103 protein-coding genes, 1 tRNA gene and 1 pseudogene (2 of these 105 running past the window's edge) are annotated in these 115343 nt (G+C 48.6%); 23 read left to right on the plus strand and 82 right to left on the minus strand.

What is annotated here, in order from left to right:
- On the plus strand, nucleotides 1-417 hold the 3' end of the coding sequence (nhaB, locus tag NNL38_RS11160) for a Na(+)/H(+) antiporter NhaB (RefSeq protein ID WP_255388111.1). It extends 1176 nt beyond the left edge of the window; only the last 417 of its 1593 coding nucleotides appear in the window; its start codon lies off the left edge, out of view; the stop codon is at nucleotides 415-417.
- 147 nt (nucleotides 418-564) lie between these two features.
- Nucleotides 565-1080: a disulfide bond formation protein DsbB gene (gene dsbB / locus NNL38_RS11165; protein WP_255388112.1), complete on the plus strand. Its 516-nt coding sequence runs from the start codon at nucleotides 565-567 to the stop codon at nucleotides 1078-1080.
- A 120-nt stretch (nucleotides 1081-1200) separates the two neighbouring features.
- Here dsbB and NNL38_RS11170 read toward each other — a convergent pair whose 3' ends face one another.
- Both NNL38_RS11170 and NNL38_RS11175 read right to left on the minus strand, forming a co-directional pair.
- On the minus strand, nucleotides 1201-1623 hold the full coding sequence (locus tag NNL38_RS11170) for a (deoxy)nucleoside triphosphate pyrophosphohydrolase (RefSeq protein ID WP_255388113.1): 423 nt from the start codon (nucleotides 1621-1623) through the stop codon (nucleotides 1201-1203).
- Entirely contained in the window at nucleotides 1608-2255 is a 648-nt protein-coding gene (locus NNL38_RS11175; protein WP_255390624.1) for an SEC-C metal-binding domain-containing protein, read from the minus strand. Before NNL38_RS11175 ends, NNL38_RS11170 begins: the two co-directional genes overlap by 16 nt.
- A 196-nt stretch (nucleotides 2256-2451) precedes the next feature.
- Here NNL38_RS11175 and NNL38_RS11180 point away from each other — a divergent pair, with 196 nt between their 5' ends.
- A complete protein-coding gene (locus tag NNL38_RS11180) occupies nucleotides 2452-3150 on the plus strand; it encodes an NAD-dependent epimerase/dehydratase family protein (RefSeq protein ID WP_255388114.1) in 699 nt (232 codons plus the stop codon).
- A gap of 65 nt (nucleotides 3151-3215) precedes the next feature.
- On the plus strand, nucleotides 3216-4166 hold the full coding sequence (gene dusC, locus NNL38_RS11185) for a tRNA dihydrouridine(16) synthase DusC (protein WP_255388115.1): 951 nt from the start codon (nucleotides 3216-3218) through the stop codon (nucleotides 4164-4166).
- 90 nt (nucleotides 4167-4256) lie between these two features.
- Here the strand turns inward: dusC and NNL38_RS11190 are convergent, their stop codons facing one another.
- Nucleotides 4257-4691, minus strand: coding sequence for a YcgN family cysteine cluster protein (locus NNL38_RS11190; protein WP_255388116.1), 435 nt, complete (start codon nucleotides 4689-4691; stop codon nucleotides 4257-4259).
- Nucleotides 4692-4916: 225 nt separating this feature from the next.
- On the opposite strand from NNL38_RS11190, the gene NNL38_RS11195 reads away from it, so the two are divergent.
- A complete protein-coding gene (locus NNL38_RS11195) occupies nucleotides 4917-5165 on the plus strand; it encodes a YkgJ family cysteine cluster protein (RefSeq protein ID WP_255388117.1) in 249 nt (82 codons plus the stop codon).
- Nucleotides 5166-5198: 33 nt separating this feature from the next.
- On the opposite strand, the gene NNL38_RS11200 is transcribed toward NNL38_RS11195, so the two are convergent.
- From NNL38_RS11200 to NNL38_RS11210, 3 genes are all read right to left on the minus strand, one after another.
- Nucleotides 5199-5447 (minus strand): TIGR02647 family protein, encoded by a 249-nt coding sequence (locus NNL38_RS11200; RefSeq protein WP_255388118.1) that lies wholly within the window; start codon nucleotides 5445-5447, stop codon nucleotides 5199-5201.
- Nucleotides 5448-5605: 158 nt separating this feature from the next.
- On the minus strand, nucleotides 5606-6898 hold the full coding sequence (gene ltrA / locus NNL38_RS11205; RefSeq protein WP_369414611.1) for a group II intron reverse transcriptase/maturase: 1293 nt from the start codon (nucleotides 6896-6898) through the stop codon (nucleotides 5606-5608).
- A 628-nt stretch (nucleotides 6899-7526) separates the two neighbouring features.
- Nucleotides 7527-8387, minus strand: a complete 861-nt coding sequence (locus NNL38_RS11210) for a Tim44 domain-containing protein (RefSeq protein WP_255388119.1) — start codon at nucleotides 8385-8387, stop codon at nucleotides 7527-7529.
- A gap of 260 nt (nucleotides 8388-8647) precedes the next feature.
- Here NNL38_RS11210 and NNL38_RS11215 point away from each other — a divergent pair, with 260 nt between their 5' ends.
- The 3 genes from NNL38_RS11215 to NNL38_RS11225 all read left to right on the plus strand — a co-directional run bounded on the left by NNL38_RS11215 (nucleotide 8648) and on the right by NNL38_RS11225 (nucleotide 11805).
- Entirely contained in the window at nucleotides 8648-9055 is a 408-nt protein-coding gene (locus NNL38_RS11215) for an NINE protein (protein WP_255388120.1), read from the plus strand.
- A gap of 260 nt (nucleotides 9056-9315) precedes the next feature.
- Nucleotides 9316-9918 carry a TetR/AcrR family transcriptional regulator gene (locus tag NNL38_RS11220; RefSeq protein ID WP_255388121.1) on the plus strand — a complete coding sequence of 201 codons (603 nt, stop codon included), beginning with the start codon at nucleotides 9316-9318 and terminating at the stop codon, nucleotides 9916-9918.
- Nucleotides 9919-9930: 12 nt separating this feature from the next.
- The gene (locus NNL38_RS11225; protein WP_255388122.1) at nucleotides 9931-11805 is read left to right on the plus strand and encodes an MFS transporter; all 1875 of its coding nucleotides are present in this window, start codon (nucleotides 9931-9933) and stop codon (nucleotides 11803-11805) included.
- Between the two features lie 16 nt (nucleotides 11806-11821).
- On the opposite strand, the gene menE is transcribed toward NNL38_RS11225, so the two are convergent.
- Genes menE through NNL38_RS11250 form a run of 5 tightly spaced genes read right to left on the minus strand, consistent with a single transcriptional unit; the run spans nucleotide 11822 to nucleotide 18144 of the window.
- Nucleotides 11822-13276: an o-succinylbenzoate--CoA ligase gene (gene menE / locus NNL38_RS11230; protein ID WP_255388123.1), complete on the minus strand. Its 1455-nt coding sequence runs from the start codon at nucleotides 13274-13276 to the stop codon at nucleotides 11822-11824.
- A complete protein-coding gene (menC, locus tag NNL38_RS11235) occupies nucleotides 13261-14241 on the minus strand; it encodes an o-succinylbenzoate synthase (RefSeq protein ID WP_255388124.1) in 981 nt (326 codons plus the stop codon). The genes menE and menC overlap by 16 nt, the downstream gene beginning before the upstream one ends.
- Before the next feature lie 9 nt (nucleotides 14242-14250).
- The gene (gene menH / locus NNL38_RS11240) at nucleotides 14251-15051 is read right to left on the minus strand and encodes a 2-succinyl-6-hydroxy-2,4-cyclohexadiene-1-carboxylate synthase (protein WP_255388125.1); all 801 of its coding nucleotides are present in this window, start codon (nucleotides 15049-15051) and stop codon (nucleotides 14251-14253) included.
- The gene (gene menD / locus NNL38_RS11245; RefSeq protein WP_255388126.1) at nucleotides 15035-16783 is read right to left on the minus strand and encodes a 2-succinyl-5-enolpyruvyl-6-hydroxy-3-cyclohexene-1-carboxylic-acid synthase; all 1749 of its coding nucleotides are present in this window, start codon (nucleotides 16781-16783) and stop codon (nucleotides 15035-15037) included. Before menD ends, menH begins: the two co-directional genes overlap by 17 nt.
- Entirely contained in the window at nucleotides 16780-18144 is a 1365-nt protein-coding gene (locus NNL38_RS11250) for an isochorismate synthase (RefSeq protein WP_255388127.1), read from the minus strand. The genes menD and NNL38_RS11250 overlap by 4 nt, the downstream gene beginning before the upstream one ends.
- 343 nt (nucleotides 18145-18487) lie before the next feature.
- Here NNL38_RS11250 and NNL38_RS11255 point away from each other — a divergent pair, with 343 nt between their 5' ends.
- From NNL38_RS11255 to NNL38_RS11265, 3 genes are all read left to right on the plus strand, one after another.
- Nucleotides 18488-19702, plus strand: coding sequence for a pyridoxal phosphate-dependent aminotransferase (locus NNL38_RS11255; protein ID WP_255388128.1), 1215 nt, complete (start codon nucleotides 18488-18490; stop codon nucleotides 19700-19702).
- A gap of 260 nt (nucleotides 19703-19962) precedes the next feature.
- Nucleotides 19963-20547 (plus strand): 5'-deoxynucleotidase, encoded by a 585-nt coding sequence (gene yfbR, locus NNL38_RS11260; protein WP_255388129.1) that lies wholly within the window; start codon nucleotides 19963-19965, stop codon nucleotides 20545-20547.
- A complete protein-coding gene (locus tag NNL38_RS11265; protein WP_255388130.1) occupies nucleotides 20547-21914 on the plus strand; it encodes an anti-phage deoxyguanosine triphosphatase in 1368 nt (455 codons plus the stop codon). The genes yfbR and NNL38_RS11265 overlap by 1 nt, the downstream gene beginning before the upstream one ends.
- A gap of 53 nt (nucleotides 21915-21967) precedes the next feature.
- On the opposite strand, the gene NNL38_RS11270 is transcribed toward NNL38_RS11265, so the two are convergent.
- Nucleotides 21968-22579, minus strand: a complete 612-nt coding sequence (locus NNL38_RS11270; RefSeq protein ID WP_255388131.1) for a tRNA-uridine aminocarboxypropyltransferase — start codon at nucleotides 22577-22579, stop codon at nucleotides 21968-21970.
- 10 nt (nucleotides 22580-22589) lie between these two features.
- Here NNL38_RS11270 and rrtA point away from each other — a divergent pair, with 10 nt between their 5' ends.
- Entirely contained in the window at nucleotides 22590-23159 is a 570-nt protein-coding gene (rrtA, locus tag NNL38_RS11275; protein WP_255388132.1) for a rhombosortase, read from the plus strand.
- An 87-nt stretch (nucleotides 23160-23246) separates the two neighbouring features.
- Here the strand turns inward: rrtA and NNL38_RS11280 are convergent, their stop codons facing one another.
- The 19 genes from NNL38_RS11280 to NNL38_RS11370 form a co-directional block, all read right to left on the minus strand.
- On the minus strand, nucleotides 23247-23534 hold the full coding sequence (locus NNL38_RS11280; protein WP_255388133.1) for a ComEA family DNA-binding protein: 288 nt from the start codon (nucleotides 23532-23534) through the stop codon (nucleotides 23247-23249).
- Between the two features lie 144 nt (nucleotides 23535-23678).
- A complete protein-coding gene (gene ppiD, locus NNL38_RS11285) occupies nucleotides 23679-25568 on the minus strand; it encodes a peptidylprolyl isomerase (protein WP_255388134.1) in 1890 nt (629 codons plus the stop codon).
- A gap of 214 nt (nucleotides 25569-25782) precedes the next feature.
- The gene (gene hupB / locus NNL38_RS11290; protein ID WP_255388135.1) at nucleotides 25783-26055 is read right to left on the minus strand and encodes a nucleoid-associated protein HU-beta; all 273 of its coding nucleotides are present in this window, start codon (nucleotides 26053-26055) and stop codon (nucleotides 25783-25785) included.
- Between the two features lie 220 nt (nucleotides 26056-26275).
- Complete coding sequence (gene lon / locus NNL38_RS11295; protein ID WP_255388136.1) at nucleotides 26276-28648, minus strand: endopeptidase La; 2373 nt, start codon at nucleotides 28646-28648, stop codon at nucleotides 26276-26278.
- Between the two features lie 138 nt (nucleotides 28649-28786).
- Nucleotides 28787-30067: an ATP-dependent protease ATP-binding subunit ClpX gene (gene clpX, locus NNL38_RS11300; RefSeq protein WP_255388137.1), complete on the minus strand. Its 1281-nt coding sequence runs from the start codon at nucleotides 30065-30067 to the stop codon at nucleotides 28787-28789.
- 115 nt (nucleotides 30068-30182) lie between these two features.
- A complete protein-coding gene (clpP, locus tag NNL38_RS11305) occupies nucleotides 30183-30806 on the minus strand; it encodes an ATP-dependent Clp endopeptidase proteolytic subunit ClpP (RefSeq protein WP_255388138.1) in 624 nt (207 codons plus the stop codon).
- A gap of 107 nt (nucleotides 30807-30913) precedes the next feature.
- Complete coding sequence (tig, locus tag NNL38_RS11310; RefSeq protein WP_255388139.1) at nucleotides 30914-32221, minus strand: trigger factor; 1308 nt, start codon at nucleotides 32219-32221, stop codon at nucleotides 30914-30916.
- Between the two features lie 379 nt (nucleotides 32222-32600).
- Nucleotides 32601-33695 carry a hypothetical protein gene (locus NNL38_RS11315; RefSeq protein WP_255388140.1) on the minus strand — a complete coding sequence of 365 codons (1095 nt, stop codon included), beginning with the start codon at nucleotides 33693-33695 and terminating at the stop codon, nucleotides 32601-32603.
- Between the two features lie 8 nt (nucleotides 33696-33703).
- On the minus strand, nucleotides 33704-34465 hold the full coding sequence (locus NNL38_RS11320; RefSeq protein ID WP_255388141.1) for an SDR family NAD(P)-dependent oxidoreductase: 762 nt from the start codon (nucleotides 34463-34465) through the stop codon (nucleotides 33704-33706).
- A gap of 12 nt (nucleotides 34466-34477) precedes the next feature.
- On the minus strand, nucleotides 34478-35035 hold the full coding sequence (locus NNL38_RS11325) for an ABC-2 family transporter protein (RefSeq protein ID WP_255388142.1): 558 nt from the start codon (nucleotides 35033-35035) through the stop codon (nucleotides 34478-34480).
- Entirely contained in the window at nucleotides 35007-35282 is a 276-nt protein-coding gene (locus NNL38_RS11330; protein ID WP_255388143.1) for a hypothetical protein, read from the minus strand. The genes NNL38_RS11325 and NNL38_RS11330 overlap by 29 nt, the downstream gene beginning before the upstream one ends.
- Nucleotides 35283-35284: 2 nt before the next feature.
- Nucleotides 35285-36085, minus strand: a complete 801-nt coding sequence (locus tag NNL38_RS11335; protein ID WP_255388144.1) for an ABC transporter permease — start codon at nucleotides 36083-36085, stop codon at nucleotides 35285-35287.
- Nucleotides 36082-37068, minus strand: a complete 987-nt coding sequence (locus NNL38_RS11340) for an ABC transporter ATP-binding protein (RefSeq protein WP_255388145.1) — start codon at nucleotides 37066-37068, stop codon at nucleotides 36082-36084. Before NNL38_RS11340 ends, NNL38_RS11335 begins: the two co-directional genes overlap by 4 nt.
- Before the next feature lie 5 nt (nucleotides 37069-37073).
- Complete coding sequence (locus NNL38_RS11345; RefSeq protein ID WP_255388146.1) at nucleotides 37074-38162, minus strand: radical SAM protein; 1089 nt, start codon at nucleotides 38160-38162, stop codon at nucleotides 37074-37076.
- A gap of 22 nt (nucleotides 38163-38184) precedes the next feature.
- Nucleotides 38185-39357 (minus strand): radical SAM protein, encoded by a 1173-nt coding sequence (locus tag NNL38_RS11350; protein ID WP_255388147.1) that lies wholly within the window; start codon nucleotides 39355-39357, stop codon nucleotides 38185-38187.
- Nucleotides 39326-40462, minus strand: a complete 1137-nt coding sequence (locus NNL38_RS11355; RefSeq protein ID WP_255388148.1) for a hypothetical protein — start codon at nucleotides 40460-40462, stop codon at nucleotides 39326-39328. Before NNL38_RS11355 ends, NNL38_RS11350 begins: the two co-directional genes overlap by 32 nt.
- The gene (locus tag NNL38_RS11360; protein ID WP_255388149.1) at nucleotides 40459-41724 is read right to left on the minus strand and encodes an ATP-grasp domain-containing protein; all 1266 of its coding nucleotides are present in this window, start codon (nucleotides 41722-41724) and stop codon (nucleotides 40459-40461) included. The genes NNL38_RS11355 and NNL38_RS11360 overlap by 4 nt, the downstream gene beginning before the upstream one ends.
- Complete coding sequence (locus NNL38_RS11365) at nucleotides 41714-41974, minus strand: phosphopantetheine-binding protein (RefSeq protein WP_255388150.1); 261 nt, start codon at nucleotides 41972-41974, stop codon at nucleotides 41714-41716. Before NNL38_RS11365 ends, NNL38_RS11360 begins: the two co-directional genes overlap by 11 nt.
- A 267-nt stretch (nucleotides 41975-42241) precedes the next feature.
- Nucleotides 42242-42318, minus strand: a tRNA-Arg gene (locus tag NNL38_RS11370).
- A gap of 322 nt (nucleotides 42319-42640) precedes the next feature.
- Between NNL38_RS11370 and folD the strand changes: the two genes are divergently transcribed.
- A complete protein-coding gene (gene folD / locus NNL38_RS11375; protein WP_255388151.1) occupies nucleotides 42641-43504 on the plus strand; it encodes a bifunctional methylenetetrahydrofolate dehydrogenase/methenyltetrahydrofolate cyclohydrolase FolD in 864 nt (287 codons plus the stop codon).
- A 162-nt stretch (nucleotides 43505-43666) separates the two neighbouring features.
- Here folD and galU (NNL38_RS11380) read toward each other — a convergent pair whose 3' ends face one another.
- On the minus strand, nucleotides 43667-44575 hold the full coding sequence (galU, locus tag NNL38_RS11380) for a UTP--glucose-1-phosphate uridylyltransferase GalU (protein WP_255388152.1): 909 nt from the start codon (nucleotides 44573-44575) through the stop codon (nucleotides 43667-43669).
- A gap of 87 nt (nucleotides 44576-44662) precedes the next feature.
- The gene (gene rfaH, locus NNL38_RS11385; protein ID WP_255388154.1) at nucleotides 44663-45160 is read right to left on the minus strand and encodes a transcription/translation regulatory transformer protein RfaH; all 498 of its coding nucleotides are present in this window, start codon (nucleotides 45158-45160) and stop codon (nucleotides 44663-44665) included.
- A gap of 337 nt (nucleotides 45161-45497) precedes the next feature.
- Here rfaH and NNL38_RS11390 point away from each other — a divergent pair, with 337 nt between their 5' ends.
- Entirely contained in the window at nucleotides 45498-46895 is a 1398-nt protein-coding gene (locus NNL38_RS11390) for a peptide MFS transporter (RefSeq protein ID WP_255388155.1), read from the plus strand.
- Between the two features lie 142 nt (nucleotides 46896-47037).
- Here NNL38_RS11390 and NNL38_RS11395 read toward each other — a convergent pair whose 3' ends face one another.
- Nucleotides 47038-48087 (minus strand): response regulator, encoded by a 1050-nt coding sequence (locus tag NNL38_RS11395; protein WP_255388156.1) that lies wholly within the window; start codon nucleotides 48085-48087, stop codon nucleotides 47038-47040.
- Nucleotides 48088-48431: 344 nt separating this feature from the next.
- Here NNL38_RS11395 and NNL38_RS11400 point away from each other — a divergent pair, with 344 nt between their 5' ends.
- The gene (locus tag NNL38_RS11400) at nucleotides 48432-49307 is read left to right on the plus strand and encodes a LysR family transcriptional regulator (RefSeq protein ID WP_255388157.1); all 876 of its coding nucleotides are present in this window, start codon (nucleotides 48432-48434) and stop codon (nucleotides 49305-49307) included.
- Between the two features lie 379 nt (nucleotides 49308-49686).
- Nucleotides 49687-50286, plus strand: coding sequence for a Yip1 family protein (locus NNL38_RS11405; RefSeq protein WP_255388158.1), 600 nt, complete (start codon nucleotides 49687-49689; stop codon nucleotides 50284-50286).
- 168 nt (nucleotides 50287-50454) lie between these two features.
- On the opposite strand, the gene purF is transcribed toward NNL38_RS11405, so the two are convergent.
- The 9 genes from purF to NNL38_RS11450 form a co-directional block, all read right to left on the minus strand.
- Complete coding sequence (gene purF, locus NNL38_RS11410) at nucleotides 50455-51972, minus strand: amidophosphoribosyltransferase (RefSeq protein WP_255388159.1); 1518 nt, start codon at nucleotides 51970-51972, stop codon at nucleotides 50455-50457.
- Nucleotides 51973-52103: 131 nt separating this feature from the next.
- The gene (gene cvpA / locus NNL38_RS11415) at nucleotides 52104-52595 is read right to left on the minus strand and encodes a colicin V production protein (RefSeq protein ID WP_255390625.1); all 492 of its coding nucleotides are present in this window, start codon (nucleotides 52593-52595) and stop codon (nucleotides 52104-52106) included.
- Nucleotides 52596-52659: 64 nt separating this feature from the next.
- Complete coding sequence (locus NNL38_RS11420) at nucleotides 52660-53211, minus strand: SPOR domain-containing protein (RefSeq protein WP_255388160.1); 552 nt, start codon at nucleotides 53209-53211, stop codon at nucleotides 52660-52662.
- A 2-nt stretch (nucleotides 53212-53213) separates the two neighbouring features.
- Complete coding sequence (gene folC / locus NNL38_RS11425) at nucleotides 53214-54488, minus strand: bifunctional tetrahydrofolate synthase/dihydrofolate synthase (protein WP_255388161.1); 1275 nt, start codon at nucleotides 54486-54488, stop codon at nucleotides 53214-53216.
- Nucleotides 54489-54639: 151 nt separating this feature from the next.
- Nucleotides 54640-55596 carry an acetyl-CoA carboxylase, carboxyltransferase subunit beta gene (accD, locus tag NNL38_RS11430; RefSeq protein WP_255388162.1) on the minus strand — a complete coding sequence of 319 codons (957 nt, stop codon included), beginning with the start codon at nucleotides 55594-55596 and terminating at the stop codon, nucleotides 54640-54642.
- Between the two features lie 185 nt (nucleotides 55597-55781).
- Nucleotides 55782-56567 (minus strand): tRNA pseudouridine(38-40) synthase TruA, encoded by a 786-nt coding sequence (gene truA / locus NNL38_RS11435; RefSeq protein WP_255388163.1) that lies wholly within the window; start codon nucleotides 56565-56567, stop codon nucleotides 55782-55784.
- Between the two features lie 151 nt (nucleotides 56568-56718).
- The gene (locus tag NNL38_RS11440; RefSeq protein WP_255388164.1) at nucleotides 56719-61143 is read right to left on the minus strand and encodes a FimV/HubP family polar landmark protein; all 4425 of its coding nucleotides are present in this window, start codon (nucleotides 61141-61143) and stop codon (nucleotides 56719-56721) included.
- Between the two features lie 242 nt (nucleotides 61144-61385).
- A complete protein-coding gene (locus NNL38_RS11445; protein ID WP_255388165.1) occupies nucleotides 61386-62399 on the minus strand; it encodes an aspartate-semialdehyde dehydrogenase in 1014 nt (337 codons plus the stop codon).
- The gene (locus tag NNL38_RS11450; RefSeq protein ID WP_255388166.1) at nucleotides 62396-63568 is read right to left on the minus strand and encodes a 4-phosphoerythronate dehydrogenase; all 1173 of its coding nucleotides are present in this window, start codon (nucleotides 63566-63568) and stop codon (nucleotides 62396-62398) included. Before NNL38_RS11450 ends, NNL38_RS11445 begins: the two co-directional genes overlap by 4 nt.
- 79 nt (nucleotides 63569-63647) lie before the next feature.
- On the opposite strand from NNL38_RS11450, the gene NNL38_RS11455 reads away from it, so the two are divergent.
- Nucleotides 63648-63815, plus strand: a complete 168-nt coding sequence (locus NNL38_RS11455; RefSeq protein WP_255388167.1) for a hypothetical protein — start codon at nucleotides 63648-63650, stop codon at nucleotides 63813-63815.
- Nucleotides 63816-64077: 262 nt separating this feature from the next.
- Here NNL38_RS11455 and fabB read toward each other — a convergent pair whose 3' ends face one another.
- Nucleotides 64078-65292 (minus strand): beta-ketoacyl-ACP synthase I, encoded by a 1215-nt coding sequence (fabB, locus tag NNL38_RS11460; protein ID WP_255388168.1) that lies wholly within the window; start codon nucleotides 65290-65292, stop codon nucleotides 64078-64080.
- A 194-nt stretch (nucleotides 65293-65486) separates the two neighbouring features.
- On the opposite strand from fabB, the gene mnmC reads away from it, so the two are divergent.
- A complete protein-coding gene (mnmC, locus tag NNL38_RS11465; protein WP_255388169.1) occupies nucleotides 65487-67541 on the plus strand; it encodes a bifunctional tRNA (5-methylaminomethyl-2-thiouridine)(34)-methyltransferase MnmC2/FAD-dependent 5-carboxymethylaminomethyl-2-thiouridine(34) oxidoreductase MnmC1 in 2055 nt (684 codons plus the stop codon).
- A gap of 78 nt (nucleotides 67542-67619) precedes the next feature.
- Here mnmC and NNL38_RS11470 read toward each other — a convergent pair whose 3' ends face one another.
- The 3 genes from NNL38_RS11470 to NNL38_RS11480 all read right to left on the minus strand — a co-directional run bounded on the left by NNL38_RS11470 (nucleotide 67620) and on the right by NNL38_RS11480 (nucleotide 70917).
- Nucleotides 67620-67973, minus strand: a complete 354-nt coding sequence (locus NNL38_RS11470; RefSeq protein WP_255388170.1) for a hypothetical protein — start codon at nucleotides 67971-67973, stop codon at nucleotides 67620-67622.
- 246 nt (nucleotides 67974-68219) lie between these two features.
- Nucleotides 68220-69386: a nucleotide sugar dehydrogenase gene (locus tag NNL38_RS11475; protein ID WP_255388171.1), complete on the minus strand. Its 1167-nt coding sequence runs from the start codon at nucleotides 69384-69386 to the stop codon at nucleotides 68220-68222.
- 154 nt (nucleotides 69387-69540) lie between these two features.
- Nucleotides 69541-70917: an MBL fold metallo-hydrolase RNA specificity domain-containing protein gene (locus tag NNL38_RS11480; protein ID WP_255390626.1), complete on the minus strand. Its 1377-nt coding sequence runs from the start codon at nucleotides 70915-70917 to the stop codon at nucleotides 69541-69543.
- A 401-nt stretch (nucleotides 70918-71318) separates the two neighbouring features.
- Here NNL38_RS11480 and wecA (NNL38_RS11485) point away from each other — a divergent pair, with 401 nt between their 5' ends.
- Entirely contained in the window at nucleotides 71319-72434 is a 1116-nt protein-coding gene (gene wecA, locus NNL38_RS11485; protein WP_439651391.1) for a UDP-N-acetylglucosamine--undecaprenyl-phosphate N-acetylglucosaminephosphotransferase, read from the plus strand.
- Between the two features lie 205 nt (nucleotides 72435-72639).
- Nucleotides 72640-72807 (plus strand): hypothetical protein, encoded by a 168-nt coding sequence (locus NNL38_RS11490; RefSeq protein WP_255388173.1) that lies wholly within the window; start codon nucleotides 72640-72642, stop codon nucleotides 72805-72807.
- Nucleotides 72808-73169: 362 nt separating this feature from the next.
- Here NNL38_RS11490 and NNL38_RS11495 read toward each other — a convergent pair whose 3' ends face one another.
- From NNL38_RS11495 to NNL38_RS11645, 32 genes and pseudogenes are all read right to left on the minus strand, one after another.
- Entirely contained in the window at nucleotides 73170-75098 is a 1929-nt protein-coding gene (locus NNL38_RS11495) for a polysaccharide biosynthesis protein (protein WP_255388174.1), read from the minus strand.
- A gap of 117 nt (nucleotides 75099-75215) precedes the next feature.
- Nucleotides 75216-75764 carry a sugar transferase gene (locus NNL38_RS11500; RefSeq protein WP_255388175.1) on the minus strand — a complete coding sequence of 183 codons (549 nt, stop codon included), beginning with the start codon at nucleotides 75762-75764 and terminating at the stop codon, nucleotides 75216-75218.
- Complete coding sequence (locus NNL38_RS11505; RefSeq protein WP_255388176.1) at nucleotides 75761-76708, minus strand: UDP-glucose 4-epimerase family protein; 948 nt, start codon at nucleotides 76706-76708, stop codon at nucleotides 75761-75763. The genes NNL38_RS11500 and NNL38_RS11505 overlap by 4 nt, the downstream gene beginning before the upstream one ends.
- Nucleotides 76709-76713: 5 nt before the next feature.
- A complete protein-coding gene (locus NNL38_RS11510; RefSeq protein WP_255388177.1) occupies nucleotides 76714-77919 on the minus strand; it encodes a glycosyltransferase family 4 protein in 1206 nt (401 codons plus the stop codon).
- A 3-nt stretch (nucleotides 77920-77922) separates the two neighbouring features.
- Entirely contained in the window at nucleotides 77923-79056 is a 1134-nt protein-coding gene (wecB, locus tag NNL38_RS11515) for a non-hydrolyzing UDP-N-acetylglucosamine 2-epimerase (RefSeq protein ID WP_255388178.1), read from the minus strand.
- Between the two features lie 17 nt (nucleotides 79057-79073).
- Nucleotides 79074-80177 (minus strand): UDP-2-acetamido-2,6-beta-L-arabino-hexul-4-ose reductase, encoded by a 1104-nt coding sequence (gene wbjC, locus NNL38_RS11520; RefSeq protein WP_255388179.1) that lies wholly within the window; start codon nucleotides 80175-80177, stop codon nucleotides 79074-79076.
- A 1-nt stretch (nucleotide 80178) separates the two neighbouring features.
- Nucleotides 80179-81213, minus strand: a complete 1035-nt coding sequence (fnlA, locus tag NNL38_RS11525; protein ID WP_255388180.1) for a UDP-N-acetylglucosamine 4,6-dehydratase/5-epimerase — start codon at nucleotides 81211-81213, stop codon at nucleotides 80179-80181.
- Between the two features lie 15 nt (nucleotides 81214-81228).
- Entirely contained in the window at nucleotides 81229-82350 is a 1122-nt protein-coding gene (locus NNL38_RS11530) for a glycosyltransferase (RefSeq protein WP_255388181.1), read from the minus strand.
- A 12-nt stretch (nucleotides 82351-82362) separates the two neighbouring features.
- On the minus strand, nucleotides 82363-83760 hold the full coding sequence (locus tag NNL38_RS11535; RefSeq protein ID WP_255388182.1) for a lipopolysaccharide biosynthesis protein: 1398 nt from the start codon (nucleotides 83758-83760) through the stop codon (nucleotides 82363-82365).
- Between the two features lie 2 nt (nucleotides 83761-83762).
- Complete coding sequence (locus tag NNL38_RS11540; protein ID WP_255388183.1) at nucleotides 83763-84791, minus strand: glycosyltransferase; 1029 nt, start codon at nucleotides 84789-84791, stop codon at nucleotides 83763-83765.
- A complete protein-coding gene (locus NNL38_RS11545; RefSeq protein WP_255388184.1) occupies nucleotides 84792-85901 on the minus strand; it encodes a glycosyltransferase family 4 protein in 1110 nt (369 codons plus the stop codon).
- Nucleotides 85902-86014: 113 nt separating this feature from the next.
- A complete protein-coding gene (locus NNL38_RS11550; RefSeq protein WP_255388185.1) occupies nucleotides 86015-87175 on the minus strand; it encodes an EpsG family protein in 1161 nt (386 codons plus the stop codon).
- Between the two features lie 237 nt (nucleotides 87176-87412).
- Nucleotides 87413-88588 carry a Wzz/FepE/Etk N-terminal domain-containing protein gene (locus NNL38_RS11555; RefSeq protein WP_255388186.1) on the minus strand — a complete coding sequence of 392 codons (1176 nt, stop codon included), beginning with the start codon at nucleotides 88586-88588 and terminating at the stop codon, nucleotides 87413-87415.
- An 832-nt stretch (nucleotides 88589-89420) separates the two neighbouring features.
- The gene (tnpB, locus tag NNL38_RS24785; RefSeq protein WP_369414617.1) at nucleotides 89421-89528 is read right to left on the minus strand and encodes an IS66 family insertion sequence element accessory protein TnpB; all 108 of its coding nucleotides are present in this window, start codon (nucleotides 89526-89528) and stop codon (nucleotides 89421-89423) included.
- Between the two features lie 57 nt (nucleotides 89529-89585).
- The gene (tnpA, locus tag NNL38_RS11560) at nucleotides 89586-89864 is read right to left on the minus strand and encodes an IS66 family insertion sequence element accessory protein TnpA (protein ID WP_255388187.1); all 279 of its coding nucleotides are present in this window, start codon (nucleotides 89862-89864) and stop codon (nucleotides 89586-89588) included.
- A gap of 199 nt (nucleotides 89865-90063) precedes the next feature.
- Nucleotides 90064-90492: an arsenate reductase/protein-tyrosine-phosphatase family protein gene (locus NNL38_RS11565; RefSeq protein ID WP_255388188.1), complete on the minus strand. Its 429-nt coding sequence runs from the start codon at nucleotides 90490-90492 to the stop codon at nucleotides 90064-90066.
- Between the two features lie 108 nt (nucleotides 90493-90600).
- The gene (gene wecA, locus NNL38_RS11570; RefSeq protein WP_255388189.1) at nucleotides 90601-91710 is read right to left on the minus strand and encodes a UDP-N-acetylglucosamine--undecaprenyl-phosphate N-acetylglucosaminephosphotransferase; all 1110 of its coding nucleotides are present in this window, start codon (nucleotides 91708-91710) and stop codon (nucleotides 90601-90603) included.
- 67 nt (nucleotides 91711-91777) lie between these two features.
- Entirely contained in the window at nucleotides 91778-92698 is a 921-nt protein-coding gene (gene galU, locus NNL38_RS11575; protein ID WP_255390627.1) for a UTP--glucose-1-phosphate uridylyltransferase GalU, read from the minus strand.
- A gap of 130 nt (nucleotides 92699-92828) precedes the next feature.
- Nucleotides 92829-94033 (minus strand): annotated as a pseudogene (locus tag NNL38_RS11580) (nucleotide sugar dehydrogenase).
- Nucleotides 94034-94061: 28 nt separating this feature from the next.
- Nucleotides 94062-94811, minus strand: coding sequence for a glycosyltransferase family 2 protein (locus NNL38_RS11585; protein ID WP_255388190.1), 750 nt, complete (start codon nucleotides 94809-94811; stop codon nucleotides 94062-94064).
- A 6-nt stretch (nucleotides 94812-94817) separates the two neighbouring features.
- Complete coding sequence (locus NNL38_RS11590; RefSeq protein ID WP_255388191.1) at nucleotides 94818-96053, minus strand: hypothetical protein; 1236 nt, start codon at nucleotides 96051-96053, stop codon at nucleotides 94818-94820.
- Nucleotides 96043-97770 carry a heparinase II/III domain-containing protein gene (locus NNL38_RS11595; protein WP_255388192.1) on the minus strand — a complete coding sequence of 576 codons (1728 nt, stop codon included), beginning with the start codon at nucleotides 97768-97770 and terminating at the stop codon, nucleotides 96043-96045. The genes NNL38_RS11590 and NNL38_RS11595 overlap by 11 nt, the downstream gene beginning before the upstream one ends.
- Complete coding sequence (locus NNL38_RS11600; protein WP_255388193.1) at nucleotides 97754-98890, minus strand: glycosyltransferase family protein; 1137 nt, start codon at nucleotides 98888-98890, stop codon at nucleotides 97754-97756. Before NNL38_RS11600 ends, NNL38_RS11595 begins: the two co-directional genes overlap by 17 nt.
- Nucleotides 98883-99659 carry a glycosyltransferase gene (locus NNL38_RS11605; RefSeq protein WP_255388194.1) on the minus strand — a complete coding sequence of 259 codons (777 nt, stop codon included), beginning with the start codon at nucleotides 99657-99659 and terminating at the stop codon, nucleotides 98883-98885. The genes NNL38_RS11600 and NNL38_RS11605 overlap by 8 nt, the downstream gene beginning before the upstream one ends.
- A 2-nt stretch (nucleotides 99660-99661) precedes the next feature.
- The gene (locus NNL38_RS11610; protein WP_255388195.1) at nucleotides 99662-100858 is read right to left on the minus strand and encodes a lipopolysaccharide biosynthesis protein; all 1197 of its coding nucleotides are present in this window, start codon (nucleotides 100856-100858) and stop codon (nucleotides 99662-99664) included.
- The gene (locus NNL38_RS11615; protein WP_255388196.1) at nucleotides 100851-101285 is read right to left on the minus strand and encodes a serine O-acetyltransferase; all 435 of its coding nucleotides are present in this window, start codon (nucleotides 101283-101285) and stop codon (nucleotides 100851-100853) included. Before NNL38_RS11615 ends, NNL38_RS11610 begins: the two co-directional genes overlap by 8 nt.
- A gap of 43 nt (nucleotides 101286-101328) precedes the next feature.
- Nucleotides 101329-102684, minus strand: coding sequence for a phenylacetate--CoA ligase family protein (locus NNL38_RS11620; RefSeq protein WP_255388197.1), 1356 nt, complete (start codon nucleotides 102682-102684; stop codon nucleotides 101329-101331).
- A gap of 33 nt (nucleotides 102685-102717) precedes the next feature.
- Nucleotides 102718-103977: a UDP-N-acetyl-D-mannosamine dehydrogenase gene (wecC, locus tag NNL38_RS11625; RefSeq protein ID WP_255390628.1), complete on the minus strand. Its 1260-nt coding sequence runs from the start codon at nucleotides 103975-103977 to the stop codon at nucleotides 102718-102720.
- Nucleotides 103978-104005: 28 nt separating this feature from the next.
- Nucleotides 104006-105130 (minus strand): non-hydrolyzing UDP-N-acetylglucosamine 2-epimerase, encoded by a 1125-nt coding sequence (wecB, locus tag NNL38_RS11630; RefSeq protein ID WP_255388198.1) that lies wholly within the window; start codon nucleotides 105128-105130, stop codon nucleotides 104006-104008.
- Nucleotides 105131-105390: 260 nt separating this feature from the next.
- Nucleotides 105391-107553, minus strand: a complete 2163-nt coding sequence (locus NNL38_RS11635; RefSeq protein ID WP_255388199.1) for a polysaccharide biosynthesis tyrosine autokinase — start codon at nucleotides 107551-107553, stop codon at nucleotides 105391-105393.
- 64 nt (nucleotides 107554-107617) lie between these two features.
- Entirely contained in the window at nucleotides 107618-108781 is a 1164-nt protein-coding gene (locus NNL38_RS11640) for a polysaccharide export protein (RefSeq protein ID WP_304414201.1), read from the minus strand.
- Between the two features lie 624 nt (nucleotides 108782-109405).
- On the minus strand, nucleotides 109406-109798 hold the full coding sequence (locus NNL38_RS11645) for a hypothetical protein (protein ID WP_255388201.1): 393 nt from the start codon (nucleotides 109796-109798) through the stop codon (nucleotides 109406-109408).
- Nucleotides 109799-110032: 234 nt separating this feature from the next.
- Here NNL38_RS11645 and NNL38_RS11650 point away from each other — a divergent pair, with 234 nt between their 5' ends.
- From NNL38_RS11650 to NNL38_RS11660, 3 genes are read left to right on the plus strand one after another with little or no spacing between them, the layout of a single operon-like run.
- Nucleotides 110033-110683: a YjbF family lipoprotein gene (locus tag NNL38_RS11650; RefSeq protein WP_255388202.1), complete on the plus strand. Its 651-nt coding sequence runs from the start codon at nucleotides 110033-110035 to the stop codon at nucleotides 110681-110683.
- Between the two features lie 17 nt (nucleotides 110684-110700).
- The gene (locus tag NNL38_RS11655) at nucleotides 110701-111573 is read left to right on the plus strand and encodes a capsule biosynthesis GfcC family protein (RefSeq protein ID WP_255388203.1); all 873 of its coding nucleotides are present in this window, start codon (nucleotides 110701-110703) and stop codon (nucleotides 111571-111573) included.
- A complete protein-coding gene (locus tag NNL38_RS11660; RefSeq protein ID WP_255388204.1) occupies nucleotides 111573-113759 on the plus strand; it encodes a YjbH domain-containing protein in 2187 nt (728 codons plus the stop codon). Before NNL38_RS11655 ends, NNL38_RS11660 begins: the two co-directional genes overlap by 1 nt.
- Nucleotides 113760-114273: 514 nt before the next feature.
- Here NNL38_RS11660 and NNL38_RS11665 read toward each other — a convergent pair.
- The 3 genes in view from NNL38_RS11665 to NNL38_RS11675 are tightly spaced (at most 60 nt apart) and all read right to left on the minus strand, a layout consistent with a single transcriptional unit that may run on beyond the window.
- Nucleotides 114274-114543, minus strand: a complete 270-nt coding sequence (locus NNL38_RS11665; protein ID WP_255390629.1) for a YfcL family protein — start codon at nucleotides 114541-114543, stop codon at nucleotides 114274-114276.
- Nucleotides 114544-114603: 60 nt separating this feature from the next.
- A complete protein-coding gene (locus tag NNL38_RS11670; protein WP_255388205.1) occupies nucleotides 114604-115146 on the minus strand; it encodes an elongation factor P hydroxylase in 543 nt (180 codons plus the stop codon).
- A gap of 3 nt (nucleotides 115147-115149) precedes the next feature.
- A protein-coding gene (locus NNL38_RS11675; protein WP_255388206.1) for an MlaA family lipoprotein crosses the window boundary here: on the minus strand, nucleotides 115150-115343 show its 3' end. 622 nt of this gene lie beyond the right edge of the window; only the last 194 of its 816 coding nucleotides appear in the window; its start codon lies beyond the right edge, outside the window; the stop codon is at nucleotides 115150-115152.

The raw sequence follows: 115343 nt of genomic DNA on the forward strand, positions 1-115343 counted from the left end.
ACGATGTTCTACATCGCCAACGGCCTGCTGTCGATGGTGTCCGACAACGTGTTTGTCGGTACGGTTTATATAAACGAAGTTAAATCTGCGCTGCTGGAAGGCGCGATTACGCGGGATCAGTTCGATATGCTGGCCGTAGCGATTAACACCGGAACCAACTTGCCATCAGTTGCAACCCCGAACGGTCAGGCAGCCTTCCTGTTCGCCTTGACCTCGGCGCTGGCGCCGTTGATCCGCCTCTCCTATGGCCGGATGGTATACATGGCGCTGCCCTATACGCTGGTGCTTTCCATGGTTGGCCTGGCCGGGATTGAATTTATGCTGGTACCGATGACCGACTGGTTCTATGACATGGGCTGGCTGACCCAGCATGCAGCGGAAGCTGTGTCACATATTGCGCCGTCAGCTGGACATTAACGGAATCTTTGGTAAAGATAAGTGTCGAACTAAACAACTCAAGGCCCTGATTCATCAGGGCCTTCTTTTGATACCTACGGTGGATATGCCGACCCTGACAACAGGCAGCCAGCAACACCCAGGTATAACCTTGAGCGAGAACACTCGATGCAATTTCTGAACTCTTTTTCCAAAAGTCGCCTCTCCTGGGGACTGTTGCTTTTATTTGTCATCTTTTTTGAAGCCTGCGCCTTGTTCTTCCAACATGTGATGAAGCTCGATCCCTGCGTCATGTGTATTTACGAACGGGTTGCCATGCTGGGCGTCGGCGTCGCCGCACTGGTCGGCCTGGTCGCACCACAAAACATCGTCTTTCGCTGGCTGGGACTGGCCGGCTGGGGCGCCAGCGCTTACTGGGGTCTGGCCCTGGCCAATGAGCATGTCGGCTATCAGTTCAACCCGTCACCATTTGCCACCTGCGATCTGTTCGTCCGCTTTCCGGAATGGGCCCCCCTCAACCAGTGGGTGCCGTGGATGTTCGAAGCCACCGGAGATTGCAGCAAAGTCGTCTGGACGTTTCTGGGGCAGTCGATGCCGCAGTGGTTGGTGATTATTTTTGCCGCCAACCTGGTAGCGCTGGTAGTGATCGTAACTGCCCAGTTTGTCGGCAAAAAAGCAGCCTGAGTGTTGCGAAGTTAGCATTCATTGATAAAGCATAAAAACGGCGTCCCTGGTTTCAGGGACGCCGTTTTTTGTCTGACCTGGAAAAAATCAAAAATAACCCAGCTTTTCGACTTTGAATGCTCAGCCACGTTCACGTTGCAGCAGCGCTTCGACAATCGGCAAATCTGCCGGACACAGGGTATAACGGGCCATCTCGTCTGCCGTGACCCAGACCGCATCCTGATGGCTGTGCAGCGCCAACTCTCCCGCCTGCCAGTGACTCAGATAACCTTTGAGGTGGATCACCTTATCACCGTAATCAAACACGCTGTCGGCCAGCCAGTCCCCGGTCCGGGTGGTGATCGCCAGCTCTTCATGCAATTCCCGCGCTAAAGCCTGCGCCGGCGTTTCACCGCGCTCGACTTTCCCACCCGGAAATTCCCAAAGATTGCCCTGACTGGCACCTGCCGGCCGCTGAGCCAGCAAATACCGCCCCGACTTTTCAATCACCCCGGCCACCACCTGGATCACCTGCGGCTGCGAGGCCATCACTGACCGCAGCACTGCTTGAATTTCTTGCCGCTTCCGCATGGACAATCATCATTACGACCAACGGTTTTATACGGATTCACCGCCTGCGCACCACCGCCCTGCTGCAACTCATCGGCCGCCATCACCACTTCATTGAGCATCAAGCCAAGCTGCGGGTACAAAGCTTCCGGTGCCGGCATCCTTTCAACACCAGCTTCCTGCATTTGTGCCAGGGTACCGGCTTCATCGACCAGCAGCATGCAGGTAGTCAGCAAGGCCGACAGCATCCGCATAGTCCCATCAGAGAGCGGCTGTTCCCCCCAATTGGGTTCAATATACGGCCAAACCGCGAGAAATCCTTCAGCGAAATAGCGCAGATCTTCTGTCACGCCGGTATCCGGTTGCCAGTCCAGGACGTGCGGCAGCTGGTACTCACCCGCCTTCATCCGGCAGTACTGCAACTCGAAATGGGCCAGCAGCACTTTCTTCTGCGCTTCAGGCAGCAATACCGGCTCCTCTTCAACGACGCCACCGGTCAACAACACCGGCAACCAGATCTCCGGCTCCATCGGCTTCGGATTGGCGTTCGCAGCCAACAGGGCCCCTTCAATAAAGGAAGCCGGCATACCTTCCCAGTCTGCAGGTAAAGTCACTAATTCTGTCATCATTATCCGGTTCATTCGGCCATTTTGAGTAAGCGCAAATTATACACGGAAGCGAACCCGACAACACCTTTGCCGGCGCGGGCTTGCTCCCCCTTCAGGCATCGACAAAAACGTGAATCAGAGCGGTATATTCCCTGTTGAATTTTAATGCAATTATCGGCAAAAATGAGCAAGTAACCTGCATCAGGATTGATTTATGCCTTACGGACAAGCCAACGCCATTATTGCCGGAGCCAGCGGACTCGTCGGCGATGAACTGCTGCATCAGCTGCTGGGCCATGACCAATTCGGGAAAATCTACGCCCTCTCCCGACGCCAGTTGCCTTTTCACAGCAAGAAGCTGAGCCAACTCATTCATCCTGAGCTGCGGGTCACCGAGTGGAGCGATGCCGATCCAATCCCGACCATCGGCTTTATCTGTCTCGGTACCACCAAAAAGCAAGCCGGCAGCAGTCAGGCCTTGGAGGCCGTTGATGTTCATCTGGTCAAAGCTGTTGCTGCAACCATGCAGATGCTCGGTGTCAAACACCTGGTGGTCGTCTCCAGCCTGTTTGCCAGCCCATGGTCGCCGTCACACTATTTACGCTGCAAAGGGAAAATGGAAAAAGCCCTGCTGAAAATGAATTTTGAGCACTGCGTTTTTGTCCGCCCCGGTCCGCTTCTGGGCGAACGTTCCTCCCCACGTAAGGATGAACAAATCGTGCAGTGGCTCTCGGCGCTCCTGCAACCGCTCACTTTCGGGCCGCTGGCCCACCTGCGTCCGATCCCGGCAGAAACCGTCGCCAGAGCCATGGTGAACCTGTCGTTACAAGCCATGGAAAACACCCTCGGCCCTCTGACCACCACCACCGGCAAGCACCTCGTCAGCGCTGCTTTATCCCCCCACGCTGATTAGGTGACAAGGCTGGGGGAACACACTACAATCACGCCCCTCATCCCAGACGAACGGTGCAAGAAGCAATGCGAGTAATTTTAGGCCCGATGGAAGGTGTGCTTGATCACCTGATGCGGGAAATGCTGACGGAAATCAACGACTACGACCTCTGTGTCACCGAGTTTGTCCGAGTGATAGATCAGCTACTGCCGGATCGGGTCTTTCACCGTTTGTGTCCCGAGCTCAAGCAAGGCGGCCAAACCGCCTCCGGCACTCCGGTACGGGTTCAGCTGCTCGGCCAGGACCCGCACTGGATGGCGGAGAACGCCCGCCGGGTCGTTGAACTGGGATCCCCCGGCGTCGATATCAACTTTGGCTGTCCGGCCAAGTCCGTCAACAAGAGCCGGGGCGGTGCCGTGTTGCTGCAAGATCCGGCACTGATGTATCAAATCGTCAAGTCTGTGCGTGAAGCGGTCGATCCCCGGCTGCCGGTCACCGCCAAAGTCCGCCTGGGATGGGATTGCCCGAGCCACTGCTTTGAAATTGCCGATGCCGTGGCACAGGCAAAGGCTGATGAACTGACCGTGCATGCGCGTACCAAAGCCGATGGCTACAAGGCCGAAGCCATCAAATGGGATTATATCCGCCTGCTCAAAGCCAAGTCACCACTGCCGATTGTCGCCAACGGCGAGGTGTGGAATTATCAAAATGGTCAGGATTGCATGGCCACCACGCAGGCTGATGCGCTGATGGTGTGTCGCGGTGCCCTGAACCTGCCGAATCTGGGGAACGTCGTAAAGCACGATGCCCCGCATATGCGCTGGGACGAAGTGCTGGCCCTGCTGCTGCGCTACTCGGAATACGAGATCAAGGGCGATAAAGGCCTGTACTACCCGAACCGGGTCAAACAGTGGTTTGCTTACCTGCGTCACGAATACCCTGAAGCCAAAGCGCTGTTCGCCGATATCCGCCGCCACAACAAAGCCGCGCCGATTGTCGACATTTTACTGGCGGCGCAGCGCCAGCTGGCGGCCTGACACCTCACCGCAAACAAGCGCCTTCCCTCCCAAAAAAATAATCCATTGGATACAAAAAGCCCCAGCTCAGCTGGGGCTACAATTGCAGAACTATCGACCAGGATGGTTCAGAATGTGGTCTTCCCAGTCAATCACATCAATTTCATATACCACTTTATTGCGCACTGATTCATCGGCTTTGTGCATGGCTTCTTTCGAGCCGGTGATAAGCGGGTGCCATTCCGGCAGGGGCTTGCCTTCGGCGAGCAGACGATAGGCGCAGGTCTCCGGCAGCCAGACAAACTCGTCAATGCGCTCGCGGGTCAGCTTCAGGCACTCTTCCCCGGAAGCAAAGCGGTTCGGGTAATCTTTACAGGAGCAAGTTTGATCATCCAGCAGGCTACAAGCGACATTGGTGTAGTAGATTTCATCGGTATCGTCATCGATTAACTTGTGCAGGCAGCACTTGCCGCAGCCATCACACAAAGATTCCCACTCCTGATCTGTCATTTCTTTCAGATCTTTCTCTTGCCAAAAACGTACCATAACACCGCCTCGTCTTGATTCTTCACCCTGGCCGGATTCGCCAAGGAGGCGGTTTTATAGCCGCCAGCCCGGCAAAGTGCAAGCCTTTCCTCGGGATCCCATCGGATAAACCAGTTGAATAAGAGTCATTATTATTTATCAACCCCAACGGGGAATATGCTTTGATCCCAAAGACGGAGAGTGATAACTTTCGCCCCCGCTTTTGATTTTAGATTGGTATTGATTATGGAGTGTCGTTTAGGCTGTGGCGCTTGTTGTATCGCGCCGAGTATCTCGACGCCCATCCCGGGGATGCCGGAAGGCAAACCCGCTGGCGTCCGGTGTATTCAGCTCAATGAAAGAAACCTGTGCAAACTATTCGGTAAACCGGAACGACCGGCTGTGTGTCATCAGTTCAAGCCGTGCCCGGATCTATGCGGCAGTACCAACCAGCAGGCGCTGAGCAATATTACGGAGTTGGAAAGCATGACCTGAGGGCCATGTTTTCCAACTCCGGTGAGTCACTTTTTAAGCAACTTCGACTTTACCAGTCAGGATCCGCAGCGCCGATTTGGCATGCTCGACCGCCTGATGGCCGGAATACGTCAGATAGCCACCATCTTCGTCCGTCACCAACCCTTTAGCATACAACCGCTTGGCAGCAGCAATCACTGGCGGGGCCGCATCATGATGGATCTTCAACCCTTCCATGTCGCTGTGCATGGGAAACTTCACAAGCAGGTTCATTTCATCAACCAATTCTGGGGTATACGACATAGTCACCTCATTGTTCATTGCGTATGACTTAATACTAGCGGCTCCGGGCAGGAAAAGTAGGAAGGCAGATCATCTCAGGTGTACTTGACGATACAAAAAAGCGATCTATTTCAAAGAATTGAAATCGAGTAGGAGGAGGCCTCACGGCCTCCGTCCTCTCACACCACCGTACAAGCGTGGGTCGCATACGGCGGTTCCGAATATATTTTCAGTGACTCGTACCCATCTCGCAACGAGTACAGACCCATCTCCTTGAACCATTTCATTGGCATGGCCTGATTGAGCTGGGGCGATAAAGCCAAGTGCCACCACCCTTTATCTGACATCGCCAGCTTCCACGCATTGCGTTCGCTTACACCCTCTTGGCGTAACCATGTCGCTATGCTGTATCTGCGCTTGCGCTGCTTGAGGCGATAGCACCGTAAGCGCCGCCTTATCCATTCATCCAAGCGCTGCATCGCGCTTTTCCGTATGGCAAGCTTGAAATAGTGTTGCCAACCTCTTAGGTATTGAGTGAGTTCGACTAGGACTGTCTTCAACTCTCGCCCTCGATTCCGCTTCGTTATTTGACGCACTCGCTTCTTCATCTGAGTTTGTGCTGTCTTCGAGATATGGATGCTTCCATCTCGTTGAAAGCGATGGCCTAGGTAAGTCCGCTCTGTCACTCTCGTTGCCGCACTTTTCTCACGGTTAACCCTGAGTTTCAGTTTCTGCTCCAAGAACTCCGTGATTGAGGCTTTTACTCGATTGGCGGCTTCCTCACTGTGCACGTAGATTTGGCAGTCGTCTGCATATCGGCAGAACTTATGCCCTCTTCGCTCAAGCTCTTTATCCAACTCATCTAATACGATATTTGATAGCAGCGGAGATAATGGTCCACCCTGTGGCGTCCCTCGTTGCCTCTGCTCAACTAACCCGTTTCGCATTATGCCTGCCTGTAGGTATGACCTGACCAGCTTCAGGACCCGTTTATCTGTGATGTCCTCCGATAGCCTGTGCATCAGTCTATCGTGGTTCACAGTATCGAAGTATTTCGCCAGGTCTATGTCGACTACATAACCCCGCCCCTCCCTGATGTAGTGGCTTGCTGCCACCAATGCATGGTGGGCACTGCGGTTAGGCCTGAACCCATAACTGTTGCTTGAAAACTGAGGTTCGTAGATATCTGTCAGTACTGAGGTAATGGCCTGTTGGACTACCCTATCAAGTACAGTTGGGATACCTAGCTGCCTCACTCCCCCGCTAGGTTTGGGAATTTCTACACCCAGAACGGGTTGCGGTTGGTAGCTCCCGTCCAGAAGGCTCTGGCGGAGCGCTTGCCCATTAGAAGACTGCCGAAGCATCGAGATAGTCGCTGTTATGTCGAGTTTATCAACCCCAGCACATCCCTTGTTCTTCTTCACTCTTCTCAGGGCTTGGTTCAGATTTGTTGAGGAGCAGATCCGCTCCATCAACTGAGTTGAGGTCACCAAGACTCGTCCTCCTGTCTACGCCGATCATGCTTGTCATTCTTCGTGGCCATGAGCGTCACTTGCGGTGTTGCCCAGTAGTACGTAGAGATGTTGTTCATCTTGCTATGACCCCACATGATTGAGTGTCTAGTGACTGCTTCTTGATATATTCAGTTCCGGCCTTCCCTTGGGTTGTACTTCCCCAAGGTACTATGCCTTCTGCTGACTTCTTATTACCCGTCACACAACATCACTGTTGTATTAGTCTCATCCGAGACAGGTCGTAAGATCTCCCGAGGTAAGACGTTGTTCTTTCCCTTGGCTGTGCCTGATTTACCCGTACACACTTCCCGTCGAGGCATTGGGCTGTTCTATATATTGCTAGGTTACCCAAGTTGTACTGGCCTACTATCAGGTTTCTGTTCGTCACACCCAAGTTTTGCCGTTTGCTTCCTTCAGATCCCACCTCACGGTGGGCACCCTTGCATAGGCTAACGGTTCTCGCTCGACTGAGCCCGTAGAGGACTTTCACCTCCTAGAACAACGCCATGCTCGGCGCACAATAAAAGAAAACCGCTCCCGGGAGCGGTTTTCTATGTATGGGCGATTCAATCCGTCAGGACAAACTTTATGCTTGGATTCCGACAATCAGCCAAGGTGCATTCGGGGCGCGCAGATCGCGCTCCAGGTGCCAGACATCGGTAATGTCTTCTTCCACACCTTCATGGCGGTCTTTATAACGACCAGAGAATTTCACGCTCAGCTGGGCCACGTTGGCGTCATAATCCGCACGAACCAGTTCAGCGTCAACGTACATCACTTCGGTATGTTGCTCACCCTCCAGCTTGGCACGCTCAGCGGTCAGATCTTCCATCAGCGCAGGGCTGACGTACTCACGAATGGTCTCCAGCTCATTGTGGTTCCACGCGCCCTGGACCGTCCGGTAGTGCTCGCGGGCGCCATTAAGGAAGCCGTTCATATCAAAGCCCGGAGGCAGGTTGAACGGCACATCACCGTCTGTGGACTCGTAAGCCGGCTGTGAAGAAAACCCGGTTTGCTGCGCTTCTGGCGCTGCCTGGCGGTACTGTTGGGTCGAATTACCGGCATACGCTTCCCGGTGGCCCATTGGCGTACGTTTTGCACCACGCATAGTTTTGAACAGCTTAAAGATCACAAAGGCAATGAGGCCGAAAATCAGGATATCCATGAACTGGATCCCTTCAAAGGCACCGCCAAAGAAGGCCGCCAGCAGGCCACCAGCCAGTAAGCCACCCAGCAGGCCACCCATCAGGCCTTTCTTACTGGACTTTCCGGCAGTTGGTTGTTGCTGCTTGAGTGTATCGGTCTGTTGCTGTTTTTGCTGAACCGGCGCCGTTTTATGGCTTTTGCCAAACGATTTACCACCGCCAAATTTCTTTGCGTATACATCCGTCGGCGTCATGAAAGAGACCGTCAGGATCAACGCAAACATCGTGAAGAAGCGTTTCATTGAAATGAATACCTTTGCCAATTAGATAATTTGGCATCCTAACGCCAACCTCCTGAATGTCAACTCACTCCCTCAGTGAAATTGTTACGAACATTTAACTACGATGTATCTTCAAAAATCTGCTTTACGACCAGCTAGCCAAGACCTTGCTGCAGAAATACCCGACGCGCATGCTAAATATTTACCCAATTGAAACATTTACGCCCATCCCTGCTTACGGCTATCCTTAGAAGACTTTGGGCAACAGGCAGAAGCACATAATGCAAGATACACACAGCAAACTGATTGGCTACTTACTCTGGATCTTCGGGTTTACCGGGGCCCACCGGTTTTACTACGGTAAACCCGTCACCGGGACGATCTGGTTTCTGACCTTGGGCCTGCTCGGCATCGGCTGGCTGATTGACCTGTTTTTAATTCCGAGCATGGATCGCGAAGCCGATCTGCGCTTTCAAAGTGGTGATACTGACTACACCGTCGCCTGGCTGTTGCTGACATTTCTGGGAGTGTTCGGGGTCCACAGAATGTACATGGGGAAATGGCTGACCGGGATCCTGTATCTCCTGACCCTGGGCTTTTTCCTGATTGGCGTCCTGGTTGACTTCTGGACACTCAATGATCAGATCTCCATCCGCAACCGCGAAAGCGGCAATCAGGAAACGGCCTGAACCCTAAGAATTGTACAATTCTCAGGCCGGGTCTCGGCACGGGTTATGACCAAAGTCACATCCCCTTCCCTGCTCCCGACGCGGCCCGGGTTTCAACTTGACCCCGCAAAGCGGGAGCCTCTAAAATATTGAACATCGTTCTATACTTTTTTGCTGCCGGTTTGCAGCACATCTCCCTTTGCTGACTCTGAGGCCCCCGTGGTCTGTACGCATATTACAATGATAAGAGTAAAGCACTTTAGCTAAAGAGAAATCATTCAATGGCAAGACGAAACGACCATACTCGCGAAGAGTTGGTAAGTATGACACTGGAGCAAGTCAAAAACTTTCTCGAGCAACATCCACACCACGAGCTGAGCTTACGCAAAGTCGCTGCCATGATTGGCTATGTCCCGAGCACCCTGGTCAATGTATTCGGCAATTATAACCTGCTACTACTCCAAGCCGTAGCCCAAACCCTGGATGAATTGTTTGCCGAAGCTGAAGCGGAAATGCAGCATGTCACTTCCCCTGAGGAGGCCCTGCGCAAACTGGCCTACTGTTACTTAGATTTTGCCCAACGCCACCCATATCGCTGGCAACTCATTTTCCAACACACCATGAACGGCGAGGAGCTACCGGACTGGCAGGCAGAGCGGATCGACAATATGACGGGCATGCTCGAAGGCCTGATCCGCCAAATCACCCCAAACAAGACGGATAACGCCATCCTCGAGGTGAGCCGGGTGTTATGGGCCGGCGTTCATGGCATCACGCTGCTGAGTGTCGACGACAAACTCTTCACTTCCACGCCGGTCGACGGCAAAGCGCTGATTGATAACCTGATCGACACCTATCTCAATGCCTGGCGGACAGAGGCCTAAACGGAGACGAATATGAGCAGCAAGCCCCAGGCGCGCCTGTTAACTCAGCAACGATTTCTTCCCTATTTCCTGACTCAAGCATTCGGGGCTTTCAATGACAATGTTTATAAGAATGTGCTGCTCATTCTGATCGCATTTGCCGCGCCCGGTGCGCTGCCCGTCGACTCCGATCTGGTGATCAACCTGGCAGCCGGGCTTTTCATACTGCCTTTTTTCCTGTTTTCTGCCTCAGCCGGCGTTCTGGCTGATAAATACGATAAAGCGCTGATCATGCGCAAGGTCAAGCTGGCCGAAATCGTGATTATGTCGCTTGCCGCCATCGCTTTTGTCACCGAAAGCTACACCGCCCTACTGGTGCTGCTGTTTCTGATGGGCACGCAATCGGCTTTCTTCGGTCCGGCGAAATACGCCCTGCTGCCTCAGCATCTGAGAAAAGAAGAGCTGGTCTCCGGCAACGCCCTGGTCGAAACCGGGACTTTTCTCGCCATCCTGATCGGCACCCTGCTGGCCGGAATTATCGCCAATCAGACCAACGCCCATACCATCGCCGCCGTCAGCGTGGTTGTGTTTGCGCTCATCGGTTATACCAGCTCGCGCTGGATCCCGGATGCCCCGCCCAGCAAGCCCGACAGCCATTTTCGCTGGCATCCGGTGCGCCAAACCCGCCACACGCTCTCTATCGCCCGGAGAAATAAAACCATTTTTCAGTGTGTGCTCGGGATCAGCTGGTTCTGGTTTTTAGGGGCGAGTTACCTCACCCAATTCCCGAATTTTGCCAAACTCCACCTCGGTGGCAATGCCGCCTCGGTCTCTTTCCTGCTGACCCTGTTCTCGATTGGCATTGCGATAGGCTCACTGCTGTGCGATCGCCTCTCGGGCCATCGCATCGAGCCGGGGATTGTCCCGTTAGGCAGCCTGGGGATCACCCTGTTCGGCGCCGATCTGATGCTTGCCACCCCGGCTATGATCCCGGCGACTGACTCAATCGTGACATTTATCAGCCAGCCGGAACTGTGGCGAGTCTTCTTCTCATTGACGATGCTTGGTGTCTCCGGCGGGATTTTTATCGTGCCACTCTATGCCATGATGCAAAGCCGCGCGAAAGAAGACGAGCGAGCCCAGATCATTGCCGCCAATAACATCTGGAACGCGATTTTTATGGTAGTCAGCGCCGTCACCGCCATTGTCTTTTTGTCTGCGCTGGGCTTGTCTATCCCGCAGTTTTTCCTGTTCCTGGCGTTGGTCAACCTCGCGGTGATGCTCTATATCTACACCCAGGCACCGGATTTTTTCTGGCGCTTTCTGGTCTGGCTGGTCAGCCACACCCTGTACCGGGTTCGCCATAAAGATCTGAGCCATATTCCAGCCAAGGGCGGTGCACTGATCGTCTGCAACCATGTCAGCTATATGGACGCGTTGTTACTGGCCGGTGCCTGCCCGCGCCCGATCCGCTTCTTGATGGATAAAGACATCTATAACATCCCGTTCATTAAGACGTTCTGCTCAGCCTGCAAGGTGATCCCGATTGATGCCACCGACCGCCGCTCCGTGATGAAAGCCTTTACCAGAGTGAACGGCTATCTGGACCAGGGCGACATCGTCTGTGTCTTCCCGGAGGGCCAGCTTACCTATGACGGCGAGATCGGCCCTTTTCTACGCGGCATTGATCTGATCATCAAACGGGCCCAGGTACCGGTGATCCCGGTGGCACTGCAGGGGTTGTGGGGCAGTTATTTCAGCCGGGAAGGCGGCCGGGCACTGCTGAAGCTACCGAAGCGTTTCTGGTCCCGGGTCCAGATTGTGGCCGGGCCGCCGGTGGCAGCCGGTGAGGCCAACAGCACCATGTTGCGCGAGCAAATCCTGGCGCTGCGGGGCGAAAACAGATAATACTCAGCCGGAATGATTATAGAGATTGACTCGCCAGCCAGTCAGCCAGTTGCCGGCGGGATATTTTGATACCGTTGCCGATAAGATGTTCCGGTAACATCAGGTAATCGACCGGACGGCGAAATGCCGTCACCTGCTCGGCCATAAACGCCTGCAAATCTTGCTTGAGTGACTCGGAAAGCGGCTTAGTCGCGTGCTCCACCTCAGTCATGATGAGAGCCACCGGACGCTGCCCGTATTCCGAATCCGCTACCGGCAGCACCACAGCCTGTCTCACCGCGGGATGAGCCAGCAACACCTGCTCAATCGATTCCGGCTGTACATTCTCGCCGCCGGAGATAAACATATTGTCCGCTCGCCCCTGAATAAACAGCTCACCGTCGAGCCAGACTCCCAAGTCTTTGGTCGCAAACCATGACTCTGCCGACAGCGGTTCAATCTGCCGGTTACGGTAATAGCCCAGCGCCAGAGTCTCGCCCCGTACCCAAATCTCACCGTCCCGGATCACCAGCTCACGCTGCGGCAACACCTGCCCCACGCCAGCACTGGCATTGGCCAGTTTGGCGGTTACGGTCGACGCCATTTCCGTCATCCCGTAGCCGCACCAGCAGCGGATCCCGGCTTGCTCAGCCTGCGATGTCAGGCCGACCGGGATCATCGCCCCGCCCAGCAACACCTCTTTCAGCTTGACAACCGCCTTCACAGCATCTGAGCTTTCATCACGACTATCATCGAGGCATTCAGCCAGGAACCGCTGCAACTGAGTCGGCACCAGAGACGCATGCGTCACCTGCAACAGGGCCTGATTCAAGTCGCTTGCGTCAGCCACGACAAGCTGAGCGCCACGGTAGAGCCAGCGCCAGAGGATCGCCATCCCGGAGATGTGAAACAGCGGCAGCGACAGCAACCAGCAGTCACCAGGCTGATAGTCCATTTGTGCCAGCAAGCCCTGCGCACTGGCCAGGTGCGTCCGGGCAGCATGCACCACCGCTTTGGGCTGGCCGGTCGAGCCAGAGGTCAGCGTCAGCGTAAGTGGCCGCTCCGGTTGCCACGCAACCGTGACCGGCGACGCAGCCTCCTCCCCCCGAAGTTCAATCACCGGATAACGGTCTGCAACTTCGGCGTTCGGCGAAGGCGTCCAGAGAAAGTCACATGCCAGGCGTCGCAATTGCTCAACCAGCTCCGGTGCACTGCTTTTCGGATTCAGCCCCACCGAGCGAGCACCGATGCGCATCACCGCCAGGAGCAGCCAGACCGTTTGAATTGAATTGGGCGCAATGATTGCCACCAGCTGATCCGGTTTGACTCCTTGCGCGGCCAGCCCGGCGGCATAATTATCCACCTGGCGCGCCACTTCGGCCCAGCTCCATTGACTGACGCCATCCGACAGTGCTATCTCATCCGCCCGCCCGGCGGCCCAGTGCTGCCAGGGCCAGGTGGAAAAATTGATGCCTGTTAGTCCTGCTGCCATACCACCTCAAGCGAAGACAGCGGGGTGATCGGCAGCGCACAATCCGGCCACGGCGTTTCCAGTTGAGCCTGAAACAGCTGCATGGTATCAAGCCCCGGCACCACCTCAGGGGTTTGCCAGGCCGCGAGCCGGGCCAGTTGACCCAAACCCAGGCTCGATTCCAAACTTGAGCTGATCACCGGGATCAGCCCCGCCTCCCGAGCATCCGCAACCAAATCCAGACAGCGTTGCACCGAGCCGACTAAAGTCGGTTTAATCACTATCGCGGCTACCCCAGGCTCCGCTTTCACGGTAAATCCCGGGTCGCGTACAGTTTCATCCCAGGCAATCGCGATCCCGGTCTCCTCGGCAAACGCCAGGCTCTCTGCCGGGGTCCGGCAGGGCTCTTCAAGAAACGCGATCCCCGCGCGGTGTTGCGGCGAGACATACTTGGCAAACTGGCGCGCTTTGAGTGGTGTCCACTGACGGTTGGCATCCAGCCGCAGTCGAATACCCGGCACCGCTTCGATAAACATATTAGCGATCATCCCGTCACGCACCGCCTCGTACATACCGACTTTCATTTTGGCCACCGGCTCACCCGGGAGCTGACTGAGGTGCTCAACCAATTCATCCGGATCGCCCGAACACAGCGGGGCAACCTGATAATTTCCTTGCGCCGGCAATTCCCCGGCCAACTCCAGCAGCGCCATACTGAGACCAAAGGCAACCGAAGGGTAAGTATCGGACAAATCCAATGACCCACCCGCCTGCCATTGCGTCAGCAATGTTTGCGCCTGCTCGCCGGCTTGCGACAGCGACTCGGTGCTGAACTCCGGCAACGGCGCAATTTCACCGTAGCCGACGCGGCCTCCGTCCCGGAGTTCAACCACCCAGCCTTCACGCATCGCCAGACGCTGGGCGCGCAAAATAACTCCCGAATCCATGGGTAACTGATATTGATAAAGTTTCGCGTGACGTGTCATATCTTCCATCTACTGAAATTGGATTAAAAACTGTGCTAAGGCCGCAGAGAAAAGGTCCGGTTGCTCTGCATGGACATTATGTCCTGCCGCCGGGATCACGCTGACCTCTAGCGCGCTCGATGCTGCCAGTGCCCGGAATTTGGCATCCTTTTCCCCGCAAATATAGTGAACTGGCAACGGCAGCTCGCCCAGTGCCGCTAGCAACACCGGCTGCTTGGCCAGAGAAGTTGCCCGTAGCATCTGCGCGATGCCCGGGCCGAACAAATCCCTGCGCTGGGTGATCAGGTATTGCCGCTGTGCGGCATCAAGCGAGGCAAAGACCGGCTGTTGGTACCAATCCGAGAGCACTTGCTCCGGCGGCCCAACCATAAAACGCTGCGCCCAGTGTTCATCATTCGCCAGCCGCGCTGCCCGCTGCGATTCAGGCAAACCGAAATGACCGCCTTCGAGCACCAGCCCGACAAGGGTCGGCCCGTTCGCCGGGCGCGGCATGCAGGCATGGTACATCCCCAATCGCGCACCCATGGAATAGCCAATCAGGACATAACGTCGGATCCCGTACTGACACAAGATGTCAGAGATCTGCTGATTAACGTCGTCAAATCCCAGAGCCGTGATATCTCGGCTCTGGCCGTGGCCGGGCAGATCAATGGTCAGGCAGGGATAAGCGCTCGAGCAATGCCGGATCACCGGGGCCCAGTCCAGGCCGCTGCCGAGCAGGCCATGAAGGAAAACCAATACAGGTTGCGATACATGGCTAACACCTGCGTGTTCACCTGTGTGGCAGCAACATTCAGAGTAAAGCGGCATGTTTGATCTCAGCGAACAAGGCCTGGAGCAACGCCCCGCTCTGTCCCGGTGGCGTTTTCACTTCAATCAGCGTCGCGCCGGGACGGCTCAGCCCCTGACGGCAGGCATCTTCAGCAGTTTTCAGGGTGCCCGGGCACGCGTAGGTCATGCCGAACATCGCCGCCGCGTGTTCAAATGACAAGCCGTGAGACATCCTGTACAACGGATCCCGCTGCTGGTCCGGGACCGGCAATAGATCAAAAATACCCCCACCATCATTGTTGGTCACAATCACCACCACCGGCAGCTCGCTCTGGCCCAGCAGCGCCAGGGAGTTGAGATCATAGAGCAGCGAGGTATCACCCAGTGCACACAGCAGCGGTGTTTGTCGCGCGCGTTGCACCCCTGCGGCGGTGGCAATCAAACCATCAATGCCCGAAGCACCGCGATTGGCGAATACAGCGGTATCCGGCAACTGGCCACACATATCGAGCAAGCGGACAATCAGGCTGTTACCCAGAAACAATTCAGTGTCCGGCGTCAGCCAACCCGGCAGATTTACCGCTAAGCTGACTTCATCCAGCGCCGTTCGATCCGCAGCCAGTTGGGTAAAGTAGGCTGTTGATGCCTGAGCCAGCGGTGCGGCCCAGCCATGATAAGGCGACTCGTAGACCTGCTGCGTCGCGGCCTCTGCCCAGGCTTTCACTGCTGCAACGATCCGCCGGCTACGACGATGGGAAGGATCTAGCCGTTCGGTCAGCGGATCAACTAACCAATACTGCTGCCACTGCCGGGCGGCAATCAACGCGAGCAGACGTTTTGACACCAGCCGGGCCCCAAACTGGAGGATCACCTCTGCCTGATTGAGATGCTGGCGGCATGCCTCATTTTGCAACCAGACATCATAGCCCGCCCAGTCGCTGGAGCCGCCGGACTGGGGATCAGCCAATAGCGGCCAGCCCAACCGTTCTGCCAGTACTTTCACAGCATCCAGCTCGCCCGGTGCTAAACGCCCGGCCAGGATCACCCCTTTCTGCGCCACGAACGTCGACCAGAGTGCCGGTTCGACCCACACCGCGCCACTGTCGGCCCGCTGGAACCGGGTATACGGCTGGGTATCGGCTTGCCAGCTGCCCAGCGCAGCCAGATACTGGGTAAACCGGCCAGCCTCGCCATACAGCGGCTCCGGGTAGTGGCAATTAAAATGAACCGCACCGCCACGCTGCGACTGCTGGAACATGGCCGCATCGACGGTCGTCAGCAGCCAGCTCGGGCAAATATCCAGGCTCGGCGAAGGAATATCATGGCAGGCCGTGACATGATCGGAAAAAATCCCCGGCTGTCGAATCGCCTGGTTGGCCCCGCACTGGATCAGCTCCGGCGGCCGATCTGAGGTCAGCAGCACCAGCTTTTCGCCAGTCAGGCCCGCTTCGGCCACCGCCGGTAACAGGTTCGCCACTGCTGTACCAGAAGTGACAATCACCGCGACCGGTGCCTGCACCGCTTTCGCCAGTCCCAGCGCCATAAATCCGAGCCCGCGTTCATCAAAGTGGGTATGGAGCGTCAAACGGGGGTGCTGGTCAGCCGCCAGAGTCAAGGGAGTCGAACGGGATCCCGGCGCAATACAAACATGCTCCACGCCGAGACGGGACAATTCTTCCAGCATCAATTGTGCCCAGAGCCGGTTCAGCCCGGCCCGGTGATCCGTCGTGATCTCGGGCTGGCAGGCGGGTGTCGCGCGATGGATGGTCATGCGGTATTACGCTCCCTGTTTCGTTCACGGGTCGGAGCCATGTCTAATGTCATCGGTATCTCCGGCGCTGTATTCTCTGCGCCGAGCAGATGGCTGAGGGTCTCGGTTTTACGCTCCAGCTCCTGCCATTCACTGACAGCGGTGGATCCGGGTACAATCCCGGCGCCGGCAAACAAGTGCAATTCACCGTCCTGCATCAGGGCGCTTCGGATCGCGACGCAAAACTCGCTCTGCGCCTGGCCGATATAACCGACGGCACCACTGTACCAACCGCGGGCGAACGGCTCATGAGTTTCAATAAACCCCAGCGCTGCGTCCCGGGGCAAACCGGCAATGGCTGCCGTCGGCTGCAGACACTCAAGCAGCGCCGCACTGGTGACGCCAATATTCAGCGCAGCAGAAATGCTTCTTTTGAGATGCTGGATCTGGCGTAACTTCACCAGCTCGGGTGTGCCGGCCACCGCCAGCTCGCTACAGCAAGGCGTCAGTCGCTGAACAATATCATCCACCACCAGCTGGTTTTCATAGCGGTTTTTACTATCTTCCAGCAACCATTGTGCCAGGCGGTAATCCTCGGCTTCGCCATGACCACGAGCAATCGTCCCGGCCAGCGCTTCCGTGCGGCAACTCTCAGCCTGGCGCAGAAACAGCCGCTCCGGCGTCGAGCCGACAAAACCGTGGCGGGCATCCTGGGCCAGCATAAAATGAAAACTGCTGTGGTTTTTACTGCGGCTGGCCTGCAGCAACTGTGCCGGCGTCAGCGTCCCGTCCAACGACAAGGTTGTGCGGCGCGCCAGCACCACCTTATCCAACGCTCCCTGTTCAATCGCATGGAGCGCTTGGTCCAGCGTTTCTGACCATTGGGCAAAATCCGGCGTATCGCTCCGGTGGCGGATCCCGCAGCGAATCGCCGGAATCCGTGCCACTGACGGAACTAACTGCTGCAAAACCTGCACCGTTCTTTCCTTGTGCTCAGGCGCAAGATTGGCAGACAGTTGCCAACCTTGCGGGGTTTGGCTCAGCTCCAGCGCCGGCAGAAAAAAGAATGCGGACAAACAACGGCGATTGTGCACCGTCCGGCTATCAAACGACTGGCCGCCCCAGACACGCTGCTGGCCACGAACAGCTTGCTCTGCAGCAACCGGCTCAGAAAATGTCTGTAGCTGACCCAAGGCCACAACGGTTTCCCGGCCGTCGCGCGCTTGCCAGAAAAATTGGGGGTAGATCGGCTGCGAGGCCATCCAGCCGATCACATCGGCGGTTTCCGGCCAGCAAACCGCCACACTGACACGATGTGTCGACGGGCCGGCAGCTTGAATTGATTCTACAAGAGATGAAATGGCAGTTTGTAACCCGGTCAAGAAAACCTCACTCAGCGCTCTGTCAGTCGCGGTATATCTACAGCGATTATAGAGAGACGACTCACTTTGAATATTGTTCCAGCTCAATATTGGCCAATAGTTTAACCACATAATATATGTGCTATTGCGCCGCGCCAAATGCAATCTGGCTAGTATGCTTAAGATGGCATTGATCATCTGCGCTTCCTCAGCCCGCCACCAGTAGAGAATCATGCCAGTAGAAAAAGAACTTAATTATAGATTCCCCTTTTTTTCATTATTTTTTCCTGCCGACTCTTTATTTATCACAATTCCTTAGTGTAATTTGTTGTCATTAGATAACAATTCGCGCAGGAAAACAGCAATGCACAACATCGGGATGTCATCCAAATTAAATAACGTCTGCTACGACATACGGGGACCGGTCCTCAAACAGGCCAAACGCATGGAAGAGGAAGGCCATAAGATTCTGAAACTGAACATCGGTAACCCGGCCCCGTTTGGTTTCGATGCCCCCGATGAAATCCTGGTGGACGTGATCCGCAACCTGCCGACTTCGCAAGGCTACAGTGACTCAAAAGGCATTTACTCAGCGCGCAAAGCTGTGGTGCAGCACTATCAGAAGCGCGGCATGCTGGATATGGATGTCGAAGATGTCTACATCGGCAATGGTGTCTCGGAACTGATCATGATGGCGATGCAGGCACTGCTCAATAACGGTGACGAAATCCTGGTGCCTGCACCGGACTATCCGCTGTGGACCGCGGCCGTCTCACTCTCCGGCGGGAATGCGGTGCACTATACCTGTGACGAAAACGCTGACTGGTATCCTGATCTGGATGATATTCGCAGCAAAATCACCCCAAGCACCCGCGGGATTGTGCTGATCAACCCGAATAACCCGACCGGCGCGGTTTACAGCCGCGATTTCCTGAAAGAAGTGGTGGAAATTGCCCGCCAGCACAAACTGATTATTTTTGCCGATGAGATCTACGACAAAATCCTGTATGAAGGGGCGCAGCACCACTCCATCGCGCCGCTGGCAGAAGATGTGTTCTGCGTCACCTTCAACGGCCTGTCCAAGTCTTACCGGGTCTGCGGTTTTCGTGCCGGCTGGATGATCCTGTCCGGGCCGCGTCATTTAGCCAAAGGCTATATCGAGGCGCTGGAGATGCTTTCCTCCATGCGCCTGTGTGCCAACGTCCCGATGCAGCATGCGATCCAGACCGCGCTTGGCGGCTATCAAAGTATCAATGAATTGATCCTGCCCGGCGGGCGATTACTCGAGCAGCGCGATAAAGCCTATGACATGCTGACCGCGATCCCCGGCGTTTCCTGCGTCAAACCGAAAGGCGCGCTGTACCTGTTTCCGAAACTTGATCAGAAGAAGTTCAATATTGTCGATGATGAGCGGATGGTACTGGACTTTCTGCAACAGGAGAAAGTCCTGGTGGTGCACGGCACCGGCTTTAACTGGAAACAACCGGACCACTTCCGTATCGTGACCCTGCCCCGGGTCGACGATCTGGAAATGGCGATCGGACGCCTGGAGCGTTTCCTCCATTGCTATCGCCAGTAAACGCTGTTACTCAGCCCCGTCTCATCGGGGCTTTTCTTTACCTTCCTGTTCCCTTTATCATGTTAATACCAATCACAGTAAGTCAGTGATCAGAGATAGCGCAGGAAAAATGTTTGAGAACAAAGCAGCATTTTTCGATAAGTCGTGACGCTACAATCAAAAATTCTAACGCAGTTATCGAGCATTTTAACAAGCGAGAATGAACCCTTATTTACTACGATTGGTATAAATATGCACCGTCGCTGCTGAGAAGTACTGAAATGAAAAAGAGCCATTTTTTTGCCCACCTGGCACGAATGAACCTGATCCAACGCTGGCCGCTGATGCGCTGTGTATCCAGTGAGAATATCTCCGAACACAGCCTGCAGGTCGCCTTTGTCGCCCATGCACTGGCACTGATCAAAAACCGTAAGTTCGGCGGCAATGTCAACCCGGAGCGTATCGCCCTGCTCGGTATGTTTCATGACACCAGCGAAGTGCTGACCGGCGACATGCCAACCCCGATCAAGTATTTCAATCCGGCCATTGCCGAGGAATACAAAAAAATTGAACTGGCCGCCGAGAAGAAGCTGCTGTCAATGCTGCCGGAAGAATTCCGCGATGACTATGCCCCGCTGCTCGACAGCGAGCAGATCAACCAGGCAGAGTATGCCATGGTGAAACAGGCCGATAGCTTATGTGCTTACCTCAAATGCCTGGAAGAGCTCAACGCCGGCAACCACGAGTTCACCCAGGCAAAAAAACGCCTGGAAGACACCTTGGCCGCGCGCACCAGCCCGGAAATGACGTACTTCCTAGAAACCTTTGCCGATAGTTTTAACCTGACGCTGGACGATATCAGTTAATGAAGGAATTTAACCACCATCCCGGCTGGGAAAGCCGGATCAGCAACGAGCAGAAAATGCGGCGCAATGATCACCGCTCACCATTCCAACGTGATCGTGCCCGGATTCTGCACTCCGCCGCGTTTCGCCGCCTGCAGGCGAAAACCCAGGTCCATGGCGCCGGCCATCACGACTTCTACCGCACCCGACTGACCCATTCTTTGGAAGCCTCACAGATCGGCACCGGGATTGTCGCCCAGTTGAAAATCAAACAGCCCGACTTCCGGGGCCTGCTACCGTCCACCAGTCTGATGGAAAGCCTGTGCCTGGCCCATGATATCGGTCATCCGCCGTTTGGTCATGGCGGCGAAGTCGCGCTGAACTATATGATGCGCGACCACGGCGGCTTTGAAGGCAATGCTCAGACTTTTCGTATTGTAACCCTGCTCGAACCCTACACCGAGCACTACGGGATGAACCTCTCCCGCCGCACCCTACTTGGTTTACTGAAATACCCGGCGCTAATCAGTACCACCCGGGCAATCGAGCACCCACCGGAAGTCAGCCACTTTCGCCACCTGCGCGCCAAAGACTGGCATCCGGCCAAAGGGATCTACAACGATGATCAGGCCACGCTCGACTGGGTGCTGGCCCTGCTCTCTGAGCACGACCGGCAGCTTTTCAGCCAGATGCGCCAGCCACGCAGCCACCCGACCGAGCATTTGAAAACCCGGTTTAAATCACTCGATTGCTCCATAATGGAACTGGCGGACGATATTGCCTACGGGGTTCATGATCTGGAAGATGCGATCGTCATGGGTATTGTTACCCGCGAGCAATGGCATGAAGCGGCCGCCAGCCAGCTGGCTGAAAGCGGGGAGCCCTGGCTGGAGAGCCATATCGGCCACCTGAGCGAGCAATTGTTCGGCAGCCACTATGAGCGCAAAGATGCCATCGGCGCGCTAGTCAATGCCCTGCTCACCGCCATCCATATCGCACCGTCGATTCAAAATGGCGTGGATAGCTTCGAAGAGCCGCTGTTGCAGTGGAACGCTTTTCTCTCCGAGCCGATGGAGCGGGTGCTCACCATCCTCAAGCACTTCGTCAGTGAATACGTGGTGAAAAAGCCGGAGATCCAGTTACTGGAGTATAAAGGGCAGCAACTGGTGATGGAGCTGTTCGATACCTTCGCCGCCGACCCCGAGCGCCTGCTGCCGGCCGATACCCGAACACGCTGGTTAACTGCGGCCAACCGGGGAGAGAATGCCCATCGCGTAATCGCAGATTATATCTCAAACATGACCGACGGTTACGCACAGCGCCTCTACAGCACTTTGTTCCAGCCCACGGCAGCCGCCGGGCTCAACCATGAAGGGCAAGGGTTCTAGCTGGCCGAACCCTATCAGAGAGCAGGCAAACAGGGGCTGGTGACGATCCCCTGTCAGCTCGTATAATTGCGTTCAAATACCCCAGGCGGCATATGCCGGATTTGCGTGTCAATCATCTGCTCAAACGTCTCAAGTAGCGGGGTAAACTTACCCTCGCCTTCCAGAGCAGTCAGCGCCAGATAGCCGGCCTCGACAGTCGACACCCCCTGGACCTTCGGCGATTTTCGGATCCGGTAGTTTCCCTGTTCGGCGTTATCCAGCGACACCGTCTGCAACCCCTGCAAGTTTTTCGACAGCTGCCAGATTTTGTAAGCTTTCTTCCAGGTTCCATCAAGCAGGATCAGTGTCCGGCGCCGGTGAGCAGGCAGAGGGGCATCAGCCAGTTGCGAAATCGGCATCGCCGCCTCCCCCGGATACACCAGGTACGCATCACGATCCGGTTGTGCCAACAGCGTATTCAGCTCAGGGTGCTCAGAAAAATCTTCCCCGACCCACAGCCGGGCACCGGGAAGCGATAACGTCAGGATCCGCGCTGTCCCAATCGCCCGTTTCACCTCAGAAGGGTGTTGTAATATCCACAGTTCAGTTTTAGCATCAAGAACTTGGATCCAGCGGCAGATACAGGCTTTTTTAGCTTTACCGCACTGCTCACAATATCGACTCATCGAGGTAACCTTGTCTCTTCGTATTTATCTGATACTCGCCGCCCTGCTGTTGGCCATCACTCAGTTACCAGCTATCCAGGCTTGGCTGGCCTGGGATCGTCAGGCCATCCAGGCCGGCGAGATGTGGCGGATCCTAACAGGAAACCTCACCCATACCAATTGGCCACACATGCTCATGAATACCCTGGCGCTGGCGATTATCAGTTTTATCTTCCGCGCCCATGTTCATCTCAAGTCCTATACCACGCTCATCCTGGGGCTGTCAGCGGTGGTTGGCATCGCCATTCTGGCCAGCGATATCCACTGGTATGCAGGCTTGTCCGGGGTGCTCCACGGTCTATTCGCCTGGGGGGTAGTCAAAGATATCCAGGCCCGCCAAAAAGGCGGTTGGCTGTTACTCCTAGGTTTGGGCGTAAAAGTCGGCTGGGAACAGGTCGTAGGCGGGTCCGCCAGTTCAGAAGCCCTGATTGGGGCCCGGGTGGCAATAGAAGCCCATTTGGCCGGTGCGCTAGCCGGCGGGCTGATTGCGCTCGGCTGCATTATCTGGAAGCACCAAATTCAGAGAAGCGACTCTATCTGAGATAGTGGATAAAACGGTGCCCGGGTTATCATCATCCGTTACGGGCACCGCCTTTCACCGTCAGTCCATCGTGCTCAGCACAGTAATTTACAGCAGGATTCTCGCCCGGTTTTTCTCGACCGTCGCAACGCCAATCCCTTTCACCTTGGCTAAATCTTCAGCTGAGCTAAACTTTCCGTGCGTCTCACGGTAAGCGATAATCTTCGCCGCTTTGTCCGGACCAATGCCAATCAGCAAATTATCCAGCTCTTCTGCATTAGCGGTATTGATATTGACAGTGATGGTGATCCCCTCATGGGGATCCTGATCGGCCAGTGCCAGTGGAGACAGACAGAGTGTCAGGGTCAGCATCAGGCTTTGTATCAACGTTTTCATTGCAAACCTCGTGTATTTGATTTCAACAAGACTGATACGCAGATTAATCCACGGAGCCGCCGAGTAAATCACAAATCGAAGGTAAGCGCCGAAAAAACGACGGGCCGCACAAGGGCGGCCCGTCTAGTAATCGCTCGATTACAATTAATTTTCAACTGGTTCCAAAGTCGGATAGCTGACATCTGCGGTGGTGCGCAGCACTTCCAGGGTCGCCATGATATCGCGCTGAGCATTCATCTGCTCCACCTGGCTCGCCATCTGGCTGTCGGTTGCCTCCGGTGCCACGCTGGCCTCAACGACTTTATCCAGGGCAATGATCATCACATTGCCCTGCGTATCGCGCGTCATCCCGTAGACAGGTTGCTCGCCTTCGGGCTTGGCCAGACCGAACGCAACACGAGACAGCATCGGATTCTCTCCGGCGCGTTCAATCGTCTGCGCTTCACTGAAGCTGAGATCTTCTTGCTCAAGGACTGCCGTATTGCCTTCACGCAGCGCGGCAATCACCTCATCAGCTTTGCTTTGTGCGGCCTGCTCACCTTTTTGCGCCGCCAGTTGCTGACGCGCCGTATCCGCAACGTCTTCAAATGGCAACAGCATCTCGTCACGGGCGTCTTCAACACGAACGACGATCACATGCTCAGGACCAATCTCGATCACTTCCGAATTCAGGCCATCTTCTCGCACTTCCGGGCTGTACAACGCCTGCAAAACAGCAGGGTTGGCCAGCACGCCTGGCGCCGCGTCGCGGGCGAAGAAGTCCGTGTACTGAACTTTGGCATCCACAGCTTTCGCCGCATCTTCCAGCGAGTCTGGCATTTCAAAAGCGGTTTCAGCCAGCTGCGTCTGCAGATCATAGAAAGCTTCCGCAGCGCCCTGCTCGCGCAGATCGGCAATGATCTCATCGCGTACATCGGCAAACGGCTTCACTTCAGAGGCTTTAATCTCATCAAGCTTAATGATGTGAAAACCAAACGACGATTGTACCAGCTCGGAAATCTCGCCCGGATTCAGGGCGAATGCGGCATCTTCAAACGCCGGATCCATCACCCCGCGCTCGAACCAGTCCAGCTGGCCGCCATCTTTACCGCTGAAGGTATCATCAGATTCAGTTTTCGCCAGCTCGGCAAAATCATCCCCCTTCTTGAGCTGTACCAGCAGTGCTTCCGCTTTGGCTTTAGCCTCATCGCTGTCACCCTGGATCAGGATATGACTCGCTTTACGCTGCTCAGCCGTCGCATACTTGCTGCGGTGCTCATCATAATAAGCCCTGGCTTCTGCTTCCGTCACATCCAGCGTTTCTTTCAGCCCCTGGCCAGACAGCTCAATGTAAGCCGCTTTCACTTGCTCCGGACGGGTAAACAGCGCCGGGTTTTGCTCGTAGTAAGCTTTCACTTCCTCGTCAGTGAGTTCAACACGCTGTTTAAAGTCAGCCAATTCCAGCGTCAGATGACGGACCACACGCTGCTGCTGCTCCAGTTTAGTCAAGGCAGTCAGCTCATAGTCCAGGGCAAAGTCACTGCTCTGCAGCGCGCCCAGCAGTTGCTGACGCAGCATATCCGTACGGATTGTTTCAGCGAACCGGTCCGGCGTGAAGCCGGCACGACGCAGCAGGCTGTTGTACAGCTCGTTGTCAAATGTACCTTCGCGCTGGAACTCCGGCATTTCGACAATCGCCTCACGAACCTGCTCATCACTGATGCGCATGCCCAGAGCATTTGCACGCTCCTCAATCAGGACATCATTGACCAGACGGTCGAGCACACTACGACGGAACTGCTGAACGTAAGCCGGATCGCCCATCAGCGTGTTGAAGTAATCTCCCAGCTGCGACTGCATCCGGTTCCGCTCATTCTGATAAGCCTGCTCAAACTCACGCTGACTGATTTTCCGGTCATCAATTTTCGCAGCAACCTGCTCACCGCCACCGGCAAGATAGCTGCCGACGCCGGCAAAAATAAAAGAAAAAATAATCAGGCCAAGAATGATCTTAACCCAAATGCTGCTAGCGCCTTCGCGCATACGCTCCATCATAGTCTGCCGTATCTCCTACTTAATTCGATCGGGCACGGGGTTGTGAAGAATGCTTTACGTCCCGGGCTCGGCCCAGAGACAAAAATATCACACAGTTTCAAAGTAAAAAAAGCGCATCAACCTGATGCGCCTTCATCTTCATGCCAGGTTAACCTAGGGTATGACACCCGGCATCAATCATTGTTCAATTCCAACAGCGCCGAAATAACGACGATTAGTTTACAGAATCTTTCAGCGCTTTACCGGCTTTGAAGCCCGGTACTTTCGCTGCAGAAATCTGGATCTCTTCGCCGGTTTGCGGGTTACGGCCAGTACGCGCCGCACGCTCACGAACGGAAAAAGTGCCGAAACCAACCAAGGCAACCTGATCACCAGCTTTCAGCGAATCAGCAACCGCATCAATGAAGGCGTCCAGCGCACGGCCAGCAGACGCTTTAGAAATATCTGCATTTTCAGCGATTTTATCAACTAACTGAGTTTTGTTCACGATTTCATCCCCTCTATGAACCTTGTCCGCATGCCACGGTGACCTTCACTTGTCAGGTGCGGACAGAAAAAGATATCAGGCCTAAGTATATCAGCACAGAACACCTGAGATACGGGTAAGTATTGATATTATTGGGCTCACAGCCAAATCAGACCTAACTTATAGCGATACAAAAAAACGCTGACAAGGCTTTTTGCACTTGAAAGCGTTTTTTCATAGATTAACTTTGCTGCATGTCACTGTTTTGGGCGTTGACCAGTTCGATACCCGTTGGATTATTCTGCAGCGCAACTGTCAGCACTTCATCAATCCAGCGGACCGGACGAACCTCCAGATCAGCAATTACGTTATCCGGGATCTCTTCTAGGTCACGTTCGTTCTCTTTCGGGATCAGCACCGTCTTAATGCCACCGCGATGCGCCGCCAGCAGTTTCTCTTTCAACCCACCAATCGGCAGCACTTCACCACGCAGGGTAATTTCGCCGGTCATGGCCACATCGCCCCGCACCGGGTTCCCGGTCAGGCTGGAGACCAGCGCAGTACACATTGCGATCCCGGCACTCGGGCCGTCTTTCGGCGTCGCACCTTCTGGCACATGGACATGGATATCACGTTTCTCATAGAAGTCTTTATCAACGCCCAGACGCTCAGCACGGCTGCGAACCACGGTCAGTGCGGCCTGAATCGACTCTTGCATCACATCACCCAGCGAGCCGGTATAAGTCAGCTTGCCTTTGCCCGGCATCGATTCGGTTTCAATGGTCAGCAGATCGCCGCCCACTTCCGTCCATGCCAACCCGGTGACCTGACCAATGCGGTTATTTTCTTCTGCTTTCCCGTAATCAAAACGCTGCACACCCAGGTAATCTTTCAGATTTTCCTGAGTAATCGTCACTTGCTTCAATTCCGGCTTAAGCAGGATCTCTTTCACGGCCTTGCGGCACAGTTTAGAAATTTCACGCTCGAGACTTCGCACACCCGCCTCACGGGTGTAGTAGCGGATAATCCCGATCAGCGCCGAGTCATCCACTTCAATTTCACCCACTTTGAGGCCGTTACGCTTGATTTGCTTCTCAAGCAGGTGACGCTTGGCGATGTTGAGCTTCTCATCTTCGGTATAACCCGACAGACGGATCACTTCCATCCGATCCAGCAGCGGACCCGGAATGTTCATTGAGTTCGAGGTCGCCACGAACATCACATCCGACAGATCGTAATCCACTTCCAGGTAATGATCGTTAAAAGCATTGTTCTGTTCCGGATCCAATACTTCCAGCAGTGCTGAAGACGGATCGCCACGCATGTCTGATGACATTTTGTCGATCTCATCGAGCAGGAACAGTGGGTTTTTCACCCCGACCTTGGCCATTTTCTGGATCAGCTTACCCGGCATTGACCCGATGTAAGTCCGACGGTGTCCGCGGATCTCAGCTTCATCACGCACGCCGCCGAGTGCCATCCGAACGTACTTCCGGCCGGTTGCTGCGGCAATCGACTGCCCCAGAGAAGTCTTACCGACCCCGGGTGGACCAACCAGACACAGAATCGGACCTTTAAGCTTGTTGATCCGGCTCTGTACCGCCAGATACTCCAGAATGCGCTCTTTCACCCGCTCCAGGCCATAATGGTCAGCGTTGAGCACTTCCTCGGCCTTGGCCAGGTTTTTCTTCACCTTCGAGCGCTTATGCCAGGGCACACTCAGCATCCAGTCGATATAACCGCGCACCACCGTCGCTTCCGCTGACATCGGTGACATCATCTTCAGCTTCTGCAGCTCCTGCTCGGTTTTCTCCCGCGCTTCAGCCGGCATTTTCGACTCTTCAATCTTTTTCTTCAGCGACTCGAACTCATCCGGCGCATCATCCAGCTCACCCAGCTCTTTCTGAATGGCCTTCATCTGCTCGTTGAGGTAATACTCACGCTGACTTTTTTCCATCTGCTTCTTCACGCGGCCGCGAATGCGCTTCTCGACCTGCAGCAGATCAATCTCGGACTCCATCATCGCCATCAGGAATTCCAGTCGTTCCGTGATATCGATGATCTCCAACACTTTTTGCTTGTCGGCCAGCTTCAGCGGCATATGCGCGGCGATGGTATCCGCCAGACGAGCCGCTTCATCAATCCCGTTCAGTGACGTCAGCACTTCCGGCGGGATCTTCTTGTTCAGCTTGATAAAGCCTTCAAACTGATTGATCGCGGTGCGGACCAGGACTTCCTGCTCACGCTCATCCATCTCCTGAGTCATCAGGAACTCAGCGTCGGCGACAAAGAATTCATCATCACGCAGGTTATTGACCTTAGCGCGTTGCTGACCTTCCACCAGTACTTTAACTGTACCGTCCGGCAGTTTCAGCAACTGGAGAATCGTCGCGACCGTACCGACACTGTACAAATCTTCAATCGCAGGCTCATCGGTTGCCGCTTCTTTCTGGGCAACCAGTAGGATCTGCTTATTGTCGTCCATTGCCGATTCCAGGCAACGAATGGATTTATCCCGGCCTACAAACAATGGAATGACCATATGAGGGTAGACCACCACATCACGCAGTGGCAGAACGGGGATCTCAAGGCGTTCCGAACGCTCCAGGTTCATATTCTTCTCTCTTCCGTTCAATCTCTTTAACTGAGTATATGGGGGTAAAGCGGCAAGATTCAACGGGGTAAGTAGCAGAAAATAAAAAAGGAGGACAAAGCCTCCTTTTTTTCAACATTATGAGCAGTTATTCACCAATCATTCAGCGCCAGCTGCTTGATTTTCAGTGTTTTCGTAGATCAGCAGTGGATCGGACTCCCCTTTGATCACGGACTCGTCAATCACCACTTTGCTCACCCCTTCCGCCGACGGCAGCTCGTACATGGTATCGAGCAGCACCGCTTCCACGATGGAGCGCAGACCCCGTGCCCCGGTCTTGCGTTCCATCGCCTTGCGGGCAATCGCAACCAGCGCATCATCACGGAACTCAAGCTCAACGTTTTCCAGCTCCAGCAATGCGCCATATTGCTTGGTCAGCGCATTCTTCGGCTCACGCAGGATTTGCACCAACGCCTGCTCATCCAGTTCATTCAGGATGGCTGTGACCGGCAGACGGCCGATAAATTCAGGGATCAGGCCATATTTCACCAGATCTTCCGGCTCAACCTGCTCGAACAGGTCACTCAGGGTACGTGACTCATTTTTAGAGCGAACTTCCGCCCCGAAGCCAATCCCGGCACCAGTCTCAACACGCTGCTCAACCACTTTATCCAGGCCGGCAAACGCACCGCCACAGATAAACAGGATCTTGGAGGTGTCGACTTGCAGGAATTCCTGCTGCGGATGCTTCCGGCCACCCTGTGGCGGAACCGAAGCCACCGTCCCTTCAATCAGTTTCAGCAAGGCCTGCTGAACCCCTTCACCCGAGACGTCACGGGTAATAGACGGGTTATCCGATTTCCTGGAAATCTTGTCGATTTCATCAATATAAACGATACCACGTTCAGCCTTGGCGACATCATAGTCACACTTCTGAAGCAGTTTCTGAATGATGTTTTCAACGTCTTCACCCACATAACCGGCTTCGGTCAATGTGGTGGCATCTGCCATGGTAAATGGCACATCCAGCATCCGGGCCAGTGTTTCAGCCAGCAGGGTTTTCCCGCTCCCGGTCGGGCCGATCAGCAGGATATTACTTTTACCCAGCTCAACCCCTTCACTGGTGGTATCACCGTTGCGCAGACGCTTGTAGTGGTTGTACACCGCAACCGCCAGAACCTTTTTCGCATGGTTCTGTCCGATCACGTAATCATCCAGGTTCGCACGAATTTCCTGTGGTGTCGGAAGTTCGTTGCCTTCACGCTTAGGCATCACTTCTTTAATTTCTTCACGAATAATGTCGTTACACAAATCGACACATTCATCGCAAATATATACCGAAGGGCCTGCAATCAGCTTGCGAACTTCATGTTGACTCTTACCGCAGAAAGAGCAGTACAGCAGTTTTCCACTACCACTCTCTTTTCGCTTATCTGTCATTCGCTAACCTCTTTTCGGGTTTCACCCCATCATTGCCTTGTTTTGAGTGTATAACAACTCTTGCCATTTTGCTCCGTCACCCGAAAATCCGCGTGACAGAACAAAAACAATGACATTAGTCACGCTTACCCAAAACAGCATCGACCAAACCATATTCAACGGCTTGCTCAGCCGACATAAAGTTATCGCGGTCTGTATCACGCTCAACCACTTCCAGCGGCTGGCCAGTGTGCTCGGCAAGCAGATTATTCAATCGTTGCTTGATCGTTAAAATTTCTTGCGCATGGATCTGAATATCAGACGCCTGGCCCTGGAATCCGCCCAGTGGCTGGTGAATCATCACCCGGGAGTTCGGCAGGCAGAAACGTTTGCCCGGCGCGCCGCCCGCGAGCAGGAAGGCACCCATCGAGCAGGCCTGACCCATACAGAAAGTGCTCACGTTTGGCTTAATGTGCTGCATGGTGTCATAGATTGACATGCCAGCAGTGACCGAGCCACCCGGTGAGTTAATGTACAGGAAAATATCTTTGTCCGGGTTTTCAGACTCAAGGAATAAAAGCTGTGCAACCACTAAATTGGCCATCTGATCTTCAACCTGTCCGGTCAGGAAAATCACACGCTCTTTTAGTAGTCGGGAATAGATGTCGTAAGAACGCTCACCACGAGAAGTCTGCTCGACCACCATCGGTACCAGCGCATTCATAATTGGCGACATGGCGTTGTTGTCTTGGTAGCTCATAACGTTATTTCCCTAAAATAAATGGCCCGAATGAAATTACTCTCACACGGACCATTGTTAGCAGAAGATTTGAAACAAAGTCAAATCTCTACCCAGATATCAGCAAATTAAACTGCAGGCTGTTGCTGGTTCATCAGCTCGTTGAAGCTCACTTCTTTGTCAGAAACCTGAGCTTTGGCCAGCAGTGCGTCGATCGCTTGCTCTTCCAGAGCAACGTTACGCATGTTGTTCATCATTTGCTCGTTTTGCTCGTAGTAAGCAACAACTTCCGCTGGATCTTCGTAAGCAGATGCCATTTCAGTGATCAGTGCTTTCACACGCTCGTCATCAGCTTTCAGCTCTTCAGACTTGATCACTTCACCCAGCAGCAGGCCAACAACGACGCGACGTTTGGCTTGCTCTTCAAACAGTTCACGTGGCAGCTCTGGTGCGTTTTGCGCATCACCGCCGAAGCGTTGAGTTGCTTGCTGACGCAGAACGTTGATTTCCTGATCGATCAGAGCGGCAGGAACTGTGATGTCGTTTTGCTCAACCAGACCATTCAGAACCTGATCTTTGATGCGAGTTTTCACCGCTTGCTTCAGCTCACGCTCCATGTTCTTACGAACTTCGGCTTTCAGGCCTTCAACAGAGCCGTCTTCAACGCCGAACTTCGCAACAAACTCTTCAGTCAGCTCAGGCAGCTCCTGCGCTTCAACCTTGTGCAGTTTGATTGCGAAAGAAGCTGCTTTACCCTTCAGGTTTTCAGCATGGTAGTCTTCCGGGAAAGTCACTTCAACGGTGAACTCGTCACCCGCTTTCTTGCCCACGATACCGTCTTCGAAACCTGGGATCATGCGGCCCTGGCCCATGGCCAGTGCGAAACCTTCTGCTTTACCGCCTTCGAACTCTTCACCGTCGATAGAACCAGTGAAATCGATGGTAACACGGCTGTCAGCAACGGCAGCTTCTTCAACCTCAGTCCAAGTTGCCTGTTGCTTACGCAGGGTGTCCAGCATCGCATCAACGTCTTCGTCTTTCACTTCAACTGCTGGTTTTTCAACAGCAATCTTGTCCAGACCAGCCAGCTCGATTTCCGGGAATACTTCGAAAGATGCTTTGAATACCAGATCTTTACCTTCAGCAACTTCAACCGGTGTGAACGTTGGCGCACCCGCTGGGTTGATTTTCTCTTTCACGATTGCTTCGATGTAGTGACGCTGCATCACTTCACCCAGTACGTCCTGGCGAACAGAGGCGCCGAACATACGAGCAACCATTTTCAGCGGAGCTTTACCTGGACGGAAACCATCGAAGCGACGATTTTTAGCAATTTTCTTCAGCTCAGCTGTCACTGCATCTTCGATGTTTGCAGCCGGAACTGTGATAGTGAGTTGGCGTTCTAGACCTTCAGTGGTTTCAACGGTAACTTGCATTTTATTTAACCTCAAAACTTACTCAGTATTCTCTGAGTGATGTTGCCGATCAGTTGAACTGACGGTGGCATCCTTTCGTGTTATGGCAGGCGACCTCACCTACACCATAACGCCTTAATTCTGATAATTTCTGTTTCTACTGGCCGATTTGCCACTGAGCCAGAAATTAAAAACGCGGTATTATAGCGATCCTGCGCCTTGTCGTCGAGACAGCGTCTCGCCTGAAAAGTACGTCATCATCAAACCTTTCACACAAGATAGGGGCAAAAATTCCATTTACAAGGGAAAACCCCAAAAAAATCGCGGGGCATTACGAATTTTTGACCGTGAGCTGAATTATTCGGTTTATTTCACAGCCGATTGATGTTTTTTGCTTCAATCACAGCGTCTCGTACAACGCCAGCCAGTAGCGCGGACTCTCCAACTCCAGCCTGGCCGCTTCAATACACCGCTGGGCAACCTGCGCCGGCGTCACCCGTTGGGTACTCCGGCTAAGGTGATCCAGCATCGTGAACTCGCCCCATTTGTCAGCCAGCCGCCTTAAGTGATGCTGAAGATTGGCCAGGGCTGCGCGCTGCGCCGGGGTGGTCAGTGTCTGTCTGGCCAGTTCACACCAGCGGACCTGCAATTTCCGCTGGGTGAGAAAGATCCAGTGACCAAAGATATAAAACGGCTGATTCAACGCTTTGACCTGCGCCATGCCCTCAAGATAATGGTTGACGGCGGCCATACCGGCATCGTTCTGGCCCGTGGTCAGGTAAGCCACATTCTCGACGACATCCTGGCGGATCTCGGCCATGGACAGGTGCGGTGACGGCACCCCGACCCGCTTCACCTGGTAACAGTTAAACACCCCTTTCAGGTTCAGCATCCCGTCAAAGCAGGCACTGACGTCCTGCATCGCCACCGGGTCGTCCTGGACATCCTGATCGCTGAGCAGGAACCGATTCTGAGCAGGGCAATACCGGGTCAAAAAGACGATATGCTCATAGCCACGGATCAATTGATATTGATATCTCGACGGAATGTACCCCATATCAAAATCACACAACACCGGACGCTGACGGCTGAACCGGTCACCAATGTACTCAAGCAGCGCGGCAAACTCAGTAAAAGGGATCACCTCAATGTCAAGCCCACACCGCTCACGCAGCAAATCAGCCATTTTCCCGTCGACATGACGGGCATGAACATCCAGATACGGCCCCGTCTGGTCGCGGAAAAACTCAAACCGGGCAAACCGGGTTTCGGGATGGATCAACGCCGGGTGCGAATGATGCTCGGGCCGAAAAGAAAAGCTGTGCTCGGCGAATAGCTTGGCAATGGACGGCAACGGCGCCTCAATCGAGGCCAACGTATAAAGGCCGAAGATGAAACAATTCGGTGGCGATTCCAGGCTGTTCGGATCGAAAGCAAAACGCGATTGCGCCAGCTGCGCAAAATCCGTCGGAGCAATATTCATTTCGGTGTGCATAGTTATCCTCAGAAAATTCGGTAACCGCCATCGACTGTGATGACATCGCCGGTGTGGTAACGGCTCTCCTCAGACATCAGATACACCGCCAACGGGGCAATATCTTCCGGCGTGGCCCAGCGCCCGAGCGGGATCCGCAACCGGCGGATTGACTCATACTGACGGCGATCTGCCAGCACATCCCGGTTCATCTCCGTTTCCACCCAACCGGGCAAGACACTGTTCACCGTAATCGCTGAGGCAGCCAGCTCCAGCGCCAGGGAGCGACACAACGAGGTAATGGCCGCCTTCCCCGCACCATAGTCGGCAAAGCCTGCCGTCCCTTTCACCGCAGACAAACTCGAAACCGCCATCAAGCGCCCTCCTTCTCCCTGACGACACAAATGCTGCGCCGCGTGCTGCAACGTTGCAAACGTGCCGTGCAGGTTGGCCCCGACATGTGCCTGCCACGCATCCCAATCCATGTCGCAGACCGCCTGCCCGCTGCCGCGGCTACCGGCATTGGCGACACAACCATACAGCGTCCCCTGCCAGGCCAGTGCCGTTTCAAACAGTGCCGCGACCGATTCGGGGGACGTGATGTCGCATGACACCAACCGGACCCGCTCCGGCGCCGCGGCAAACGCTGCCAGCACATCCGGATATTGTGCCGGCTGGCGGGCCGTGATCACCACATTCGCCCCCTGCCCATGAAGCGCCCTGGCAATCGCCAACCCAATGCCCCGGCAGCTGCCGGTCACCACAATGGTCTTTCCTGTTAAATCAAACATCACTACCCTTCTCTAGCTCGTGGCACTTTCATAATGGCGAATTGCCCGACGCCAGCACACCCGTGTCAGCGCCAACAGCAACACGGGGGCAGCGATCCCCCAGGCCAGCTCTCCACCGGACAACCGATCCAACACAAACAGCGGCGACCAGTTGGTCACCAGGAAGATGGGGATCACCACCGTGCCAACCAGTTGAACCGGCCTGAGGTGGATCCGATGCGGCAGATTATTGAAATCCCACATCGCCCAGTAAAACGCCTGCAAGGCGGAGATATTTTTAAACTTGAACGCCAGCATCAGCGGCAGGACGAAGATGGCGTACATGGTCACCACGCCCAGCAGCAAATAGCCGATGAACCCGAGCAGATTGACAGCCGAGAGCGGAATGGCCGACGCTTGCCAGCCGTATATAATGAGCCCCAGCCCGGCAATCACATTCGGCAGGGTGATCCAGGTATCGACATGCCGGAGGGTGGCCATAAACTGGGAAGACACCGGCTTAGTCAGCAACAGATCGAAATCACCGTTCCTGATTTGCAGATCAAAACCGATGATGTTGAATTGCAGCATACTGACGAAAAAAAACCGTCATCAGCATATAGGTGCCGATAAACAGATAGATACTGCTGGGTGGCAATCCCGCAATATGTACCCCGGTATCATGGACGATATAGGCATAAAGCAGCTTCACCCCCAGATATCCCAGTTCAACCATCACATTCAGGGCAATGTTGACGCGATACTCCAACTGGCGCATCGCATTAACTTTGAGTAAAAATAGGTAGATATTCAGGTGCTTGATCAGTTCACGTCCCATCCTCATCCCCCGAGCGCAATAAAGTGTTTGCAACCCCGGTTCCAAACCAGGCGTGACAAGCTAAACAGCCCGATAATCCAGGCCCCCTGGATCGCCACTCCGATCATCAAATCGCTGCCGGTGACCCGTCCCAACACCACTTCAATCGGAAAAAAAACCACATACTGGAATGGCAGATAGCGAAGTACGGCCATGCCCGCCTCACCAAACACCGTGAGCGGAAACACACCGCCGGACAGCACCAGGCCGACAATCCGAATCGACTCGAATACGCCCCACACTTCCTGCATCCAGAACGCCGCCAGCCCGATGAGGTAGAAGAGAAAAAACTGAATGAAGAACGCCCCGCACAAGACACCCAGCATCCGGAAGTAGTCAGACAAACTCACCGCCATCTGGAGCCAGTGGTTGAGTAACACCGCGCATCCCCCGATCAGCAACAGGGTCGCCGTAAAATAGCCCAGATTCTGCCCCACAAAGGCCGCCAGCCGATAAACCGAATACGACAAGGGCTGAGTCAGAAAGCGATTGAGCCCCCCCTCCTTAATATCCGTCGCCACCTCATACTCAAACCCGGTTCGCAGCGCCTGACTGACCAGCGCCGCAAACAAGGCATAGGCCATCATTTCCTCATAACGATAGCCGTACACTTGCTCGGCCTGGGTATAAGTGAAAATTGCATGCCAGAACATCACTTGCAGCAGTAACGGAAACCCCGCGGCTAACACACTGATCAGATAGTTCAGCCGGTAGGCCAGCGACATTTGCAGTCCCATCTGGCTGACAAACAGATACTTCCTCATGCCGGAACCTTTTGTGCCAGATACAGGCTCTCCAGGCAATGCTCCAGCGGTAGCTCTTTGATCTTGATATCCGCCACATCCGCCTGCGCCAAGACCCGGGCCAGGATGGTCTGAGACTGCGCTTTGCTGATCTCAATCACAATCTCATTCCGATCCGCTGCAATGATCCGGCCGTACTGGGCAAACACCTGTTTTTCGATGGGCGTATGGCTGTAGACATGCAGGTGGCGCTTGGCACCGACCACATCCCCGAGCGCCTCAAGACTGCCGTCATAAACTAACTGCCCGCCGCTGATCACAATCCCCCGCTGACACAAGGTGGCAATGTCGACCATGTTATGGCTGGTCAGCAGCATGGTGGTTCGCTTCTCTTCGGCCAGAGTTTTCAAAAACGCCAGGATCGCCCGCTGCGATAAAAAATCCAGCCCCAACGTCGGCTCATCGAGAAAAATCACCTCCGGCTGATGCAGCAGCGCAGCGATCAGCTCGAGCTTCATCCGCTCTCCCAGCGAGAGCCGCCGCACCTGGATGTCCAGCAAATGCCGGACGTTGAGAATTTCACTCAGTTCCCCCAGCGTTTGCTGATACGCGCGATCCTTGATTTCATAGATGCGTTTATTGAGCTCAAAGCTGTCAATCGCCGGGAGATCCGGCCACAGTTGCTGCTTCTGGCCCATGATGATCGAGAACTTGCGCTTGAAGGCTTTTTCACGCGCCCAGGGCACGTACCCCATCACCCTGGCGTGCCCGGTACTGGGATGCAAAATACCGGACAACATCTTCATGGTGGTGGTTTTTCCGGCCCCGTTCGGCCCGATAAACGCGACGATTTCACCTTGTTCGATCTCAAAGGACAAGTCGCGCACCACCAGCTTGCTGAGCTGCTCCCGGCCCCACAGGTTTTTGAGCGACGCCATCAGTCCGGATTGCTTGCGATAGTAGAAGAATTCCTTGCCCAGCTGGTGCGCGGAGATATAAGCCATACCGGTCACCTTTTATTCGGATCTGCATAATAGCGAGCGCAGGAGCCGCAGATAGGAAACAGTCCGCCCTGGCGCAACAACTGATGGCGGAAATTTTTCATATGGCCGCCGTTCCAGATCTCGGACACACTCTGTTCATAGATATTGCCGAGCGGGACATCATAGAAGGTATGACAAGGCGTAATGTCGCCATTCGACGCCACTTCCATGTAGATCCAGGGGAAAAAACACTTGTCACGTTGATCCGCCATGTCTGCGTACTGTTTGGTGAAATATGCCCGGTAATTCTCGCTGGCAATGGTTTTGGGGTAGCACACAAAGTAAATGCCGCGCTTTTTACATGCCTGCTCGACCCAATGGATCTGGGCCTGAATGGCTTCGAAATCCATCATTTCAAACTTGCGCGGATCATCCTGCATCCCGGCGGCACAAGGCGTTTCCTCAACCCCGAACAAACGGCGAAACAGCTGACGATGCTGGTCATGTTCATGCGCCGTCGCATACGTCTGAAATTCAATACTGATGTGATCCACCATGTCCAAATCCAGACAGTTTTCAAAGAATCCCTGAATATAAAGGTGGGTCAGCGGCGTCACGATAAAGGTATAGCCGATTTTCGGCTCTTTCAGCCCCTTGCGCTCGCGCAACTCAAACAGGGTTGCTACTCCTTCCTGCACGTTGCGATAGACATTTTCGCCGCGCTGGGCGTCATTAATTTCCTCCGGCCCATCCAGCGATACCCACAACCGGTTCGGCGGGGTCTCAACCAACATCTCCGCCTTGCGCTTTAAAAAGGTGCCATTGGTCGGGACATCCACCCGGGCGCCGCCCTGACGGATCCGGCCGACGACATCCTCAAACCACGGATACATCATGGGCTCACCGCCAAACAGGGCAAAGTAGGGTTTGACCGGTAGACATTCATCGATGACCCGCAGCACAGCGTCTTTATCCAGCCGGGAGATTTTCCGCCCGTGATAGGCACCGTTTTCTCCCCACTCGTAACACATTTTGCAACGCAGGTTGCAGGCATCCGTGAGCTGGAGGGTGACCCAGACCGGCAGTTTATTTTGTAAGATATTTGTATTCGACATCACACTTCCTTTCCTGATTGGCTCAGCCGGTGCTGTAAAGCAAGGTGCACTTGGCACAGACGGGCATCAGCCCACAATGCAGCTGTTTGCGAAAAGCCTGGTACGCCGCGCTGTGCCAGACTTCCCGCACCGGCAGCAACTGCAGATTCCCGACATCCAGCTCGGGAAAAAACTTGCATGAGGTGACATCCCCGTTGGGCAGGACATCCAGCCGGTTGCGAATCGCACTGCAAAACGTTTTGTTTTCAGCGGGTTTGGTACTGCCAGCAACAAAATCAGGGACCTCGTGAGGTTCAAGATTGGGATGAAAACGCACCCGGCAATCCCAGGTTTGAGCACTGATACGAGCGATATCGTCAAGCAGCGCGGGGATGTTGCTGTCGCTTAAATGGTAGGTATAACCGTGCCAGCTGTATTCCCGGGTCCCGGCCAGCCGCGCCTGCTTCCAGGGCAGTTGCTCCCCGACCCATTGATCCATCTGCTCGGCAACCTGAGACGGGATATACCAGGGAAACACCAGGTACACACTGTCGATGCCCAAATCGGAAAAGTAGCGGACAAACTCAAACAGCTTGCCGACCATGCTGTCGCTGATCGTCAGGCACAGCGACACTTTACCGGCAAACGCCTGGCGTTGGCGCTGTTCCAACAAGGTGCGAATGATACGCTCCACCCGCCGGAACACCCCTTTGCCGCGGATCGCATCATTTTCGGCCTCCAGTCCATCCAGGCTAATGAGCAGCGCCAGCCGCTCATCAATCCGGGAAAGTTGCGCCAGGTGCTTTTCAATCAGCAATCCATTGGTGCAAATGGTGACCCACCTCGGGTGCTCGATGAAGCGATCCATCAGGGCTGCCATCTGCTTGTACATCAGCGGCTCACCACCCCAGAGATAAAACGGCGCCTGGGTCGATTCTGTGGCCCGCAGCAGTTTGTCGATGATCGCCAGATCAACTTCCTGCGAGCGGACATCTCGCTCCATTTGGTGGTGATAGCCTTCATCATTCCACTCAAAGCAGTGCTGACAGCGCAGGTTACACTGATTATTCATCTTCACCCCAACCTGGTGCGGCATCTCGGCCGCCCAGTTTGCCCGCTGTTGCAGCCCCCGCTGGGTGGACGAAATCTGCTTCACCCGCGCCTTCAGCCGGGCAAAACTGCGTTCATCCAACTTCTGTTGCGTTTTCGTTTGCATAGGTTTCTCCGTAAACAGCCCGATTGCCGCGCATCGCCAGCAACGCCTGATGACAGCGATAGAGTGGTGCCAGAGCAAAGCCCCGGGCTTTCCAGTCCTCAAAGCTCAGGGCGAAACCGCGTGAGATCCAGGCCCGGCCATTGGCCGCTTCATAATCGCCAAACGGGGGCAGCAGCACGAGCGGCGTCGCAGTTGCCATACTGTCGATCAGGCTTGCCCCGCCGGGTTTGGTGATCAACGCCCGACAACGAGACAGCAGTTGCTGAAAAGGTGGCTCGTCCGGACGCCGTGCATTTGTCGCTCGACTCAGCCCACCAGTCCTTATTTCCGTCTGGCCAAGCAGCGTCTGCGATGGGTATTGCCCTCCGGCAGCGCAGCCGTGAAGCCAAGGGAGCCAATCCGGATCGGTCAACAGGTGCCAGTTTTCGGCATCGGCATCGGCATCGGCATCGGCAAGCGAGGATTGACCCTGCAACAAGGTATAACGCGTGCGCAGCATGGCGATACACGCGTCGAGATCCCCGATGTCCCAACCACCACCATGCACCGCGACCCGTGACTCCCGTTGTGCCCAGTCCACCACAGGTGGCGGCGGCACCAGAAACTGCTCGTTCCCTTCGGCAAGCAAGTGATGGTGTTGCAGACCACCAACCTCACCGGGCTGCCAGGAGAGAGACGCCGTTACATCCACATGTACCCCATGATAAACCGGTTGGTTTTCTCCCGTTTTTCGCACACCTTGCGCCGCCTGCAGCTCGGAAATGAATGACAGCCAGAACCCACTGAAGAGAAACACGTGCTCCGGCGGACAATGCTGCCATTGCGCCTTGAATACTTGCCATTTGTCAGCATCAATCGCCTCACGGATCGATCCCGGACTGTGGCTCAGCCAGCGTTGGGTCAGCAACGCCGTACGCAAGCTTCGCCGGCATTGCGTCTTGGTCTTTTCCAATCGGACCAGAGCTTGCGGTGTGTAGAGCTGCTCTAAGGCATAGAAACGAACAGAACGCTGTTGTCGTTGAAGCCATTTCGACAGCGCGACCGCAGGGACAAAACTTCCCAGCCCACTGCTGGCGGTTAAAATCGCAATCGTGCCAGATGTCATAACAATCGGGCTCCCTGATCCGCGAGTGCCGCAGCGAGCTGTGCTTGCTGCGCATCATCCTCAGGCTCCACTTGCAACAGATAAAGCCGCCCAATCCGTGGCGTTTCGCCCGGCAATTGCACGCAGCGACTATTCAACGGGACATACCCATATTGGTGCTCACCGGTGACCAGGCAGCCTCGCCGCGCCAGTTCGTCCAACAGCTGTCGGATATCGAGCGGCTGGCTGTATTTGACACTGACTTGCTGAAACCGCACCTCACCGCCGACGGCAAGACGGGCGAACCAATCCTGTGCAATACCGCCCATCGATTCTCGGGCATTGATCTCGACAACCGGTACGATTTCCCCACTCGTCAACAGCATGGAATCCACACAAACCGGCCCCCAATACCCGTCCTGATACAGCCGGGCAAGTAATGGTCGCAACAGCTCGGGGTACCCATGCGCCCGGATGCGCTGGAACAGGCCATCGCCCATCGCCTTCACCCCGGAGAACTTCAGGTTGTCGTTGGTGATTTCCGAGAGCCCGAGCAAAGTGATATCGCCGCCCCGGGTGATCTGCCATTGGCTGGAAAAATCGACCTCTTTCTCCACAAACGGCTCGGCGATGAGCCCCACCTGCCGGCCAGCCGCAACCTGGCACAGCAAGTGCTCCCTGACGCGCTCCCAAATGGCCGGATGACGCACCACCAAGCTGCCTTTACCGGAGACACCAAACGGCTCTTTTAAAATCATCGGCAGGGCGTGGGCATTCAGCGCCAGCAGCGACGATCGCGTTGAAACGATCTCCCCCAATTGCGGGATATTCAACTGACGGCAAACCTCGACGGCATAGCGCTTGTCGTTGACTTTCACCACAGCGTCAAAAGATGGCAGATGCGCCGAGCTTGCCGTGCACTGATAGGCGGCCGGTACACAGGCAAACGGTCGCTGTCGGCCTTGATGAGGTAGCCCGTGACACAATACTGCTGCCGCTTCCGCCCAATGGGGCATTCCGGCGGCCAGCCAGTCCTCAGGATTGTCAAAGGCAGAGGTACGTGAAGACGCAAGGCCCAAACTGGCGTGATACCCGACTAACGCCTGATCCGGCGCAATTACAGTGAAGACCTGTTCCGCCGCAGTGCGGGCAACCTGCACTTCATCCAGGCAAGACAGCTGGGAATCAGCTTGTGCTGCGACAAAGCTCGGTAGCGTCACCAGAGTGGGATCCTGCCATAAGGCTTCAGCCTCAAAGCAGGCCCATCGGATCTCAATGCTCATCCGCGGCCACTTCACACTGCTGCTGGGCAATAAACGTCATCAGGGCTTGCGTACTCTGCATGATTGAAAAATCCAGCTGGTCAAAATCAAGCCTGAGGTCAAACTCGACTTCCAGTTGCAGAAGAAAGTCGATGATATCGAGCGAGTCCAGTCCCACATCTTCAATCAGGTGGCTCTCTAAAGTGATGGTCTCTTTCAGGGAAGGATCTTTTTTGATTTCGGCGATCAGCGTGGTGATTTGCTCAAACATAGTCTTCCTTTACAGGCGAATTAACAGATTGCTCTATTTTTTTCACTATCAAAGAAAGTTGTCTATTGATGAATCAGCCATAAATCTGTTTCTTCGGCTGACTCTTCAATATAATGAAAACCTGAAGTTCATCAGGGATTTGAGACGTGATATCCCCCGGTGCCATAACAAAACCCTCAGCGGACAGGGATAAAATCTGCTAAGGCAGGGCAAGGCCAAAACGAAAAAGCCCCGACAAGCAAAAAGCTTATCGGGGCTTTCAAAGAATGGCACGCCCTACAGGATTCGAACCTGTGACCACATGCTTAGAAGGCACGTGCTCTATCCAACTGAGCTAAGGGCGCACGGCGTGCGTAACAAAAGTTACGGGACGGGATTATACGTTGCCCGTCTCCCACGTCAACGCTTTTTGCCGGAAATTTCCCTTCGCTACGACCAAGCGGTTAAAGGAGCAACAATTTGATTCAATTCACGAAATTCAGGTCATGCAGACAACATGGCTCCCAGCCGTATTAAACATGGTTGCAGTACATCTCACGCCGACCGGCCGCCTCTCATCGCGCCTTCCTCCAGACAAACACCAAAAAGCAAACGTTTGCGCTAGACCTATCCCCCATTCTCTGCGACAATAACGCCGCTCAGTTATTAACAGCTCAAAGGATAAACATGGCCGCTCAAATTATTGATGGAAAACTGATTTCACAAACTGTTCGTCAAGAAGTTGCTGCACGGGTAAAAGCGAGAACCGAAGCTGGGCTGCGTGCCCCTGGGCTTGCCGTTGTCCTTGTCGGGGAAGATCCCGCTTCGCAAATTTATGTCGGCAGCAAACGCAAGGCCTGTGATGAAGTCGGCTTTACCTCAAAATCGTTCGACCTTCCGTCGACCACAAGCGAGACTGAGCTGCTGGCACTGATCGATGAGCTCAATGCCGATCAGAGTATCGATGGGATTCTGGTCCAGTTGCCGCTCCCGGCCGGGATCGATGCCACCAAAGTTTTGGAACGAATCGATCCAGAAAAAGACGTCGATGGTTTCCATCCTTATAATGTCGGTCGTCTGTGTCAGCGGATCCCGAAACTTCGTTCTTGCACCCCAAAAGGGGTAATGACCCTGCTTGAGCGCTATAACATTCCGGTTCGCGGCAAACATGCGGTGATTGTCGGCGCGTCCAATATTGTTGGCCGACCAATGACGCTGGAACTGCTACTGGCCGGTGCGACCACCACCACTTGTCATCGTTTTACCCAAAATCTGGAGCAACATGTTCGCCAGGCCGATATTCTGGTCGTTGCCGTGGGCAAGCCGAACTTTATCCCGGGTGACTGGATTAAGGCCGGTGCAACCGTACTGGATGTGGGGATCAACCGCCTGGATAACGGTAAACTGGTTGGTGATGTCGAGTATGACGTCGCCCGTGAAAAAGCCCGCCATATCACCCCGGTACCGGGCGGCGTTGGCCCGATGACCGTTGCGACCTTGATTGAGAACACTCTGCTTGCTTGTGAGCAATACCACAGCGAAGACGAATAAGTACCGAAAATGACGTAAAGCATCATCCCAGGTTAAAAACAAAAAGCGAAAGGTGGCCCCTTTCGCTTTTTCGTGCGCTTCGCCGGCGGACAACACGAACCGCCACACGGTGGTCAGCATGGGCTAACACTCATGCAAACTAAAATACGCTGAACCGAGCCACTATAGGCTTTTTGCCATAGCCTTGAGGTAGCTGGTAAAGTCTTCACCCAACGTCTCGTGGCGCATGCCGTACTCAACGAAAGCCTGCATATAACCCAGCTTACTGCCGCAATCATGGCTCTTACCGGACATGTGGAACGCATTTACCTGGGTCGATTCCATCAGCATATCAATCGCATCGGTCAGCTGAATTTCATCACCGGCACCGACTGGCGTTCGCGCCAGCAGCTTCCAGATTTCAGCCGGCAAGACATAACGACCCACAATGGCCAGGTTCGATGGCGCTTCTTCAACGGGGGGCTTTTCAACCACCTTGCTCATGGCAGCTGTTTCGCCAGGTGCAAGGTCACTGCCATTAACATCCGCCACGCCATAACTTGAGACTTCAGACATCGGCACCGGCTCAACCATCACCTGGCTAATGCCGGTCTCGTCAAAGGCCTTAACCATGGCGGCCATGTTCTCCTGGCGCAAATCACTGGCGGCATCATCCAGGATCACATCCGGTAACACCACGGCAAACGGCTCGTCTCCCACCAGCGGATACGCGCACAGCACCGCATGGCCCAGCCCTTTTGCCTGTCCCTGACGGACATGCATAATGGTGACATCTTTCGGACAAATGCTCTGAACTTCTTCCAGGAGCTGGCGCTTGACCCGCTTCTCCAGCGTGGCCTCCAGCTCAAAGGAGGTATCAAAATGGTTTTCAATCGAGTTTTTCGACGAATGGGTCACCAATACGATCTCTTTGATACCAGCCGCCACACACTCGTTCACCACGTGCTGGATCAGTGGTTTGTCAACAATCGGCAACATTTCTTTCGGAATCGCTTTGGTTGCAGGCAGCATCCGCGTACCCAAACCAGCAACCGGGATCACCGCTTTACGGACAGGGGAAGTTGTAGACATTTTTTATTCCATTAATCAAAATTCGGCCAAACTATATCAAACCACCAAGAAAGTAGCGACCACTCAGCCCGACGTAAATATGCAGAGTTACTTCTTCACTAGATCTTCATTTTGGACACTGACTTTCACCGGTTTGCCCAGCAAATTAATCAGCATAAAGGAGCGCTTTTCCCCATCCGGCTCCTGATAGATGGCTTCAATCCCTTTGAACTGACCTTGGGTCAGCTTCAGGCGTTCACCAGGTTGCGGCAAGTTGGAAAGCTTCGCCTGATACTCTTCGCAGTTTTCGTTCATCATCAACCCATAAATCAGATCCGGATGCACAATTTGCGGCCTTGCCCCCTGACTGATAAAACTGGCCACGCCACGGGTTGAGCGAATCGTGGTATAACTGATCTCTTCCGGATCAAAATAGACAAACATATACCCGGGAAACAAGGGCTCACAACTCTCAGTTCGCTTTCCCCGCACAATCTTCTGCACAGTCACCTGTGGGTAGTAACACTCAACGCCTTGACGATCAAGATTGATCACTGCGCGCTCCTGCTCACTGCGCTTACAATATAGAAGGTACCAATCTTTCATCTGCTTCTCTTTTCATTGACGCCAAACGTCTCAATTATATACCCAAACCACTTTCAAGTGGCAGGATTCAGCTTCTCTTGCTCGCCACGACGTGAGGAAACAACATCGCCGCTCCACAATATGATTTCAAATCACGCGGCGATACCGTGGTGCGCGGTTCCTCGAGAAAAATAAGATTTCACTTTTGTCTGCATTTCATGCAGTTACTTATAAATCAAACAGTTACATCGTCATTTGATTATTCCAACCTTTCGTGAATTTGCAGTTTAAAAGTTTGTGGATTATAAGGTAAGCCAAATTTTGCAAAAACACTGACAATGGATTACAGAGTAAAATCATGAACAATGGAAATAGTGGTACCCTGCTGGGACATCCGAAAGGGTTATTTTTGCTGTTTGGGACCGAGTTATGGGAACGATTCTCGTACTATGCCATGCGAGCCATCCTAGTCCTGTACCTGACCGATCAAACCATCCATGGCGGCCTGGGATGGTCCACTCAGGATGCTTTGAGCCTGTACGGGGTTTATACCGGTCTGGTCTATATTACCCCGCTGATCGGGGGCTGGATTGCCGATAACTTTTTAGGTCAACGCCGCTCCATTATTATTGGTGGCCTGCTCATGGCATTGGGGCAATTCACCCTGGCGCTGCCCAACAGCATGGTCGACCCGCATGCCGTCACCGCCTTTTATCTGGGGCTTGGCCTGCTGATTATCGGTAACGGCATGTTCAAGCCGAACATCTCAACCATGGTCGGCGATCTGTACCAGGAAGGGGATAACCGCCGTGACGGTGCCTTCACTATTTTCTACATGGGCATCAACCTGGGCGCACTGCTGGCGGGTATTATCGCAGGCTCCGCTTCCACAGCCTACGGTTGGAAAGCCGGCTTTATTGCTGCCGGGATCGGCATGGTGATCAGTCTGGTCACCCAGTTGATCTTTGCCGAACGCCTGCTGGGCGATGTCGGAAAAGTTCCTGCAGCCAAGCGCGCAGCAAACATGAACAAATCCGGTCAAAAAGAGCCCCTGACCAAACAGGAAATGGATCGGCTAAAAGTGATTATGATCATGGGCCTGTTCGTGGTGGTATTCTGGGCAGGCTTTGAGCAAGCCGGTGGCCTGATGAGTATTTATACCCAGGAATACGCTGATCGCATGATTGGCAGCTTTGAAGTTCCGACGGCCTGGTTCCAGTCACTGAACCCATTCTTCATTATCACCATGGCACCGATCCTGGCTTCGCTGTGGGTGAAAATGGGCCCGAAAGAGCCAAGCTCACCGGTCAAGTTTGCCATGGCGCTGTTTATGCTGGCTGTGGGATTTGTCTGCATGATTGGCGCAGTCCTGCAGCAAGGCGGTGACCTGACCGCGAAAACGTCAATGCTCTGGATCGTTGCAGCCTACTTCTTCCACACCATGGGGGAGCTGTGCCTGTCGCCGATCGGTCTATCGATGGTGACCAAACTGGCGCCGCTTCGCCTGGCTTCCCTGATGATGGGGGTTTGGTTTGGATTTAATGCCGTCGCCAACTACGTGGCCGGTATTATTGGTGCCCAGGTTGGTGAAGCCGGCCCAATGGCGATTTTCAGCGGTATTGCAATTGCAGCGGGCCTCTCCGGCGTGATTCTACTGCTGCTGTCCAACCAGCTAATCCGCTGGATGCATGGCGCCGAAGGAAAAGCCGTTGAAGCCACTCCGCAAAGTGCTGAGCCTCAGCCCGCTAAAGCATAATACCAATCACAGTACATAAGTGATCAGAAATAACAGAAAGCGGAGCCTGAGGCTTCCGCTTTCTGTTTGATCCCTGTCCCTTCCCCCATCGATTCCTAAAACAAGCCAGGCTTTAGGAAGATGACTTTATTAGATCTTGGGGTTAAAACCCACAGCGCTTAATCGTCAGGCTGAAACTGGCTGCGCCAATCTCGCTGAGTGACAGCCGCCCGCCCGATTCGGAGAGTTGCAGCTCAATCGTGTCATTTTGATAGGCATTGGTGCCGAGCCAGGGTTGGGCAACAATCTCTTTACGCTCATCACTGGTTTGCAGCACAGCCGCCAAGCCAGTCGAAGTCACGCTCAAGCTCTTGTCGCAAGCATCAAAAATCCCGAACAGCGCCCGGATCGGAGATGCATAACCGGAGTGCTTCATCCCCTGCTCGATCAACCGAAGCAACCCTCGGATATCCCGCTCATCTGCCATCCGGTTACGTAGATAATCATTAAAAAATGCCCGGATCAGCAAAGTCGTCGCCGTACCGTTCTCGGTATCCGACGCAGAGTCCACCAGATAAAATGCCAACCGACCATCCATGAGCCAGGTATAATCAAGCAACACGGGCTGCACATCGGCCGACTGGAGCACACAGTAGCTCAGCTGCCAGTCCCCCTGCTGCGACTCCGTTTCCGGCATCAGCCCCAGCAATAACTCTCTTGCCGCCTTCGGGTTCGCCTTCAGCTCTTCAATATGCCATTCTAACTCTTCATCAATCCCCGAGTTTTCTTCTCCGACCTCAAACCATTGGCTGGCGAAATCCCGATTATCCGCAACCGAATCTTCACTGCGCAACACGCTCAACATAGCCGACTTCAACACCATAATGTTATCCAGCGGCTTGATCAGAAAATCTTTGACCCCATGTCGCAGCGCCGTCGCCACATCAGCCATATCGCCCGTACCGGAAATCACAATCACCGGCACCATCGGGTACTGGATTGACACCTCTTCGACGAACTCCATTCCGGTCAGCACCGGCATCGCCAAATCACACAGCAGCACATCAGGGATACTCTCCCGTAATGCCTGCAGCCCTTCAAGTCCATCTTCCGCTTCACGCACGTGGCACCCCTGGCTTTTCAAAAAGCCAGTGATCATACTGCGAAACACAGGATCATCTTCGACGACAAGAACATCTTTATCCTCAAGCAAAGTCTGTGCCCTCCATGAGTGATGATGAGCCGTATCCTGATTTTGCTCAGGAGAATGAACAGTACGGTCTGGAGATATGCGCATGAAACCCCGGCCAGATAATGAACCTATCAAAAGCATAGGTCGGAATTTGTGGCCCGTCACAAGGATTCACGAATCCTGACCGGAAATTATTGAGTTATGCAAACGATCTCAAATTTTGCGTCACGATTTTGTCGTCTGCCCGGCTCTAAAAAGGTGAGCTTCAGATATTGATTTACAGCAAATCTTATAATGATAATGTCATTTGTTGACACATTTTGTTATACAATTCTCAATTGTTTAATTTCAATGATTGTAGAACTATGAAGCTTGACGATCTGAACCTGTTCCGCCTGGTTGTTGAACATGGCAGCTATACTGCCGCCTCTCGGAAAACCCAAGTGCCGGTCGCAACCCTCACCCGGCGGATTCAGGCGCTGGAAGAGTGTTTGAGCATTCGCTTACTCAACCGTCATGCCCGCAAGCTGTCTCTGACAGAGGCCGGCCAGAAGTTTTACGATGACTGTAGCCCACTATTACAGCAGTTGGTGGACACCACCGAGCATATCAGTGAGGAGTGCAAAGGCGCAGCCGGCAAACTGAAAATTGCAGCACCTTCCAACCTGACCAAGGTGATGTTGCAGCCTATGCTCAATGCCTTCATGCGCGAGCATCCGGCCATCAGTATTGTGCTACAGATGAGCAATGAGCCAGAACAACTGGATCCGACGGACTGGGATGTCATTTTCCGGGTTGGCCCGCAACGGGACTCAACCCTCATTGCCCGTCGGATTAATAGCGTCAAAGACATTCTGGTTGCCAGCCCGAAATACCTCACCCATCAGCCAGAACCGAAGCATGCTCAGGATCTCCACCAGCACGCCTTACTAAAAGGACGACCACTGATGCGCTGGCGATTGACCGACCATAACGGTGAGACCGTCACCGTTAGTGAGCGCGGTCGGTTTGAGGCCAATCAGCTCAATGTGGTCCGCAAAGCCTGCGTCAGCGGCCTGGGTATTACCCTGATGCCGGATGTCATGCTGGAGAAATATATTGCCTCCGGCGAGTTGGTCCAGATCCTGAAAAACTGGTCTGCCAACCCCCGCGATGTGTATCTGATGTATAACCACCGTGATTATCAACCGGAAAAGCTGCGCTTGTTTATTGAATTTGCCAGCAGCTATTTCAAGCTTTAATTCATGTCTATCTCATTAAACATCTGGCTATTTTAACAAGATTGATATTGCACCTGCCGACCCGGGGAAACCCGTGAAACGGCAGGTGAATTTCTTGCCAAGCCAACGAACCCAGACTAAACGTTAATAGGACGTGTTGATGTTTTTAAACGAAACAGGCTCAGATGGGAGCCCTGAGCCTCAAGTCAATACGCCCTAAACCGAATAGAGCTAATTGCCTGCACCCCGGCAGCACGCCGTCACAACGAACCCAGGCACTCAGGACAGTAAATTTTTCTGTTCGGTTTCGCATAAGAACACAGCCGGAATAAGAGGATCGTGTTCTTGGGGAAAATAACCTTATGGTGCAAGATAATGCGCCGAGAAATGAGGAAACGTTATGATTCTGGGACATTTATTCGGGCTTTATACGCATCCGAAACAAGAGTGGCATGCCATTGACAAGGAACACGAAGGTATACAAAGCAGCCTGTCACATATCTTGCTTATTGCTCTGCTGCCCCCTATCTTTGCGTTCATCTCCAGCGTTTTCATCGGCTGGCGGATCGGTGTCGGTGAGCCGATCTACCTGACCCAAGGCAGCGCACTGGGAATGAGTGTTGCAATGTACTTTGCGTTGATCGCGGGTGTGTTCGCACTGGCCTATTTAACTTACTGGATGAGCCATACGTTCGGTTCAACCCCAACCTTCACCCAGGCACTGGAACTGGCCGCTTATACCGCCACACCGCTCTTTATGACCAGTATTGCAGCGATTTATCCGCAAGTCTGGTTCCTGATGATTGCCGGTCTGGCTGGGGTCGCCTACTCGGTGTACCTGCTCTATACCGGCGTGCCCATTTTGATGCACATTCCGGAAGAGCGCGGCTTTATTTACGCCAGCTCTATTGTGACCTGCGGCTTGGTGCTCCTGGTCTCAATCATTGCCAGTACAGTGATTCTGTGGAACATGGGTCTTGGCCCACAGTTCAGCCATTAGGCATCGGCTGAGCTATCAAAACGCATCAGCAAAAAAAGCGAGAGGCATTATACCTCTCGCTTTTTAGTATTCTTCGCTCAGCTCAAGATAGCGTTATACCAATCACAGTAAGTGCTCATCCTAGCGTTTTAACAAGCTAGGATGAGCAGTTAGTTACTACGATTGGTATTAAACACCTTCATTATGCAGTTCAAGGTTAGCCAGATCCTGCTGGATCTCACGCTGGTGCTTGGAGTCTTCGCTGCGAAGCCCCTCCAAATACTCCAGGTATTGCTGACTAACATCCCCCGTCACATAGGAGCCATTAAAGACCGAGCTCTCAAACTGAGTGATGTCCGGATTACCTTCCGAGACCGCAGCGACCAGATCTTCCAGATCCTGGAAAATCAAGCCATCGGCACCGATCATCTGACAAATCTCATCAACTTCACGGCCATGGGCAATCAACTCATTGGCACTTGGCATATCGATTCCGTAAACATTCGGGAAACGAACTTCCGGAGCCGCAGAAGCCAGATAAACTCTTTTCGCACCAGCTTCACGTGCCATTTCAATAATTTGTTCTGAGGTGGTACCGCGTACAATCGAGTCATCCACCAGCAACACGCTCTTGTCCTTAAACTCAGAGCGAATGGCATTAAGCTTGCGGCGCACAGACTTACGACGCATCTGCTGGCCCGGCATAATAAAGGTCCGGCCAACATAGCGGTTTTTGACAAACCCCTGACGATATGGCTTGTCCAGTGTACGGGCAATTTCAAGTGCGCTGTCGGTGGAGGTTTCCGGAATTGGGATCACCACATCGATATCAAGATCTTCCCACTCCCGCTTGATTTTCTCACCCAGCTTCACGCCCATCCGCACCCGGGCACCATAAACCGACACCTTATCGATAAAGGAGTCCGGGCGGGCAAAGTAAACAAACTCAAACACACAAGGCGTCAGGACCGGATTATCAGCACACTGCTCAGTGAACAACTCACCGTCAAAGGTAATATAAACCGCTTCTCCCGGCGCCACATCACGGACGAAGTCAAAACCAACCGCATCCAGCGCGACCGACTCGGAAGCAACCATATACTCGGTTTTGCCTGCAACTTCCCGCTTGCCCAAACAGAGCGGGCGAATGCCGTGAGGGTCACGGAATGCGATGATACCGTGACCGATCAGCATCGCCACCACCGCATAAGCGCCCTTCACCACCCGGTGCACTTCACGGACAGCAGCAAAAATTTCACTCGGGCTAATAGGATAAGAGGGGGCTTTTTCGAGTTGGTTGGCAAGAACATTGAGCAAAATTTCCGAATCAGAGGTCGTGTTGACATGGCGTTTGGTTTGCTCAAACAAGGTTTCCCGGATCTCAGCCGCATTGGTCAGGTTTCCGTTATGCGCCAGCGCCAGACCATAAGGCGAATTGACATAAAACGGCTGTGCCTCCGAAGCGCTCGAGCTGCCTGCCGTCGGGTAACGGACATGGCCAATCCCGACCTCTCCCTGCAGGCGTTGCATGTGTCTGGCTTCAAACACATCCCGCACCAACCCATTTGCTTTACGCAGACGGAAACGATTGCTTTCCAGAGTAACAATACCGGCAGCATCCTGGCCGCGATGCTGTAGCACAGTCAGTGCATCATAGATAGACTGGTTGACCGGGGTTGACCCCACGATTCCGACAATACCACACATGTCCTAAATCCTCGTCACGCATTAAGTGCAATGATAGCAGTATTCTGCTGCCTTTATTTTTCAGCGGGGACCCGGTTGCCCGGATCCCCGCTGAAGTCAAGCACAATCAGTCAACTGCCTGGTTTCCGATACTAGAATGCACCGGGCAAAAAGCTTGATGTTTCTTTGAGGTAAGTGAAGAACCATTCAATCACCACCCCAAACTGCGGGATCAGCTGCGACTCTTTCCACCAGTCGGCATCAGAAAACCCGGTAAAAGCATCGATGAAGAACAACAGGGCCGAAACAATCAGCACCCCACGCACGCCTCCAAAGACCACACCCAGAACCCGATCCGTACCTGACAGGCCGGTTTTCTGGACTAGCTGTCCGATCACATAGTTCACCACTGCCCCGACAATCAGGGTCGCGATGAATAATGCGGCGATGGCGCTACCCTTGCGTAGCATCTCATCCTGAATATTTGTGAAGTAAGCTGCCAGCTCAGTATAAAAGTTACTGGCGACAAAAAAAGCAGCAAACCAAATCACAAGCGACAATGCTTCTTTTACAAAGCCACGGATCAAACTGACCAGTGCCGAGAAGCCTATTACGCCTAAAATTACGTAATCAATCCAGATCATCATTGGTTGTATTCGTCTTGTTGGTGCGTATTCTAACAGAAAAAATGAGAACGCAAACGTTTACCTAGGGATTAAGTGGGTTAAATCTGAGCAACTGACCTTTCAGGCCAGTTAATTTTTCCAATTCTTTGATCTGCGTAGCCAGCTTGTCTTTGGAGAGATCCGGTCCGACAACCACCCGCGCTAAATCCCCTTGTTTGGGCTTTTTGGGAAAAACATGGGCCTGGTAGCCGGCATCCCGCAAGGTCGCCACCAGCTGATGAGCATTGTCAAACTGACGAAATACGCCGAGCTGAACCACCCAGCCGCTATCCTGAAGCCCTGCTTTTGGCGCCTGCTCCGGCTGCGGCTCAACCTGCAGCGGCTCATCCGGGGCCTGGTTCTCGTCTTCGATCACCACGCTCACCGGATCCGGGGGCAGCTCAACCTCGGCAAACTCAGGCTCAGGAATGGTTTCATACTCGACCGCTTCATCCATTTCCGGCTGCAGCGGAATACTGGCAAACTGCTCCTGATAGTGCTGTTTCTTGCCGTCGAACAAATCCGGCAGAAAGATAACCCCGATCGCGACCAGGATAATGGTCCCGACCAGCCGGCTTTGGAATTTACTCGCCACGTCTACTCCTGTGTTGCTGCAATATGGCTGGAAATCTGACCGACAGTGTAAAACGAGCCAAACACGATTACCATATCCGCATCAACAGCCTGTGTCAGCGCTGTGTCATAAGCCTGCTCCGGCGTCTGGCAAACATGAATTTCCTGTCCAGACAGGTGCTGAACAATCTCATCCGCCGTTGCAGCCCGTGGCCCTTGCAGCGAAGCTGGATACCAGACATCCACGACCGAACGCAGTTCAGCTATCGTTGCTGCAATGTCTTTGTCATGCAACATCGCGACCACAGCATGAATGCGCTGTTTTTGCTCCCGCTGCTGTATCGCCGTCAGCTGCTGGGCAAAATACTGCGCTGAATGCGGGTTATGCGCCACATCCATGATCACAAGGGGTTTCTCAGAGACACGCTCCATCCGGCCCGGCAGCTTGGCTTTGGCCAAACCGGCGGCAATATGCTCATCGCTCAGTTCAAGATCGGCCACCCCCAGCGCCATCAGGGCCGTGGCTGCATTGGGCAGCGGCAATGACGGCAAAGGCAGGCCCTTCAAGTCAAACGCGCCGCACTGCCAGTCCCAACCGCCGTCGTGCTGACGGTAGTTAAACTGATACCCGACCTGGTACAGCTCCGCTCCGATATCATCGGCGTGTGCCGGAACACTGGCCGGTGGATTGGGCTGGCCGCACACAGCCGGCTTATCGGTCCGGAAAATTCCTGCTTTTTCGTAACCAATGACTTCAATATCATCGCCTAACCAGTCGACATGATCGACCGCTAAGCTGGTGATCACCGACACATCATGATCCGCCACATTGGTCGCATCCAGCCGCCCGCCCAGGCCGACTTCCAGAATCGCCACATCCACCTGATGGGTGCGGAACAGCTCCAGTGCGGCCAGGGTGCCGAACTCAAATAAGCTCAGACTGGTGTCTTCGCGATACTGCTCAATTGATGCAAAAGCACGGCTGTGCTCGCTGTCAGCCAGCTCCTGGCCGTTAATTCGGACCCGTTCGTTATAGCGCACCAGATGTGGTGAGCTGTACACGCCAACTGTATAACCGGCAGCAAGTAAAATCGCTTCGAGGATCGCACAGGTCGAGCCTTTGCCATTGGTTCCGGCGACGGTGATCACCCGCGGTGCAGGTTTAGTGAGATCGCCGCGACGGGCAACGGTCATCGCGCGGTCTAAACCGAGATCGATGGCGCTGGTATGCAGGTTTTCCAAATAGGTCAGCCAGGCGGCTAAAGAATCTGTTGCTTGTGGTGCTGTCAGTCCGGACATTCTTTATCGTTCTAATAAATCACTAATAAAAGGGACTTTACCACTGAATCGGGGGGAAGTTCATGCAAACCAACGAATAATTTGCGGGAAACGCGCCTTGGTTTGCATGTTTTGGCGCCGTGCCATCCGACACAGCGCCAAAAAGCGAGGTTTACTCTTTTTCCTGGCCGTTGTCAGCCTGAGGTTCGCTGACTTCGCTCTCTTCTTCAACTACAGCAGCTTGCGCTTCAGGTTGAACAACCGGCACGACCATTGGCGATGGGGCTTGGGTCATTTTCGCAACCAAACCACCGATGCGCTGGCGCATTTCACGGCGATCGACAATCATGTCTATTGCACCATGCTCGAGCAGGAACTCACTGCGCTGGAAGCCTTCCGGGAGTTTTTCACGCACGGTTTGCTCAATGACCCGCTGACCGGCAAATCCAATCAGGGCCTTCGGCTCACCGATGTTGATATCCCCCAGCATGGCCAGGCTGGCAGACACACCACCCATAGTCGGATCTGTCAGCACCGAGATAAACGGCAGACCTTTGGCCGACAGACGCTCCAGTGCCGCACTGGTTTTCGCCATTTGCATCAGCGACATCAGCGCTTCCTGCATCCGGGCGCCACCACTGGCAGAGAAACAAACCAGGGCACAGTTATTGGCAATGGCTTCATCCACCGCACGGACAAATTTAGCCCCGACGACAGAGCCCATCGAACCACCCATAAACGAGAACTCGAACGCACAGGCAACCAGCGGCTGTGACAGCAAAGTACCGCGCATCACGACCAGGGCATCTTTTTCACCGCTGCTTTTCTGTGCTGCAGAAATACGATCTTTATATTTTTTGGAATCACGGAATTTCAGCTTGTCTTGCGGCTCCATGTCACCCGCAATTTCGACCTGGTCTTCAGCATCCAGGAAGGCTTCCAGGCGACGACGCGCTTTCATGCGCATGTGGTGATCACACTTTGGACAGACTTCCAGATTACGTTCCAGTTCCGCGTGATAAAGCACTTGCTCACATGATGTACACTTGGTCCATACCCCTTCCGGGATCGACGCTTTGCGTGAGGAAACAATATTGCTTTTCGTGAGGATCTTTTCAAGCCAGCTCATGAATGACCTTTCATCTTTTTCATATCCCCGCTGATTTGCAGAGAATTACAAATTCGTTAAATTTTACCGAGGTGGAATTAAAGCACAAAGTTGTCTGACTGTAGATAAAAAACTGGTTGTACTAGTTGATATTAGGCGATTGCGCCTCATCTTGGCCCCGAGTTATCAGGGCCTGTTCCCAATCATCAGTCTGGCAGAAACAATGGTCCAACCGGCGCGTCCGGGATCCCGAATCCTTGCGGGTAATCCACTTCGACCAGATACAATCCCTCGGCTTTCGCCGTGGCACCGGCCAACGTCCGATCTTTCTGTGCTAACAGCCATTTGATCCATTCCGGCTTCTCTTCACCGCGACCCACTTTAATCAGGCTACCCGTGATATTTCGCACCATATGATGAACAAACGCATTCGCCTTGATATCAATCACCACATAGTGCCCCTGACGGGATACGTTCAGATGCATCAGATTACGCCAAGGGCTCCGGGATTGACAATAAACCGCGCGAAAGGATGTGAAGTCATTCTCACCGAGCAGGTACTGTCCGGCCTCTTGCATCTTTTCCACATCCAACTCGCCGTGATAATGGCTAACGCCATTTCCCAGAATCGCCGGTCGCAATGCATGATTATAGATGATGTAGCGATAACGGCGGGCTGTAGCGCTAAAACGGGCGTGAAAGTCCTCATTGACCTCAACGGCCCAACGCACCGCAATATCTTTCGGCAGATTGGCGTTGGCGCCCATGGTCCAGGCAACCATTTTACGCGCAACCTGAGTGTCGAAATGGACGACCTGGCCGGTCCCGTGAACGCCGGCATCCGTCCGACCGGCACATTGAACCTCAACCGGGTGATTCGCTATTTTACTGAGTGCTTTCTCAAGCCGCTCCTGAACACTGTCTACGTCACGCTGACGCTGCCAGCCATAATAGTTGGCCCCATCATACTCAATGCCTAAAGCTACGCGCATAATCTACTTCGTTCTTACAGTTTGTCGGCATCACGGGCCGGTTATTCAAGAAGCGGAATTATAGGGAAAAAGCGGACAGGTTTCGAGAGGGAATCATGGCAGGATATCGGGCCCTGCATTACAGGGCCCTTGTTTCGTGGTGTGTGATGACTTAGCGGCTGATTTTTTGCAACAAGGCTTGTGCTTCCTGCCGGCTCTGAACATCACCATTCCCGGCAATATCTTCCAACAGCCCCTGAGCGCCTTCGCGATCATTCATCTCCAGATACGCCTTGGCCAAATCCAGCTTACTGGCGTACTCACCCTGGCTATCAACGTCAACTTCGGCCACATCATTGAGAATATCCGGAAACTCATCCAGGCCTACGTTCAAATCCAGCGGCTGCTCTTCGATCTCTTCTGACGCTTCTTCAGCTTCCATATCTTTCATCAGCTCATCAATACTGATGTAAGCGGGAGCCGGCTCCGGCTCGGTCACCAATTCACTGCCGCCGGCTTCATCGGTTAACACTTCCGAATCCGCTTCCGCCAGCAGCATTTCCGGATCAAACGCCGCCACATCATCAATCATCATCTGTGGCTGTTCAGCCCAGTCTTCCGTTTCCAGCTCCGGCTCCGGATTGCTGGCGCGCCAGATCTCAGCATCTTCTTCCGGATATGCCTCCGATGCCAGGTTGTCATCATCCAATCCGGATGACCAAAGCTGATCCCGCTCCGCGTCCAGCTCGTCCAGCTCGTCCTGCTCGTCCTGCTCATCTGGCGCCGAGGCGCGATCAGCCTCTGGTGCCGGTTGCGATTCAGCAATTGATGACGCCGGCTCCGGTGTCTGGGCTGACGCTTCTTCCGCCAATTCTGATTCAGCCTGACTCGCAACATCAGCCACCGCCGCCTCTGCAGATGCCTGGGCTTCAGTCCGAGCCTCATCCTGCTCGGCCAGCAAGCTGTCCACCGTAGCAACATCCATCCCGGCAAAGCTGTCATCGGGGTCACTCAACAGCGCGTCCATGTCCAGGCCGGCCGTATCGACCAGCTCGTCATCAAACATATCAGCCGGTGGCTGACTGTGGTATTGCGGTGTTTGTTGCCTTGGCTGCGGCGCGGGTTCAGGCGCAGTTTCAACATCAGATGCTTCCACGCCCGGCGCATACTGATCCAACTCCATTTGCTCATCAAAAGACGCCTGCAACGCATCATCTTCGCTGAACTCCGCAATACTCGCCGGATCAATAGTTTCGAACTCAATGTTCTGCACGCCGTGAATCGAGTGTTGCGGCTGTGGTGAAACCTCTTCCTGCGCAACTTGCGGCGCTGGCGTTTGTTCCAGCTCCGGCTCAACGACTGGCGCCGATGTTTCGTTCAGTTCCTGTTCCGGCGCATGTGCTGGCTCTTGCTCTGGTTCCAACTCAGCCTGATCTGGTATTGACTCAACAGAAGGCGCTGCATCTGGTTCAGGCGCATCGAACGCATCCAGCCCTAACTCGGGATCGTTCTCAAGCTCCGGCTCAGCTTCTTGTACCGGTGTTTCATCGGCAAACGCTTCGGCCAGCGCAGCGTCTTCATCAAACTCCGGCAGATCTTCCAGATTGAGCGGTGCGTCAGCTTCCGGCTCTTCAGGCGACGCCAAGCTCAGTTCCGGCGCTGCATCTGATTCAGGTTCATCGAACGCATCCAGTCCTAACTCGGGATCGTTCTCAAGCTCCGGCTCAGCTTCTTGGGTCGGTGCTTCATCAGCAAACGTCTCGGCCAGCGCAGCGTCTTCATCAAATTCCGGCAGATCTTCCAGATTGAGCGGTGCGTCAGCTTCCGGCTCTTCAGGCGACGCCAAGCTCAGTTCCGGCGCTGCATCTGATTCAGGTTCATCGAACGCATCCAGTCCTAACTCGGGATCGTTCTCAAGCTCCGGCTCAGCTTCTTGGGTCGGTGCTTCATCAGCAAACGTCTCGGCCAGCGCAGCGTCTTCATCGAACTCCGGCAGATCTTCCAGATTGAGCGGTGCGTCAGCTTCCGGCTCTTCAGGCGACGCCAAGCTCAGTTCCGGCGCTGCATCTGATTCAGGTTTATCGAACGCATCCAGTCCTAACTCGGGATCGTTCTCAAGCTCCGGCTCAACTTCTTGCGCCGGTGTTTCATCAGCAAACGCTTCGGCCAGCGCCACGTCTTCGTCAAACTCCGGCTCATTGACCAATTCCTGGACATCAGCCAGTAAGGCATCAATATCATCTGCTGGTACGTCGGCCGTTGTTTCAGTCGGTTGCTCATTGAGCGCATCATTCAAGGCATCAGCAAAATCGCTCTCATCGGCAGCTACGAAGTCGGCATCCTGCGATGCATCATCTGAAGGTGCTGTCGATTGCGCTTCAGTTGGCTCAAACTCTGGGTCATCAAATAGCGACACGTCTGCTTCAGTCTCAGCCGGTGTGGCTGGTTCGGCCTGCGAAGGCTTTGCTGTCGACGCATCAGAGCTGTCAAATTCATCAACTGACAGCTCACCAGCGGCCTCGCTCGTTGACATTGATGCCGGGTGTTGCTGTTGCTCCAGAATATCATCAAGCAGATCGGTGCTGTTTTCATCGATGACGACATCATCGAGGTTCAACGCTGGCTCATCTTCGACGTCTAAATCAGCAACACCAACATTGCTGTCTTCCTCGTCGGCAACCAATTCATCCAGTAAGGCTGTACTGTTTTCATCGAGCGTAATATCAGCCCGATTCAACGGATCGTCTTCATCCCCAATGAGCTCATCAAGCAACGCGGTGCTGTTTTCTTCCAGCTCAATCTCAGGGGCGCTGATCGCCTCGTCTTCAACCAGCTCGTCCAGCAACGCGGTACTGTTTTCATCAAACAACGCGTCTGCATCTGCCAACGCCTGATCAACCGCTGCCTGCTGTGCTTGCTCCTCCGGGGCATCCGCTTCGACCGCGGCCGGGGAAGGCTCCTCCGCCAAGCCGACAGAATTAAATAAGGCGTCCAGCTCATCCTGATCAGCAACCTGACTGCGCTCAGGCTCCGCAGCAGCTGCCGGCTCAAGCTCTGCCGGTGCCGCCTCTGGCGCTGAAGGCTCCTCAGCTAGGTCACCCGCTTCACTCAGCAAGTCATCCAGAATCGACTGATCCAGCAACCCATCCTCAATATCCTGCTCTGAATCCACTGCCGAGTCGGCATCCGCCAGGTCAAAACTGTCGTTGTCATCATCATCGCCCTGGAGCGATTGCTCCCACATCGCGGCCAGCGCTTCATCCGAGCTTGGTTCTGAGGACTGCTCAATTTCATCCAGCGCGCGCTCCATATCCTGGAGCCCGATTGCTTCTTCATCCCCTTTCACCGATATGCTACTCGGCGTCAGGCCACTTTCAATCTCAAAATCATCATGACCACCGGCAGACAAATCAAGCAGGTCATCAGACTCTGCAGGCTTATCGCCATCATGCTCCGGACCAAACAGGCTGGTTTCCGGATCATCAAACAGGGAGTCATCGTCAACGGCAAACAAATCATCTGCGTCTGACTTTTCACCGTCCAGGGCGGCAATCGCATCCGGCTCACCTTCCGATGGTGCCGGGATTGCCGGATCCTGCGCTTGCGGACTATCCAGCGCTTTCACTTCATCATCGTCTTCCTTACGGCGCATCATGAAGAAAGCAATCGCACCGGCGATTAAGGCGCCCGGAACAAAAGCCGCAGCCGCCAAAGCCCATGGGTTGGCCACCAAATCATCCACCCAGGATGTTTCAGCCACCGCAGGCTCAACCGGCTGTGATTTCTGATGCTGAATGAAATCCAGGATTTCTTTACGGAGTCGCTCGTCGTTGGTGATCTGATCTTTCAGCGCGCTCACCTCATGCTGCATTTCAGCCAGGCGAACACGGAGTAAGTGATTGCTTTCAACCAGCTTGGTCATCTGTACATCGGATGCGTCCAACTGCGTCTGCAACGCGGTTGGCTTTGCCGGGATCCCACCTTTATCTGCGCTCACCTCACCGGCTGTTTCACTGGCTGCAGGTGCTGACGCTGTGGCTGGTTTCGGAGATGCCTGGATTTGCTGCTCGTCAATCGCAACTTGGGGTTTCGGCTGTGCTGTAGCGACCACCGTGGGTGCCGGTGAAGCGGCCCTTGAAGCCGGCGAACTTGGCGGCACGGACTGACGAACCTGGCGGCGCTGATCAGCTTCCAGGCGACGGCGGACGCTGTCTACATCTTCCCGACGGATCTGAGCCAACGTCGGCATGGTCAACACACTACCCGGGATCAGGCCGTGAATATTATTCTGCTCAAATGCCATGGGATTGGCACGATGGATCGCGCCAATGACCTGATAGACAGACACCTGGTTATTCGGACGGTAACGAGAAGCAATCGACCAAAGGGTTTCACTATTCCCGGTCGGACCGTAGCGATTGATTGTATTCTGGCTCGAAGAAAAAGATTGAGCAGGCTCAGACTGAACAGTTCGCACGTCATCTTCAGATGGGCCGACAATACGCACCGTATTGGCCTGCACGGGGATCTGGAAGGCGGCACCGGCGATAATGACCGGTAATATAAAGCGTTTTATCATAGTCGATAAGTCAGACACTGCCTGCTGTCCTCTCTGGCAGAGATGAGAAATTAGTTTCGAGTATCGAGTGAGTTGAATCGAGCTTCGAAGTTATGGCGCTAAGCATAATGAATCTATCGGCCATTCATCAAGACTCTTGAACGGTAAATGAGGGATGCTGCCTAATTCCAACGACGGGGCCGTTTGAATATTCAGGCGTCTGGCAAAAAACAAATACGGCCGATTCCGTCGACAGACAGAATCGGCCGCCATGGCGTCAATTACAGGTATTCTGCAATCAGCGTTTCGGCAATCTGCACACTGTTGGTCGCTGCGCCCTTGCGAACATTATCGGCCACAACCCACATGTTCAGACCACACGGGTGACTGATATCTTCACGGATCCGCGCGACCATCACGTGATCTTTCCCGGTGCCGTCTCCAACCTGGGTCGGATAATCGTTGCCATGGAAGACTTCTACGCCTTCGGCATTTTCCAGTAAGCTGATCGCTTCTTCGACATGCACCGGCTGACAGGTTTCCACATGAACCGCTTCGGCGTGACCATAAAAGACAGGCACCCGAACACAGGTCGGATTCACCCGGATATTGTCGTCGCCAAGGATTTTCTGGGTTTCCCACACCATTTTCATTTCTTCTTTGGTGTAACCGTTGTCCATGAAGGCATCGATCTGCGGCAGGCAGTTAAACGCAATCTGCTTGTCATAGGCTTTATTTTCCGCCGGCATGCCATTCAGCAGCTTGGCTGTCTGCCCGGCCAGCTCATCGATCCCTTTTTTGCCGGAGCCGGAAACCGACTGATACGTCGCGACGTTAATCCGCTCAATGCCATAAGCATCATGGATCGGTTTCAGTGCCACCAGCATCTGAATGGTCGAGCAGTTCGGGTTGGCAATAATATTGCGGTTACGGTAATCCGCCAGCGCGTGCGGGTTGACTTCCGGCACCACCAACGGCACATCGTAGTCGTAACGGAACTGCGAGGTATTGTCGATCACCACCACACCGTAATCGGCTGCGATCGGCGCCCAGTGCGCAGATGTTTCAGCGCCGGCTGAGAACAGCGCCAACTGAACCTGTCCCCAGTCGAAATCGTCAACATTGGTCACCCGGACATTTTTACCTTTAAAACGCAGCGTTTTGCCTGCGCTTCGCTCAGAAGCCAGCAAGTAGAGATTGCGAACCGGAAAATCACGCGCTTCCAGTACTTCTACGATCGTTTCGCCCACGGCACCTGTTGCGCCCAGAACGGCAACATCAAATTCCTGACTCATGGCGTTTCCTCAACTGTAAAACCTAAATTAGCCAGCGACTCTAACCCAAAACCGGCCTTTCCGGCTACTGTAATCGCACTGTATTCACGTCGATCCCAGTAATTTTTCCGCATTTGATCGAAGGCCGTCGCCATCCGGCTGGTATTTTCTCCCGCGGCAATCATTTCACGGCGGAATAACCCATCATCCTTACGCACATCATAGACCAGCTGGATCAGGCTAAACAGGGTATCTTCCTGCCAGGCACGGCTAAGGGTTACCCCCGGCAAAGGCGCTTCCGGCAGCAGACTTGCCGCTGAGACCTGTTGTTCCCGGCCCAGGAACTCGCAATAGCGATTAAATACCATCGTTGTGCCTCGTGCCTTGCCCTCAAGGCCGTAGCCAGCCACATGCGGTGTCGCAAATGCCAGCAACGGCAGCAGCTCAAGATCCACCAGCGGCTCATGCTCAAACACGTCCAGTACCGCAGTCAACGCTTTCCCTTCACCGCTTAAAGCTTGCTGCAACGCCGCTTTCAACGCACTGTTATCCACCACAGGTCCCCGGGCTGCATTGATCAACATCGCCCCGGGTTTCAGCTGTTGCAAGAATGCTTCATCCACCAGGTGATAAGTCGGGTAGGCACCGTCACGGGTGAGCGGCGTATGCATGGTGATCACATCACAGTGCTGTTGTAGCACTTCCAGTGAGTGAAACGTCCGGCTGTCGCCCTGCTCTGCTTTCAGTGGGTCATTAAGCATGTAGCGGATCCCGAGTGCTTCCAGGCACTTCGCCAGATAGCTACCAACATTGCCCGCACCGATAATGCCCACGGTCTTGTCAAAGATTGAAAAGCCCTGCTGCTGACCCAGCACCATCAGGCTGCTCAGAACATACTCGGCGACGCCGACCTTGTTGCAGCCCGGTGCTGCGGTGAACGTGATCCCCTTTTCCGCCAACAGTGCCTGATCGACGTGATCCTGCCCGGCCGTTGCCGTGCCGACAAAGCGCAGTCGATTGGCCTTCGTCAGCAAATCAGCATTCACTTTGGTGACCGAGCGGATCATCAACGCATCGATATCAATTAAATCATCGGCAGTCAGTGTGCGGCCGGGTTTCGCCACCACCTCGCCGAGCTGGCTAAACAGATCATGCGCATAAGGCATATTTTCATCAATGAGGATTTTCATGGGTCCGTTTCCTGTAGCATCGCAGCGAAAGTTAGCGGCACGGCTGCAATAAGAATAAAAGTGTCAAAATAGTATTGAGTTGGCCGGGAAAGTACAAGCCTGGAAAGGCCAGGATACTGACGGTGTTGAAGCAGTTGAGCGCGCTGCTTTTTTAGCTGCTCACCCAGACATAAAAACCGGCATAAAAAAACCCGGCATCAAGCCGGGCAAAAAAATCCAGGATAAAAAACACCTGTTCGTGCGATAGACAGCTCCCGCAAAAGAAAATACTATTCACACCAACAAATGCCGCGTCTGTTTTCGGCACTGGCTAACAAGGCCGGTCTTGGAAGTCTCTGCAAAGCCATCTCAGAGCTGCCCATTAGCCAGTGCCACTCCCGGAAAAATGACAAAAGTCATGTGCAGAGGCGAGATCCTGCTGTCGAGCGCCGGGAATACCTTCCCTGCCATATAACCTCGTATAAAACCTCATAACCCCGCCTCTGGTATTTCTCACTGAGTGATGCGAATTAACCTTCGTATTTCTTGATCACCAGCGTTGCGTTGGTGCCACCGAAACCAAAGCTGTTCGACATCACCGTCTTCAGTTGCTGCTCACGGGCTTGGGTCACAATATCCAGCCCTTCCGCCGCCGGGTCCAGATTATCAACGTTGATGCTTGGGGCAACAAAACCATGCTCCAGCATCAGGGTTGAGTAAATGGCCTCGTGCACACCCGCAGCACCCAGCGCATGGCCCGTCATCGCCTTGGTGGCAGAAATAGCCGGACTATTCTCCCCGAAAATTTCCTGGATCGCGCCCAGCTCTTTCACATCACCAACCGGCGTTGAAGTGCCGTGGGTGTTGATGTAATCAATCGGCGCATCCAGATCCTGCATTGCCATCTTCATACAACGCACCGCACCTTCGCCTGATGGTGCAACCATGTCGTAGCCATCGGAGGTCGCGCCGTAGCCGACGATTTCACCGTAAATTTTCGCCCCACGGGCCAGTGCATGCTCCAGCTCTTCCACCACCAGCATGCCGCCGCCACCGGAAATCACGAAGCCGTCACGATCAGCATCGTAAGTCCGGGATGCTTTCGACGGGTCGTCGTTGTACTTGGTCGAGAGCGCGCCCATGGCATCGAACATCATCGTCAGGGTCCAGTCCAGCTCTTCACCACCACCGGCGAAAACAACGTCTTGCTTGCCCAGCTGGATCAGCTCCAGCGCGTGACCGATACAGTGTGCAGACGTCGCACAGGCAGAACTCATGGTGTAGTTCACGCCACGGATCTTGAAGGGTGTCGCCAGACAGGCTGACACAGTTGAAGACATGGTACGCGGCACCATATAAGGACCAACACGCTTCACGCCTTTCTCTCGCAGGATATCGACCGCTGCGATCTGGTTTTGCGAGGATGCACCGCCCGAACCTGCGACCAGGCCGGTACGATCATTGGAAATTTGTTCTTCAGTAAGACCGGCGTCTTCAATTGCCTGCTCCATAGACAAATACGCAAAGGCTGCGGCATCGCCCATGAAACGCATTTTTTTACGGTCGATATGCTCAGACGGGTTCATTTTTAAATCGCCCCAAACATTGCTGCGCAGCTTCATTTCTGCAAACTGTTCGGAGAAATTAATACCGGATTTACCGGCTTTCAGAGATTCCAGCACCTCTTTCACATTGTTACCGATGCTGGATACAATACCCATGCCTGTAATTACGGCTCGTTTCATGATGAATTCCTACTGTCATTTAACGGTGCTGATCATAACGGGTTTATCCCGAGAAAGTGGTCAGCTTTCCCGGCAATCGGTACAATCAACACCAAGATCTTCGGTTTGAACGGTCATTGCCCACTTATCAATCGCTTAACAAGTGTTCAGGCGCAATGACCGACTATTGTTACAGCACTACATGAGGTTTCCCCTTGCCCGAGCAGTCTCCCCATCGTATTGAAAATGCCATTCTTGACTGGAATGCGTCCGGTACCCCGGTCTCCAGCGACTTTGACGATGTTTATTTCTCAAACGCCAATGGCTTAGAAGAAACACGCTATGTTTTTCTTCACCAGAACGGACTCCCGCAACGCTGGGAAACCTTTGATCGCCGCCGGTTCGTGATTGCCGAGACCGGCTTTGGCACCGGCCTCAACTTCCTGGCCGTATGGCAATGGTTCAAAGCCTTCCGAAAAGCCAACCCGGACGCGGCCACCAAAGCGCTGCATTTCATCAGCTTTGAGAAATTCCCGGTCACCCGTGACGATTTAATCAAAGCCCATGCCGCCTGGCCGGAGCTGGCTGATTTGGCCGAGCAGTTCCATGCCCACTACCCGCCAGCCGTGGCGGACTGTCATCGCATTGTGCTGGAAGATGGTCTGATCACCTTAGACCTCTGGTTCGGCGACATTCAAGACTGTATGCCACAAGTATGGACCAATGATGATGGGATCGTGGATGCCTGGTTTTTAGATGGGTTTGCCCCGAGTAAAAACCCGGACATGTGGCGTCAGGAACTGTTTGACGGCATGGCCAAACTGGCGCGGGAAGGCTGCACCACGGCAACCTTCACCGCGGCCGGCTTTGTTCGCCGCGGCCTGATTGAGGCCGGTTTTGACATGAAGAAGGTGAAAGGGTTCGGCACCAAGCGGGACATGCTGGCCGGGACCATGACCCAACGCCGATACAAAGCCAGCTTCAAGCCCTGGTATGCCCGCCGTACCTCCAGCCAGCCGCAAGAGGTGGCTATCATTGGGGGCGGCATTGCTTCCGCAACCACAGCATTGGCACTGACCCGGCGAGGCGTGAATGTGACACTCTACTGTGCCGACCCGCAGCCGGCTGAAGGCGCTTCCGGCAACCGCCAGGGTGCGGTTTACCCACTGCTGAACGGCTCCAACGATGCCCTGTCGCGCTTTTTTGCCCCGGCGTTTTTGTATGCCCGGCAGTTTGTCGAACAAGCGGCGCAGCATAAAACCTTTGCCCATGACTGGTGCGGCGTGACGCAACTGGCCTGGGATGACAATGCACAAAAGAAACTCGGGAAAATGCTCGAAGGCGGCTTTCCGGACACGCTGATCCGTGCTTTCGATGAAGCTCAAACCCAAGCCGTCACCGGTGTCGAAACCGGCCACAGCAGTGTAAACTATCCGTTGGGCGGCTGGCTGTGTCCACAGGCGCTGACCCGGGCATTGATTGAGCTGGCGAGTGAAACAGGCCACCTGACCCTCAGCGCCAACACGGAAATTCGCCGGCTGGAATATAACGCTGATGAAACTGATGCTGACATCAAAGATGCCGCCAACGGCAAATCCTGGACCCTGATAACAGATGCTCACCGTTTTCACCATGATACGGTGATCATCGCTAACGGCCACCGCTTCGACACCTTTGAGCAAGTAAAGAACATTCCAGCCTATTCAGTACGCGGCCAGGTCAGCCATATCCCAACCAACCCTGACCTTTCAGCGCTGAAAACAGTCCTGTGTTATGACGGCTACCTGACCCCGGCAAATCCACAGAGCCAAAGCCACTGTATCGGCGCCAGCTATCGCCGGGGGAGCACGGACCTGAGCTTCTGCATGTCAGAGCATGCGGACAACAAACAACGTCTGGTCAACTGCCTGCCGGATGTTGAATGGCCGCAAACTATCGATATGGACGACAACCAAGCCCGGGCTGCTGTGCGCTGTGCCAGTCGGGACCATTTGCCGTTCGTCGGGGATGTCTGCCAGTACGAGCCACTACTCGCGCAATATGCAGATCTGAAAACCCAACAGGACACTGCAGCGCCGGTGCCGGTTTACCCGAATCTATATACCATGATTGGTCTGGGCTCTCGGGGCCTCAGCTCAGCACCACTGCTGGGTGAGTTACTCGCCTCGCAAATCTGCGGTGATCCTCTGCCACTGCCAAACAGCGTACTGGATGCGCTCCATCCGGGCCGGATGTGGGTAAGAAAGCTGGTGAAAGGGAAGAAAGTATAACTACGAGCAAAGACGCACCTGAAATGGTGAGCTTCCACTCATCACTTCAGGTGTCGTATTGAATGTGCCGCTCGGTCTCTATTCAGCCTGGGCTGTGACCGGTGGCGCCGGATCATCACCACCACCGGTATCCGAAACGGCGACTCCCACAACCAAAGCCGCCACACCAACCGCCAGCACCGTTGCGGTGATCCCGCCGGCAGAGGCAGCCATCGCCGTATCAATCCCTGCCGCCTTTCCGGTTTTTCCGGCTTGGTTTGCAGCCGTAGATGTTGAATTCGAAGCAGATGATTTCTGCACCGTTGTTTGTAGGGCCGACGGTTGTTGCGCCACAGAAGACTGCGTTGTGGGACTGTTGGCGGCACATGCAGACAGACTTGTCATTCCGGCAAAAAGTCCGGCGCAAAAAAGTGCAAGTGTTGTTCTTTTCATATCATTCCCCGAACCGCAAACACGAGCGAATATTACTGATATGTGTATAAGTATAGGCCAGCTTGTCAGAGCGAAAAGTATGGTCTGGGAAAGGATGCTTCGTATCTTAGAAGTGAGAATGCAATACTAAGCAGGTCTCGCAGATGAAGCGAAAAAGTGATGGCGACTCAATAAATTAAGGGGCACCCATTGGGCCCCCTTTGCAATTTGTGTACTCATGCTGCATCAGAAATACTGGTAACAGCCTTAATCAGAGCCAAACAGATCGCGGGTATACACTTTATCTGCCACATCAGCCAGCTCAGCCGCCATGCGGTTGGAGACAATCACATCAGATTCTTGCTTGAAGGCTTCAAGATCTGTCATGACACGGGAGTTAAAAAATTCCGGCTCCTTCAGGACCGGCTCATACACCACGACTTCAATCCCTTTCGCTTTCAGCCGTTTCATGATGCCCTGAATGGATGAAGCACGGAAGTTATCCGAGCCACTCTTCATGATCAGGCGGTAAATCCCCACCACTTTCGGCTTACGGCTCAAAATTGACTCAGCGACAAAGTCTTTCCGGGTCCGGTTTGCTTCCACAATCGCGCCGATAATGTTATTCGGCACATCCTGATAGTTGGCCAGCAATTGCTTGGTATCTTTTGGCAGACAATAACCACCGTAACCGAACGATGGGTTGTTGTAGTGTGAGCCAATGCGCGGGTCCAGCCCGACCCCTTCAATGATCTGGCGGGTATCCAAACCATGGGCTTCGGCGTAAGAGTCCAGCTCATTGAAGTATGCCACACGCATCGCCAGATACGTATTGGAGAACAGTTTCACCGCTTCCGCTTCTGTCGAGTCAGTGAAAAGGACGGTAATGTCTTCTTTTACTGCGCCCTGAACCAGCAACTGGGCAAACTTCTCTGCGCGCTCAGAACGCTCACCAATAATGATTCGGGACGGGTGCAGGTTATCGTAAAGCGCACGGCCTTCCCGCAGGAATTCCGGTGAGAAAATCAGGTTATCGCAACCCAGTTCTTCTTTAATCCGTTGGGTATAGCCCACCGGCACGGTGGACTTGATCACCATCACCGCATTCTGGTTGATCGCCATCACATCACGAATCACCGCTTCAACAGACGAGGTATTAAAGTAATTCGAGACCGGATCATAATCTGTTGGCGTTGCAATCACCACAAACTCGGCACCCTGATAAGCCTGTTGCTTGTCAGTTGTCGCTGTCAAATTCAGATCGACGCTTACCAGATACTCGCTGATCTCTTTATCTTCAATCGGCGACAGCCGCTGATTGATTAAATCAACTTTCTCCTGCACGATATCCAGCGCCACAACTTCGTTATACTGTGCCAGCAGCACCGCATTTGACAGGCCAACATAGCCTGTTCCTGCAACAGTAACCTTCATTACCTAACCTCTATTCACTGAAAGCATCAACTGACAAACATTGACACCATATCCATTTTGCGTGAAATACTACCCCAGATGATGGTCTCAAGGTAACCCTATCACTGGAACAATATTCAATTATCTTGATATAACAGCGACATTTGGCTCAACTTCAAGTTTTAAGTGCTGTGACAATGACTTCACAATTGGGAACAACTGCTCTCAGTTGTTCAGCCAGTGTCTGTTGCGCAGCCGGCTCACCATGAACCAAACGGATTTGCTGTGGCCCCTGCTCGATACCGGTCACAAACTGGATTAAATCGTGCTGATCTGCATGGGCTGAATACCCGGACATGGTATGAATCGCCGCCTTGACCGGCACCAGCTGTTGCTCAATTTCAACCTGTTCAGGTTGCGATAGCAACTGGCGACCTAAAGTCCCTTGTGCCTGATAACCCACCAGAATCACATCGGTTCTGGAGTCCGGCAATAAAGCAGACAGATAATTCATAATCCGGCCGCCACTACACATGCCACTGGCCGCCACGACAATTGCCGGCTCACCGGTCGCTTTCAATCGATTGACCAGCGCCAGATGATCAGCATGCTGGGTGATCGTAATACACTGCTCAAAAGATAGCGGATGCCGGCCACCAAAAACCCGCTGCTTGGCTTCTTTCGCCCATAGCTTTTGAAAATTCAGATATTGCTCAGTCACCCGGGCTGCGAGCGGAGAATCAAGGATAATCGGGATCTCAGACCATGTCGCCAGCTTGGACGGATAACCGAATTCTGAATGGAGAGACTTCTGCAATACATTCTCAAGGTCAAACAGCACTTCCTGAGTCCGACCGACCGAGAAAGCCGGGATTAAGATCGCCCCGCCATCCTGCAGCGAGCGATCAATGATCTCAGATAGCTCATCTTCCCGCTGCTGCAGCGCACTGTGGTGCTGGTCGCCATAAGTACTTTCCAACACCAGGGTATCTGCGCGAACCGGGGATACCGGATCAACATGCAACGGGGTATGGCTCGGGCCGAGATCGCCAGAAAATACAACCGTATGGCCATCCGGTAGCACAATCTCAATATATGCCGAACCTAGGATATGCCCTGCGGGCCGAAAACAAAATTGAATCAACTCACCATCAGGCCAAACAAGATCGACCCGACAGCCAAAGGGAATAGGTTTCAACAAGGACTTGATCACTCGGGTAAACTGATCACATTGCTGTTGGTTCAAGCCCAGGCTGATCTTCAGGCCATCTTCCAGCATTAGTGGTAATAAAGCGGCGGTCGCTTCTGTTGCATAGATCGGCCCACGAAACCCGGCCGCCAGCAACCAGGGCAAACGACCGACATGATCAATATGGCAGTGAGTCAGCAGTAATGCACGGATATGGTGGATGGGAAAATCAATCTCATGACGAGCACGCGCTTCGCTTCCCTGAAACATGCCACAGTCTACCAGTAAGCTGTGCTGGCCCAAGCAAAGCTCATGGCATGAGCCTGTAACCCCCGTCCGCGCACCGTGATGTATGATCTCCACCATTTATCCCCTTCCCCTAATCCTGAAAAGAAATCATCTCAAAAACAGCAAGATAAAAAACAGCTGTATTCGATTGTCTAGAAAGAAGTCACGGTAAAGCGTGCTGACAGATATAATGATTACCTAAAATGATTCGTCGCCTTCATTGCACTTTTTTATAAAACGTATTCTGATTTTGACAGCATCAGGACAAAGTCACTACACTCAAAAGACATTCAGTTTTCTTAGCCAAACAAAAAATACTAGTCCTAATTTGACCAATTACACTAAAAAATGATCATTTTGTTATCTTGATTCACATTCTCGAACCGCAACAAAACAGATTGCATATGTAACTTTAATGTCACCGGATCTGGGTATAACATAACGACAAATTTTTGCTTACTTGAAAAGGCAGAATGATGGATATGGAACTCCCAATACTCTTTAGCTTCTCTCTGCTCAGCTTATTTGCGCTCAGAATCATCGCTAAAAAAATTCAACTGGTTGACATCCCCAGCGGCCGGAAACAACACCAAGGGATGATCCCGCTTGTCGGTGGGATTGCCATTTTCGGCTCAGTGCTAATTGGTATCCTGTTGTCATCCGAGATTAGCTCAGTACCGACGCTGTACCTCAGTTGCGCCGCTGTCTTGGTGCTAATGGGGGCGATCGATGACAAGTTTGATATCAGTGTAAAAAGTCGTCTCTTGACACAAATCCTGATGTCTGCCGTGATGATTGCCTTTGGCAACCTTCAGTTGGCAAATTTAGGCAACATCATCGGCTTTCATGAATTAGCCCTCTCCACACCACTCAGCTATCTGGTGACAATTTTCGCCATTATCGGTGCAATTAACGCCTTTAATATGGTTGATGGCATCGACGGTCTATTGGGCGGACTGGCAACTGTCTCATTTGCAGCTTTGGGATACTTGTTCTGGACCGGTGGCCAAATTGACTTGTACCAATTCTGCGTGATCTTTGTCGTTGCGACGATTCCCTATATCCTATTGAATTTAGGGCTGCCTTTCGGCCACCGCTTTAAAGTCTTTATGGGCGATGCCGGCAGTGTCTTGATTGGCTTTACAATTATCTGGCTCCTGGTCCAGGGAACGCAAGGGCATCAAACCTCATTCCGCCCGGTGACGGCCTTATGGCTGATAGCACTGCCCCTGATGGATATGGCAACCATCATGATTCGCCGCATCCAGAAAGGCCAGTCGCCGTTTAAGCCCGATCGCGAACACTTACACCATATCTGCCAACGTGTCGGCCTCTCGCCAAGAATGACGCTGCTGACCATCTGCACTATTGCCAGCTTATTTGCCTATGTCGGCGTGTTAAGCGAACAATATCAAATTCATGAAGCCATCATGTTCTTCAGCTTCTTGCTGACCTTCGCTCTCTATTATTTGATGATTGCTCACATCTGGCGTGTCACCACCTGGCTCAGGAAGCTGGCCAACACAACACAAAATCACAATAAAGTTCGTCTTATCAAACGTAGAATCAACACCTTACCGAACCAAAAGTAACGTCTACAGACTCCCGGCTGACAAAAAATGACGTTCGCCGGGAATTTTTCCCACTTGTTACAAAAACGTGCTCTAAATCAATCCCTTCCCCGAAAAATCAACTATACTCAAAACTATAGTCACTTTTCTAGCCTATCCGTTTCATATTCAAGGAGAAACCGACACCTTATCTTTAGACGACGCCCGTTCATTGCAAGGAGGATGTATGCATAAAGTTCAATTCGCAGCAAACCCAATCAACGCTGTTGTTCATGCAACAACACAAACCTGTTTTTTGTTCGCGTTACGACTCTCCTTGTTTTTTGACGAATTAGAACAATATGACCAAATGTCAAAGGCGATGCGGCGGGAAGATCGGTTGAAAGGGGTTTAATGAAGGGAACGGGAAATCGCCCAGTGTGGGTCATCTAGTCCAGATACAAAAATGCCCTGCTGCGCAATGACAACAGGGCTTTTTCTTCAATCGGCATTATTCCGCCAACGATAATTATTTTCTAAAGTATGTATCGCCTTTGCCCTGAGAGGGTTATACGATTATAAGCTTTCGCCACATCTCAGATGCAATATTAATCATAACCTAAAAATAAAGCAGGTTAACTACATCTGTTTAATAATAAATATATGATGTCTAAGACGTTTTTAAGAGTTAACCAGAGAGAAGCTTCCGTGGCATCCATACCTAAAACTCTTAAATTAATGTAAAAGCCTTAATAGTTTAAGGCTTCTACATAAATATTAGTGTATGATTTTTTTAGTTTCGTCTCTTAAAACCTTTTCATTCGCATGCCAAACCAAATCACCAATACCATCCGTTGGAGCAAACCCTGTTGGTGTATTAAGAAGAATATGACGAATAGTATCATGATCAAAACTATGACAAGCTTTATCTAAATTTCCTAAAACCTCTTTAAAGTCAGAGTATGGTAGAAAAGTTTCATTCGCAGTCATAATCCGCTCATGCGCAGTTCGATTTACATTATCGCCAATCAATAGCTCTTCAAATAACTTTTCACCTGGCCGAAGTCCAGAAAATTTAATTTCAATATCGCCATGCGGATTATCCTCAGATTTAACCTCAAGCCCTGATAGTTGAATCAAATTTTTAGCCAAATCGACAATCTTAACGGGCTCGCCCATATCAAGAACAAACACATCTCCACCCTTGCCCATAGCACCAGCTTGAATTACAAGCTGAGCAGCCTCAGGAATCGTCATAAAATAGCGTATAATCTCTGGGTGGGTTACTGTTACAGGCCCTCCTTCAGCAATTTGCTTTTTAAATAGCGGAATCACTGAACCGGAAGAACCCAGAACGTTACCAAAACGTACCATACAAAATCGGGTTCCATTATTTTCTGCAGCTAATGACTGCAGAGCCAACTCAGCCAAACGCTTAGTTGCTCCCATAATATTGGTAGGACGTACAGCTTTATCTGTTGAGATCAGGACAAAAGATTCAACACCAGACTCAATCGCAGCCATGGCCGTATAATAAGTACCGAACACATTATTTCTTACGCCTTCGACAACATTATACTCAACCAGTGGAACATGCTTATACGCTGCAGCATGATACAATGTTTGCACTTTAAAACTTTGCATCACTATAGCCAAGCGGTTTAGGCGTTGAACAGAGCCAAGTAAAGGAATAATTTCAGTTTGGAGTCCTTCCGTTTTTACGAAATCGGACAATTCCTTATCAATCTTGTACAGTCCAAATTCAGATAACTCAAATAACACCAACGATTTTGGTTTCTGCTGCACAATTTGACGGCATAACTCGGAACCAATGGAGCCTCCAGCACCAGTCACCATAACCACCTTGTCTTTTATGTTTGCAGCAAGCAAGTCCGGTTGTGGTTCAACAGAGTCTCGACCAAGTAAATCCTCAATCGGTACATCACGAAGCTGATCAATACTTGCTGAACCGTTAACAATATCAGCCAAATTAGGGATGGATAAGACCTCAACCGGTAGTTCAACTAGCGAATTAATGATTGCCTTTCGTTGAGAACGACTGGCACTCGGCATAGCTAACAAGATTGTTTTTGCACCAGTTTTCGAAAGTAACTGCTTAAGGCACTGAGGCTTATAAATTGCCAGTCCTTGAACAACGGTCTTCTGGAGCTTTTTATCGTCGTCAACAAAGGCGACAGGATGATATTCATCACCTTGGCGTAATAAGTTTACCAGCTGTCTGCCCGATGAACCTGCACCATAAATCAGTGCGCGCGGTTTTTTCCTTGTATTATGTTGAGAGACTAAAATACGGACAAGCAGCCTCGCACCACCACATAAAATAACCAAATATGTACCATAAATGATAGGTACTGAACGCGGGATAAATGCGTAAGAAAAATATGCAGACAATACTAATAATACTGCTGACACCGCAGAGCTAATAGTAATTGAGAGCAAAGCATGAACACTTAAATACCTCAGTATAGCTCGATAAAGACCTACTCTGGTGAAAAGGATCAAAGTCGAAACAACCAGGAGAGCCAGGACCTGCCAATATACGGCATCTGTGAATTCTTCAACGGTACCTAAGCGAGTCCAAAACGCCCCCCAAAATGCCATAGTGATAAAAAATGTATCAATAACAATACTAATTAATCGCTTATAAGAGCGAGGTATTGATAAAATGGAATCGAGAGGAGACATACAACCTCAGAAAATATTAAAAACTAAAAGAAAATATGTCTTACATCCTAAGGTGTAAGGCATATTGTAGATTCGCGATCGTTTAAGATACAATCCTTATCAAACAGTTATATCATCTTACTGAATACGATCACCAGAACCACTACCAGTTGCAGTCATGATAATATACTTAAAGTAATTTTTTACTGTTAGCGTTTTGATCATGTTTTGATCTGTTTTCGCTAGCAATACCGGTGTTGACATGTCTATAGTATTTACTTGCGCTAGGCCGGTGATTCCCGGCAAAACATCATAAACTCCCCTGTTCTCACGTTCTTTGATGAGTTCATCCTGATTCAACAGATTTGGCCGTGGACCAACGAAGCTCATCTCCCCTTTCAAGACATTGATAAGCTGAGGTAACTCATCAATCTTTGACTTACGAAGAAAGCTCCCAAATCGAGTAATTGAGGCACTACTGGCAAGGTGGCTCGCTACCGATTTTGTTTCGACACTCATGGTACGAAACTTAATCAAAGTAAACGGTTCTTTATTTTTACCCACACGAGTTTGCATGAAGATCGGTGATCCCGTATCAAACAAACCGACAATAGTAACAATCAATAAAATAGGAAAAGTAAGTAGCAGGCCAACAAAAGCCAATACAACATCAAGAATCCTGATCATTTCGCACTCTTATTATCCAAAAAAGCATCAACGGTTAAGCTTATGCCTTCATCTACACTCTTTACAGGCGTCCAATCTAACAATTCCCTCGTCTTGGTAATATCTACAGACAATGAACCAGTTAAACGCTCGATCATACCCGTCTTGCCTAAAAGTTTACCAACTACCTGAAATAAGCGAACAGGGACTGGTATCATCCAGCCTCGCTTACCACAAGCTTTCGATATTTTTTTTACCATATCCGCTGTAGATAGGTTTGCATCGTCAGAAACTAAGAAAACCTGATTAGCAGCCTTCGGGTGATCAATACACGTTGTAATTAAATTGACCAGATTATAAACCGACACCATACTACGTTCATTTCGGTTAATACAAGCAAAAGGCAACGGTAAGCCTGTACAAGCCAACTTCATCAGCAAAGCAAAATTCGCTTTAACTCCAGGGCCATATATCAGAGGAGGTCGAATGATTACTACTTCAAGTCCGGTCTTTAGTGACAACTCTTGCAATTGCTCTTCTGCTTCAGACTTTGAGACTCCATAATCGTCCAGTGGTTTTTTAGGATCATCGGCAGTAAAAGGCTTTCCTAATTCTGTAGCTTCGCCATTTACTTTAATCGAGCTAACAAAAATAAAGCGTTTTACACCCGATTTTGCCGCCTGCTTCGCTAAATTAAGCGTCGCGGTCGTATTCATTGCCCGGTATAGAGAAAGAGGATCAGCTGCCGTTTCATCCATAACATGGGCTCTCGCAGCGCAATGTATTACAACATCAACACCATGAAAGTGTTCACCGGTCAACTGAGCATCACCGAAATCTGTATAAAAGAAGTCGCCTTTGTGTAAAGAGGGTTTTTTCCTACCAACGACTAAAGTATCTTCACCCAAAGCAGTTAGAAGATGCGACCCAACAAACCCTGTAGCGCCAGTTAAAAGAACACGCACTTACATCACCTTTTATTAATTTCATCAATTAGATGAGATACTGCTGACTGAACTGAAAAATGCTTATGGAGCACTTGGTGAGCGCTAGACCCTAAGTTTTGTCTTAAACTTTTATTTTTCAATAACATGATTGCCGCATTCAACAACGAGTCATCCTCACCATTTACATATGCAAAACCAGCGGACTCATCATTTATAAACTGAATCAGGTCATTACCAGGGTTAACACTACCTAAAATTGGTAGTGACTCGACCATGTAACCTAAAAGCTTTCCGGGAAAATTATGGGCTTTGTGGTTACGTGACAACGAAAACAGGCCAACATCAACCTGAGTCAATAGCTCACGATATTCGCTCTGAGAAACAGAGGGTAAAAACGTAAGATTATCAAGCCCCCACTCCTCTTTCTTACTAAGTACTAAGTCGACTTCATCACCTTGGCCTACAAAAAGAAAATGAGCCTCAGGGATAGCCTTCATCGACTGAGCCAAACGCAACAAGTTGCTCATATCTTGAGCATGACCAATATTACCCCCATAAAAGAAGATGATTTTATTCGATAAACCAAGTGATTCACGGATGTTTGAACCGACCAAATCTCTGCCTAACGGTTTAGTATCGGCCCAATTTCGCAAAATTTTCAGATTATTGTAGTCAGGATATAGTTCATTAAAATAATTTACATTTGCTTCTGACATTAGACCAATACAATCTGAATTATCATAATTAAGTTTTTCAAAGAATCTAAAGTAACGCGCGATTACTGAATCTTCTTTAATCATCCCCTCATCAATAACCCACTGAGGAAACATATCCCTTAAAATCAGATAACTATAGCAGTTACAACGATCTTTCAGCCTCTTAACAAGAGGGCCAAAGAAAATCGTCGGGGAATAATTAATACACGCATCAAACGGCCTTGATTCCACCTTTCTTTTTATGGCTCTCCACGCATTAAAAGAAAGCATCGTTTCATTAATTGCACGCTTAATTTTGCTTACGCCTCTGGTTTGGCCATTTTTAAATCGCCAGACTTCGACACCGTCAATATTATCTATAATCAATCGCGAGGGCTGGCTAGGTTCCCCTGGTGTTATAACAACGACTTCATGGCCTCTAGCAATGAATTCCAGTGCTAGTTCATGAAACATTTTTGCATGAACTAGCGTACTATCTGGCAAGTAGTCATCTGGTAGCAAAGCAATACGCATTAATTACACATACTCCTTCCATACAACACGCTTCACATAATCTGTATAAGAATGGATGATTCGCACCACCTTCTCCGATACATTTGGCATGCTGTAATCATAAACAGGCCTTAGCAGACGCTGCTCACCACTTGGCTGATGCTCTAAAATTTCTAAAGCCTGCAATACTCGTTCAACCTCAAGACCAACCATCATGACAGATGCTTCTTCAAAACCTTCTGGACGCTCATGTGCTTCGCGGATATTCAATGCCGGGAAGTTCATGATAGAAGACTCCTCGGTAATGGTTCCACTGTCAGAAAGAACGGCTTTTGATTTTTTCTGCAAGTGGTTGTAATCATGGAAACCTAGCGGCTTCAAAAGCTGAACATTAGGATGGAATTCAATCCCTTGTGCTTCAATACGATTACGGGTACGAGGATGAGTTGATACGATCACTGGGTAACCATATTTTTCGGCAACCGTGTTTAAAATGGTCGCAAGCTTCTTAAGCTGCTTCAGAGAATCAACATTTTCTTCTCGATGGGCACTAACCACAAAGAACTGACCAGCAGTTAGCCCCAAGCGGCTCAGAACATCCGAGCTATCAATCTGAGGCATATAGTAATTCAGGACCTCAAACATCGGGCTCCCCGTTTTGATCACGCGGTCGGCAGGTAAACCTTCCGCCAACAGGTAATCGCGGGCGATTGTACTATAGGTAAGGTTGATATCAGCAGTATGATCGACAATTCTGCGATTGGTCTCTTCTGGAACTCGCTGATCAAAACAACGATTACCGGCTTCCATATGGAAAATTGGCACCTTACGACGCTTTGCCGGCAGCGCAGAAATGCATGAATTCGTATCACCAAGAACAAGCATCGCCTCAGGCTCGACTTCCTGAAGAACTTGGTCGACTTTGATGATGACTTGACCGATTGTTTCAGCGGCTGACTGACCTGCAGCATTCAGAAAGTAATCAGGCTTGCGTACACCAAGATCGTTGAAAAAAACCTCGTTCAACTCGTAATCATAATTTTGACCAGTATGGACCAAAACGTGTTCACAGTGTTCATCGAGCTTAGCAAGTACTCGCGATAGTCGAATAATCTCTGGGCGAGTCCCCACTACAGACATTACTTTCATTTTTTTCATCTGGTCTTCTCTACTAATCAAAGCGGTCTTGCTACTGTATCAGGTGCTTCTCGGTCAAAAATCTCATTAGCCCAGAGCATCACTATTAATTCTTCATCACCAATATTGGTTACATCATGCGTCCAGCCAGGCACGGTCTCAACCACCTTCGGCGTACTGGCCTCTGTGACAAGTTCATGTCGCTCTCCGGAGATTACATGCTCGAACTTAAATAATGCCTTACCTTTAATTACCAGGAACTTTTCATTCTTCGAATGGTGATAATGGCCACCACGAGTTATACCCGGGTGTGCAGTAAAAAATGAGAACTGGCCTGCTGAAGGTGTTTTCAACATCTCACAAAAGACACCGCGCTCATCACCGTAAGCAGGCACATCATAACTAAACTTCTGCGGTGTGAAATAGCTTAAGTAAGTAGAGTACAGGGCTCTGGTTAAGCCAGTGCCAACTTCTTCGGTAACTAAAGTTTCGCGGCTTTCCTTAAAGGCATATAAAAGATCAGCAACCTCTCCTACCGTTGTCGGATAAGTTGGTGATACAGCGCAATGGCCACTGCCTTGAGGTGCTTCAAGCAAGCTGATTAGCTCCTTGCAAACATCATCAATATAAACCAGCGTGACAGTAGCACTCGGGTCATGAATGTTGATCTCAATATCATTGACGATGTTATAACAGAAAGTCGCTACAAAAGAGTTGTAGTTTGGTCGACACCACTTGCCAAACACGTTAGGAAAGCGATATATAAAATACGGAGCATTATGGGTTTTACCATAATGCTCTACAATCGCCTCGGCGGAAGCTTTGCTTACCCCATATGGATTGTCTGCCTCAGCTTGCGTTGACGAGCTGATCATCAAAGACGCAGGCTTAGCTTGTCTACCGAGCAATGAAATAATCGTTTGAGTCAGATCTGAGTTACCAGTCTTATACTCATTTTCATCTTTAGGGCGGTTAACACCAGCTAAATGGAAGACAAAATCAGCATTTTCCAGAGCTGTTTCTAACTGCTCTGGGGTAGTCTCAATATCTACTTCATGAACATCGCTGTAGCCTATCTCATGTAAGCGAAGACACAAGTTTTTACCAATAAATCCCTTAGCACCAGTAACAACAATTTTCATATTAAGCATCCAACTCAAATTCTTCGCCGGCCTGAATTGCACGAATGAACGGTAGCTTAAGAAGCAGCTGCTTCATGCCTTCAACATCCAAACGATCGGTGTTATGAGAATTGTAATCCTCAACTTCAGAAATGCGAGAATCTCCATCCTCAACATACTTGCCATAGTTGAGATCACGTAGGTCTGGCTGGACACGATAATAATCACCCATATCAATAGCAGCAATCATCTCTTCACGACTCAATAACGCTTCATAAAGCTTCTCGCCATGGCGAGTACCGATAACATTAATTGGGTGACTTTCAACACCTAGCAACTCTGTCACAGCTTTTGCTAATGTTTCAATTGTCGCAGCAGGGGCTTTTTGAACAAAAATATCACCATTCGATCCATGCTCGAACGCATATAGCACAAGATCAACGGCATCCTCAAGGGTCATCATGAAACGTGTCATGCTTGGATCTGTAATGGTCAGCGGCTTATCTTGCTTGATCAGGTCAACAAACAACGGGATTACGGAACCACGAGAAGCCATTACATTACCGTAACGGGTGCCACAAATAACCGTTTTGGTCTCATCAACATTTCGTGACTTAGCGACCATAACTTTTTCCATCATGGCCTTAGAAATTCCCATTGCATTGATAGGATAAACGGCTTTGTCCGTACTCAGACAAACAACTCGAGATACGCTGTTGGCAATTGCAGCTTCGAGGACATTTTCTGTACCAAGCACGTTCGTTTTGACCGCTTCCATTGGGTGGAACTCACACGAGGGCACCTGCTTAAGTGCTGCAGCATGATAAATAAAGTCTACGCCGCGGCTTGCGTTCAAAATACTGTTGTAATCACGGACATCACCAATATAAAACTTCAACTTAGAGTTATTATATTTTTTCCTCATGTCATCTTGCTTTTTTTCATCACGAGAAAAAATGCGGATTTCTTTTATATCCGTATCAAGAAAACGATTAAGAACAGCATTACCAAATGAGCCTGTTCCACCTGTAATTAGTAAGATCTTGTTTTTAAACATAAAAACTCTTAAATTCTATCTATACACCAAAAAGTCGACGTACCGCTTTGCCCTATCCAAAGATGTTGGAAGAGATTTTACGTGCGCATAAGCTCGTTTGACATTGGACTCAAGTTGAGCTATATCAGATAAACCTTCTGCAATGGTTTTAGCAATATTCTCAGGATCTAGCGGATCAAAATAAAAAGCATGATCACAACAAACATTCTTAACAAAGTCTAAATCTGAAGCAAAAACAGGCACCTTCAGCGCCATAGCTTCGACAGGGGACGCTGAGTAGCATTCAAGGAGGCTTGGAAACACTAAGCCATCGATTTTACTATAAAAATCAACACACTCGTCTACTTTTAGAGCACCAACTGTATAAAAATTCGATATTTTTTCGAATGAATAGTGATTCATTTCTGCCTGTGTCAAAGTGAACAAAAAATCAACATCAAAATCATACTTTTCACGCAAAATAATTGCAACTTCAGGTAAAAGGGCTAGGTTTTTGTGCGGATATCCCCTCCCCATCACACCAAGCTTGATTTTTGATTTGTTGTCAATTTTACCAGAACATTTTTCCGGCTGCACTAAGTACATCGAAGATACACAATTATGAGCAATTCCTATTTTGCTTTCATCAAACGCTCTATTACGTATAAGTGCTTGTTTTACATGCTCTTGCTCGACGACAAGAAAATCACTTTGTTTAAAAAAGTGCCACTGCAACGAAAACTTTAAACGACTTTTTAAAGTCTGGATAAGCGAGAGCTTCCTATAGGCCAGATTATTAGGATAAGCAATCCAAGCTTGAGCGAATCCACAAATATTAACCCTTGACGGGAGCTTATAGTAAGATGGTCCAAAAACAGTAAAAGCGACATCATAGCCTTTGAATAAATCAAGTACTGACGGCTTCGGCTTTCTGAATCCGTAGATATTTTCGTTCGTGAATTTTTCAAAGACGTCCATATTAACTGTCTCTGATAAGTTACTACAAACCTCATCGGAGCAAACTACTGAAAATTTAATATCATCGTCAATATAACCAGAGCTTATTAAGTAAGCTAACTCTTCGAGAAATGACACAGCAACCTGTATACCGCCACCAATATGAAGGTTGGCAGCATTAATTACAATTCTTTTACTCACATTAAAGATCCGTTAACTAAATAAAAGCTGGTTTCTTCTAAAGTACATTAGAGACAAAGCACTCATCACAATCATAATCTTAACTACAATTGCCAGAATCATGTCGATATGACTATCAATAAAGACAGTCATAATATAGCTTAACGTTGTTACTGTTAGTAATTGAAACATCAACGTCAAACCAATCGGTGATTCTTTAAAACTAATTTTTGATACTGTAAGATAACATAGACACAAGAAGATATAAGATATAACTGTTGTCCAGGCTGCAGCAACAATACCAAACTTTGGTATTAATAAAGTGTTAAGCCCAAAGTTAATCGTTAAAGCAAAGAATGTCGCAACGGATAAAGAAAACGTCTTTCTTTGATAAAATACAAAGTTAGCATATGTAAGATAAACATATGTCAAACTATTACCGATGATGATTATCGGCACAATTTCAGCCGCTTCATAATATTCCTTCGCGGCAAGAAACATAACCATCTCTTTACTAAACAAAATAGAAGCCATTGCAACAAAAGATATTAAAATGGTTGTTCTTTTTGTAGTTTTAATAATAGACTCATAGTTTTGGTCATTGAGTAATTGATATAACTTAGGTTGCCATGATGAGTTCCAGGCTAGAATAACCACGATTACGGCCATTGCAAGATTATAAGCAAATGAATATATTCCCGCAGCACTTAAACCAATCACATCATTTATAATAAATCTATCAACCTGGGTCAACAAACTATTTGAAAGCACATGAGGGATTAACGGCAATGAAAATAATAATGCATTTCTCACATAACTAAAATCAAATCGAAAAACGAGTAGCTTATATATCTCCTTGGAAACCAAGAGTAACAAAGCCCCCGTAACAATAATTTGTGAATAAATTTTTGATAGGTACTGATTATCCTTCAGGCAAAGAGCAAAAACAAAGATCAGGATTATTTCTAATAACTTGCTTGATATATTGTAGAATGCATACTTTTTACTTTGCCTAGATGCTTGCAAGTATATTGTATAAATATAGAAAATTGTAAGTAGAACAGATATGAACAATACCCATTGTATATCAATTGAAGATAACCCAAATAAGTTTCCTAGAAAATCCGCATAAAATGGAGACGTTACCAAAATTACAGCTTGAATGGGTACAATAATGCAAAGATTAGAAAACAGATACTCGCCAAAATGACTAGAGTCCTTCATGAATTTATTTGAAATTGCATTCTGCAAATTTAAACCCATGAAAACAAACAATATCATTATTGCCGAATTAACAAGAGATAACTTTCCATACTCACTAGGTGGCATTATATTAGAAAGTAATGGTAATGATATAAATAAAAAACCTTTCACAAATAAATCAGAGAAAAAGTAATTTATGAAATCTGAGACGACCTTATTTTTAAACATAATCAAATCTTATATGAATTAACTTGCAGCATATCTCTTTCATCAAAGTCAATTTTACCCACATTTTGCAAGTATTTATCAAAATTTGATTCTGCGGTTATCAGCATTTTTTCAAAGTCATCCTCAGGATCAAATATTAACCCCGTATCTAATGATTCAACAAGATCTGATGAACAGCCAACATTTTTGCTGACAAGGCATGGCAACCCGTACCAGAGTGCTTCGTCGACAACCAGTCCCCAGGGCTCAGATAGAGATGGTAAGATGAAGAAATCATGGGACTTATAGATCTCAGCTAAATCACTGTTATTTACATAGCCATAGAATTTGATGTTATCTTTCGCTATACGCTTGATATCTTCAAGATCAACACCGTCACCGACGATAGATAAGTGCCTTCCATTCTTATTAAACTCACTGACAAGACGCTTAATATTTTTTTCTGGAGATACTCTCCCCACATATAGATAGCGGTAATTATTCGTTGAATGAGTTCTTTCATTAATCGTACGGGCTTGATTTCTTAAGGGTAAACCAACACCATAAGTAATGTATGTCTCTGCTTTGTAGTCGGCCTTATTTAGTATTTCTTCTTGAAGTACACCTGACGGAAAAGCATGCCCCATTCGATTAATAATTAACTTCTTAAGTTTCCAGACTAGTCCAGTGGTGTTTGTTTCTAATATGCTGCTTTCAATCACTATTCCATTCTTTTCCCGTTTATTTAGCAACATTAACGGAATGAGCTCTAGCAACTCCCACCCAGGGAAAAGAACAATTTTGTAATTAGTGTTATTTAGTAGCTTCAATACTTTAAGGAATGTTAGAAACTTATTTCTTTTTTCATAAGGCGTATCAGTTAAGACTTCATACTCAAAGTTAATCTTTCCTTTGATAAAATCCTTATTACGAATCAAGGACGAACTTGAAATGAACACAACCTTAATAGGAAACAATTCATTTAATTTGTTATACAAGTTAATCTTATAGAATGCCGGCAAATTACTTATGATCAAATACTGATATTTCATTTAAATATCACCCTTAACAATCTTTGACCACTTATCAGTAACAACACGATCACTAAATTGACTAATTGAACCAAATGCATTTTCCGCATATTTTACCCTTAAGTCTTGATCAGAAATCATCAGATCCATGGCTGATGCTAGTTTTCCAACATCACCCGTCGGAACCAGAATACCATTCTTGCCATCCTTAATGATAGTTTTAGGCCCAGCAGGACAATCAAAACTAATGCATGCGAGCGAATGCGCCAAAGCTTCAATCAAAACCATTCCCAACCCTTCAAAGCGCGAAGAAAGAACGAAAATTTTTGACTGTTGATACACGATATCGATATTTGATGAAAAAGGTTTTATAGCAATATTTTTAATTTGGTACTTATCAACCTGTTCCAGCAATCTATCTCGGTCTTCCCCATCACCATATATTTCAAGCCGCCACGTGTTATTTTTTTCACAAATTTGTGACCAAGCATCAATCAACAGGTCAAATCCTTTTTGATAACATAACCTTCCAACAGCAACAATGGTATTTTTTTTCTCCACAACATTTTCACGACGAACCGATACAATGTTAGGGATCACCTTTAACTGCCCAGGATTAAGCCATGAGTATTTATCTTTATCCTCATCAGTAAGAATGACAACGTTCTTGATTTTTTTATAAATTAACTTTCTAACTTTTTTTAGGATTACGTTAGGAACGTCATATTCAAAATGTTCCACAGCAATTATTTTTATACCCATGAATATACTAGCAATGTAGGCTAGTAAAACCATTTTCACATCACAGCAAACGACGACATCTGGTTTGTTATTCTTCAGATATTTACGAAATCTAATAGATTTGTTTAATATATAAAACAAGTCAAAGAAAGTACCTTTAATGATATTAAAATTTCTGTTGTACATACTTGTCTCACTTTTTTCCGACAAATAATCAACAGGTACATCTGTAATATCACAAATATATGAATGATGAGATTTATATAAACTCAATATAGATACATCAAAAGACTTTAATAACTTCAATTTGCTTGCAAGCGTTAATGTAACCTTTTCAATACCACCTTTTGCTGTAGCATCGCCAACAGCAAAACAAATTTTGTCACCCATCTAATGACCCCATATAAATATTCATAACCAATTTAAGAGCTGGTTTCGGTTTTGATGAGAAAAAGCCAAACAAAAAAGCAGTGCCACCTATCAGTTCAGCCTCATTCTACTTTCTAAAATATAAAAAATTTGGTTATTACACCATCAAAATAAAATACGCCATAACGAGTGTAATATATAATTAAAAACCATACAAAAGAGAAAGAAACAATAACTATCGAAAAAATATAACGCTCTAGATAAGATTTCATTGCCGAAAAATGATATGCAAATGAAAGTATATATATTATATATATAACTCTGTACACACGATCACCGAAATCTGTTCCAATAAGCAATGCTGATGAAATGAAAAATAGAAATATAAAGCTTAGCTTCAAAAAATGAGGTATATAAGATCTATAGTAGTATAGATATAATGAAAATATTAATGCCTCAATTACTAATTGAATTAAAGAGCTTAATGAATTGCTTCCTTTAGTGTTAATAATAGCATTTAGCTTCCCTATTACTCCATAATCAATATAGGAAAAACGGCTTAAGAATATTGGGAGAATAAATTTAATAAAAAGCAAAAAACTGAAAGATAGTACCGATGCTACCCCAATTACTTTATTATAATTAATATCGGTTCTTTTGGAGAGAAGTTTAGCAAGTATTATTATAGGGCTAACAATCAGCATAGTCCCGTGGCACAGCACAGCTAATAACAGCATTGAATAAAAAACAATATCTTTCTTTATTACAGACAAAGCAATAACAAAAAAGCTTAGTGCTAAGAATTGCCTTAAAGCAGATATCGAAAACACAAAAAATGTAATTGTCGATACATAAAGACAAAGGCTGACTAGAATAAATTCAGGAGAAATTCTCCATACTGCAGCAATATATAGAAACAAAGACAGGACAATTAAACCAGACCAGATCTCATACGAAGAATTCAATGGCACTGAAAGCCAGTTAACCACTTCCCAAAATATCGGCTCCCAGCTACCGGTATTCTCAGCTGCTATTTTCATTATTTCACTGTGGCTGCTTGATTTTAGCGATAAAATCTCATTAAATGCATCAAAATAATGCAATATATCAGTCCCCAAACCAGAGGTTTGAAGTAATAAGTTTCTTTCAGGTAAGACTAGTGATAAATAAACAACTAAAAGTGTGCAAAGCACAACAGATAGCACTCTAAGCTGTTTAATTAAATGTAAACCAGAGAGAAGGTAGATTTTAGTTACAATTAATGGGGAAATTAGGAGTGAGAAAAACTCAATCATCTACAACCTCTTGATACCATTCCTGCCAACTTACGTCATTAGACATAAAGTACCCTTTATTATGATGATTTGTGTAGTAGATTTAAGGGTAGGGATACACGTTATTAGTGAGCTCCAATATTGTGAATATTCTCAAGTTAGCTATTCACATATTCAAGTTCGAAATATGATTAAAAGTTCAGGCAATATTCGTATTCACACCAACCTTACCTGAACTTATTCTTTACCCTTTATTTATTAATTCTGCCTCAAAATACCATCTTTTCCAAAAACAGCTCTGATAAGCACAATAGTAATGCCCAGAACGCCACCCAACAGCATACCTAACACTGCAATTAGCGAACGTTCAGGTTTATCTCGTGCAATAGGAAGCTCAACTTCATCCATATATCTAAATGTACTAAAGTCAATATTCTTCTTAATTTCTGTGGCTTCAAGCAGCTTTAGCTTAGCATCAACTTGCTCAAGCTTCGGCTCAATTACTTTTAAGTTTGTTACTGATTTTAGTGCCTCAATCTTTGCCTTAAGTGCATCACCACCGATATTAATAGCAAAGATTTCATTCTCACCCAAATTTTGAACTGGCTTGCTTATTAATGCCGCTTCAGCAATCTCAAGGGCGTATTGAGACCGTGCAGCTTCAATTTCTAAGCGTTGTTTAGCCTGAACTTCTAATATTGACTTTTGCTGCAAAAGCTCATTTTTTTTAGCATTAACAACCGCATTTAAATTGTTTAGCAAATCATGATTAACTTTAGCTTTAGTGAAGTTAATATAATCTATAAGCATCTTGTAACTATTGTCCTGACCAGTTGACTGAAACTGTATTACATATAGCTCTTTTTCTTTACCTAATGGTGATGCTGTTATTTTTTGAAACCACTTACTGTATAAAGCCCTACGTTTAAGATCTAGCTCTCTATCAGTTAATCCTTCGCTCTGTATATCATCAAGCTGTGACTTAATTTGCTTAAAATCAGCATTGACATCCAGAAACGCTTTCTTGTTCATCGATGAATTAAAGGCATTGATAAATTGGGAAAAAAGCTCCTTAGGTTCAACTAAATCATCAAGATCTTCACTTACCAGAACAGGACCATCTCCCTGGTAGATATCAAACACTGGCTGAAACTGTTTAACCTGTTGATGGTAAATAGAAAAGTCGCGCAACTGTGGCTTCATTACAATCGCTCTGGAAGACCACCACTCCTGCGCAGTCAATGCATGAATAATAGCGCCAATAGTCACAACCATAGTACAAGCAATGATAATCCATTTGCCTTTCCATAATGCAGCAAAAAGCGCTTTTAACTCACGGTTTTCATCCCCATTGCTCAAATTTGGTTGCGTTGATATTTGAGACATCTGATAAGACTCAAGTGACTCCGAATTCGATGAATGCTGTTGATTCACATGTATTCCTTTCTATTTATTTAACCTTTTATCGCTTTTGGCACGCTACCGCCCGTTGGTTCACGCCAACCACACTGCGCCAGATATTCCAACTTGTTCATATGCAAAAAAGCACTTTGAGCTATCGATTGATAAGCCAATCATTATCCATACCCCCTTCTAGATCGCAATGAGGTACAGCGTTATTTTACACTTCTGCACCATTTTTGTGTCTTAAGCAGAGCTGGACGGTGGTTTTTTAGTAGTTTATCATCAGTTATGAATATAAAAATCGCAAAAATCCTATATTTCTTTGTTTTGGGACTTCATCTATCACCTTAATGTTGTTTCCAATGATTGGCTTCGTTTTAAGACATTCACCAAACTCCGAAGTCACCCATCGCCCTTTTTGGAACTCTGTTGGCCCATTTTCTCAGTTCGCCCAAGAATGGGTCCCAATGATAGCAGTATCTAAGTTAGATTAGCCACCCGACTTCTGAGATGTCCGAGGTGTAACCAAACACTCAACGTATCTTTGTCTAACACCATTTCTAGAAGCGTCGCTTAAAGTTACTTGTACTCTGCATCCATGCAGATAAGCTCTACTTTTCCAAGACCGCATAGAACCGTTAACCCAGAAGCATCTATGACCCTCCTCACTCAGATCATGGAATCCCTCGAAAATTGATAGCGGCCCGAATTGAATGGAGGTTTAAAACTCACAAGGAGAAGTTCAAAGATATGCAACAAGGCGATTTGTTTATACAAGCATGAACAAGTACATAAGGCCGATGGCGTGAAGCCACCTTTGATGGCAGCTCAATTTCTACTGTAAACGGGTATTTCTACCCGCTTACATTGCGACCATATCTCCCGGGTGCATCGGCCATTTGAACTTGCCGCTTTCCAGTCGAGTATAATGATGACAGAAGCCGTTGGTGTCCCACTGCAGGATTTTCAGTTTGTCCCGGTGGCCAGGTAGACATGGCCGGTCGGTGCGGGGATCATGGCAGGGACTTCATGACTTGCGGCAGCAGTGCCATAGCAGAGGCGTCATGGACGGAGATCCGGTAGCCACCGGGCGTTTAACCACCAAAGCCACCGACGATGAGGGCACCGGAACAGGGGCAATGACACTGTCAGGTTCGGATGGTGTTGCCGTGCGCTTTTTCTGCCAGTAATAGAACTGTGATTGGGCAATCTGGTGAAGATCGCACCAGGCGGCAATGGTGAGTTCGCTGTCTTTCTGGTGCTGCAGGCGCTCCTGCCAGAGTTGCATCTTGTCTTCGCGGGTCATGATATCGCTCCGATAGTGAAGGAGCTATATCAATATCAGGTTATCGTGGTGATCTGAATGTGGGGAGAAATGGCCACTTACGCTGGGCAAACAAAAAAACCCTGCTGTACCACGACAGCAGGGCTTTTAACTTTCATAAAACAACCGATTACGCAAAGTGAAGCAACAGGCAATACTTCCCGTAAGCTTTTCCGTAGGATCAGAGCTTCTTGGCCCAGGCCTCGGCAGCTTCTTCAATCAGGCCGTAAGCGAATTCAAACGCTTCGCGACTTTGGCGATACGGATCCGGAATATCTTTCTGACCAATCCATTGCCCGAACAACATGGTTTTACCCCGAGCTTCCGGTGCAATCCTTGTGACCGCTTCCAGGTGCCCCTTTTCCATGACCAGGATCAAATCATACTGCTGGCAAAGGTCACTGGTTAACTGTTGCGCCACATGCCCTTCCAGGCTAATGCCACGCTCCACAGCGACTTCAGATGCCATTTTATCCGCCGGCTTGCCGACCAGCGCGCCAACACCTGCAGAGGCTATCTCTTTTGCTGGCAACAGTTGCTTCAATAAATATTCACCGGATGGTGAGCGGCAAATATTGCCAACGCAAACGACCAAGATTTTATTAAACATAAGGTTTTATTCCTCAAACACATGTGCTGGATACAAAAATGCTGCACCCAACAGATACAGCATTGCAAGTCAGCTACCTAGTATATTAAATTCCAGCGAAACCAAACCTTATTTATCAGCGTGAGTCTGACTCATTTCAATGTCCAACTCAGCAGCTTTCGATCGACCCACCAGTTTGTGAATGAAGGTGGTAATACGCCAGATATAGCTAATCGACAGGAAATATCCGACAAACACCGCGAGAAAGCTAAAGAACATCACCGACTCGCTGATCTTATTCACATCAGACCAGATACCGATCCCGGCCAGCACTGATGCTAAGGAGCAAATCACCACCAGGGACATCCCGGAAGATAAGCCAATTCGCTGACAGATATGGTGGAGGTGCTCACGGTCCGGCTTAAATGGTGACTGACCTTTGCGGATCCGGCGGATCATAATGGTGGCCATATCCATCAGCGGTACAGCAATCACCCATAGCGCGGTGACCGGACGAATATGGGTCACTCGTTCGCCCTGAGTTGCTTCAATCAACAGCCAGATCACCGTAAACCCGATAAAGATACTGCCGGCATCGCCCATAAAGACTTTAAAACGTCGACCCAGCGGGAAGCCGAGATTCAGCATAATATAAGGTACCATGGCCGTCACAATCAGGCCGCATACCGCCGCCAGCTCTGTATTACCATCAACCAGGAACATGTAGCCCAGGGCTGCAAAGGTCACAGACGCCAGACCACCCAGCAAGCCATCAATACCATCCACCATATTAAAGGCATTGATCGCCCCGATCACACCAAAAATCGTCACCAGATAACTCATCGCCAGTGGCAATTCAATCGCTTCACTGCCCATCAGGAAACCTAGGTTATGAAGGCTTTTGCCGGCAATCTGGATCATTGCCAGGGAAACCGCCGCCTGAATCACCAGCCTGATATTAAAACTGATGTCAAGCCGATCATCGATGACCCCCATCACCACCAAAATCGTCGCACTCACCAGAAACAGAATGGTGTCTTGATCGACCGGTGTAAATAATAAAAAGGCAATACTCAGGGTAGTAAAAATTGAAACCCCACCCACCAGCGGAATAACGCCCTGATGGAGTTTTCTTGCATTTGGCTTATCCACTAAGCCGACTTTTTTCGCCAGCTTACGAAAAACAAACAGACTGCAAAAAGAGAAGACAAAAACGAAAATAAATGCGGTAGCTGTCATAGCAAACTCTTACGGAGTAAATGGTCTAATAAGTGCCGCTCTGACTGCCAAAACAGCACTCTTATCCTTAACCGACTAGCTTTAATGTTACTTCAGAAGCCGTTAATTCTTTTATAAATTGGGTAAAATCCTCACCCAAAGCATCATGGCGCAAGCCATACTCAACAAATGCCTTAAAGTAGCCCAGTTTATCACCACAATCGTGGGACTTACCAGACATATGAAACGCTTCAACGCTTTCTTCTACCATTAACATATCGATGGCATCAGTCAGCTGGATTTCATCACCTGCACCTGGTGGCGTGATCGCCAGCTTGTCCCAAATCGTCGCGGATAGAATATAACGTCCGACGACAGCTAAGTTGGATGGCGCATCATCGAGAGCAGGTTTTTCGATCATTGCTTTCAACGGTTGCGCTTCACCCGGACCAAATGAAACCCCGTCACAATCAACCACACCGTATTTTGAGACATCTTCCATCGGCACCGGCTCGACCATAATCTGGCTGACTTGCGTCGCTTCAAAGCGCTTCAGCATTGCAGCCATATTCTCTGTCGACTGATCCGCTGTGTATTCATCCAGAATGACATCTGGCAACACCACAGCAAATGGTGAGTCACCAACCAACGGTTTCGCACACAATACTGCATGACCCAGCCCTTTGGCTTGGCCCTGACGGACATGCATAATGGTCACATCCGGTGGGCAAATGGACTGAACTTCATCCAGCAACTGACGCTTGACCCGTTTTTCTAAGGTCGCTTCAAGTTCAAACGACGTATCGAAGTGGTTTTCAATCGCATTTTTTGACGAGTGAGTCACCAGCACAATTTCCTTGATACCAGCCTGAATACACTCATTGACAATATATTGAATGAGTGGTTTATCAACTAAAGGCAGCATTTCCTTTGGAATTGCCTTGGTTGCAGGCAGCATTCGTGTTCCTAGCCCAGCCACCGGAATGACGGCTTTTGTTATTTTTTTCATCATAGCCCCTAATATTTCCATTAAACTGTCGCTATATCCTATATAGAGACAGTAATAAAATGATGCAGTGGATAACCGCATCATTTCATCAAATCATGAATGAGTACCGCATTTTGATACCGGTCAAAAATCAATCACTACCAAACAGATCGCGGGTATACACTTTTGACTCTACATCAAAAAGCTCTTCTGCCATCCGGTTCGAAACTATCACATCAGAAATGGATTTAAATTCATTTAAATCTGAGATCACAGCTGAATGGAAGAACTCCTTCTCTTCTAATACTGGCTCATAAATGACGACATCGATTCCTTTGGCTTTGATCCGCTTCATAATGCCCTGAATACTAGACGCACGGAAGTTGTCAGAGCAGACTTCATGATTAAACGATAAATCCCGACTGTTTTCGGGCTGCGACTAAAAATAGAGTCAGCAACGAAATCTTTACGTGTCGTGTTGGCGTCAGCGATTGCACCAATCAAACAGTTTGGTACATCTTTGTAGTTCGCACGTAACTGCTTGGTATCTTTCGGCAGACAGTAACCACCATAACCGAATGACGGGTTATTGTAGTGACTGCCAATACGTGGGTCTAAACCAACACCTTCGATAATCTGACGCGTATCCAGATCATGAGATTCGGCGTAAGAATCCAACTCATTGAAGTGCGCCACACGCATCGCAAGATACGTATTAGAAAACAACTTCACCGCTTCGGCTTCGGTTGAATCGGTAAACAAGACTTCAATATCGTCTTTGAGCGCCCCCTCAACCAGCAAATCAGCAAATCAGCAAATCAGCAAATCAGCAAATCAGCAAATCAGCAAATACTTTGGCACGCTCACTTTGCTCACCCACAATGATTCGGGATGGATATAAACTATCGTAGAGAGCACGGCCTTCACGGAGAAACTTTGGTGAAAAAATAATATTTTTTCAACCCAGTTCTTATTTTATCTGCTTAGTGTAACCAACCGGAATGGTGGATTTGATAACCATCACCGCATTTGGGTTAATGGCCATCACATCTTTTATCACAGCTTCAACTGAAGAAGTATTGAAGTAATGATTAACAACATCAAAATCGGTTGTTGTAGCAACAATTACAAAATCAGCATCTTTATAAGCTACTTGCTTATCTGATGTGGCTCTAAGTCTAAGGTTTCTATTTACTAAAAATCTCCAATTTCTGCATCTACAATTGGAGATATACGATCATTTAACATATTAACTTTATGCTCATTGATACCGATAGCAACGACTTCATTATGTTGGACTAATAATACCGCATTTGAATGGCCAACATAACCAGTACCTGCTACTGCTATATTCATAAAATTCCTGCCATGATGCAAATCAATATTACTTTCTAAAAACTGCACGATATGCATAATAAATAAAACACTCAATTGAAATAAAGAGTGAAAGTTTTTCAATATCGCGATAAATTTGCCACTGACGTCGAGCCTTCTTTATTTTATTTCTAGATATTGAATTTGGCATAATTCTATAACGAGTTAAAACCTTTAATATAGGGTATGCCAAACTATCCTCCTTAAGCAGCTTTAGCCATAAAGCATAGTCTTGACCTGTTCTAATTAATGGCATATTCAAGTCATTAAAAGAATCGACCTTTAACATAACTGTTGAACAGCCTAAAGTAGCCTTTTTCCGAAGCATATCATCATAGCAGACTGGTCCGCTCAAATGGGAATCAACAACTTTACCACATAATTCTCCACTTTCATCAATCAATTCATAACAAGTGAATGAAAAATCAACTCTATTATCAACCATGAAAGAAAGTTGAGTTTCTAATTTAGAAGGCAACCATAAATCATCACTATCTATGAAGGCAAGATAATGACCATTAGACTGAGAAATGGAGTTATTTCTACTATGCGCAGCACCTGAGTTTACTTCATTTCGAAATATTCTGATTCTTTTATCATTATCAGAAAGCTCTTTTAATATATCATAAGTATTATCTGTTGAGCAATCATCGGTAACTAACCACTCCCAATTAGAGTAGGTCTGATTCTTAATAGATAAATAAGTTTCTCGAATCTGCTCAGATGAGTTATAGGTTGGTGTGATAATAGAAATTAACATGTAGCCTCATATATTGTAAAGATTATTTTGATGATAAAAGCGCTCAACTTTAAGTAGCATAAAACCGACGACCACATATACATAGTAGTTAAATGTTAGATAGTCACTTCTGAATAAGTTAGATAGAATAAACACTAGAAAATATAAAAAAGAATATTTATACTTTACAACTAAGCTAAAATACTTAAAGAATAATGAAAGTGTAAAAAACAAAATCAAAAAACCAAACTCAACTAAAACGTCGACAAAAACATTGTTAGTAGTTTCATAGATTAGATAACCATTAAACCAATCATTGAAGTATTTAATTGAAGAGGGTCCAAAACCAATAGAACAAGTTATTATTGAACAGTTATCGAAAAACATCTTTGGTGCTAAAATTAAGTCATGGGATCTAGCTGAAGAGCCAGATGATTCAGTATTAAATCTATCAAGTATGAACTGAAATATATAAAAATCTTTATTTAAATAAAATATAGAAAAGACAAGAAAAATAAATAGTATTAAAAATGCAAAAGTTCTCACTGAAAAACTTCGAAATAAATAAGTGAAAAAAACGATGAAAAAAGCAAAAATAAAACTCATAGAGAAGGTTAAAAAACCAAAAATTATAGAAGCTAATATAAGGCACAAATATATTGATTTCTTCCGCAAACTAGATGCATAAAAGAACAAAGATAAAACTAAAATTTGCAATAATGCCCTTGCCATATAACTAGGTTCATTAGCAATTCCTGTTAGCCTATGAGTTAGAGAATCTCTAATATTACTTTCTACACCATGAACAGTAGTTTTTCCAATTTCAGGAAAATAAAAACCAAATTTAAATGATAGCTGCTGCCATGCCAAAATTAAAAGATGTATAGATAAGAACAAAAGAAAAACTTTAATATAAAGCAGGCATTTATCTACACTTGTTAATCCAACTAATTTAAGAGCAACTGTAAAGTACAGAAAAAAAACAACCAACTTAACTATTCTTATAAGTAATTGATTATCTATATCATGAAAAAATAGAGCTCGATGTAAACTTGACAAGACAATTACACAAGCAATCGAAATAAATAAAACATAATAAGAGCTATTAACTTTAACACTATGGCCAGTAATTAAGATTGATACTATTAGAAAGAATAGAGCCAAGACAAAAGTAACTTGAGATACTGCAAGATTAACATCAAAAATAGAAATTAAGGGTATAAATAGCAGAACAAAAATTTGACTATTAAATTTAACTTCCATAGTTTTCACAATATAGACTATTAATAAAATCGAGATTTACTTCATTAAGCTGACCAGCTAAAGAGAGATCATTAATCTCTAGCTTTCCATGTAAAATACTTAAAACCCTAAAAATAGGCTGTTGATTTATCTCATAATATGAAAAATAACAATTTTCACCTCTAAATAAACCTTTTGCAGTATTATTAGATAAAGAAAACAATCCATTTAAAAGCGAGTTTTGTTCATTACTATCTACAGTTGGCTGAAAATGACTGAATGAACTTCTGTAAAGATTTCTCTTTTCTGGATGTGATGTATATACACTAACTCCAGGATCTTTCACGATGCAACTGCCATTAATCCATAACTCAACTGATAAAGCATCATTATGCATATGCCCACATGATTGCCCACCTGTTCTAAAAGAAATATATGTATTCTCATTCTTCAAAACAAGTAATCCAAAGTTTGGATAATAATACTCATCAAAATGTTGAGAGCATAAATCAAAAGTGTATTTTTTCCTTGAAAAAGATGAAGGCTTTATATTTCGAAAGACATATTCACTATAGTCACTGTCAAGTTTATCTTTCTTGGAGAACATATATATGAATTCATTACTAAATGTCCCATACTTTAAATGATTAAAGACGAAATTATAATTAAATTTCAAATTTAACATGTCTTTTGATAATTCAGGGGCAATATTCAAAAACCAACCGCTATCATTATCACCAATAAGTGGAACAGTGTTCGTAATATCGTTAGTTATATTCTTGATAAATTTAAAGCTTTTGATCAACTTGTTTTCAAATCTTTTTGTAAATCGCTTTTCATCAATAAAATACAAAGCCCAACAAATCATATCTAAACTATATCTATGATATGAAGTGCTGGATTCAAAGTTCGATCCATCATCATTAAATTGATAGTTAAACTCATTGAGTAGTTTACTTTTTAACTGTTTAAGTCTTTTATAATCCTGAAAAAAAACAGCTCCGATTATAGATGAGCACAAACAAGATAAATGGTGATTATTTCTTAAGCCAAAATTAAATTCATCATGAGCCGATAAGTATCTATAATGTTGATATATAAATGGCAAAGAATCATCTAACAAAGAATGCTTGTTATTTTGTTTCAAAAGGCAGAATGTTGAAATTAAATTCACCATCCTAATGCCAACTTCCATTGGGCACTGCCAATGGATACCTGAGCCTATTTTATTTAATGAAGCAAACTGTTGAATTCTATTTGATATTATCTCAGGGTAAGATTCGTGGCCATCTGATTTATAATCATAAAGTAAAGCTAGATAAACTAACTCTTTTAAACGAGCAACTTCCCAAGGAACTTTGATATCAGCCCCATCAACTAAATAGTCTTTTTGGGATACACGCCCAGTATCAAATGCTTTATTGTTAAAAAAGTCATAATGATAATCTATTTCACCACCATTATTCACAACCGATTTTAACCCATAACCTAAAATAAAGCATTTACCATCAAGATAGTTATCAGCTATACACTTCAAATTAACATAATTAGTTGGACGTGGTAATTTTAATTCTTTAATTTCCCATTTTACATTATAACTTCCTTTCTCAATGATCAAGTTAGAGTATTTGTAATAAAGATTAAATCCAGGTCTCACTATACGAAAAAATATTTTGTTGACTAGATTTTTAAAACCAATTTTTCGATAAAGTGCAAGAATACTATTTAAGCGTTTCAATCAAAGCCTCATAAAATAAATTCGCGTTATACTCTCTAGAATATTTATCAATATTTTCATTTACTGAAACCGAAGGTACTTGTAATAGTTCGGGAAACTCTTCAGCAAAAAAGGATTCATGATTGACATCATTTATAATCCTATAGGCTTCATTATTTCTTCCACCCAACATTAATATTGGATTATGACTAAGAATGTAATCAAAAACAGTTGTGGTTGGTTCCCACTTTAATTTTGTTGATGTAATCAAAATTGAAAAAGAACATGTATTAATCTGTTTTAATAGCTCTTGTCTTCCTATAAAACCCTGAGGCTGATATTCAACATTCTCAAGAGACGATATATACTTTTCAAGATCTTTGGTTATTCTTCCCCAATGCTTTAAATTAATTGTTTTGTTCAATTTAACGAGATGTTTACTTAAAACACTTAGGTCGCTTCGTAAATCTAATGAATCTCTAAAAGAAGATATTGTGCCAACTAATGCAGCATTTAAAACATGTGATTGAAGACTGGAGCTATTATTAATCTTTTTAATTTCTTTCAAGTCATTAATCAAAAAACCATTGTGTACATTATACACTGGTAATCTCTCAGTCTGTTTTTTAAAATTAGCAATAAGGTGATTTTTACTATACTCACCGACACACACAATTGAATTGACATATTTTAAGCTTCGAGAAAATAGGTTTCGATCAATTACATTTAATAATTTAACCAAGGGTTGGAATATTTTACTTCTAGATTCTCGATTCAACTCTTGCAATTGTAATTGATCTCTTAAATCTAATAATATTTTAGTCTTTCCTTTTAAGCTTAAAGAAAAAAAATAAAGGAGTGAAAATCGAGGCACAGAGAGAACAATTAAATCATATTTTTTTGACAGCTCAATTAACTTCTTCTTATATTTGAAGAAATTGAGAATAAAACTTAATGTATTAGAGGTCTTAGCTTCATCTAAAGTCATAATACCGGATTCAAAAGAATCTTTTTCACCTGAAACCAATACTTCAACATCTAAATCTTTATCCTTCAAAGAATTTACCAAGTGAGTCGTTCTTTGAGATGATACTTTATTAGGATCATTATAAAAATTACAAACAAATAGAATTTTAGACATGGTTATACCCTAAAAAAAGATTTTTTATAAAGTCAAATCTACTTCCCTTATAATTCCAGCACTTTTTAATAAAAAAAGCAAAGATGAGCGGAATAGAAACTACAGGTCCATAGATAACTTTAAACATAGCTCCCCTAGACATTATGGAGTTTTTCTTATCACTCAAAGTACCATTTGACTCTCTGGGATGAGAAAATACGAATATATCAAAATGTTTGCCGGTTGCTTTGTTTTTCAAAAGTGAGGCTAAGAATATAGGTTCATCGCAAGCAGATAAGTAAACACCAGCCCCAAATCTTTCGTCAAACCTAATCGATTTGTTGATTGCAAATTCTCTCCTTAAGGAGATCTCTACAGTTCCATAGCGCAAAATAGACTTTAATGTGTGGAGTGTATTATCGCTTGGATATTGCTTCCTTGGTTCATTAAACTCATCACTTATTTGATGTGTTGCAAAAATTAGTCTTCCATCGTTTTCATATTGATTAACTATTTTTTTAAATTTATCATTAATAAAGCTAACATCATCATCCATAAAAAAAACAACATCAGATGTTGCTTCACTTAAAGCAATATTTCTACTCTTTGCTACACCGATTGTATCTGTATAAACTATTTTGATATCATCACGGTTGATATCAAAGATATTATTACATGGTTTTTGAATAACAACAATATAGCTTAAATTTTCAGCTTTTGGTAAATTTTGATAATCTATATCAAAAGCACGTTCTGAATATGTAGATATAAGAAATTGATAGGTAAGCATATTTAATTATAACTGTGTGAATTTATGTTTCTTTTAAACATCACTCTAACGACAAGACAAGTGATAACTGCAATTACATACTGAGATAGAATCAAACCAGGTATTGAATAATAAAGAGCTAATGAATATGACACAATTATGGTGATTGGAAAAATTATTAGATCCTTATTTAAGTTTACTTTTGTCAATCCTAAGGAATTAAAAGCAACAACTTTAATGATGTAATAAGATGAAAACAACCAAGGCCCAATCATAAATATAATATATTTAAAAGAATCTTTATAATTAATTAAAAACACCGGCGTATATTTGTATAGAAAATAAAATATTGATCCTGACACTAATGCTATTAAAGTAAAGCCAAAATAAACTTTTTTCTGCAACGAGTTTACTTTTGATATAAAGTCATCTTTATTTTTTGATTCCCTTGTCAATATTGGACTAATAAACTGCTGAATTACATTTCTTAATATTTGAAAAACAATCAACAAAATAGCTGAAAACGAATAAAGTCCTAACTTTTCACCATCAACATCCGTAATATTTAGTATGTAAATTCCAATATTGACAGTAACTACATTTATTATTGTACTTACAAAAGCATACTTAGCTACAGGATATGCTTTTTTTACACAATGAGTACTGATATATTTTATTTGTAAGTTTATCTTATTTTTAATAAAAAGATAGAATAATCCAAGATAAGATAAAGCTACATTTGAAAGAATAAAGCCATTCAACCCATAAAACTTTGTCGATATAATGACAGTAAAGAATGATAATATTTTTATAATTGCTTGATTTAGAGCAAGCTCTTTATATCTGTCTTGTAATTGATATATATATATATATATACTTACCAATGCTGTTGACGGTATCAATAGCAAGTATAGCCGATTATTCTTAAATAAAAAAAGAGATATCAGAGTTAAAACAACTGACGAGAACAGTATTGTGTAAAAATATGTTGTTTCTATCTTATCTCTTTCTTTGTTTAATGATATTGGATAAAACCTTAAAAAAGCAGTATTTAACCCTAGAATTGAAATCGTTGTTATAACTTCAGATATTGATTGAATTGTTTTTAAGCTTCCAAGCTCCTGTGGTGTAAGAATTGTAGCTACAGCTAATAAAGTTCCGAATGATAAAAACTTGACAACAATATTAACCGAAAAGAAATAAAGAAACTTTTTAAACATTTTGCTTTATAACTCTAGCAGGAATTCCAGCAACTACAGTGTTTTCTTCAATATCTGAAATGACAACGGAATTTGCCCCAATCGTTACATTATTTCCTATATTTATTCCACCTAGCACTACAGCTCCAGCTCCAATATAAACATTATCACCAATAACAGGTAAATAATTTATTCCAGGCTCTCTTTTTTGGTTCACATTTTTCATACCAATTGTTACATTTTGAGCTATTGTAACATTCTTTCCAATTATTGCTTTAGGGTGAATAACAACTCCTATGCCCCCATAGCCAAACTTCACTCCTTCTCCTATCCTCGTTTCCATTTTTATAGACATGCTATAAACAATTCTAATATATCGCTCACAAAGAGATTGAATAAATTTATAATTTCTTTTATAAGCCCATTTTCCTAATTTGAAAACTCGCATAAATTAGCCCTCAAAAGCTGCTAATTAATTAGCAGCTTAATTATTACATAAACTGATTTATATCTAAAAATTGATCAAGATATGTCATCTTACCACTCTTAGACAAGTTTATGTTCTCAACTTCAATTAAATTTAAATCGTAACCATTACCAAGCGCAAACTCTAGGCGTTGACGAATACTGCTAATATCTGTCTCTAAGTTTTCTTTTCTTAAATATAAAAAATCAACTACCCCAATTTCTTTTTGTTGAAAGCGAAACTGCTTTATTGTTTCAAATGTATCATCATGTATTGATGAAAAGTATGTTATCGGCATTATACTTTTACTCTTGCTTACAACATACTCTTGCATTCTTCCTTCAATAGAACTTAGCAGCTGATATTTTTTATCACAAAACTTACATTCTGAATCGCCTAGTACTGCCATGTCACCGGTTTTATAACGAATGAATGGTGTCTGAAAATTCCAAAAGCTTGTACCAACAATTTCGCCACGCTGACCTTTACTTACAGGCTCGCCATAAGAATCAACTAACTCGGTATAGCCATATTGTGGATACATATGATATGCATCATTATGAGAGCAATTTCCTCCGAAGGCCACTTTCTCTGTATTTCCATAACAGAAAGAGAGTGGCTCGTGAAATATTTTCTTTATTGCTGAAAGTTGAAATTCATATATCGGCTCTGAACCAAAACATATTACATCAAATATATGCTTCGGTCTGTTTATACCATTCTCTATCATTATTTTACACATTAGATAAAGCGACGAAGGGTAAACATGAAAAATTGGAGTTTTGTATTTATCAATCGCATTGATAAATTCGAAAACTAATTCTGCCGAAATTTCTCTGCTACTTAATCTAAGACCAAAAAAAGGATCTTTTTGAATGCTATTCTTTTGAATACCTCCTCTTAGAAAAGTACGCTTCGTTTTTCTACTCATCTTTGAATAGAAATGGGACCAAAGATCATCAACAAATGCAGTATCCTGAGCCCTTATTTTCTTTGTTTGATAAAATTGGAACTGCTTACCTGTTGAACCACTGGTAGATACTACATATGGTTTGTTTGAATTTTTTATACTAAATAATTCAATATTATCTCTGATAACTTCTTTAGAGATAAATGGTATTCTTACTACATCAGATAAGCTCTTAAAATCGCTTGGATTAAAATTATTATCTGACCAATACTCTCTATAACCCTTTGACTCTTTCCATGTATAATCAATTAGCTCTTTCATTCTATTAAATTGAAAATCAACCATCTGCTCTTTAGTAAAATGGTTTGAGTCATTTATGACTTTTCTAACTTTCAAATAATCTTTCTGGTACGGCCAAAAGTCTTCAGGTAAAGTATCTAATACAAAACCCTTTAGTTTGTCTTTGAACATTTTTGCTCCAAAAATACAATTTTGACTTCGTATTTACCATATGCCTTTTGTATCAATTACAAATTGATCTTGAATTTTTATCTTTTTAAACTGTTGATGTTCTACTAATAATACATGGATATCTGTTTTTGAAAGTGATTCGTCAATAGTAACAAGCCGAATATTATCAACATCAATTGAGTCAACATTAGGTTCAATTGCCGTAACTTCACCTGCATGTTCATTTGCAATAATCTTTGCTATTTCCAAGGCAGGACTTTCACGAAGATCATCAATATCAGCTTTAAATGCCAAACCATAACAAGTAATAGTAATATCTTTAATTGTTTTAGTTGGATTTAAATTTAAAAATTCAGCTACTGCAATTTTTACTTTATCAACAACCCAGCTTGGTTTGCTATCATTAACATTACGTGCTGTATGTATTAGCTTAGCTTTATCTGGTGTTTTGGAAACTATAAACCATGGGTCAACGGCAATACAATGCCCTCCAACACCAGGTCCCGGCTGTAAAATATTCACTCGTGGGTGCCTATTTGCTAAAGAAATTAGCTCCCATACACTAATATCTAAATCATCACAGATAATAGATAACTCGTTAGCAAATGCAATCTGAACATCTCTTGAGGCGTTTTCTGTCAGCTTTGCCATTTCAGCGGTACGTGCGTTGGTAACAACACATTCGCCCATAACAAAAGTCTTATATAACTCTACTGAACGTTCTGAACAGCGCTTGCTTATTCCACCAATTACTCGGTCATTTTGTACCAACTCTGTTACCACCTTACCTGGAAGCACTCGCTCAGGGCAGTGCGCAACGTTAACGTCTGCAACTTCACCAACCTGCTGAGGAAAAGTTAGGTCTTCGCGATATTTCGCCAGCCATTCTGCCATCTGTTCTGTTGCGCCAACTGGTGAGGTAGATTCAAGGATAACCAAATCGCCTTTTTTTAGTACAGGCGCAATCGCTTCTGCTGCTGCATGAATGTAGCTTAAATCAGGCTCAGGTACTTCACCCTCTTTGCAAGGTTTAAAAGGCGTTGGTACAGCAATCAAAAATGCGTCTGCAGGCTCCGGTGTAGTGACTGCTTTTAGGTAACCTTGCTGTACAGCAGCACTTACCAGCATATCAAGATCTGGTTCTACGATATGAATTTTCCCTTGGTTAATGGTATCCACAGCATGCTGGCTAACATCCACACCAATCACTTTCTTCTTGCGAGATGCAAACATGGCGGCTGTCGGTAAGCCAATATAACCCAAGCCAATTACTGATACCGTTTCATATGACATCATTATTTCCCTAATTTTTATTTAATATTTATTTTGATAATTCGTTCAAAATTCGCTCACATGCATTACCGTCACCATAAGGGTTATGGGCATAACTCATGGCTTGATAGGATGCTTCGTCGGTAAGCAGTGTATTTAAGTTACTTACGATCTTTTCAACATCGGTACCTACTAGTTTCACAGTACCTGCCGCAACCGCTTCAGGTCGCTCTGTGGTATCACGCATCACCAGTACCGGCTTTCCTAATGAGGGGGCTTCTTCCTGAATACCGCCTGAGTCTGTCAAAATGATATTGGCACGGCTCATCAGATAGATAAACGGCAGGTACTGCTGTGGCTCAATCAAATGCACATTGTCAATACCCGCCAAAATGCGATTGACCGGTTCACGGACATTCGGGTTCAGGTGCATTGGATAAAGTATTTGTACTTCTGGATGTTGTTTTGCTGTTTCAGCCAGAGCCTGACAAATACGCTCAAAACCGCCACCAAAACTTTCGCGACGATGACCGGTAACCAGAATCAACTTTTTGTTTTCATCCAAGAATGGGAACAGTGATGTTAAGGTCGCATTTAATTCAGCATCATTATCAATTTTTCCTTTCACCATCAACAGCGCATCAATCACCGTATTACCGGTAACCGATATGTTCTGCTCGTCATAATTTTCTTTCAGCAGGTTTTCTTTTGAAGTCTCAGTTGGTGCGAAATGGTATTTCGTCAAAGCACCAGTGAGTTTACGATTGGCCTCTTCCGGCCAAGGCGAGTAAATATTGCCGGTACGTAGACCCGCTTCAACATGCCCGACTGCGATTTGTTCGTAATAAGCCGCCAGGCTTGCTGCAAAAGTCGTCGCTGTATCACCGTGCACTAGCACCACATCAGGCTTAAACTCTTGTAGCACTGGTTTCAGTTCAAGCAGAATTCGCGCGGTCAGATCATTGAGCGTCTGGCCGGCTTTCATCAGATTTAAATCATAATCAGGGGTGATCTCAAACAAATCTAAAACCTGATCGAGCATTTCCCGATGCTGCGCCGTCACACAAACTTTCGCCTCAAAGCGCTCGTCGCCTGCTAATGCGTGAACTAATGGCGCCATTTTTATTGCTTCCGGACGGGTTCCAAAAACCGTCAAAATACGTTTCTTTGCCATATTTCTTGCCAACTTAAATAAAAATAAGATATGAGAATGACTATGCAATGTTGAATATTCTCAACATCAAGACTCAGGCATTGAGAAAGCCTGAGACAAAATTGGTTTAATTGAGACACGAAAAATACCGCACGGGCCTTGTGTCATCAGAGATAGCGGGGATTTAGGTGTTTCCTGCCAATAGGTTACTCTATTACTGTCTTGAAATACACTTAAGGCACAAAACTCCGCGCCTTAAGTATTAGTTACACCGTCATTCGTTAGTGCTTCGACTCATAGCTATAATTGTAATATCCATAGTTACCACCGTAATAGCTACTAGCTTTGCGAACCACGGCATTCAAAATAAACCCTTTTATTTCGATGCCATTCTGCTCGAAGCGCTGTTTAGTGACTTCAACTTCTTTGACTGTGTTCTGGCTAAAGCGTCCTACCAGCAATGAGGTTCCCGCATGGGCGCCAACAATCGCCGCATCGGTGACTGCCAGAATCGGTGGCGTATCAACAATGACCAAATCATAATTCGTTGATGCCCAATCCAACAGTTCTTTAAAGCGCGGATGCATCAACAATTCTGATGGGTTTGGTGGCACTTCACCTCGTCCGATAAACGCCAGATTTTCGACGCCCGGGAGTTTCACCAAGTTTTCGATGCCCACCTGGCCACTGAGATAATCTGATAACCCAGGTTTTGCGCTCACGCCCATTTGGCGCTCCATCCGCCCTTTGCGCATATCCGCATCGATCACCAGAACCTTCTGACCAGCTTTGGCGACCACAGCTGCCATATTGGCAGAGACAAACGACTTCCCGATGCCCGGACTTGGACCGGAGATCATCAGGATATTGTTTTTGGCTTCCATCATTGCAAAATGCAGACTGGTACGCAGACTCCGGAGTGCTTCAACCGATAAATCGGCCGGGTTAGAAACCGCCAATAAAGTCTCTTCAACTGAAAGCCTTTGCTTTCCTTTTTGCTTGTTCTCAAGTTCAATCTGCCAGTCAGACATTGGAACGCTGGCATACACAGGTAAACCAATGGCTTCAATTTCATCCGGATTCTCTACACCGCGATGAAATGCAGCACGGAGTAAAGCAATAGCAACGGCTAACATGCCGCCTAGCAAAGTTGCCAACACGACAATCAAAGGTTTCTTCGGCTTCACTGCCTTAGTATAAGATTGCGCTTTATCGAGAACACGAACATTCCCCACCGTGCTGGCTTTGACGATATTCAGTTCCTGGACTTTATTCAGCAGTTCAACATAGATTTGCTGATTGACTTCAACATCACGGGTTAAACGCAGTACCTCGCGCTGTGTCTTCGGCAGCTTTTGGATTTGCTGATTCAGTCGTTCTCGCTCTGAAAGTAATGTTTTTCGTTTATCCAGCAGAGAGATATAAGCCGGGTGCTCTTTAGTGAAACGCTGGGAAATTTCACTTTCTTTGAAGGTCAGGTCGTTCAGTTTCGCTTCCAGCTCGACCATGACATCCAGCGTCGATTTTGCTTCTAAGCCTAAATCGACGGATTCGTTTTCCTGGCGGAATTGATTTAGTAAGTCTTCTGAGGCGGTTAGCTGCACTTTAATATCCGGTAAGTGACCGCGTAAAAACTGCAGGCTTTTTTCCGCCTCCGCTGAATTACGCTCCACATTTTGCAAGAAGTAATTCTGACTAATGTCATTCAAAATCACTTCAATCGCCGCTCGGTTTTCGCCAGTAAACGATAACTGAAGAATACCCGTTTGTTTACCGCGCTCACTCACCGCAAGGTTTTGTTGCAGCCATTGGATCGCATCCAGGCGTGATCGCTTGGCGACCGTAAAGCTATCACCATTTTCTGCGTCAAGCTTCGACACAAACATCTGATACCCATCAGCTTGAACCAACTCTCCAACGGTCCCGGTTAAGATTTGCTGCTCTTCCTGGTCGGTCAGCGCATAGCTGCCAAGCTCACCATCTAACACAGTCAATGTATAAACAGGCATATCAGTATTTTCCGGGATGTCGAAACGCTCAACCTGCGCTTCAATCGGCGCTCCTTGAATGCGTGCAAGCCCTTTGCCGATAACTGGCAAGTAGTTAGGTGTAACAACAGTAGTTAGATTATGCTTATCAACGGTTTTACCCAAAATCATCCGCGATTTCAGGATTTCAATTTCAGTTGATGACGAGGATTCACTGGCAAACAGCTCTCCCATCTCACCCAGTGCCGGCATCCCGGAGCTTTTCTGCTCGACTTGGATCAGGGCATCCGCTTTGTAGACCGGTGTTGCCAGTAGTGCGTAAGCAATCCCTGCAATCGCGAAAACAAAGGTGATTGCAATAATGATCCAGCGGCTATCCAGCAAAATACCAAACAGTTTACCCAGATCAATCTCTTCCGAGTCTTGTTTCACCTGAGTGTTTTGAGTAACGCTCATAAATTTTTAACTCAATATCAATAGGTTATATCGTAATCATATTTCTGATTGTAACATCGAACCATTACGGCCAGTTTCTAATCCGCAGCACGCCCTCACCCAGCTCATTGAAGCTGGTAATGGTTGGGACCAGTTGGGTAATCACACGGTTCCAACGGACGATCGGCGCCGCAGTCACATAAACCACATCGTAGGGCTGCAATTCAAATTCGGTTCCGATGACCAAAGCTGACGCATCAGACAAATTCAACTGATAGATGTCAGCCAATCGTTGTTGCTGCTCAGTATTGGTGTTGCTTGGATTCACATCCTGAGTCATCTTGCTTCGGATCACAAACACACCGGTTGCATCTGCTGAAAGCTGGTTGATGCCACCGACATTACTCAGCGCTTCGGTCAGGCTCATTCCTGCCCGGTCGATTTTCAGCAATTTTGGCTCATTGACTTCGCCCATCACAAAGACTTTCTGCGCGTCGTTACGTGGTACATGCACAATATCGCCCGGACGGAGCAGGCGATTTTGGGTCAAATCGCCCCGTTGCATCAGCGCGTACAGAGAAATTCGCTCTTCCTGCCCATTTCGGGTCAAGGTCACATTGCGCCAGTCTGCATTTTCAGCAAGGCCATCGGCGCTATTGATCGCATCCAGTAATGTCAGCGGCACATTGGTAATCGCTTGCTTGCCTGGCTTGTTGATTTCACCTGTGATGTAAGCTTTTTGCGAACGGAACGAAGCAACATTGACATCCACTTGCGGGCTTTCGATATAAGCAGCCAGGCGCTTGGCAATCACCTCTCTGACTTCTGTGACAGTTTTGCCAGCAACTTTTACCTGACCAATATAAGGGTAAAAAATTGTACCATCAGCGTGAACCCAGTTCCCCGCTTCCGCAGAACTCCGATAAGAACCAGCAGGAATCGTCAGCTCCGGGTGATCCCAGATCGTAATATTGAGAATATCTCCGGGCCCAATACGGTACTGATAACGTGCGATTTCAGCGTCTAAGGCTGTGTTGGTTTGCGAAGAAGCTTTTTTTGCTTTAAATCGCATCGCTGTCGTTGCCGTCAGAGGGTATACATTGACCTGCTCCGAAATGTCCTTTTCCTGCTCACTGCCTGTTGTGACCACATTCTTGTTATCAACACTTAAATGGGAACCAGGCACAGTACATCCAGCCAACATTGCTGTTGCTACCGCTGTAATGAGAAGCTTTTTTGTAAAATGCATCATTCGTAAAGTTCAACTTTCAAATTGATTGATATGCTTAGATAACACCCGAGGATATGTCCGCCCAATTCTCGAGCGTACATTCACTTCTTCTTGTGTTTGCGCGATTAAACCGAACAGCAGGGTTTAATCATGGGTTGGAACTGGTCGCTTCAGACTGGGGAGGTGCAAATTAGATACGCTACCGCCCTTGGGTTCGAGTTCCCAATGCACTCAGAGAGCTTCAATTGTGTTTAGTGCGGAAACAATCCTCTGTTTCGACAGACATCCCTGATGTTGCGCACTGAAACGTGACGAAATATCAAAAGTTATACATTTGTCACGATTGCAGCCGCAATATTCTACACAGAATGGGCTAAGAGAGAAACTCAAATTTCACACATTTTTATGGTAACCTTGCCACATTTATATCGCAACCTATTGAATTATCGCGCAATTAAAAATCCAACAGTTACACCGCAATTCATTACAGTCAAAAAAGTTACTAATTGACACAATCAATATTCTGAGACCTTGTTCCCTAAATTAAATCAGCTTTATGACAAATTGATGGTCCCATTGCCTTCCAACGCGATAGCTCATATCATTAACGGGAAGGTTATCTTCGCTTTGTTATTATTAGTTCTATAAATAAGGGAATAGGATGAAGAAGACTGCAATCGCACTGCTGGCTGCAATGTCGATGGCTGGTTCAGCAATGGCTGCCACAGAAACCACTTCCGGTTCTGCTGGCTCAGCGGGCTCTACTTCCACGGCTTCAACGGCAGGCACCACGTCTACCACTGCATCAACAGCTGGTACAACAACGGCTTCTACTGCAGGTACAACAGCTTCGACAGCTAGCGCAGCCTCAACAACGGCAGCTACTGCAGGCGCCTCAACAGGCGTTGCAGCTGGTACAGCTGGTGCAACTGTTGCAGCAGCCGGTGGAATCACAGCAACTGCAGTAGCTGCAGCCGCTGCTATCACAGTTGCCGCTGTTGCCGTTGCTGACTCGTCAAACAACGACAACAACAACACAACTTCTGTATCAGCACAGGGCTAATTGTCAGCGTTTATACAAACAAAGACAGACCAAGCTGATCACAGTTAATGATCATAACCGCACATGAGTGCGGTTATTTCTTACCTTCAATTTGTCCTAATTACTGCTCCGGATGACTTATGTTTGCAGTCACCTTATTCTCTTTTGTCACCCCCCCCTTCCGGCCAATACGCACCTGTTTCACTCTTCTTGTTGCGACTCTCTTTTTGAGCGGATGCAGCCAGAAATTTAATGACGTCAATGACACGCTTCGCCTTGCACTGCTAGGCGAAACTGATGTCCAAAAAAGTGAACTTGAAATTCAAAGCCTGCCCTATGCCAGTTTGTATGCCCGTTTAGGTGATGGTCCGCAGGCGTTTATGGTACTGGCGCTTGCTGAGCCAAGGTTTGGCTCTTCCCCCAACAGCCAGCAGCCGCTCCAACTGAAATGGCTGTCGAGTGATCAGGGGATGCTGGTGACCGAACATGGTCGCTTAGTCAAAACGCTGAATCTTCCGAGTGGAAATCTGAGTGCGTTGCAATCAACCGTCACCGATCCACTGGCACAGGGCCTCCACCTGGCGCAAACCCCCAAGCACTGGCAACGGAAAATCGACTGGCAACCCGGTTATCATTTCGGTTACCAGCTCAATTCAAAGTTTTCGAATCAGGGGAAAGCCGTTGTCCTGATCAATGACACACCGGTCGAAACGTTACATTTTACGGAACACGTAACGGTTGAAAGCCTGGCAATGACATTTGACAATGATTTCTGGTTACACCCGCAAACCGGAACAGTCCTCAAGAGTAGGCAAAAACTGGCGCCCGGTCTGCCTTATGTTGAGATCACGCTACTCAAACCTTTTTCAGCACATTAATGTCCCAAGGCCTTCAATTGAGTAATCTTCAAATGACGAGTTTTAACCACACCTCTCCATCCCTGTTCCGTGTTGTGGCGAAGATCACCTGCGGCGCCGCGATGCTCATGGGTAGCCTGAGTTTCTTCTCTTTAGTTCCGCCAGCTTCTGCGACGCAGGGCACGACACAGCACCTATCAACCCCACAATCCGGGGTTCAAGTAAGTGTCGCGACTTCAATCACCAACCAACAACAACTGCAACTGCGCTATGCTCAGCCGGTCCGGGTGAGCCAGATCCTTGAAGACACCCGTCAGAATATTCACCGTATTACCGGAAAATCTGAAACAGGCCCAATCTACTGGCCCGGAGCATCTTTCTATTTGAACCAAACCCTACCAGATAAATCACGGGTTATTTCCCGGCTTCAAGCACTTTCACAGCAATGGCAAGGTGAGCAACAAGCGACGGTTCTGGCGTTGATCGAACAATTGGAAAGTCAGGTGTTTCCCCCCCGAATTTTCTCTGCGGTTGATGTGGATCAAGTCCGGATCACACCATCGCTCAATCCCCTAATATCTGAAAATATGTTGCTTGTGTTGCCGCCCCGTCCAACATCAGTTTTAGTTCTTGGGGCAGTCAGCTCTCCGCAACAACTGCCATGGCAAGAACGGACCGGCGCTCGTGAGTATTTAACACAGCTGAAACCCCTGGATAACGCAGAAAGCAGCAATGCCGTGGTGATCCAACCTGATGGCACGATTGAGCACCATCCCATCGCATACTGGAATCATCAACACCGGGATATTGCGCCTGGCGCAACTCTCTATTTGGGTTTTCAATCTTTGCCTTCAGGATTTGAATCTCTCAATCAAGACATCATCAACTTGCTAAGACACCGGGCCCTCTAATGAAACAAGGTATTCTCTTTTCACTGTCTGCGGCGGCATTGACGACATTGCCCGCCGCATCACCCCTGGCAGATGAGTTCAGCGCTCCGGCGTTTACACCGTCACAAACCGACTTTGGCGGCGTCGGTCTGATCCAAATGCCTTCCGGCCGGATGGCTGCAGAAGGTGAGTTTACGGCCGGCGGTACATTCAATGATGAGTACCACCACTATACAGTGTCACTGCAACTCCTCCCCTGGCTGGAATCCACCATTCGCTACACCCTGGTTCAGGATCTGCTCTATAGTAATGACGAAAATTTCAGTGGCGATACCAAATACACCGACAAAGGCATTGACTTCAAGGTTCGACTACTGAAAGAGAGCTACTGGTTACCGGAAACATCCATCGGGGTGCGGGATTTCGGGGGGACCGGACTATTTGATGGTGAGTTTATCGCAGCCAGCAAACATATCGGACCGCTTGACTTTACCCTCGGCATCGGTTGGGGCTATCTTGGTAACAGTGCCAACTTCCGGGGTGATAAAGCACTGGGCAATGACTGTGATCGGGGGACTGAATATAAAGGCAAAGGTGGGAGTGTCGATTTTGAGCGCTGGTTCAGTGGTTGTAGCGCCCTGTTCGGCGGTATTGAATATCAGAGCCCGTGGCAACCCCTGCGTTTGAAATTAGAGTATGACGGCAATGATTACACCAGTGACTTCCCGGTCACCCGGGGTGGCATCGACATGCCGCAAGACAGCAAGCTCAACTATGGCATGCTCTATCGCTTGAGCGACTGGGGAGATCTCCGCCTCAGTTATGAACGGGGCAATACCTGGACGGTCGGCTTCAACCTCAACACCAATTTTAATCAGATGAAGGCAATCTGGCGCGATGAGCCGACGCCGGCCTATCAGCCCCGCCACACATCACCGGAGCAAGGGCTCTCGGCTAAAGAATGGGAGCAATTGGCGCAAGACTTACATACCATCGCCGGCTACCAGGATCCGACAGTTTACGCCTCCGAAGAGGCTATCACCGTAGTTGCCCCGCAAACCAAATACCGTAACCGTGATGAGGCTCACCAACGCGCGGCAACCTTGCTTGCAAACCAGGCGCCCGAAGCAAAAGAATACCGGCTGGTTGAAACTGCCAACCACCAGGCAGTTACTGAAACACGGATCGATCGTGAACAGTTTGCCAGGGTGGCACAGCATGAATATTTCAATGCCGACATCAGTGATGCCAGCAGCGTTGGCTCTCCTTCAACCCCAAACGGAAAACTGATTGCTAAATCTGACAAGGCCTGGGATATCAGTGTCGCCCCGACCCTGCAGCAATCCTTCGGCGGCTCTGAAGATTTTTACCTGTTTAATATTGGGGTCAATGCCGGTGCCAGTTACTGGTTCGGGGATCATGTCGAGCTTGGCGGCGGCCTCTACTTCAATATCTATGACAACTACGACCAGTTTCTGTATGAAGTCCCACCCGATGGCACCGACCTGAAACGGGTTCGGACGCTGGTGCGCCAGTACATCAATGACAATCCGGTACGCGTCAACAACCTTCAGCTCACCTGGATGGATCGCCTGGGGGATAACTGGTACAGCCAGGCGTATGCCGGTTACCTGGAGATGATGTTCGGCGGCGTTGGCGGTGAAATTCTCTATCGTCCGTTTGGCAGCAACTGGGCCGTAGGCCTGGATGCCAACTATGTGATCCAGCGCGATCCGGACTCGCAGCTGGGCTTTTTCACGGAAGAAGTTCAGTTTGATCCTATCACCAACCGAAATTACCGGGTTCAAACCGGTGCTGTGACCGGCCATGCCACGGTGTATTATCAGCCGCAGTGGGAATGGCTGCCGAATACCCTGTTCAAAGTCAGTGCCGGCCAGTACCTGACAGAAGATAAAGGGATCACCATCGACTTTTCTAAGCAGTTTGACAGCGGCGTCATTGTCGGTGCCTTTGCGGCAAAAACAAACCTGTCGGCAGAAGAGTTCGGCGAAGGGAGCTATAACAAGGGCTTCTATATCTCAATTCCGTTTGACGTGATGACCGTGAAGCCAAGCACCAACCGCGCCACGATTTCCTGGTTACCGCTGAGCCGGGATGGGGGTCAGATGCTGAACCGCAAATACCAGCTGTTTAGTGTGACAGATGCCCGCTCCCCCTGGTATGGGCGAAAGCCGATGAACAAATAATTATCTTTTTCAATGAGCTGAAATCAAAAGCGAGGTATATAAATACCTCGCTTTTATTTATAATTCTATTATTAGCGTGATCTTGAGCGAGAAATATCTGTCTATTCCTGCGAAGCATTCAATTTAAGCTAAAATAGTGATTATAAAAACACAACAAATCGTCAAACATATGGCGAACAAAATGTCACTTTTTTGACTTGATTGTAAAAGAGGTAACTGGGCATGTTTAGGTTGTACGCTCATTTTTCAGTGAATCACCCGCTGCTCCACAAATTTAACATATTAATTACAATGACAATTTTTATTTTAAGTTGCTATCAGCTGCTTGAAAACAATAACCTTGAATACGCAATTGGTTTTATTTTTGTCGCCATTCCGACCTTAATTTTTGCCCGATCTTCAGATTATAAGCGTAAGTATTTGAGTACAAATAATTAGCATTCATTAATAAAAAAGTGCTATCAATTAGCACTTTTTCATTAAGCTTATTCAACTGATTCTGTGATCACACAAGCTATGCAGTCGCCGACTGCTGCAGTTGAAGCCACATTTCTTTAACGATCACCTGATCCGCTGGTGCTAGTTCTGATTGTGCATCAGAGAGACTTTGTTCAACCAGGGTATTCATCTGCGCCACATCAGTGATGCCTTCGAGTTCGCAATTTGCAGCTGAAAGCGAAATATGACCTCGCAGGTACCCGCCAGCAAACAGCTCATCATCCGATGCGGTTTCTACCGTCTGATCAATCAACGTCAGTAGTTTCTCTTCGTATTGCTGGATCATCATGTTCAGTAACTCTTCATTCAAAGGAATTTTGGACCCGGAGATTGTATGCGGCTGACGCTACAGCGCAAGTACCGGCTCAGGAAAATCTGCCGGGCGCAGCGAATCAATCTGGTAGTGTTCACGGAGTGCCTCCGATAAAATCTTCGCCCGCTCAGGTATCCCCTGTTCGAGATAGCGCAACACCTGCTCGCGCACTTTTCGCGTAAAGCCAATTCGATCCGGCTCACAGCTGCCGCTTAAATTATCACAGCTGACCTGAAAACGAAATCCACAGCTGGCTGACAAAATCCACTCCACGGCCTGCGGTTTGATTTCGACTTTTTCAAACTCAGCCTGCTTTTCTGCCGTCCGGCCATCCGGCTCATACCAATACCCGTAGTCTTCCAACAACCGGCGTTCGGAACCGGCAATACACCAATGCGCAATTTCGTGCATGGCCGAGGCAAAATAACCGTGGGCGAAAATAATCCGGTGATGCGGATGTGCCTCATCCGCTGGCAGATAAATCGGTTCATCGGTACCGCGAACCAGTTCGGTATTGTAACTTTCTAAAAAAGTTTGATTGAAAATAGAAATCAAATCGATGCAGTTGTGTGGCATGACTTAAAACTCATTAATCTCATCCAGGAAGTCGTCCAGGTACTCTTCATCCTGTGGCTCTTCCAACTCCAACTCGCCACCGCTCGCGCGGAAGTTACGGTTCTGGATATAGGCATCACGGGTGAAGAGGTACGGATCCGGTGAATCTTTCAGCATCGCTTCCTGAGAGACCAGTGCTGCGCGATCTTCCATTCCTT

This window comes from Photobacterium atrarenae (assembly GCF_024380015.1).
Taxonomy (GTDB): domain Bacteria; phylum Pseudomonadota; class Gammaproteobacteria; order Enterobacterales; family Vibrionaceae; genus Photobacterium; species Photobacterium atrarenae.

Excerpts from the sequence above, each read along its gene's own strand:
- accD (WP_255388162.1), bottom strand. The coding sequence starts at position 55,596 with ATGAGCTGGCTTGAAAAGATCCTCACGAAAAGCAATATTGTTTCCTCA.
- NNL38_RS11660 (WP_255388204.1), top strand. The coding sequence starts at position 111,573 with ATGAAACAAGGTATTCTCTTTTCACTGTCTGCGGCGGCATTGACGACA.
- tig (WP_255388139.1), bottom strand. The coding sequence starts at position 32,221 with ATGCAAGTTACCGTTGAAACCACTGAAGGTCTAGAACGCCAACTCACT.
- menC (WP_255388124.1), bottom strand. The coding sequence starts at position 14,241 with ATGACACGTCACGCGAAACTTTATCAATATCAGTTACCCATGGATTCG.
- NNL38_RS11360 (WP_255388149.1), bottom strand. The coding sequence starts at position 41,724 with ATGAGCATTGAGATCCGATGGGCCTGCTTTGAGGCTGAAGCCTTATGG.
- NNL38_RS11565 (WP_255388188.1), bottom strand. The coding sequence starts at position 90,492 with ATGTTTAATAAAATCTTGGTCGTTTGCGTTGGCAATATTTGCCGCTCA.
- NNL38_RS11400 (WP_255388157.1), top strand. The coding sequence starts at position 48,432 with ATGAAGCTTGACGATCTGAACCTGTTCCGCCTGGTTGTTGAACATGGC.
- tnpA (WP_255388187.1), bottom strand. The coding sequence starts at position 89,864 with ATGACCCGCGAAGACAAGATGCAACTCTGGCAGGAGCGCCTGCAGCAC.
- menE (WP_255388123.1), bottom strand. The coding sequence starts at position 13,276 with ATGGCAGCAGGACTAACAGGCATCAATTTTTCCACCTGGCCCTGGCAG.
- NNL38_RS11345 (WP_255388146.1), bottom strand. The coding sequence starts at position 38,162 with ATGTCGAATACAAATATCTTACAAAATAAACTGCCGGTCTGGGTCACC.
- NNL38_RS11350 (WP_255388147.1), bottom strand. The coding sequence starts at position 39,357 with ATGCAAACGAAAACGCAACAGAAGTTGGATGAACGCAGTTTTGCCCGG.
- menH (WP_255388125.1), bottom strand. The coding sequence starts at position 15,051 with ATGCCGCTTTACTCTGAATGTTGCTGCCACACAGGTGAACACGCAGGT.
- NNL38_RS11405 (WP_255388158.1), top strand. The coding sequence starts at position 49,687 with ATGATTCTGGGACATTTATTCGGGCTTTATACGCATCCGAAACAAGAG.
- wecB (WP_255388198.1), bottom strand. The coding sequence starts at position 105,130 with ATGGCAAAGAAACGTATTTTGACGGTTTTTGGAACCCGTCCGGAAGCA.
- NNL38_RS11475 (WP_255388171.1), bottom strand. The coding sequence starts at position 69,386 with ATGAAGGTTACTGTTGCAGGAACAGGCTATGTTGGCCTGTCAAATGCG.
- cvpA (WP_255390625.1), bottom strand. The coding sequence starts at position 52,595 with ATGATCTGGATTGATTACGTAATTTTAGGCGTAATAGGCTTCTCGGCA.
- fnlA (WP_255388180.1), bottom strand. The coding sequence starts at position 81,213 with ATGTTTAAAAACAAGATCTTACTAATTACAGGTGGAACAGGCTCATTT.
- NNL38_RS11495 (WP_255388174.1), bottom strand. The coding sequence starts at position 75,098 with ATGTCTCCTCTCGATTCCATTTTATCAATACCTCGCTCTTATAAGCGA.
- NNL38_RS11550 (WP_255388185.1), bottom strand. The coding sequence starts at position 87,175 with ATGATTGAGTTTTTCTCACTCCTAATTTCCCCATTAATTGTAACTAAA.
- NNL38_RS11220 (WP_255388121.1), top strand. The coding sequence starts at position 9,316 with ATGGCAAGACGAAACGACCATACTCGCGAAGAGTTGGTAAGTATGACA.
- ltrA (WP_369414611.1), bottom strand. The coding sequence starts at position 6,898 with ATGGAGCGGATCTGCTCCTCAACAAATCTGAACCAAGCCCTGAGAAGA.
- galU (WP_255390627.1), bottom strand. The coding sequence starts at position 92,698 with ATGAAAAAAATAACAAAAGCCGTCATTCCGGTGGCTGGGCTAGGAACA.
- NNL38_RS11545 (WP_255388184.1), bottom strand. The coding sequence starts at position 85,901 with ATGGGTGACAAAATTTGTTTTGCTGTTGGCGATGCTACAGCAAAAGGT.
- wecA (WP_439651391.1), top strand. The coding sequence starts at position 71,319 with ATGGATATGGAACTCCCAATACTCTTTAGCTTCTCTCTGCTCAGCTTA.
- galU (WP_255388152.1), bottom strand. The coding sequence starts at position 44,575 with ATGTCTACAACTTCCCCTGTCCGTAAAGCGGTGATCCCGGTTGCTGGT.
- rfaH (WP_255388154.1), bottom strand. The coding sequence starts at position 45,160 with ATGAAAGATTGGTACCTTCTATATTGTAAGCGCAGTGAGCAGGAGCGC.
- purF (WP_255388159.1), bottom strand. The coding sequence starts at position 51,972 with ATGTGTGGTATTGTCGGAATCGTGGGGTCAACCCCGGTCAACCAGTCT.
- NNL38_RS11535 (WP_255388182.1), bottom strand. The coding sequence starts at position 83,760 with ATGTTTAAAAATAAGGTCGTCTCAGATTTCATAAATTACTTTTTCTCT.
- NNL38_RS11315 (WP_255388140.1), bottom strand. The coding sequence starts at position 33,695 with ATGCACACCGAAATGAATATTGCTCCGACGGATTTTGCGCAGCTGGCG.
- NNL38_RS11270 (WP_255388131.1), bottom strand. The coding sequence starts at position 22,579 with ATGAGTCGATATTGTGAGCAGTGCGGTAAAGCTAAAAAAGCCTGTATC.
- NNL38_RS11605 (WP_255388194.1), bottom strand. The coding sequence starts at position 99,659 with ATGCTTACCTATCAATTTCTTATATCTACATATTCAGAACGTGCTTTT.
- NNL38_RS11210 (WP_255388119.1), bottom strand. The coding sequence starts at position 8,387 with ATGAAACGCTTCTTCACGATGTTTGCGTTGATCCTGACGGTCTCTTTC.
- wecA (WP_255388189.1), bottom strand. The coding sequence starts at position 91,710 with ATGACAGCTACCGCATTTATTTTCGTTTTTGTCTTCTCTTTTTGCAGT.
- NNL38_RS11355 (WP_255388148.1), bottom strand. The coding sequence starts at position 40,462 with ATGACATCTGGCACGATTGCGATTTTAACCGCCAGCAGTGGGCTGGGA.
- NNL38_RS11500 (WP_255388175.1), bottom strand. The coding sequence starts at position 75,764 with ATGATCAGGATTCTTGATGTTGTATTGGCTTTTGTTGGCCTGCTACTT.
- NNL38_RS11640 (WP_304414201.1), bottom strand. The coding sequence starts at position 108,781 with ATGCATTTTACAAAAAAGCTTCTCATTACAGCGGTAGCAACAGCAATG.
- folC (WP_255388161.1), bottom strand. The coding sequence starts at position 54,488 with ATGTCCGGACTGACAGCACCACAAGCAACAGATTCTTTAGCCGCCTGG.
- NNL38_RS11490 (WP_255388173.1), top strand. The coding sequence starts at position 72,640 with ATGCATAAAGTTCAATTCGCAGCAAACCCAATCAACGCTGTTGTTCAT.
- NNL38_RS11190 (WP_255388116.1), bottom strand. The coding sequence starts at position 4,691 with ATGGTACGTTTTTGGCAAGAGAAAGATCTGAAAGAAATGACAGATCAG.
- menD (WP_255388126.1), bottom strand. The coding sequence starts at position 16,783 with ATGACCATCCATCGCGCGACACCCGCCTGCCAGCCCGAGATCACGACG.
- NNL38_RS11365 (WP_255388150.1), bottom strand. The coding sequence starts at position 41,974 with ATGTTTGAGCAAATCACCACGCTGATCGCCGAAATCAAAAAAGATCCT.
- NNL38_RS11665 (WP_255390629.1), bottom strand. The coding sequence starts at position 114,543 with ATGATCCAGCAATACGAAGAGAAACTACTGACGTTGATTGATCAGACG.
- NNL38_RS11600 (WP_255388193.1), bottom strand. The coding sequence starts at position 98,890 with ATGTCTAAAATTCTATTTGTTTGTAATTTTTATAATGATCCTAATAAA.
- ppiD (WP_255388134.1), bottom strand. The coding sequence starts at position 25,568 with ATGATGGAGCGTATGCGCGAAGGCGCTAGCAGCATTTGGGTTAAGATC.
- clpX (WP_255388137.1), bottom strand. The coding sequence starts at position 30,067 with ATGACAGATAAGCGAAAAGAGAGTGGTAGTGGAAAACTGCTGTACTGC.
- NNL38_RS11615 (WP_255388196.1), bottom strand. The coding sequence starts at position 101,285 with ATGCGAGTTTTCAAATTAGGAAAATGGGCTTATAAAAGAAATTATAAA.
- fabB (WP_255388168.1), bottom strand. The coding sequence starts at position 65,292 with ATGAAACGAGCCGTAATTACAGGCATGGGTATTGTATCCAGCATCGGT.
- NNL38_RS11340 (WP_255388145.1), bottom strand. The coding sequence starts at position 37,068 with ATGGCTTATATCTCCGCGCACCAGCTGGGCAAGGAATTCTTCTACTAT.
- NNL38_RS11215 (WP_255388120.1), top strand. The coding sequence starts at position 8,648 with ATGCAAGATACACACAGCAAACTGATTGGCTACTTACTCTGGATCTTC.
- NNL38_RS11390 (WP_255388155.1), top strand. The coding sequence starts at position 45,498 with ATGAACAATGGAAATAGTGGTACCCTGCTGGGACATCCGAAAGGGTTA.
- dsbB (WP_255388112.1), top strand. The coding sequence starts at position 565 with ATGCAATTTCTGAACTCTTTTTCCAAAAGTCGCCTCTCCTGGGGACTG.
- NNL38_RS11180 (WP_255388114.1), top strand. The coding sequence starts at position 2,452 with ATGCCTTACGGACAAGCCAACGCCATTATTGCCGGAGCCAGCGGACTC.
- lon (WP_255388136.1), bottom strand. The coding sequence starts at position 28,648 with ATGAACCTGGAGCGTTCGGAACGCCTTGAGATCCCCGTTCTGCCACTG.
- NNL38_RS11540 (WP_255388183.1), bottom strand. The coding sequence starts at position 84,791 with ATGAAATATCAGTATTTGATCATAAGTAATTTGCCGGCATTCTATAAG.
- NNL38_RS11470 (WP_255388170.1), bottom strand. The coding sequence starts at position 67,973 with ATGAAAAGAACAACACTTGCACTTTTTTGCGCCGGACTTTTTGCCGGA.
- NNL38_RS11670 (WP_255388205.1), bottom strand. The coding sequence starts at position 115,146 with ATGCCACACAACTGCATCGATTTGATTTCTATTTTCAATCAAACTTTT.
- clpP (WP_255388138.1), bottom strand. The coding sequence starts at position 30,806 with ATGAGCTACCAAGACAACAACGCCATGTCGCCAATTATGAATGCGCTG.
- NNL38_RS11325 (WP_255388142.1), bottom strand. The coding sequence starts at position 35,035 with ATGCTGCAATTCAACATCATCGGTTTTGATCTGCAAATCAGGAACGGT.
- NNL38_RS11590 (WP_255388191.1), bottom strand. The coding sequence starts at position 96,053 with ATGGAAGTTAAATTTAATAGTCAAATTTTTGTTCTGCTATTTATACCC.
- folD (WP_255388151.1), top strand. The coding sequence starts at position 42,641 with ATGGCCGCTCAAATTATTGATGGAAAACTGATTTCACAAACTGTTCGT.
- NNL38_RS11450 (WP_255388166.1), bottom strand. The coding sequence starts at position 63,568 with ATGAAAATCCTCATTGATGAAAATATGCCTTATGCGCATGATCTGTTT.
- NNL38_RS11255 (WP_255388128.1), top strand. The coding sequence starts at position 18,488 with ATGCACAACATCGGGATGTCATCCAAATTAAATAACGTCTGCTACGAC.
- truA (WP_255388163.1), bottom strand. The coding sequence starts at position 56,567 with ATGCGCGTAGCTTTAGGCATTGAGTATGATGGGGCCAACTATTATGGC.
- wbjC (WP_255388179.1), bottom strand. The coding sequence starts at position 80,177 with ATGAAAATTGTTGTTACTGGTGCTAAGGGATTTATTGGTAAAAACTTG.
- NNL38_RS11445 (WP_255388165.1), bottom strand. The coding sequence starts at position 62,399 with ATGAGTCAGGAATTTGATGTTGCCGTTCTGGGCGCAACAGGTGCCGTG.
- NNL38_RS11610 (WP_255388195.1), bottom strand. The coding sequence starts at position 100,858 with ATGTTTAAAAAGTTTCTTTATTTCTTTTCGGTTAATATTGTTGTCAAG.
- wecC (WP_255390628.1), bottom strand. The coding sequence starts at position 103,977 with ATGTCATATGAAACGGTATCAGTAATTGGCTTGGGTTATATTGGCTTA.
- dusC (WP_255388115.1), top strand. The coding sequence starts at position 3,216 with ATGCGAGTAATTTTAGGCCCGATGGAAGGTGTGCTTGATCACCTGATG.
- NNL38_RS11175 (WP_255390624.1), bottom strand. The coding sequence starts at position 2,255 with ATGACAGAATTAGTGACTTTACCTGCAGACTGGGAAGGTATGCCGGCT.
- NNL38_RS11280 (WP_255388133.1), bottom strand. The coding sequence starts at position 23,534 with ATGAAAACGTTGATACAAAGCCTGATGCTGACCCTGACACTCTGTCTG.
- NNL38_RS11620 (WP_255388197.1), bottom strand. The coding sequence starts at position 102,684 with ATGTTCAAAGACAAACTAAAGGGTTTTGTATTAGATACTTTACCTGAA.
- NNL38_RS11265 (WP_255388130.1), top strand. The coding sequence starts at position 20,547 with ATGAAGGAATTTAACCACCATCCCGGCTGGGAAAGCCGGATCAGCAAC.
- NNL38_RS11195 (WP_255388117.1), top strand. The coding sequence starts at position 4,917 with ATGGAGTGTCGTTTAGGCTGTGGCGCTTGTTGTATCGCGCCGAGTATC.
- wecB (WP_255388178.1), bottom strand. The coding sequence starts at position 79,056 with ATGAAAAAAATGAAAGTAATGTCTGTAGTGGGGACTCGCCCAGAGATT.
- NNL38_RS11510 (WP_255388177.1), bottom strand. The coding sequence starts at position 77,919 with ATGCGTATTGCTTTGCTACCAGATGACTACTTGCCAGATAGTACGCTA.
- NNL38_RS11585 (WP_255388190.1), bottom strand. The coding sequence starts at position 94,811 with ATGTTAATTTCTATTATCACACCAACCTATAACTCATCTGAGCAGATT.
- NNL38_RS11335 (WP_255388144.1), bottom strand. The coding sequence starts at position 36,085 with ATGAGGAAGTATCTGTTTGTCAGCCAGATGGGACTGCAAATGTCGCTG.
- NNL38_RS11200 (WP_255388118.1), bottom strand. The coding sequence starts at position 5,447 with ATGTCGTATACCCCAGAATTGGTTGATGAAATGAACCTGCTTGTGAAG.
- NNL38_RS11320 (WP_255388141.1), bottom strand. The coding sequence starts at position 34,465 with ATGTTTGATTTAACAGGAAAGACCATTGTGGTGACCGGCAGCTGCCGG.
- NNL38_RS11225 (WP_255388122.1), top strand. The coding sequence starts at position 9,931 with ATGAGCAGCAAGCCCCAGGCGCGCCTGTTAACTCAGCAACGATTTCTT.
- NNL38_RS11330 (WP_255388143.1), bottom strand. The coding sequence starts at position 35,282 with ATGGGACGTGAACTGATCAAGCACCTGAATATCTACCTATTTTTACTC.
- yfbR (WP_255388129.1), top strand. The coding sequence starts at position 19,963 with ATGAAAAAGAGCCATTTTTTTGCCCACCTGGCACGAATGAACCTGATC.
- NNL38_RS11635 (WP_255388199.1), bottom strand. The coding sequence starts at position 107,553 with ATGAGCGTTACTCAAAACACTCAGGTGAAACAAGACTCGGAAGAGATT.